The organism is Variovorax sp. 05N34, from assembly GCF_056397405.1.
This window is the reverse complement of sequence record NZ_JBFTNI010000005.1, coordinates 281339-394878: the sequence shown is the minus strand read 5'-3', so window position 1 is coordinate 394878 and position 113540 is coordinate 281339. Positions and strand designations below refer to the sequence as shown.

Sequence of the window (113540 nt, the reverse complement as noted above, 5' to 3'; positions counted from 1 at the left end):
AACGCCAAGCCGCTGCCGAAGTCGTAGGAAACGCCTACGTTGTAGTCAAGGTAGTCCTTGTAGCCCAGGCTCTTGATGTCGCTGGTGAAGAAGGTGTAGCCAACGGCCGTCTTGAAGGTCAGCTTCGGGAAGATCTCCTTCGAGTAGGAGAGATTCAAGTAGCTGGTGTTCTGGCCATCGAGCCCCGAGCCGCCCTGGCTGCCGGCGTAGTTGAAGTAGTCGCTCGATACGGTCCACGAATACTTGCCCGCGAAGGTGCCGATGCGCTCGTCGGTCCAGCTTGCGCCGCCGTAGATTTCAGTCGTGTTGCCCGCGGTGTTGCCGGGGTAGTAGTACTGGTAGACGCCCACGTCCCAGTCGATCGGGCCGCCCTTGAATTTGTAGCCGCCGTAGAAGTCCATCTCGATCGAGTTGCCCGGCAGCCAGTTCACGCTGGAGTTCCAGTTGCCGACGTAGAAGCCGCTTTCTCCAAAGGCGTAGTCCAGGCCGCCTTGAATGGCGGGCTTGAACCAGCTGGTCTTGGCGAAGCCGTTGTGCCCGATGGTGTCCTGATCCTGGCCGCGGAACTTGTAGTTCGTGGTCAGCGAAATATTGCCCGTGAGATTCGGGGCTGGAGCTGCCGCCGGCGCTGCACTTGCGTCGGTGGCTTGCGCGCTCGCAAGCATCGGCAAGACAGCGAGTGCGCCCAAAGCCAGGATTCGGACGGGTTTACGGTGCATCATCGAAAGACTCCTCGGAGTTGTTTTTGAAAGTGGTGATCAACCACCTCAAAGCAGGGAGCGTGCCAAGCGCAACAAGGCCTGCCTTACAAGGGCCGGCGCGGCATGTACGTCGTTTCATACAAGAAAGGGATGGGTGCACCATCCTGGGGATAGGGAGTGTCATGAGTCTTTGTTTGGTGCAAAGCCGCGCGCTGTTGGGCCTGGAAGCCGCCAGCGTCACGGTTGAGGTGCATCTGGCCAATGGTTTGCCCAGCTTCACGCTGGTCGGTCTGGTCGACGTCGAAGTGAGGGAAGCGCGCGAACGCGTGCGGTCGGCCATCCAGAATGCCGGCCTCGAGTTCCCCAATAACAAGCGGATCACGGTCAACCTCGCGCCTGCGGATCTGCCGAAGGATTCCGGGCGCTTCGATCTGCCGATCGCCCTTGGCATCCTCGCGGCGAGCGGCCAGATCGAGGCCGCGCGACTGGTGGGGCATGAGTTCGCGGGCGAGCTCTCGCTTTCGGGGCAGTTGCGTCCCGTGCGTGGTGCGCTCGCCATGTCGCTGGCGCTGCATACGCGCGGCATCGCCACCCGGCTGGTGCTGCCGACCGACAGCGCACAGGAAGCCGCGCTGGTGCCCGGCGCGGAGGTCTATGGCGCGCGGCATCTGCTCGATGTGGTCCAGCAGTTTCTGCCGCCGGACAGCGTTCCGCCCGAAGCCGGGGACGACGGCTGGGCCCGCGTTCTGCCGGTGCCTGGCAGAACCGCTGTGGCTCATTCCGATCTGGCCGATGTGAAGGGACACGCCGGCGCCAAGCGCGCACTGGAAATCGCCGCTGCTGGCAATCACAGCCTCTTGATGGTGGGGCCGCCCGGCTCAGGCAAGTCAATGCTGGCGCAGCGTTTCGCCGGGCTGCTGCCTGCCATGAGCGTCGACGAAGCGCTCGAAAGTGCCGCCGTCGCCAGTCTGGGTGGCCGGTTCGCAGTCGACCGCTGGATGTGCCGGCCGACGTCCAGCCCGCATCACACGGCGAGCGCCGTCGCCATGGTGGGCGGCGGATCGCCGCCGCGGCCCGGCGAGATTTCGCTGGCGCATCACGGTGTCCTTTTTCTCGATGAATTTCCGGAATTCACACGGCCCGCGTTGGAGGCGCTCCGCGAACCGCTGGAGACCGGGACCATCACGATCGCACGTGCGGCGCGGCGCGCCGAGTTCCCCGCGAAGTTCCAGTTGATCGCGGCGATGAACCCCTGCCCCTGCGGCTATCTGGGATCGACGCTGAAAGCCTGCCGCTGTACGCCGGACCAGGTTTCGCGCTACCAGGGCAAGCTCAGCGGACCCTTGCTCGACCGCATCGATCTTCACATCGAAGTGCCTGCAGTGTCCGCGCAGCAACTGCTGGAGGCTCCCGCCGGCGAAGCGACTGGCGCCATTCGCGAGCGCGCGGTTCGCGCTCGCGAACTTGCAGTAAAGCGACAAGGAAAGACCAACCATGCGTTGCAGGGCGCAGAGATCGACCAGCACGCTTCGTTGGCAGCCGACGCGTTGAAGTTCATGCACACAGCGGCGGCCAAGCTGGGCTGGTCGGCGCGCAGCACACATCGCGCATTGAAGGTGGCCCGCACCATCGCGGACCTGGCGGAAACCGGTGAAGTCCAGGTGGGCCACGTCGCCGAAGCGGTGCAATACCGGCGCGCGTTGCGCACTGCGACTTGATTTGCCGGTGTGGTTGAATCCGCACCCTAAATCAAGAATTTCGCAGGGAGAGGTATGAAAAAAGTGCTGAGCATTGCGTGCGCGGCCGCGCTGGGTTGCGGCTGTGCGATTCGTCCCAATGAGGGTCCCGGGTCGCGCTACGGGGCCGACTACGTGCCCAACGTTCATCCCATATCGACCGACGTCGCGGCCTTCGACAAGGACGTCGCGCACTGCAGGCTAAGTGCGGTGAACGTGCCGTTCAAGATGGACCGGCACGACGATGCGCTGGCAGCCATCGACGTCGGCACGGTCGGCCTGGGCTGGGCCGCCGGCTGGGGCGTTCTTCCCGGCGGCGGCGCGCTGCTGGGACTGGCGGGCCTGCATTACGTCGCGTACATGCCCGAGCGCGTCGATTGGTGGTCGCGCCAGGAAACCATGCTGATGAACTGCATGGCCGAGAAGGGCTACGTCAACGCGGACCCGACCGTGAACGTCACCTGGGCACCTCGCCCACCGTCGACGCGAAAGCCGCCGCCCCGTGCGACGGGACGGGACACCTACAACGTCGAAGCCCTGGCCAAGGATCGAAACTGCGCAGCGGTTCCGTTTGCCTCGCTGCAGGAAAAGGGCCCCGGCTTCGAGCTTCACGCAGTGCCGTGCAGCGATGGAGAGGTGATGGTGGTGCGCTGCGAGTTCGGCAACTGCGCGAGCGAGAGCGATGCCATGCAGAACGCGACGAGCATTGAATAGTCGGTCAAAGAAGTCCGCGCCCCCCGAGGTTGCGCATCAGCGCGCCGATCCCGAAGGTCCAGCGTGCGGCATCTTCGGAATACACGACGCGGTTCTCCAGCGCGCCGAGTTCAGGCGCCGAAATCGTGACGCGGTCGCCCACCACATGCGTGAATCCCTGGCCTGGGCCATGGCGGTCCTGCGTGGGCGCGAACATGGTGCCGAGAAAGAGCATCAGGCCGTCCGGATAGGCATGGTGCGGCCCGATCGCCTGTGACACGAGGTCCAGCGGATCGCGGCTGATCTTCGAGAGCGAACTCGATCCTTCGAGCGTGAAGCCTTCCGGCCCGAGCACTCGCAGCGCGACAGTGATGCGGCGCACGTCTTCGATGCCGAAGTGTTCATCGAAGAGCCGGATGAAAGGCCCAATCGCGCAAGAAGCGTTGTTGTCCTTTGCCTTGCCAAGCAGCAGTGCGCTTCGGCCTTCGAAGTCGCGCAGGTTGACGTCGTTGCCGAGCGCCGCACCGAGCGTCTGTCCGCGGCTGTTGACGGCCAGCACCACCTCGGGCTCGGGGTTGTTCCAGATCGATCCCGAATGAATGCCCACGTCGGCGCCGGTTCCGACCGCCGACATCACCGGCGCCTTGGTGAAGATCTCGGCGTCGGGGCCGATTCCGACCTCCAGGTACTGCGACCACGCGCCCTGTGCAATGAGCACGTCCTTGACCTTGGCTGCTTGCGGCGATCCGGGCACGATGCCGGCGAGGTTGTCTCCGAGCACGCCGCCGAGCGCCGCGCGGATGGATTCCGCCTTCGACGCATCGCCGCGCGATTGCTCTTCGATGACGCGTTCGAGCAGGCTCGCGATGAAGGTGACGCCGCTGGCCTTGACTGCCTGCAGATCGCACGGTGCGAGCATCCAGGGATGCAGGGTGTCGCGTTGCGACTCGTCGCTGTTGGCCAAGGTCGGCTCCAGTGCAGCCACGCGCGGCAGGCGTTCGTCACGCAACCCCTGGCGCACCGCGCCCACCGGGTCATCGAGTTCGAGCAATTGGCTGGCAGTCGCGGCGATGCGCGAGAGGTCGTGCAGTCCGCCCTCGTGCAGGGCAACGAGCACCGGACCGACGTCGGGCAGCCAGATGCGGCCGATCAGCGTGGCGCGCTCGGCATCCTGAGGCAATGATTGATCTGGCGAAAGCGACGAGGTCATGCAGAAGTCTCCTTTTTGATTTGCAGATCGTACGGGACTGTCAGCGCGCTTTGTCGGTACCGCTCGCGCGGACGCGGGCAATCGCCTGCGGCAGGTCCTTCCATGCCGGCTCTTGCGGCGCGAAACGCGCGCGCATGTAACTGGACAGTTCGGCGATTTGCGCATCGTCGAGCGCATCGCCGAACGCGGGCATGAAGCCGATGTCTCGTGATGCCGGCTCTCGCACGCCATCCAGAATCGTGCGCAGGAGATTGTCCGGCCGGGCGCTCGTGAGATTGCTGTTCAGCGCCAGGGGCGTGTTGACGCCGAGCAGCGTCGGTCCGTCGCCGTCGTGATGGCAGGCCGCGCAAGCGCCGTCGAACAAGCGTTGACCGCTGCCCAGCAGGCGGCCCTGTCGGGCGGCAGCGTCGGCCACCACGCGCTTCGCCTGCGCTGCGGTTGCTTCATTGGATGTGTCGGGGTTGAAGGACGCAAGGTACGTGGCCATCGCGCGGATGTCCCCGTCCGGCACTGCTGCGAGTTCGCGCACGACTTCCGCCATCGGACCGCCTGCAATGCCGTGGTTCTTTGCGTGACCATGGCGGAGGTAGCTGTAGAGCGATTCGGCGTTCCATGGAACGGCGGATGTAGATACTGAAGTCAGCGCCGGCGCTTCCCAGCCGTCGACCATGGCGCCCGACAGAAACGCGGTGCCGCCCTGCTCCGCGCCCAGTGCGTTGCGCGGCGTGTGGCAGGCGCCGCAGTGGCCCAGCCCATTGACGAGGTAGGCGCCGCGATTCCAATCCGCGCTTTGCGAAGCAACGGGTTGCATCGGCGAAGTATCGTGGAACAGCGCATTCCACCCCGCCATGAGCGGCCGCGCGCCGAAGGGGAATTTGAGGTCCGCTTTCGGTGTTTCGGCGCTGACCGGCGTCAAAGACATGAAATACGCGTAGAGCGCCTGCAGATCGTCGTCGCTGGTCTTCGCGAACGCCGTGTACGGAAACGCCGGATAAAGATGATGTCCGTCGCGCGAAATGCCTTCACGCATCGCACGCTGGAAGGCGCTGAACGACCAGCGGCCAAGCCCTGTCTCGGCATCGGGCGTGAGATTGGTGGTGTAGATCGTGCCGAAGGGCGTTTGCATCGGTCGCCCGCCGGCATTGGGCTTGCCGCCGGTTGCCGTGTGGCAAACCGCGCAGTCGCCCAGTGCTGCAAGCGTGCGGCCGCGCTCGATTGTCGATTCGCTGTAAGCCGGTGCGCTGAAAGACACCGGCGCGATGGCGGAGCGCCAGCCCATGGAACCCGCGATGACCCCTATACCGCCGACGACCAGCGCGGCGAGTCCGGCCCACAGACCTCTGCGACGAGGCCACGGCGCGTCAGCAGGCGGCTCGCGAACCGGCTCGACACGCCTCGGCTGCGGACCATCGCCCTCGCCCGCTGGCGTCGGCGCCGCGAGTGGATTCAACGCCGCAAGCACCACCTCCGGTGTGAACGGCGGTGACCGGAAGCGAACGCCCGTCGCGTCGAAGATCGCGTTGGCAATCGCCGCCGTTCCCGGCACCGAAGACGATTCGCCCGCGCCGAGCGGCGGCTCTCCGGGGCGCTGCATATGCATCACCTCGATGACCGGGACCTCGCGGAAGTTGATGATCGGATAGCCGCCCCACTCGCGGCTCGCGACCACGCCTGAAGGCCGCACGCCCGGGAGCGTTGCTGCATCCGGCGCTCGCTGCGGCGCGAACTGCACCCGCTCCTTCAGCGCGCGGCTCGTCGTCTGGATCACGTTGCCATGAATCTGGTGTTCGACGCCCGCCGGGTTGACCATGAGGCCGGCGTCATGCCCCACCACGACACGGCGCACGTGCACCTCGCCGGTCTTTCGGTTGACCTCCACGTCCGCAACCCAGGCGGACCATGCGGCGCCGAAGCCCGGCCACTTGCTGTGCACGTAACGCGCATAGGCAAAGCCCTGCCCAAAAAGAATGTCGCCGCCCGGTCCCAGCCCGCCATCGGCGTTCTCTTGCGGGCCGGTGCGCATGCGCCAGCCTGCCTTCTGTGCCGTCTCGCGCACGAGGTCCGCGGCGCGCGGGTCGTGCAGATGGCGCAGGCGGAAGGCGACGGGGTCAAGGCCCGCGGCCGTCGCGAGTTCGTCGACGTAGGACTCGTGCGCAAACGAACTCGGCAACGCGGACACCCCGCGCAGCCATGAAGCCCGAAGGATGGGCGCCATGTCGTTGACCTTGACGCGCAGGTTTGCGTAGGCATAGGGCGGGCGCGCGGTGCGGTCGCCCATCTCGAAGGCTTGGGCGACAGGTTCGATGGTGCGCGTCAACAGCAGCGCCAGCGTCGGCGCACCGTTCGATGGATACGAGGTCTCGAAATCGTAAGCCGCAACATTGCCGTCAGCGTCGAGCCCGCCGCGGATCTGCATCAACTGCGCTGCGCCCTTGGGCTCCCACGCATGCTCCTGTTCGCGCGTGAGTTGCACGCGCACGGGCGCGCCCACTGCGCGCGCCAACAGCGCCGCGTCGGCCGCCACGTCGTCGGCGCAATTGCGTCCGTAGCAACCCGCCGCTTCCATCCGGACGACATCGACCGCCAGATCGTCGAGGCCCATCAGCTTTGCAAGATCGGCGCGCAGAACGTGCGGGTTTTGCGAACCGGCCCACACGCGCAGCTTGTAGCCGTCATCGCCCTCGGGCTCCCACTGGGCGACTGCGCACGAGGGCCCGATCGACGCGTGCATCTGATAGGGCCACACGTAGGTGCGCGGCATCGGATCCGCGGCGCTCGCGAGTGCACGGTCCACGTCGCCTTCGTCGACCAGCACGCGCTGGGTCGAAGGGTTATTGCGCAATGCCCCTTCCACATCGCTGAGCGCGGGCAGGCCGGGCCATGCTTTCCAGGTCACGCGCAGTTCACGCAGGGCCTGCTCGGCATGCTCTTCGCGTTCCGCAACCACGCCGACGAAGTCGCGAATGACGACCACGCCGCGGATTCCGGTGATGTGGGCGATCGACGATTCATCGACCGATTCGAGCGTATTGCCGATGAAGTCACCATGGTCCGCCCCCGCATACGGAGGGCGCACGACACGGCCGTGCAGCATGCCCGGCACGCGCATGTCATGCACGAAGACGAGTTCGCCAGTGAGCTTGGCAGGGATATCGACGCGCGGAATGCGGCTGCCGACGATGCGGTAGTCGGCAGGGTCCTTCAAGCGGGACGCGGGATCAAGCTGTAGCACCGTGCGCCCGCCGGCGACCAGTTCGCCGAAGCCGAGACTGAAGGCGAGATCGTCTCCGGCATGCACTCGGCCATCGCGCACCTTCAGCAGCGACGGCTGCACGCCGAGTTGCTCCGATGCCTGTGCGACGAGCCATGCGCGCGCCTGCGCCGACGCGCGGCGAAGCGGCTCGGCATGGATCTGTATCGACGCGCTCGCGATGGTCGCGCCCTGGTTGGGCGCCCTGGCGGTGTCGCCCAGCACCATGCGGACCTGCGCCAACGGCACGTCGAGCTCTTCCGCGACGATCTGCGACAGCGCGGTCTGGATGCCGGTGCCCAGGTCGACGTGGCCGTTCAGTGCCGTGACGCTGCCGTCGTCCCAGATCGCGACCAACACCTCCGGCCCCTCGGCCGGGTTGCCTGCGATGAGCGCGGGCTGCCCCTTTGCCGGGGGTGGCGCCGGCGGCGTGTCGCGCACGACGACGAGCACGCCGTCGGCACGGAGGAAATCGCTGCGCGTGCGGGGCTGGTCGGCGCGCCGAGTCACGAAGCCGCGTCCCTCGCCATCAACAGTGCCGCGCGCTGCACGGCCGCCACGATCTCCACGTGCGTGCCGCAACGGCAGAGATTGCCGGACAGCTCGCTGCGGATTCGAGCCTCGCTCGGGTTCGGCTCACGGGCGAGCAATGCTGCTGCCTGCATCACCATGCCGCTCAGGCAATAGCCGCATTGCGCCGCCTGTGCGTCTTCGAAGCCCTGCTGGACGGGGTGCCATCGATCACGCGAGCCGAGGCCTTCGAGCGTGGTGATGGCGCGGCCCGCCACGCCGTGCGCCGGAATCACGCACGAACGCGCGGCCACGCCGTCCACCCACACCGTGCAGGCACCGCATTGCCCGAGGCCGCAGCCGTACTTGGGACCGTTCAGGCCCAGGTCGTTGCGCAATACGTGCAGGAGCGTCGCCTCGCGCGGCGCGGTGAGTTCGACGCTGCGTCCGTTGACCGTGAGGCGGGTCGGTGTCACACGCTTTCGATATCGGAAGATTGAATGCGCTTGACGCCCTTGGCGGTCATCTGCTTCCATGCGGCGGCGAGCGAGCCGTTGAGGTCGATGGCGCGCGTCGCATCCTCGATCACGTAGACATCGAAGCCTGCCTTGCGCGCATCCATCGCCGTCCAGGCCACGCAGAAGTCCGTCGCGAGCCCGGTGACGAACACTGTCTTCACGCCACGTGCCTTCAGGTAGCCGCCAAGCCCGGTCGCCGTCTTGTGATCGGCTTCCTCGAACGCGGAGTAGCTGTCCATGTCCTTGTGAAAGCCCTTGCGGATGATGATCTGCGCCGTGGGCAGCTTCAGGTCCTTGTTGAGCGCGGCATCGTCCGTCCCCTGCACGCAGTGGTCCGGCCAAAGCACTTGCGTGCCGTAGCTCAGCTTGGTCGTCTCGAACGGCTTCTTGCCCGCGTAGGTGCTCGCAAAGGAGGCATGGCCCGGCGTGTGCCAATCCTGCGTGACGACGATGTTGTCGAAGGATCCGGCGAGCTTATTGATGATCGGCACGACCTCGGCACCACCCTTGACTGGCAAGGTTCCGCCATCGATGAAGCAGTTCTGAACGTCCACGACGATCAGCGCCGCGTTGGATCCCGGCTTGATCTTCGAAGCCGCGAAGAGCGGCGCCGAGGCACCCAGCCCGCCGATCAGGCCGAAGGCGGCTGCGGACTTCAAGAGAGTTCTGCGTTGCGTGAAATGCATGGTCGTCATGGTCTTCACTCCTCGTGGTTGAAAAAAAATCGATGCTCAGACACTCAGATATGCGCGGCGTACTTCGTCGTTGGTGGCCAGGTCCGCCATCGTCGATTGATAGCGGATCTGCCCCTTCTCCAGCACGTACGCACGGTCGGACACCAGCTCCGCGAAGTGCATGTTCTGCTCCGACAAGAGGATGCTCACGCCCTGCCCTTTGAGCTCCAGGATCATGTTGGCCATCTGCTCGACGATCACCGGCGCAACGCCCTCGGACGGTTCGTCGAGCAGCACGAGATATGGATTGCCCATCAATGTGCGTGCCACGGTCAGCATCTGCTGCTCGCCACCGCTCATGCGGCCGCCGGGGCGATGGGGCATTTCGCCAAGATTCGGAAAGAGCTTGAAGAGCCGCTCGGGGGTCCATAGCGGCGCATCGGTGCCATCGCTCCAGCGACGTGCGTCCTGCTTGCCGACCTCCAGGTTCTCCATCACGCTGAGATCGGTGAACACGCGCCGGTCCTCCGGCACGAAACCCAGGCCCAGCCGCGCGGCCTGATGCGGCTCGCTCTTGGAGATGTCATGGCCGAGAAAGCGCACAGCGCCCCGCCGTTTGCCGAGCATTCCGATGAGCGCCTTCAGCGTGGTCGACTTGCCCGCGCCGTTGCGCCCCATGAGTGCCACCACTTCGCCGCGCCGCACTTCGAGGTCGACGTCGTAGAGGATCTGCGCAGCGCCGTACCAGGCGCACAGTGCCTTGGCTTCGAGCAATACCTCGTGCGAACTCATGCGCTCTCTCCCACTGCTGCGTTCACCGCCGCCGCCTTTTCCGCGATCTTCTCGAAAGTCTTGCCGCTGCCGAAATACACCTCCTGCACCTTCGGATGGTCACGGATCTCCAGCGGCTTGCCTTGCGCGATCAGCCGCCCGCGCGCGAGGACGATCATTCGATCGGCATACGCGAAGACGACGTCCATGCTGTGCTCGGTGAAGAGCACCGCCATGCCGCGATCGACGACCAATTGCTTCGTCAGCGCCATCAGCGAGTTGCGTTCCTTGGGGGCCATGCCGGCGGTGGGCTCGTCCATGAGCAGGAGCTTGGGACGGTTGGCCATCGCGATCGCGAGTTCGACGCGTTTGACGTCGCCATAGGCGAGCACGCTGCAGGGGCGGTCGGCTTGCGCCTTCATGCCGACCTGGTCGAGCAATTCGATCGCTTCGTCGCGCTTGTGGTCGGCTGCGCGGCGCCACGTCGTTAAGAGTTTGTGGTCATTGGAGAGCAAGGCCATCTGCACGTTTTCGGCCACGGTGAGTGAGGCGAAGGTTTCGGCGATCTGGAAGGTGCGGCCTACGCCCATGCGCCAGATCTCTCTAGGCTTGCGGCCTACGAGTTCTTCGCCGTCGAGGAGGATGGAGCCGCGGTCTGCCTTGAGTTGGCCGTTGACCATGTTGAAGGTGGTGGACTTGCCTGCGCCGTTGGGGCCGATGAGGGCCAGGAGCTCGCCGGGGGGGAGGGTGAAGGTGATGCCGTCTACGGCTTTTACGCCGCCGAAGGACTTGCCTAGGTCTTGGACTTTTAGGAGGGTCATGGGGTGTTGTGCTTGGTGGCGCTGTTGGCCGGGACTCGCCCCGGCGGGCGACTTCCTTTCTTTTGGGTCGCCAAAAGAAAGTAAGCAAAGAAAAGGCGACCCTGCTGTGGGCGTCCCTYCGCTGCGCTACGGGCAACCTGCGGTGCTCGCTTTTCGTGGGGTCCGCGCAAACTCGCTGCGCTCAAACACGCGCGGCCCTGATCCACGAAAAGCTCCGCTCCTCGGCACCCACAGAAGGGAGTGCTCGGGCCGTCGCTTCGCTCGGCCTGTTGAATACCAACAGCCAAACCAAAAACACAAGGACGCGCCACGGCGCGTTCTGCCTTGGCATTGGTATTGGTATCGGTATTCGTGTCCGGGTCCCCTCTGTGCGTGCCGAGGAGCGCAGCTTCAGGCGGACAAGGGCTGCGCGTGTTTGAGCGCAGCGAGTTTCGCGCGGACCCCGCCTGAAGCGAGCACCGCAGGTTGCCCGAAGCGAAGCGCAGGGACACGCACAGTGGGGTCGCCTTTTCTTTGCTTACTTTCTTTTGGCGACGCAAAAGAAAGTAAGTCGCCCGCCGGGGCGAAACCCGGCCAACAGCCCCCAAAAAAGAACCCCCATTCACGATCACGCCTCAGCCTCCCGCTCCAACCCCTTCCCCCCCAAAGGCCTCCGCTTCCGCTCAAACACCTGCTTAGCAAACCCAGCAATCCCCTGCGGAAACAGCAACACCAGCAAAAGAATGATCCCGCCCAACATGGCCCGCCAGTAATCCGTATTCCGCGCCACCGTGTCATGCAGCCAAGTAAAAGTAACAGCCCCCACCACAGGCCCAGCCAACGTCTGAATCCCCCCGAGCAGCACCATCACCAACCCATCCACAGACTTCCCGACACTCAGCGACTCCGGAGAAATACTCCCTTTGGAAAACGCATAAAGCGCCCCAGCCAACCCCGCCGCCCCTCCAGCAATCACAAACGCCGCCCACTGCATCCGCTTCACATCGATCCCGATCGCGTCAGCCCGCAAAGCCGAATCGCGCCCCGCCCGCAGCGCATACCCGAACGGCGAAAACAGCACGCGCCGCAACCACAACACACCCAGCCCCACCAGCAGCAGCGTCACCCAGTAGTAGGCGTTCTTGTTCGCAAGCCAGGCCGAAGGCCAAACGCCAGTGAGCCCATTGCTCCCCCCTGTAAAGCTGTCCCACTGATAAGTGATCGCCCAAGTGATCTGCGCAAAGGCCAGCGTGAGCATCGCCAGATAGACGCCTGACAAGCGCACCGCAAACCACCCATAGACGAACGCCCCCACTGCAGCAACGAGCGGCGCGAGGATCAATGCCAACTCCATCGGCATTCCGCTGCTGCGAACCAGCAAGGCCGCGCCGTAGGCGCCCAGCCCGAAGTAAGCCGCATGGCCGAACGAATGCATGCCCGCCGGCCCCATGATGAAGTGCAGGCTGGTTGCGAAGAGCGCTGCAATCAACAGATCGATCATCAGCACGGTCGTGTAAGGCGAATCGGCCGTGAAAAACGGGACCGCCGCCAGCACGAGGCCGAACACGGCAGCCGCGGTGAGATAGGCCTTCCCAGGCCGCCGCAAAGGCTCCTCTTGCATGCCGACATAACGGCTCGGCGCTTGAGGCTTGCCGAACAAGCCCCATGGCCGCCACACCAGCACGACAGCCATCACCAGAAAGTCGACGACCAGCGTGAGCTTGGAGAACGAGATGCTGAGCCCGAAGACATCGACCACGCCAAGCCAGATGCAGATCGCCTTGATCTCCGCAATCAGCAGCGCAGCCGCATAGGCCCCAGGAATCGAGCCCATGCCACCGACCACCACGACCACGAACGCCGCGCCGATGGTGTTCAGGTCCATTTCCAAGGTCGCGGGTTCACGCGGCAACTGCAGCGCACCGCCCAAGCCCGCCAGCAGCGCCCCAAGCGCAAACACCGCCGTAAAGAGCCACGCCTGGTTGACCCCGAGCGCGCTGACCATCTCCCGGTCCTGCGTCGCGGCGCGAACCAGCGTGCCGAAGCGTGTGCGCGTGAGCAGCATCCAGACAAGCCCGAGCACGACCGGGCCGACGACGATCAGGAAAAGGTCATAAGTGGGAAATTGCCGCCCAAGAATCTCGATCGACCCGGAGAGCCCCGGCGCGCGGGGTCCCAGCAACTCGTCGGGCCCCCAGAGGTACAGCACCGCGTCCTTGATCACCAGCACCAGCGCAAAGGTCGCCAGCAGCTGAAAGAGTTCGGGCGCCTTGTAGATGCGCCGCAGCAGCACCACTTCGATCAACGCGCCCAGCACCCCGACCGCCGACGCCGCAAGAACCAGCGCCGGCCAGAACCCTACGCCCGTGCCCAGCCGGTCGACGAGCGTGTAGGCGATATAGATGCCCACCATGAAGAACGAGCCATGCGCGAAGTTCACGATCCGCGTGACGCCAAAAATCAGCGACAGCCCCGCCGCCACCAGAAACAGCGACGACGCACTAGCCAGCCCATTCAGCAACTGAACAATGAATCCCGAAAAGCTCATTCAACATCCCGTTAAACGCTCAACTACAGATGCCCAAGTACTCTCGCCAGCGGACCCCCAAAGCGCCCACGGACTCTTCGCCGGAGGGCCGCCGCGCCCGGCCGCCCGAAGCGGCCGGCCCGCCCCCGGCAGGGGGTAGGCGAAGCGACACGAAGTGCGCGCAGCCTGGGGGCGAGCAACTAGTCAGTTCTTGACTTCTTGATCTCAGCAGCCGAAGGCTGGTACTTCGGATCGCCGCCGTCCAGATACACGTAATCCACCATCACGCCCTTGCCGCCTTCGTTCTTGGTGCGGCCCACGAAGGCGCCCATCGTCGATTGGTTGTCTTCCGCGCGGTAGGTGATCTTTCCGAACGGCGTGTCGACCGGCAGGCCCTTGAAGGCCGCGACCAGCTTCTCGGTGTCGGTGCTCTTGGCCTTGGCGATGCCCGCGGCCGCCGACTTGATCATGCTGTAGCCGACCACCGAGCCGAGGCGCGGATAGTCCTTGTACTTGGCCTGGTAAGCCTGTTCAAAGGCCTTGTGTGCCGGCGTGGTGATGCCGTACCAGGGGTAACCGGTGACGATCCAGCCGTTGGGCGCCTCGTCCTTCAGCGCATCCATGTACTCGGGCTCGCCGGTCAGCACGCTCACCACTTCGCGGCCCTTGAACAGGCCGCGCGTATTGCCTTCGCGCACGAACTTCGACAGGTCGGCCGCAAACAGCACGTTGAAGATCGCGTCCGGCTTGGCATCGGCGAGCGCCTGCACAACGCTGCCGGCGTCGACCTTGCCCAGTGGCGTGGCCTGCTCGGCGACGAACTCCACGTCAGGCTGTGCAGCCTTCAGCAACTGCTTGAAGGCGGCGACCGCGGACTGGCCGTATTCGTAGTTGGGGTACACCACCGCCCAGCGCTTCTTCTTGAGCTTGGCGGCTTCGGGCACCAGCATCGCGGCCTGCATGTAGGTGCCGGGGCGCAGTCGCACGGTGTATTGATTGCCGCCTTGCCAGGTGAGCTTGTCGGTGAGCGGTTCGCCAGCCAGGAAGAAGACCTTTTTCTGCTTGGCGAAGTCGGCCACTGCCAGGCCGGTGTTCGACAGGAAGGTGCCGGCGATCAGGTCGACCTTGTCGCGCGACACCAGTTCTTCGGCAACACGCACGGCATCGCCAGGATTGGCGTTGTCATCGCGGCTGATGAGCTCGATCTTCTTGCCGTTGACGCCGCCCGCCGCGTTGATCTCGTCGACCGCCAGCTCCATTCCCTTCTTGTAGGGCTCGAGGAAGGCGGGCTGTGCCTTGTAGCTGTTGATCTCGCCGATCTTGATCACGTCCTGCGCATGCGCGGGAACGAGCGTGGTGATCAGCGAGGCCAGCGCCGCTGCAGTGAAGGCAAAGCGCAGTTGATTCATCGAGAGCTCCTTGAGAACGAAAAGAAAAGGGACGAAGTGGCGAGAGAGATACGAGAGTGACGAAGCGATTCAACGGAGACCGTCTTCACCCTTGATTTCAGAAACCTGCAATCCGCCAATGCGCGGCAGCGGACGCCCGCTGTCGGTCACCGCGACGGCGACGACGATCTCGTTGGCGCGCGGTGCATCCGACACACGCGCTTCGATGGCATCGAAGTGGCTTCGGACGAAGGCGGCATCCTTGTGCCCGAGCGGCACATCGATGGCAGTGCCCAGCGTGCCGCGCTTCTTGGCCGAAGGCACGAGCGCAGCGCCCTTCTCCACCGCCACGCGCAGCGGCGCTCCGAGCTTCGGATGGAGGATGGCCGCGGCGTGCTCCAGTTCGCCGGCTTCGCCGACGATCGCTGCCTTGCCGTAGCTCTGTGCCTGACCAGGCTCGATGCCCAGCGCCGCAACCGCCTTCTGGCCCAGCAGCGCACCGAGTTCTTCTCCGATCGCGATCAGTTCATCGAGCGACTCGCTGTACCGACCGGCATACGGGTTGTCGATAACAGCAATGGCCACAGCACGACGAGTCGGCGGCTCAATCACCTTGCCCATTTCCTTGCGCGTCTCGTCAACCTGGAGAACGAGTTTGCGGATGCTTGCAGTCATATCCTGTCCTTTGCCTTTATGTCTTTGTTGTAGCGAGTTCCGTCTTCATTCAAGAAACACCGCGGAACCGGCTTTGCCGGGCCGCTGGTGTTGCCCCCCTTTCAGGGGGGTTGGCGCAGCGACACGAAGTGCGCGAAGACTGGGGGGTCATCTCAACCCATCCCATTTGCTGATGTCTTCGGCCCGGAGGCCGCCTACGCGTTCATGAACGCGATAACCCGTGCTCATCGCGAGGATGAACACGATCTCGTCGGCAGCCGGCGCACCCGGCACGCGCACTTCGATGGCGTCGAACTGACCGCGCACGTAGCTGGCGTTGATGTTGGTGAGCGGCACGTCCAGCGCCGCGCCTGGCGGCCCGACTTTCTTGGTCGACGGCACGATCGAGAGCGCGTTCCCGGGCTGGCCTGATTTCTCCTCGGCCTTGCCTTGGCGATATGCATCGCGGTCGCCTTTCCACCCGAGCAGCTCTCGCATGGCGTAGCCGCCCGGCACGTGCCAGAGCGCGCCGTGCTCCAGTTCGCCGGCCGCGCCAACGATGGCACCTTTGCCATAGGTGGCGATGCGCTCCACCGGCACGTCCATTGCCGCGCGCAGTCGATGCGCCATCTCGAGACCTACAGGGTCGAGCAGCTTCATCATCGGAAGGATGTCCGGCTCATAGCGGCCGGCAAAAGGATTGGTCAGCACCGCGGCGATCGCGCCACGCACCAGCGGGGTCGCGGCGCGCGGCCCGAACTCGTGATGGATGTGCTCGACCTGAGTGAAGACACGACGTATATCGATCATGAACAGAAGTCCTGCTTTTCGTTAAGCAAATACTGAACCAACTGCATCGGCCGCGACGCTTGCATCGATTTGCGATGCAGTGACCGGAGCCTGCGAGCTTAAAGGTTGAATCACCCGCCACTGCCCCTGGCAAACGAGCACGACCGAACTCACCAGGCCTGCCCGCTGCAGCGCCTCGGCGCGCGCCTCGCCGGCGTCGAGTGCGCGGCGCACCTGCGCGGGCGGCAAGGTCTCGACTTCGGTCGTGACCGGGATGTCGCCGAGGTCGCTGTCGTCCTTGCACGCGCTCGCCGGCATGCGGTGAATACCAGGGTCTTCGACGTTGACGGCGTTCGCGATCACCGTCGCCGCCGCGTCGGCCTGGGCGGCTGTGGCAGCGAGCACTGTCACGCTGTCGGCAATCCCGAGCGAGAAGCTTCGTCCGCGCCAACCGCTGGTGGCGACACCGCGCACCGGCATGTCGGCGGTGACTTCGAACTGGCCATCGGTTGCGAGCGGGCCCGCATCGCGCAGATCGAAGCGGGCGAGATCTGCGAAGAGCCCCACGCGCACGGAATGGCCATCTGCGAGATGCAACGCGATGTCGCCGCCGTTGTTGATCCAGGCGCGCTCGATGCCCGACCGTTGATAGCAGCCGATGAGTTCCTGCGCCACCGAACCCGCCACCGCAGCCATCGGCGTAATGAAGGCTTCGCGGAACGGCGCACACGCCTGCCACATGCGCCGCGCAATCACGCCACGCAGATCGCAATCCGCGCCTAAGGGTTGACGCAGCAAGGGCAGCTCGCCCACCAACTCGTCGAGCACACCGCCAAAGCGCCGCCACGCGAGCTCATTCGCCACGGCAACCTCGACCGGATCGCCATGCGCCTCCGCCACGATGTCGATCGGCCCGTGATGGAGGTGCCAGCGCCCCCCATCGAGCAATGCGCGTTCGGCAGTCATGCCCAAACCTTTCCTGCGGCAAAAAGGCGGCCGCCGCCGGGCCGCCCCAAGGCGAGCCGCGCCTCCCCCTCGGGGGGTGGCGAAGCACACGCAGTGGCAAGCCGGGGGGCCAACATGCTACCCGAGCATGGGTGGCTGGCCGAGCGGCCAGGGGTTGGCCGCATCCATGGGCAGCCAGCGGCGCGACAGCGGTGCACCGTCGTCCTGCCAGGCACCGCGGGCGAGCGCCTGCTGCAGGGTGAACACATGCTCCATGTGACCGCCCAGCGCGGCGTAGTCCTCGCGGCGCATGCTGAATTCGATGGGCGCAACAATGGCCGGCGTGGGCACGGTTCCGAAGCTGTTGTCGGGCATGCGAAGCACATCGGCCATCACAGTGATGCCACCACCCGGCCACACGTAGGCCGGCGCGCCACCGCACGTCACGTTGACCAGCGCGCGTTTGATGGCGCGGGTCAGCAGGACCGGGTTCTCAGTCACGCCCGCGCGCAAACTGCCGCCCGCGCCGCCGAGGAAGAGCACGCTGCACAGCGAAGGCTCGCAGTTCTCGCCGATGCGCTCGACGATGCGCCGCACCTCGGCAGGCATCTGCTGCTCGACAGGCCGCAGATCATCGTCCAGCACGTACCACTGCGCATGCTCGCCCGTGGTCGACGTCATCAGCAGACGCAGCCCGGGACGCGCCACACCCTCTTCCCAACCTTCGATGATCGACAGCGGATCGTCGATGTCGGTGCCGCCCCAGCCATTGCCGGGATTCGCCACCTGGAAATAGCGCCCCGGCGTCGATTTACGTCCGCGCATCTGGATGCCCGAAGCGGGCATGTCCAGGCAGCGGCCGGCCTGGTGTTCGGTCAGCACGCCGGTGATGTGATCGTCGACGACCACCACTTCATCCGCGTGCCCGAAAAGCTGACGCGCAAAGATGCCGATGGCCGCCGAGCCACAGCCGACGCGCATCCGCTGTTCTTCGACGCCGTTGACGATGGGCGCCTTGCCCGCCTGAATCACCATGCTGGCGCCGCCGTCGATCACGCATTCGACCGCCTTCTTGTTGCCGAGCAACTGCATCAGCTCCATCGTCATGCGGCCTTCCTTCTTGCTGCCACCCGTGAGGTGGTGCACGCCTCCGAGCGACAGCATCTGCGAGCCGTATTCCGCGGTGGTGACGTGGCCGATGACTTCGCCGCGATACCGCACGTTGGCCTGCTCCGCGCCCAGGAAGCGGTCGGTGTCGATCTTCACCTTGAAGCTGCAGTAGCTGAAGATGCCTTCAGTCACTACCGTGACCATGTCCACGCCCTGCGCCTTCGACGCGACGATGAAGGGCGCGGGCTTGTAGTCGGGATAGGTGGTCGACGAGCCGACGCCAGTCACGAAAACCTCGTCGGCAAGGAGGAGATCGCCGTTCCAGTCGGGATCGTTCCTTTCAACGGCTTCGGGGGCGTCCGCTGCGGCGGCGTCGCGGGCGAACGGCACGAGCGCAGGCGATTCGCCGGCAAGCTCGCGCCTGAGCAGCACCACCGGATCGACCCGCACCAGAATGCCGTCCTTGTTGGCATAGCGGTCGCACGCGCCCGTGCGGCCGTCGGAGATCTGGCAGAGCACGGGGCACGCATTGCACTCCACCTTGCTGGTGCTCATGCGCTCGTTGCGCAGCGGCGATCGGCCCAGGGGCTCGGGCGTCATGGGCAACACGGGCACGTCCATGCCGGGCAATCCGTCTGTCTTGGTGTGTTCAGTCATCGCAGGCAATCGGTTCGTAGGTCTCGCGAGGTTTGCAACATCTGTGCCGGGAGCCCGCTTGTGCCGGGCGTGCCGTTTGTGTAGCATTCCCTACACTTTCATGTGGCAATCACTACATTGACGAGAATCAATGTAGCAAACAGGTCCGAAGCTTGCAATGGTGTTTTCGTGGGCGCCCGTGATCGACAATAGGGCATCCCTTTTTCGTTCATAACCATTCCTGACCCTTATGAGTGCATTCAGCGAAGAACGTGTGTTGAGCGTCCACCACTGGACCGACCGCCTGTTCACCTTCACCACCACGCGCGATCCGGCCCTGCGTTTTTCCAATGGCCATTTCACGATGATCGGGCTGAAGGTCAACAACAAGCCTCTGCTGCGCGCCTACAGCATCGTGAGCCCGAACTACGAGGAACATCTGGAGTTCCTCAGCATCAAGGTGGAGGAAGGCCCTCTCACCTCGAAGCTCCAGCACATCCAGGTGGGCGACACCATCATCGTCGGCCGCAAGCCCACCGGCACATTGCTGATCGACTACACCCTGCCCGGCAAGCGGCTGTATCTGTTCGGCACCGGCACCGGCCTGGCACCCTTCATGAGCATCATCCGGGACCCGGACACCTACGAGAAGTTCGAGCAGGTCATCCTGGTGCACGGCGTGCGGCAAATTGACGAACTCGCCTATCACGACCTCGTGACCGATCACCTTCCCAAGCATGAAATCCTGGGCGAGATGATCGAGAAGCAGTTGCTCTACTACCCGACCGTGACGCGCGAGGAATTCCGCAACATGGGTCGCATCACGGACCTGATCGAGACCAACAAGCTGACCGACGATCTCGGCCTGCCGCCGCTCAATGCAGCGGAAGACCGCGTCATGCTGTGCGGCAGCCCCGGGCTGCTCGTCGACTTGAAGCACATCCTCGAAGGCCGCGGGTTCAAGGAAGGCAATACATCCACGCCCGGTGACTTCGTGGTCGAGCGCGCCTTCGCTGAAAAGTGATGCCGGACCGCCTGGAAAACGCCGCAAGACGCCGATGACCGAACGCAAGCCGGCCGCAGGAAAGCCTCAGCGCCGCACCGGCGTGCGCGAGGCGGCGGCGCAGGCCACGCGCGAGAGCATCCTGCGCGCCGCCACCAAGGTGTTCGCCAAATACGGCTACGAAGGCGGTAGTGTCGAGAAGATCTCGAAAGCGGCCAAGTCGTACGACCGGATGATCTACTACTACTTCGGCAGCAAGGAAGGCCTGTTCATCGCGGTGCTCGAAGGCATCTATCGGCGCATGGACGATGCCGAGGCAGCGCTCGATCTCGACGCCACGCGGCCGGTGGAGTCGCTCACGGCGGTGATCCGCTTCGTGCTCGGCTACTACCGCCGCAACCCTGATTTCGTGACGCTGCTCAACACCGAGAACCTGCACAAGGGGCGGCACATCGCGAAGTCGCTGCGAGCGCGCGAGTATTCGTCGCGCGCCATTTCGATCATTCAGGAGATCGTCGAAAGCGGTGTCGAACAGGGCTTGTTCCGCGACGATGTGGCCGCACGCGATCTGTACCTTCTGATTGCATCGACGGGTTATTTCTACACGTCGAACCGGCACACGCTGACCGCGTTCCTCGGCGAGCCGCTGGAGAGCGCGGAAGCGGTCACGCACTGGGAGAACTTCGTCATCGAAACGGTGCTGCGCGCCGTCGACGTCGGCGCTCCAGATGAAGAATCCACATCTCACGAGGTAAAGACATGGCAGAAGTCGCAACCGCCGCAAAGTCGGGCAAGGTCGTCATCCGGAACATAGGTCTGCTGCTTTCGGGCGACATCGACCAGCCCATCCTCGACGCCGACACCATCGTCGTGAACGATGGCCTGATCGTCGCGTTCGGCAAGGAAAAGGACTGCGATCTCGAAGGCGCGCACATCACGATCGACGCGAAGAAAACCTGCGTCGCGCCGGGCCTCATCGACAGCCACGTGCATCCGGTCTTCGGCGACTGGACCCCGCGCCAGGGCCAGATCGGCTGGATCGACTCGACCATGAACGGCGGCGTGACCACCATGATTTCCGCCGGCGAAGTGCATCTCCCCGGCCGCCCCAAGGACATCGTCGGCGTGAAGGCGCTGGCCATCACCGCTCAGCGTGCTTTCGACAACTTCCGCCCTGGCGGCGTGAAGGTGCTCGCGGGCGCGCCGGTGATCGAAAAAGGAATGGTCGAGAGCGACTTCAAAGAGATGGCCGAAGCCGGCGTCGGGCTGCTCGGCGAAGTGGGCCTGGGCTCGGTCAAGGCCGGCTACGAAGCGAAGGAGATGGTCGCCTGGGCACGCAAGTACGGCATCCAGAGCACGATCCACACGGGCGGCCCGTCCATCCCGGGCTCGGGCCTGATCGACAAGGACGTGGTGCTCGAAGCCGATGCCGACGTCATCGGGCACATCAACGGCGGGCACACGGCGCTGCCCGAGGCGCACGTCTGCGAGCTGTGCGAGAAGTCGTCGCGCGCGATCGAGATCGTGCACAACGGCAACGAGCGCATCGCCATCGCCGCGGCAAAGGCGGCGCTCGATCTCAAGTGTCCGCACCGCATCATCCTCGGCACTGACGGGCCGGCCGGGTCAGGGGTCCAGCCGCTGGGCATCCTGCGCATGATCTCGCTGTTGTCATCGCTCGCGAACATCCCGGCCGAACTGGTGTTCTGCTTTGCGACGGGGAACACGGCGCGCATTCGCAAGCTCAACTGCGGTTTGATCGAAGTCGGCCGCGCCGCAGATTTCGTCTTCATGGACCGCGCGCAGCACACCGCCGGCAAGACGCTGCTCGAAAGCGTTCAGCTCGGCGACATCCCGGGCGTGGGCATGGTGATGATCGACGGCATCGTGCGCTGCGGGCGCAGCCGTAACACGCCACCAGCCACCGAGGTTCCGGTGGTCATTTAGCTCGCCCCCAGGCTCGCGCACTTCGTGTCGCTTCGCCTACCCCCTGCCGGGGGCAACACCGGCGGCCCGGCAAAGCCGGTTCCGCGGTGAGTCCTGTTGCTCGCCCCCAGGCTCGCGCACTTCGTGTCGCTTCGCCYACCCCCTGCCGGGGGCAACACCGGCGGCCCGGCAAAGCCGGTTCCGCGGTGTTCCTGTTGCTCGCCCCCAGGCTCGCGCACTTCGTGTCGCTTCGCCTACCCCCTGCCGGGGGCAACACCGGCGGCCCGGCAAAGCCGGTTCCGCGGTGTTTCTGGAAGGGGTCCGGCTTGGCCGGCTTTACTTGAAGACCAGATGACGGGCCGACAGGAAGTTCACGGCGAGGCCCGCGCAGCTTCCGATCGCAACGCCTAGCGCGGGCGCGAGTGGCCCGCCGATCCAATGCAGGGTCAGCACGTAGGCCGCATAGTTGACCAGCGCGCCGCCGACCATGGTCAGCAGGTAGTGCGTGTATTCGCGAAGGACCGATGCGCCTGAGCGCCGTTCCTTGAAGGTGAAATGCCGGTTGAGCAGCCAGGTCACCGTGGCCGCGGCGATGAAGGAGACCACCCGCGCGCCATACCAGCCGGCGTACGGCGCCAGCAGGTACAGCACTCCGACGTCGACGCCGAAGCCAATCACGCCGACCAGTGCGAACGACAGGAATTCCTTGCCGGCCTTCATGGGGCCGAGCGATGCCGCACGCCCGGAATCGCGAGGTAGCGCAGCCGCTTGGCCTCCTGCCGGCCGATAGTCACGGTGTGCAACACGACGCCGCACACAAAGGACAACATCGCGACCAGCATGGTGCCGGTCACCAGGACGGCTGTCGGCAAACGAGGAACCAGACCCGTCTCGAAATACGTGACGACCAGCGGCTCCGCCAGCACGATCGACAACAGGGCCAGCACAGCCGCGAACGCGCTGAAGAACAGCAGCGGCCGTTCGCTCACGAAGAGCTTGCAGATCGTTTTCAGGATTCGCCAGCCGTCACGGTAGGTCGAGAGCTTGCTCTCCGATCCCTCCGGCCGCGAGCGATAGAGAACGGGCACTTCCGCAAAGGGCATGCGCAGCTCCAGCGCGTGGACGGTGAGTTCGGTCTCGATCTCGAAGCCCTTCGACACCGCCGGAAACGACTTGGCATAGCGTCGGGAAAACACGCGATAACCCGACAGCATGTCGGTCAGGTGCCCGCCGAAGAGGGCCGCAACAGCACCGGTCAGCAAGCGATTGCCAAAGCGGTGGCCGCGCCGGTAGGTCTGCACGTCCGCGCCGTCATCGACCCGCGAACCGACCACCATGTCCAGATTGCCATCCACCAGCATGCCGATGAGCCGCCGTACCTCGCCGACGTCATAGGTGGCGTCGCCATCGGCCATCACGTAGACATCCGCCTCGACGTCCGCGAACATGCGCCGCGCCACGTTGCCTTTGCCCCGAAGCGCGACATGCGTCACCCACGCACCATGGGCGGCGGCCACCTCGGCCGTGTCGTCGGTGGAGTTGTTGTCGAAGACGTGGATCTCGGCTTCCGGCAATGCCGCGCGGAATTCCTCGATGACTTGCGCGATCGCCAATGCCTCGTTGAAGCAGGGGATCACGGCGGCGATGCGCAGGGCGCGTGGTTCAGGGTTTGCGGTCATTCTTGTCGTCGAGGATCCGGTAGGCCTTGGCATTGTCCTTTTCGTACATCACGGCGAAATGATCATGGAAACCCGGCTGCGCTTCCAGGACCGGCACGGTCGCGGCAGACACGGCCATGGCCTCGAATCCCAGGTCGGCAAGTTTGCGGGCGTACTCCGCCGGCGGAAGCGCGATGAAGTCCGCATACCGCCAAGGGCCGAGCGCATCGCCCCATACCGGACTCGGTCCGTAGTATGTCGCCTCGCTGAGGGCGACCTGGTAGACGCGGCCGGTCGCGTGTTCCCGCAGATATTTCATGACTTCATAGCCGGGCACGCGAGAGCGCAGGAAGGCTTCGCGTTGCAGGGGTGTGGCCGCCACCGTCGCGGCCTTGATGCGCGTCAGGTGAAGGATCACGCCGACACCCGCCGCCAGCAGGATCACCGCAAACCACCGGCCCGCGCGATCGAGTCCGCCACTGCGGTCGAGAGCGGGCATGGCTCGGCGCAGGCGCGCGGAGATAGCACTGAAGATGGCTTGCCACCCCACGGCAGCCGTCAGCGCGAGCAACGGAAAGGACGCCGTCAGGTAGCGCGGGTAACGTGAAGTCAGGCTCCAGACAAAGAGCGAATACGCGCAGAAAACCAGCGCCGCACGCAAGGCCGGAGAGCGCTTCCAGTAGGCACTGAACGGAACCGCCAGAACGGCCCAGATGAAGCCATTCGGCAATGACGAATGGTCGCGCACATCCTGCAGTTGAAGCTTGTAGTCCTGGGCATTCCAGTTGGTAAAGCCGAAGATGCGCGCGCCGATGGGATTGAACGGGTCGCCCGTCTGGATGGCATTGCGCGCATACCAGTACACGCACGGGACCAGAAAGCACAGCAGCGCCAGCGCGATGACGCGCGGGCGGCGCTCATGCCAGAGCACGAAGATCCCGAGCAGCGGCATCACCGTCAGCGCCTGGTACTTGGAGCCGACGGCAACGCCTAGGAAGAATGCCGACAGCAAGAGCCAGCGTGCGGGCCGCGGCGCCGGCGTCTCGCGCCACCACCACAGGCATGCGCAGGCCGCGAGCACGAAAAGCGCCACGCTCATGTCGATGAGCGCGCTGGTGTAGTCGCCGATCCCCAGCCAGATCGCCGCGCCGATGCAGGCAACCACGCGGTTGATGTGCATCACGCCAAGGCGATAGACGATCAACACCGAAACCCAGCCCGCGAGGGCACTCAGGAAGTGCGGGAACACGTCGTCCCCGACGAGCAGCGCGCCCGCAAACAGCAAGTTGAAGTTGTACGGAAACCAGGGATAGCGCAGCCACTCGTAGATGCCCAGCGACCCGCTCTCAGCGACTTCTCGCGCATAGGGGAGGTGGTACATCAGCTCGTCGAAGACCGCCGGCGGCGCAAGGGGCGCCACCAGCGTCGGCACGGCGACCACTGCCACGACGATCAAGCCGAGCTTTTCGAGCCAGGAAAGCTGCGGCGAGACCTCGCGTGCTTTCACCTGGCGCAGCCAGCCGGGCACCTGAGGGATCGCAGCGACCACACCGACAACCACCGCCGCGACCACCACGCCCGCCGTGAGCTGTTGCGCAATRGCAAATGCCTGAAAGATGCAAATGAAGATGCCTATCCCTGCCGCGACGGCGATCGCCGCCTCGAGCCAGACATCCCGCCGCGGCGGCGCACCCAGGCGCACCAGGAGCGCTCTTCCGAATCCCCAGCAGGCAGCGACAAAGACCGCCAGAGCCGCATAGTGCGCGGCCGCAAACATCAGCTTTTGAATAGGTCCTCCCAGTGCCGGTCTTTCACGCCGGCTGGCCGTGTCAAAGGTTCGGCGCCAACAGCCGCTCGAGATGTGCTTCGCTTTCCTTGCGTCGCGCTGCCTGGTCCTGCAGTTGGTCGTGCCCGATCTTGCCGACATTGAAGTAGGTCGAATCGGGATGGCTCAGATAGAAGCCGCTGACGCTGGCGGCCGGCATCATGGCAAGGCTGTCCGTGAGCGTCATGCCGACTTCCGCGCAATTCAGGAGATCGAACATCGGCCGCTTGACGCTGTGGTCGGGGCAAGCCGGATAGCCAGGCGCCGGCCGGATGCCGCGGTATTTCTCCGCGATCATGTCTTCGTTGGACAGTCCCTCATCGGGCGCGTAGCCCCAGAGGTCGGTGCGCACGCGATGGTGCAGCGCCTCGGCGAAAGCTTCGGCCAGCCGGTCGGCCAGTGCCTTGAGCATGATGGCCGAGTAGTCGTCGAGATCGTCGATGAAATACTTTTCCTTCTTCTCTACGCCAAGGCCGGCCGTCACCGCGAACATGCCCACGTAGTCGGCAAGCCCGCTCTCGCGCGGTGCGACGAAGTCCGCAAGGCACCGGCTGGGACGAGTCACTCCGTCGATCACGTGCTTTTCCGTCTGCTGGCGCATCCCGTACCAGGTGAGCGCCGCCTCGGTGCGGGACTCGTCGGTGTAGAGCACGATGTCATCGTCGTTCACCGTATTGGCCGGCCAGAAGCCGATCGCGCCGCTCGCCGTGAGCCAGCGGCCTTCGATGAGTCGCTTGAGCATGCGCTGGCCATCGGCATACACGCGCACGGCTTCGGTGCCGACGATTTCGTCCTTCAGGATCGCGGGAAAAGGACCCGCCAGGTCCCAGGTCTGGAAGAACGGTCCCCAGTCGATGTACTTGGCAAGCTCCGTGAGATCGAAGTTGCGGAACACGCGCCGGCCGATGAACTTCGGCACCGGCGGCACATAGCCCGACCAGTCGATCGGCGTCTTGTTGGCGCGTGCCTTCGCAAGCGGCCATAGCGGCACCTGCTTCTTGTTGGCGTGCAGTTGCCGCACCTTGTCGTAGTCGGCATTGATCTCGTCGATGTAGTTCGCCGCCTGCTCGGACAGCAGCGACTGGGCCACGCTCACGCTGCGCGACGCGTCAGGCACATAGACGACCGGGCCTTCATAGTGCGGTGCGATCTTGACCGCCGTGTGCACGCGGCTGGTGGTCGCACCGCCGATCAGCAGCGGGATCTTGCGGATGCGGAAATGCTCGTCCTTCTGCATCTCGCCGGCAACGTACTGCATCTCTTCAAGGCTCGGCGTGATGAGGCCCGACAGCCCGACGATGTCGGCGCCTTCGACCTTTGCGCGCGCCAGGATCTCGTGGCACGGGACCATCACGCCCATGTTCACCACCTCGAAGTTGTTGCACTGGAGCACGACCGTGACGATGTTCTTGCCGATGTCGTGCACGTCACCCTTCACCGTGGCGATGACGATCTTGCCCTTCGTCCGCACATCGCGGCCGGCCGCCTCGTCCTGGCGCTTTTCTTCCTCGATGTAGGGGATGAGGTGAGCGACGGCCGACTTCATCACGCGCGCGGACTTCACCACCTGCGGCAGGAACATCTTGCCCTGGCCGAACAGGTCGCCGACGATGTTCATGCCGTCCATCAGCGGGCCTTCGATCACGTGCAGTGGCCGGCCGCCCTTGGCAAGGATCTGCTGGTAGGCCTCTTCGGTGTCTTCGACGATGAAGTCGGTGATGCCGTGCACCATGGCGTGCGACAGCCTCTGGTTGACATGCACGGGGTGCTCCGGCGTGCCGCGCCATTCGAGCTTCTTGCTCTCGTCCTTGGCGCCGCTCTTTGCGGTCTCCGCGACTTCGACGAGGCGCTCGCCGGCATCGGACCGGCGGTTGAGCACGACGTCCTCGACACGGTCGCGGAGTTCGGGCTCCAGGTCGTCGTAGACGCCCACCATGCCGGCATTGACGATGCCCATGTCCATGCCCGCCTTGATCGCGTGATACAGAAACACGGTGTGGATGGCTTCGCGCACCGGGTCGTTGCCGCGGAAGCTGAAGCTCACGTTGGAGACGCCGCCCGACACCTTCGCGCCGGGCAGGTTTTCCTTGATCCAGCGCGTGGCGTTGATGAAATCGACAGCGTAGTTGTTGTGCTCCTCGATGCCCGTGGCGATCGCGAAGATATTTGGGTCGAAGATGATGTCCTCGGCCGGGAAGTCGATCTCGTCGACCAGGATGCGATATGCACGTTCGCAGATTTCGATCTTGCGCTGGTAGGTGTCGGCCTGGCCCTTCTCGTCGAAGGCCATGACGACCGCGGCCGCGCCGTATCGCCGCAGCAGGCGCGCATGATGGCGGAACTGATCCTCACCCTCTTTCATGCTGATCGAGTTGACGATGCCCTTGCCCTGGATGCAGCGCAGGCCCGCCTCGATGACTTCCCATTTCGAGCTGTCGACCATGATCGGCACCCGAGCGATGTCCGGCTCGCTGGCGATCAGGTTCAGGAAGCGCACCATGGCGGCCTTGCTGTCGAGCATGGCCTCGTCCATATTGATGTCGATGACCTGGGCGCCGTTCTCGACCTGTTGGCGCGCGACGGCCAGGGCGTCTTCGAATTGGCCGTTCAGGATCATTCGCGCGAATGCCTTGGAGCCGGTGACGTTGGTGCGCTCGCCGATGTTGACGAACAAGGCACCCTCGCCGATCTGCACCGGCTCGAGGCCGGACAGTTTCATCGGAGGGACGAGGACTGGAGAAGAATCGGAGGACATGGGCTCACCTGCTTAACTTCGGATCAGGCGAGCGTCGTTGTGACATTGCTCACCCCCAGGCTTCGCGCACTTCGTGTCGCTTCGCCTACCCTCTTCCGGGGGCGATGCCGGCAGCCTGGCAAAGCCAGTTCTGCGGCATCTCTGGTCGGCGCGGCGCACGGAGCAAGAGGAGAGATAGCCCAAGCCTGGCGCGGCCGTCTGTAAAGACTCTATGGAAGGCGGCTGCGCTGCAACGCTCCTTGGGAGCGGCGGATTTTACGCCGGCTGAGCGGAAGTGGCCGCCGATGCGGGCAGGCCGAAGATGGCGTCGAACGCCCAGTTGAAGACGAAGGTGTAGACGAGGAAGAAGACGACCAGGCCCAGGTCCATTACCAGCGCATCCCACAGGCTGACGTCCAGCCACCACGCGAACACCGGCACAAGAAAGGCGATCAATCCGCCCTCGAATCCCAGCGCGTGGGCGATTCGCCGCTTCACGCTGCGGCCCCGGACGATCTGTGCCGATTCCCATCGCTCGAAGAGCGCGTTGAAGCTCAGGTTCCACAGCACGGCGATTGCCGAGGCGATGACGGCGAGCACCCCCGAGTGACCAAGCCCCTGCCCCGACATCACGGCCAGCCCGGCGCTTGCCGCGACGATGGCGATGCCCTCGTAGAGCGTGATGTAGACGACGCGACGCTTGAACCCTTGCATGAAATCGATCCCGTTGGTTGCTGTGGTACCGGAATGGGTATTGGAATAGGGAGGACTTTATGTGCCTTCAACTGACATATAAAGTCATCTTCCTTCAGTTCTATTGATAGATCGGGCGCACCGTGAGCTTTTCCAGCGACAACGTAGGGGTGTTTCTCGCCGTGCTTGATCACGGCTCGTTTTCGGCCGCTGCCCGCGCACTGGGGCGCGTCCCCTCGGCAGTGAGCATGGGCATATCGAACCTGGAAGCCGAGCTCGATCTCCAGCTTTTCGACCGCAGCGGCCGCGAACCCCAGCCCACGGACGCTGCGCGTTCGCTCGAACCGCAAGCGCGTTTGCTCGCGTCGCAACTCAAGCAGCTCCAGGTGCAGGCCCTGGCGTTGACGCAGGGCCTGGAGAGCCGCCTGACGCTGGCGATCGCGCCGGAGCTGCTGGCGGCGCCGTGGAGCGCGCCCCTTGCAGCGCTGGCGAATGAATTCCCGCTGCTGGAAGTGGAAGTGCTTGCCGCCCCGCAGGAGGATGCGCTCAGCCTCCTGCACAGCGGGCGAGCGCAGCTCGCGCTGGTCTTCGAGCGGCCAAGCCTCGACGGCCGCGAAGGCTTTCAGGAAGTGGCGAGCGACACGATGGTGGCCGTCATGGCGCCCGACCATCCGGTACTGATCGGCGCCGGCGGGCGGCTGAGCGCAGAGCACTTGACGACAACCCGCCAGATTGTGGTCGCCGGCCGCGATCTCGCGACCAAGGATCCACGCTTTGTCTTCGCCCGGCATGTCTGGCGGACCGACAACGCATTGGCCGCGCTGAGCCTGATCACCGCCGGGCTCGGATGGGGTTGGCTGCCGCGCAACTTTGCCCGGCCGCACGTGGCGGCCGGCGCATTGGTGGAGATCCCCTTCGTCAATCTATCGAACGGGCTGGACTTGTGGGTGGACGTCGTCTGGTCGCGTGAGCGGCCCTTGGGGCTTGGCGCCCAGCGTTTCGTCGAGCTGATGAAGCGTTGAGCCGCAAGGCCCATTCACCCCATTCACCCCATTAACCCCCATTCACCGGTCGCCATGGCCGTGGCCGTGACCTTGGTTGCCACCATTGCCGTTGTGATTGCGGTCTCCCCCGCGGCCCTGCCCGTGGCCGCCCTGCCCATTCCCATGCGGCTGCCCCGGCGGACGGCCACCATGTGGCTGGAATCCGTTGCCGGGCGGCGGCCCCGGGGGCCTGTAGCCCGGACTATGCGGTGGGCGGACCCCTGCCGCCGGCAATGGTCGGACGGCAGGCGGGGGCGGACGGATTCCGTGGGGCGGTCGATATCCAGGGTGAGCCCCGCCCGGCCATGGATTGGGGTGCCATCCCGGCACCGGCGGCGGCGGCGGGCGCCAACCGGGCACTGGCGGCGGTGGCGGCCGGCCGCCCCACCAGCGCGGCTGGTTGTACCAGGGGCGGTCGCGGTAGTAGTTGTTCCAGTAGCTGCCGATCGCAAAGGTCACGATCGGCACGCCGATCACTGCGCCATAACCGGCGAGCGGCACACGTTGCTCCTGATAGGCATAGTCGAGGCTGCCCGCGTAGGCCCATCCCCGAAGTCCGTCTGGCAACACCACGTCGCACCAACCGTAGCCGCTGGTGCAGCCCATCACCTGGACCGACTGGCCGGGCGCCAGGGTGGCGACCAGCGGATACGAGCTCGAAGGTCCCGCGCGGAGATTGACGGCCCCCCGCGTAAAGGCGTCTTGCGCGGCTGCAGCCAGCGGAAGCGCCAAGGCAATGGTGCCGATGCCGACCCATCGCCAAGTCGTTTTCTGCATGTAGGGAGTTCCTTTTCTTCTGCCAGACAGGTTAGTTGCGCCGCCAAGACGATGTCAATCTGCCATCGCGACGTCCAGTCAACACACAACGGCAAATCGCGCGCTGCCGTGCACCGCGTCCACGTTTGGAGAGCTTCTTCACCTCGGCTTCACAAGCGGCCGGGTGCGATGCACTCAAGCCGCTTCGCGATAGCCGGCGCGATGCAGCGCGCGGCCTGCAATGGGTGCAACCGCCTGCCCGATGGCCGCGATGTGCTCGGGCGTGGTGCCGCAGCAGCCGCCGACGATGTTCACCAGCCCCTCGGCCGCGAATTCGTGAAGCAGGCGCGAGGTGACGTCGGGTGTTTCGTCGAAGCCGGTCTCGCTCATCGGATTGGGCAATCCCGCGTTGGGATAGCAGCTGATGAAGGTGTCGTCCGCCACGCGGGCCAGTTCCTGGATGTAGGGCCGCATCAGCGCTGCGCCCAGCGCGCAGTTCAGGCCGATGGCCAGCGGCCGCGCATGGCGCACGCTGTGCCAGAAGGCAGTGACCGTCTGGCCGCTGAGGATGCGGCCTGAAGCGTCGGTCACCGTGCCGCTGATGATCAGTGGAAGCCGCTCGCCGCTGGCCTCGAAGTACTCGTCAATCGCGAACAGCGCGGCCTTCGCGTTGAGCGTGTCGAAGATCGTCTCGACCAGCAGCACGTCGGCACCACCCTGCACCAGCGCCTCGACCTGCTCGTAGTAGGACTGGCGCAGCTCTTCGAAGCTCACGTTGCGCGCGCCGGGATCGTTCACGTCGGGACTGATGCTGGCGGTCTTGGGCGTCGGGCCGAGGGCGCCGGCGACGAAGCGTGGCTTGTCCGGCGTGCTGAACTTGTCGCAGGCAGCGCGCGCGAGCTTGGCGGACTCGAAGTTCATCTCGCGCGCGAGATCGCCCATCTTGTAGTCCTCCTGCGCGATGCGGGTCGCGCCGAAGGTGTTGGTCTCGATCAGGTCGGCGCCGGCCGCCAGATAGCCTTCGTGGATGTCGCGGATCACGTCGGGGCGCGTCAGCGAGAGCAGTTCGTTGTTGCCCTTCACGTCGCGCGGAAAGTCCTTGAAGCGTTCGCCCCGGTACTGTTCTTCCGTCAGCTTGAAGCGCTGGATCATCGTGCCCATTGCACCATCGAGGATGGCGATGCGTTGGCTCAGGATCTCCGGCAGTTGCTGCGCGCGGGTGTAGGCGATGGGCTTCATGGGGCCGATTGTAGGAAGCGTCATTCCTCCCTCTCCGGCGGCGGGTCTTGGCGGCTGTCTATCCGTCGACGATCTCGCCGAGCGCCTGGAGAAAGTGCGCGATGTCGACGTCCGAGCCGATCGAAACGCGAATGTAGTTTTCGAAACCGGCGTCCTTCCATGGCTTGACGATGACGCCGCGTTGCAGCAGCCCCTCGTTCACAGGGCCGTTCGGCCGCGCCAGGTCAATGAACAGGAAGTTGGCTGCGGACGGCGCGATGCGCAGTCCAGGCACGTTCATCGCATGCAGTTGCTGCACCAGCAACTCGCGCTGCTTGACGGTTTCTTCGACGGCTTTCGCCATGAAGGATTCGTCGCTCCATGCGGCCAGCGCGGCGGCCTGCGCCGCCTCGTTGACATTGAACGGCGTGCGCACGCGGTCGAGCCACTGGATGAGCGAAGCATCGGATGCGATGCCATAGCCCACGCGCAGCCCCGCAAGCCCCCAGGCCTTGGAGAAGGTGCGCAGCACGATCCACGGACGTTGTTGCGCCCGCAGCGCGGCCAGCGCGTCGGGAAAGCCGTCAGCGAGCCGTGCGTACTCATAGTAGGCCTCGTCGATCACCAGCAGCGTACCGGCAGGCGTGGCGGACAGCAATTGCGCGAAGGCACGCCCGTCGAACATGCAGCCGACCGGGTTCGACGGGTTGGCGATCATCGCGATCTTCGGTCCGCGCGCGAGAGCTTCGCACCAAGCGTCGAGGTCGAACTCAAGCGATGCCGTGAGCGCCAGCAGTTCGACTTGCGCACCCATCATGCGCGGATAGATCTCGTGCAGGCCGAACGCGGGACGCTGCGTGAGGACGCGATCGCCGGGCGACAGAAAGGCCTGGCAGAGCATCTGCAAGATCGATTCGGAACCGTTGCCGATCACGATCTCTTCGGCGCGTGCGCCCGTGCGCTTGGCGATGGCCGTGCGCAATGCCGTGCAGTTTGCATCGGGGTACGTGCCCACCCGCAGCGCCAGGTCGGCGAGTGCGCGCGCAACCGCCGGGCTCGCGCCAAACGGGTTCTCGTTGCTGGCAAGGCGTGCGATGCGATCGACGCCGTAACGCGAGCGCACGGCCTCGGACGACAAGCCCGCGTTGTAAGGTGGCAGCGTGGGCACCTCGGGGCGCACGAGCTCGCGGATGACGGATGCGTTCATAGTGATTGCCTCAACCTTGACGCGACGCGGCGAAGTCGAGCATGGCGGCCAGCATGCGCTGCAGGTGCGGCTTCACGAGCGCGGCGCGTTCCGGCAAATAGTCGAACGGAAGTGATTCCTGCATATAGCTGCACTGGGTCATTTCGAGCTGCACGGCATGCACGCCTTGCGACGGTCGCCCGTGATGCCGCGTGATGTAGCCGCCGGTGAAGCGGCCATTGAGCACGCTGGTAAAGCCGGGTGCCTGCTTGGCGATGCCCAGCAGCGCTTCGGCCACGGCGCGATCGCAGCTTGCGCCCTGCGCGGTGCCCAGATTGAGATCGGGCAGCTTGCCCTCGAAGAAGCGCGGAAGCACCGATCGGATCGAGTGCGCGTCCCACAGCATGGCAATGCCGTGCTCCGCCTTGATGCGCATGAGTTCGTCGGCGAGCTGTCGGTGGTAGGGCTGCCAGATGGCATCGCGCCGTTCGGCGATCTCCGCGGCATCAGGAACATCGCCCGCCGGATAAAGCGCGGTGTCGTCGAAGGTGTCGACGGGGCACAGGCCGGTGACGCTCTGCCCGGGATAGAGGCTGGCGCCATCCGGGGGACGGTTGAGGTCGACGACGTAGCGCGAGTGCGTCGCCACGAGCACCGAGGCGCCGAGTTCGTCGGCGAAGTCATAGAGGCGCTCCAGATGCCAGTCGGTGTCGGGCATATGGCGTGCCTCATCGCTGAGGCGCGCAGCGATCGACGGCGGCACGTGCGTGCCCACGTGCGGCATGGAGATCAACAGCGGACGCGTGCCGCGGCGGAAACGGAAAGGAGGCTCGGTCGTCGTGAAGGGCATTGCGGTCATTCCTTGCGGTCATTCCTTGGCGAGAAGTTGGCTGCGCGCGGCCACGAACGCGGCTGCGGCTTCGTCGTGAGCAACATGGCGGCCGGCGGCTGTCAGGGTCTTGCCGGCAACGTGGACACTCCTGATGGCAGAGGTGCGATGGCTCGCGAATACGTGCGCAGAGAGCATGTCCTGCGCGGAGAGCCCTTGCAGTGCGATGTGCGACGGGTCGAGTACGACGAAATCAGCCTGCTGACCCGCGGCGAGTCCTTTGACGGCGCGGGCCGATGCCTGCGCCCCGCCCTGCACGGCCGCAAGCGTCAGAGCGGTTGCGACATCGCGGTGCGCCGCGTCAGCACCTACATTGCGTTGTCGCGTGGCAAGCCGTTGGCCGTACTCCAGCATCAACAGTTCCTCCGCCGCATTGACGCAGGCGTGGCTGTCGGAGCCGATGCCCCAGCGGCCACCGCCGGCGCGCCATGCCTCGAAATCGAAGACGCCGTCGCCCAGGTTGGCCTCGGTGGTGGGGCACAGGCCCACCACAGCGCCACTGACAGCCGCGCGGCGGTATTCATCCGCATCCATATGCGTTGCATGCACCAGGCACCAGCGCGCATCGACCTTCGCGTGATCGAGAAGCCATGCCACCGGACGCTGGCCGCTCCATGCAATGCTCGCGTCGACTTCGCCGGTCTGTTCGGCAATGTGGATGTGGATGGGCGCCGTGGCATCGATCGCATCCAGCCCCTCGAGCACATTTCGCAAGCTGTCCGGTGGCACCGCGCGCAGCGAATGCGGCGCAACGCCGAGCCGTGCACCCTGAACCTCGCACAGTGGGCGCAGTCGCTCCAGCAGCCTCAGCATTGAATCCGTTGAGCGAATGAAGCGCCGCTGTTCCTCGCTCGGCGGCAGAGCGCCGAAGCCACTGGTCTGATACAGCACGGGCAGCAGCGTCATGCCGATGCCCGCACGCGCTGCCGCCCTGAGCAGCGCCAATGCCAGGGTCGCATCGTCAGCGTACGGTTTGCCATCCAGATGGTGATGCAGGTAATGGAACTCGCACACCGACGTGTAGCCGGCTTCGAGCATCTCGATGTAGAGCCAGGTGGCGATCGCCTCGACCTGGTCCGGCGAGATCCTTGCCGCGAAGCGGTACATCAGCGTCCGCCAACTCCAGAAGCTGTCCTGCGCCGCGCCGCGAAACTCGGTCAGCCCACCGAAGGCGCGCTGGAAGGCGTGCGAATGAAGATTGGGCATGCCGGGCAGCACCGGTCCGGCAGCGCGCGGCAAATTGCCGGCTGGCGTGTGATCGCGCGTGACGGCGGACAGCACGCCATCGGCATTCCATTCGAGCAGAACGTTGCGCGCCCAACCGCTCGGCAGCAACGCATCGGATGCAAAGAGGGATGGCATCCTTGGCCCTTCAGCGTGAATGTCCGGACGCAATTCGCCCTTGGCGCACGATGGTGCGAGCGGGCTGCTGGCCGAACCAGTAAGCCAGTTCGGCGCTCTCGCGAAGCCGCCACAAAACGAAGTTGGCCGGTCGGCCAACGGCCAACGCACCATGCGTGTCTTGCAGGCCCAGCGCACGCGCCGCATGCCGGGTCACTCCTGCGATCGCCTCGGGTACGGTCAGGCGAAAAAGCGTGCAGGCCATGTTCACCATCAGCAGCAGACTGAGCGCAGGCGATGTGCCCGGGTTGTGATCGGTGGACACCGCCATCGGCACGCCCGCTGCGCGCAGCGCATCGATCGGCGGCAGATGCGTATCGCGCAAGGTGTAGAAGGCGCCGGGGAGCAGCACGGCCACGGTGCCCGCCTCTCGCATCGCCGCGATGCCTTCGGCGGAGAGATGTTCGATGTGATCGCAGGAGAGCGCGCCATAGCGGGCTGCCAACGCGGCGCCGCCCATGTCGGACAGTTGCTCCGCATGCAGCTTGACCGGCAGCCCCAGCGCCTTGGCCGCCTTGAACACGCGCTCGGTCTCCACCAGCGAAAAGGCGATGCGCTCGCAGAACACATCCACCGCATCGACAAGCCCTTCCGCAGCCAACGCAGGCAGCATCTCATTGCAGACGAGTTCGACGTAATCGGCGCTGCGCCCTTCGTACTCCGGCGGTAGTGCGTGCGCGCCGAGAAAGGTGGTGCGCACGGTGACGCCGTATGCCTCGCCGAGGCGCCGCGCGACCCGCAGTTGCTTGCGCTCGTGTTCGGTCGCGAGGCCATAGCCGGACTTGATCTCGATCGCGCAGACACCATCGGCGAGCAGTTGCTCAAGACGCGGCGCCGCTTGGGCATAGAGCGTGTCTTCGTCCGCGTCACGCGTGGCGCGAACGGAGGAGACGATGCCGCCGCCGGCCTTCGCGACTTCTTCATAGGTGGCGCCGGCCAGACGCATCGCGAACTCGTTCGCGCGCTGTCCGCCGTAGACGAGATGCGTATGGCAGTCGATGAGTCCGGGCGTGACCAGCGCGTCGTGCCCATCAAAGCGCGGCAAGCCAACGTATGCGTGCGGCAAATCGCTCGGGCGGCCGATCCAGGCGATGTTTCCAGCGGCTACCACGATGGCCGCTTCACCATCGATCGAGCTGTCATCAGCGAGCGCGCCCGGCGCGATGCGGAGGCGGTGCCAGACGCCATCGGCCGAAGGGAGTTCGAGGTGGTTCATGGTGTTTGTTCGCTTGAGCTTGTGTTTGTCGGCCCGATGCGCACCGCGACCAGCGCGGCATCAGCGTCGCCTGAGGCTGCTCGCCATTCACGCGCATCACCGTCCCACCAGAACCCGGTGCCGGCCGCGCAATCGATTTCGTTCAATCGCCAATTCCCGCGCAGCACCAGCAGCAGCCCTCGCTCCGCAAGCGCGATGCCGCCGCTCCCGTGCAGCACGCGGACGTCCGCCCGCAGCTTGCCGCGACGCGTCATCACGTTGAAGTCGGTGGAGCTTCCTCCGAGCAATTCGCAATCCAGCACCGCGTCACCGGCAAAAGCGAATGGCGCGTGCGGCACGTCGAGCCGATGGTCGATGCGGCCGCCCACCGAGCGAAGGCGCACTCCAGCACCGTCCAGCAGCATGATCACGCGGTCCACATCGGCGAACGCCGAGAACGGCCCGGTCTTGTCGATGGTTGCGATGCTCACTCGCCAGTCGAAACCTTCGATTCCGGCGCCCGGCGGCGAGCACACGATCTCTCGCGTCACCCCGCCGCCGTTCTTCCACGGCATTGCGGGCAGCGAGCCCATGTCGAATCTGTGCAGTGCCACGTTGCGACCGACTGCTGCGCCTACTTGATCATCGGCAGGTTCAGTCCCTGCTTCTTCGCTGTCGCGATGGCGATGTCGTAGCCCGCATCGGCATGGCGCATCACGCCGGTGGCCGGGTCGTTGAAGAGCACGCGTTCGATACGCTTGGCAGCCGCGTCGGTCCCGTCGCAGACGATGACCACGCCCGAGTGCTGCGAATAGCCCATGCCGACACCGCCGCCGTGATGCAGGCTGACCCAGGTCGCGCCGCCGGCGGTGTTCAGCAGCGCGTTGAGCAGCGGCCAGTCGGACACGGCATCGGTGCCGTCTTTCATCGATTCCGTCTCGCGGTTGGGGCTGGCAACGGAGCCGGTGTCGAGGTGGTCACGGCCGATCACGACAGGGCCCTTGAGCTCACCGCTCTTCACCATCTCGTTGAAAGCCAAGCCCGCCTTGTGGCGCTCGCCCAGGCCGAGCCAGCAGATGCGCGCCGGCAAGCCCTGGAAGGCAATGCGGTCGCGCGCCATGTCCAGCCAGCGATGCGTGTGCTTGTTGTCGGGGAACAGCTCCTTGATCTTGGCGTCGGTCTTGTAGATGTCCTCGGGGTCGCCCGAGAGCGCCACCCAGCGGAACGGGCCCTTGCCTTCGCAGAACAGCGGCCGGATGTACGCCGGCACGAAGCCAGGAAAGTCGAAAGCGTTCTTCACGCCTTCATCGAAGGCGACCTGGCGGATGTTGTTGCCGTAGTCGACCGTCGGAATGCCCATCGCCTGGAAGTCGAGCATCGCCTGCACGTGCACCGCGCAGGATTTGGCGGCGGCTTTGCGCAAGGTCGGATGCTGCGTCGGATCGGCCTTGGCAGCCTCCCATTGCGCGAGTGTCCAACCCATCGGCAGGTAGCCGCTGGCGAGGTCGTGCGCGGACGTCTGGTCAGTCACGAGGTCGGGCTTGATTCCGCCTGCCTTGGCGCGCTTCACCAGCTCCGGGAGCACATCGGCTGCATTGCCTAGCAGGCCGATCGACACGGCTTCGCCGGCTTCGGTGTGCTGCTTGATGAGCGCCAGGGCGTCGTCGATGTCCTTTGCCTGCTTGTCGAGATAGCGCGTGCGCAGGCGGAAGTCGATGCTCGATTGCTGGCACTCGATGTTGAGAGAGACCGCACCCGCAAGCGTCGCGGCCAGAGGCTGCGCGCCGCCCATGCCGCCGAGGCCGGCCGTGAGAATCCACTTGCCGGTGAGGTCGTTGTCGTAATGCTGGCGGCCCGCTTCGACAAAGGTCTCGAAGGTGCCTTGCACGATGCCCTGGCTGCCGATGTAGATCCAGCTGCCGGCAGTCATCTGGCCGTACATCATCAGGCCCTTGCGATCGAGCTCGCTGAAGTGCTCCCACGTCGCCCACTTCGGCACCAGGTTCGAATTGGCGAGCAGCACCCGCGGTGCGTTCTCGTGCGTCTTGAAGACGCCCACCGGCTTGCCCGACTGGATGAGCAGCGTCTCGTCGTCGTTCAGTTCCTTGAGCGACGCGAGGATCTGGTCGAAGCAGGCCCAGTCGCGCGCCGCGCGGCCGATGCCGCCATACACCACGAGGTCCTGCGGGCGCTCCGCCACCTCCGGGTCGAGGTTGTTCTGCAGCATGCGAAACGGCGCCTCGGTGAGCCAGCTCTTGCAGCTGAGCGTGCTGCCGCGCGGCGCGCGAATCACGCGGCTCGCGTCGTGACGTGGATCGGTCTTGGCAGCGAGGAATTTGTCGGGTGCATTCATGGCGAAGTGTCCTTTCGGTGTCGGAACGGAATCGTTGATTCAGGTGCGGCTAGGCAGGATGGACTGCACAGGCCCGGGCCATTGGCCCTGGCGCGCCCAGACGCGCATCGCTTCGATGGAAGGCGCCAGGAAGCGGTCCTGGTCGATGAAGGCGACGCGCTCGCGGATGGCGGCGAACTCGGCTTCGAGGAGCGGTGAGCTCTTAGGGCCACGCTTGAGTTCGATGCCTTGAGCGGCGGCCATGGCCTCGATGCCCACCACGACCGCCGTGTTCTCGACCATCTCTGCAAGGCGACGGCCCGCAAACGTGGCCATCGACACATGGTCCTCCTGATTGGCCGAAGTCGGCAGGCTGTCGACGCTGGCCGGATGCGCGAGTGACTTGTTCTCCGACGCGAGCGCAGCGGCGGTGACCTGCGCAATCATGAAGCCGGAGTTGACGCCGCCATCGCGCACCAGGAACGGCGGCAGGCCCGACAGGCCGCTGTCGAGCAGCAGCGCCATGCGGCGCTCCGAGATCGCGCCGATTTCGCTCACCGCGAGCGCGATGATGTCGGCCGCGAAAGCGACAGGCTCCGCGTGAAAGTTGCCTCCGGAGATCACGTTGCCGTTGTCAAAGACCAGCGGGTTGTCGGATGCCGCATTGGCTTCGATGCGCAGCACGCGCGCAGCGTGCGCCAGGTTATCGAGGCACGCACCCATGACCTGCGGCACGCAGCGAATCGAATACGGATCCTGCACGCGACCGCAGTCCGCGTGCGAAGGCACGATCTCACTGCCGTCGAGCAGTGCGCGCATCGCACCGGCCACTGCGATCTGCCCGGGCTGGCCGCGTGCCGCGTGAATGCGCGCATCGAACGGCTTGATCGAGCCTTGAATGGCTTCGAGCGAAAGCGCGCCCGCCATCAGGCCGGCGGCAAAGACGTCCTCTGCACCGAAGAGGCCAGCCAATGCGAGCGCGGTCGAAACCTGCGTGCCGTTGAGCAGCGCGAGCCCTTCCTTGGGTCCAAGCACGAAGGGTGCAATGCCGAGGCAGCCGAGCGCATCGGCGCCGCCGATCACATCGCCTTCAGGCGTCGTGACTTCCCCCTCGCCGATGAGCACGCAGGCGAGGTGCGCGAGCGGTGCGAGGTCGCCCGATGCGCCAACCGAGCCCTTCGAGGGAATGCGCGGCAGCAGGCCCGCATTGCACAGGCCGAGCAGCGCATCCACGATTTCAGGCCGCACGCCCGAATGGCCGCGCGCCAGGCTCACGGCCTTGGTTGCGAGCACAAGCCGAACCACGCCCGCGGGCAGCGGATCGCCCGTGCCGGCACTGTGCGAAAGCACCAGATTGCGCTGCAACTCCGCGAGCCGCTCGGTGGGGATGATGGTTTGCGCCAGCTTGCCGAAGCCGGTGTTGATGCCGTAGACCACGTCCCCGGATTCGACGATTTTGCGCACAGTGGCTTGTGCGGCCACCAATCCCGCGCGGGCCGACGAATGCAGCGCCAGTCGTTCGCCACCGGCGTACACGCGGCGCAGCGTGGCGAGATCGACCTCGCCGGGCGTGAGCATGAGCGGCGCTGGGGTGAGAGAAGCGTTGTCCATGAAAGATCCTGTCTATACAAGTAGGGGCGTCAAAAGATGTGAGACGAACGGACGCGACCTAGCCGATGCTCGGATTGCCGTCGGCGCGAAAGCGGCTGCCGAGACGGTAGCGTGAAGCCGGGTGCAGACAGCGGACCAAGGTCACGGGCGTCGTGCGTGTCCACGTACGCCGTGTGAGCAAGAGGCATGGGTCGGTGCCTGCCATGGCCAGCCGCTCGGCTTGCTCCGGCGTCGGCAGCACGGCATCGACGACATGCTCGATCTGGTCGAACGGCACGTTGCGCACCAGGAATTCGCTCGGCGGGATCGCGCCGAAATCCTGCTCGAGAAAGTTGGGAACCACGCGCGGATTGACGTAGCGATCCTCGAGCTGGACCGGAATGTCGTTTTCGAGATGCAGGCACACGGTGTGAAAAACCGATTCGCCGGGGCGCAGGTCGAGCCACACTGCGGCGTCTGGCGACGCCGCGATGCGCTCCGCCACCAGGAACTCGCAGCGGTAGTCGTGGCCGCGCGCGCGGATCTCGCTGGCAATGTTGGCGATCTGCAGCAGCGTCGACTGGGGCTTGTTCTCCGCGACAAAGCTTCCCACACCGGCAACGCGCACGATCCGGCCCTGCTCCACCAATTCGCGCAGCGCGCGATTGACCGTCATGCGGGCTACGCCGAACTGCGCGACGAGTTCGCTTTCAGATGGCAGGCGGTGCCCCGCAGCCCAGGAGCCGTCCTGAATCTTGTGCGTGATGAACGCCTTGACCTGCTCGTAGAGTGCCATTGCAGGCAGCGCCGGGCCGGGCGAACCAGATTTGCGAAGCGCGGCAGCCGTCATAGCGCCTCCGCGAAACACCGCGGAACCGGCTTCGCCGGGCCGCTGGTGTTGCCCCCTGCAAGGGGGTGGGAGAAGCGACACGAAGTGCGCGAAGCCTGGGGGTGGTTCATGATGCTGCTGCAGCCATGGATTCCGCGCGAATCTCTTCGGTGAGGCGCGCCTTGATCTCCATGAACTCCGGCGATGTCTTGACGGTGTAGTGGCGAGGATGCGGAAAGTCGACCGCAATCTCGGTCTTGATGCGACCAGGACGCGCGCTGAACACCGCCACGCGATTGGCCATGAAGATCGCCTCGTCGATGTCGTGCGTGACGAAGAGCACCGTCTTGCGCGCCGACTCCCAGATGCCGAGCAGCAGTTCCTGCATGAGCACACGGGTCTGGTTGTCCAGCGCGCCGAAAGGCTCGTCGAGCAGCAGCATCTTCGGATCGTTGGCGAGCGCACGCGCGATGGCGGTGCGTTGCTGCATCCCACCCGAGAGTTGCTTGGGAAAATGGTTCTCGAACCCGCGCAGGCCGACCTTGGCGATGAAGAAGTCGCTGCGCTCCTTTTGATCGGCCTCACTCATGCCACGTTCGCGCAGGCCGAAGCGGATGTTCTGCGCAATCGTCAGCCACGGAAAGAGCGTGTAACTCTGGAACACCACGCCGCGATCGGCGCCCGGTCCTTCGATGGTCTGTCCGTCCAGCAGCACTCGGCCTTCGGTCGGATAGTCGAGGCCCGCGACGATGCGCAGCAGCGTCGATTTGCCGCAGCCCGACGGGCCGAGAATGGTGACGAAATCGTTCTCGCGCACTTCGAAGTCGATCGGCAGCAGCGCCTGCGTCTTCTGGCCGCGCGTGCCGGTGAAGGTGCGCGAGACACCGCGAATGGAAAGCTGGTTCATCACAGAGTGCTCCATGCGAAGAGGCGACGGTTCAGCGCCTTGAAGGCCAGGTCGGAAATCAACCCGATCACGCCGATGACGATGATCCCGAAGATGATCTGCCCCGTGTTCAGGAGCGCCTGGCTGTCCGTGATCATGTGGCCGATGCCTGAAGACGAACCGATCAGTTCGGCGACGATCACGTAGGTCCAGGCCCAGCCCAGCACGAGGCGCAGTGTCTCGGCAATGCCCGGCGCCGCGCCCGGGATGAGCACCCGCAGCACGATGCCGCGGCTGTTGGCGCCCAGCGTGTAGGCCGCCTCGACCAGATCGCGCCGTGCGCTGCCCACCGTGACGGCCACCATCAGCGTGACCTGGAACACCGAGCCGATGAAGATCACCAGCAGCTTCTGCGCTTCGCCGATGCCCGCCCAGAGAATCAGCAGCGGAATGAACGCAGAGGCCGGCAGGTAGCGGCAAAAGGACACGAAGGGCTCGAAGAACGCTTCGACACTCTTCCAGGTGCCCATCGCGATGCCGAGCGGCACCGCGACGATCGAAGCCAGCACGAAGCCGCCGAGCACGCGCCAGACCGTCATCGCGATGTCGTGGCTGAAGTCGTATTGGGTGAAGAGCTGCACGCCCTCCTTGAGCATCGTGATGGGGCTCGCGAGGAAGGTCGGCGAGACGAATCCGCCGAGCGTAAAGAAGCTCCAGACCACCACGAAGACCACGAAGAAGCCCAGCCCAAGGAGCCATCGGGCGCGCGCGCTGACGGGTTCGAGCGGGGCTAGCGCGCGGCGCCGGCGAGGCGCCACCGACGCGACCGCTCCTGCGGGCATCACCGGCTTGGATGAGTTCATGACAGGCGTCGCGTCCATGGTGTCGCTCTTACTTGATGAAGCTGGTGTCGACGATGGCGTTCAGGTCGTCAGGCGCCTTGCGGATCACGCCGGACTCCAGCAGGATCACCTGCGCATCTTTCATGAAGGGTACGATGTCGTTCGCAAAGAATTTCTGGTTGGCCGCCTTGTCGGACCAGCGCAGGTAGGCAGATGATTTCGCGAACTGTTCGCCCGACTGCTTGACCGCGGCGCCCATGATCTCGTTCGATTTGGCCGGATCGTTCTTGATCATCTCCAGCGCTTCGAAGTACGAATTGGTCAGCGCCTGCGCAGCCTTGGCGTTGGACTTGAGCCAGGTCGGCGTGCAGCCGACCGTGTCCATCACCATGGGGTAGTCGAGCGTCGTCGCCAGGATCTTGCCGGCGGCCGGATTGGAGCGCACTGTCGAGAGATACGGCTCGTAGGTCATCGCGGCGTCGTTCTGACCGGAGACGAAGGCCTGCGCGGCAGGTTGCGGCTCCAGCGAGACCAGCTTCACATCCTTCATGGTCATGCCGTTCTTGTTGAGCATCCAGGCCAGACCGAAGTAAGGCGAGGTGCCCGGCGCGCTGACGCCGACTGCCTTGCCCTTCAGGTCCGCAAAGGTCTTGACGTCGTTGCGCACGGCGATGCCGTCGGCGCCATAGGACTTGTCCATCTGGAAGATCTGCACGATCGGCACGCCGTTGGCGTTCCATGCCACATGCGTCTCGACCGTGGTGGCGGCGCACTGCACGGCGCCCGAAGCCACCGCCAGGTGGCGGTCCTTCTGCGGAATCATGCGCAGTTCGACGTCCAGCCCATTCTTCTTGAAGATGCCTGCCTTGTCTGCCAGCGTGAGCGGCGCGAAGCCGGTCCAGCCGGACATGCCGAGCACGATCTTGGTTTCCTCCGCGCTGGCATTCGCCGCCATGCCTGCGATGCACGCCATTGCCGCGACCAGCGAGGCGATTTTTCCGACCGACTTGACCATCAAGGTTCTCCTGTTGCGTTTCAAAAAAGTTCGGCTCGCTGGAACGCCATAGGTGCCGATCCCAGCAGGAGGCCGAGTTTCTTTCGCTGCGATGCACCTGTATATACAGGTTAACCCGAGACTGCGACCCAGATCAAGAGCCGTCTGCCCCTTTGCAATGCAACAGATACATTTCGGCGCACCAAAAGCTGTCTAGACAGGTCGCAAAGCAACGAACAAGATGGTGGTTTGCAAAGCCTGTGCCAGCCTGCGGAAGGCCATCGGAGACAATGGCGTTCACGCGCACAGGAGGTGCGCGTGCTCGTTCCAGCACCCACCAGAATCAAAGCCGCCTTGTCCGCTCCACCCTCCGAATCCCCTGCAACCGCCACCGCGCCGGAACTGATCCTTCACGAGGTCTTCGGCTACGCGCAGTTTCGCGGACCTCAGCAGGAGATCGTGCATCACGTCACCGACGGCGGCGACGCCCTCGTGCTGATGCCAACGGGCGGCGGAAAGTCGCTCTGCTACCAGATCCCGGCTATTGCGCGCCAACGCTGCGGCCATGGCGTTGCGGTCGTGGTGTCGCCGCTCATCGCGCTCATGCACGATCAGGTCGGTGCGCTGCACGAAGCAGGGGTCGATGCGGCGTTTCTCAATTCCACCTTGGATTGGGAGCAGACCCAGGACGTCGAGCGCCGCATGCTGCGCGGCGAAATCACTCTGCTCTACGCTGCGCCCGAGCGCGTGACGACGCCGCGCTTCCTGTCCCAGCTCGATTCGCTGCATGAGCGCGGCAAGCTCTCGCTGTTCGCCATCGACGAGGCGCATTGCGTCAGCCAGTGGGGCCATGACTTCCGGCCCGAATACCGCGCGCTGACTGTGCTGCATGAACGCTATGCCGGCGTGCCGCGCATCGCGCTCACTGCGACGGCCGATGCACTGACACGGGCGGACATTGTCGAGCGCCTTCAACTCGAAGAAGCGCGCCAGTTCGTCTCGAGCTTCGACCGGCCAAACATCCGCTACACGATCGTCGAGAAGAAGGACGCGACCACCCAGTTGCTGCGCTTCATCGAGCGCGAGCATGAGGGCGATGCGGGCGTCGTCTATTGCCAGTCCCGCAAGCGCGTCGAGGATGTGGCCCAGACTCTGAGCGATGCAGGCATCAACGCGCTGCCCTATCACGCGGGTCTGGATGCGGCAGTCCGCCAGAAGCACCAGGACCGCTTTCTGCGCGACGAAGGCATCGTGATGGTCGCGACCATCGCCTTCGGCATGGGCATCGACAAGCCGGACGTGCGCTTCGTCGCACATCTTGACATGCCGAAGAACATCGAGGGCTACTACCAGGAGACCGGCCGCGCAGGGCGCGACGGCGAACCGGCCGACGCCTGGATGGCCTACGGCTTGCAGGATGTGGTGAACCAGCGCCGCATGATCGACGAAAGCCCCGCGGGCGAAGACTTCAAGCAGGTGATGCGGGGCAAGCTCGATGCGTTGCTGTCGCTCGCAGAGGCCAGCGACTGCCGGCGTGTGCGTCTCTTGGGCTACTTCGGCGAGAAGAGCATCGCCTGCCTGAATTGCGACAACTGCATCGCGCCACCGCAGGTGTGGGACGGCACGGATGCGGCTCGCAAGCTGCTCTCCACCATCTACCGTGTGCAACAGCAAAGCGGCATCAGCTTCGGCGCCGGTCACATCATGGACATCCTGCGCGGCAAGGCGACGGAGAAGGTCAAGCAGTTCGGGCACGAACGCGTGAGCACTTTCGGCATCGGGAGTGAGTTCTCGGAGCCGCAGTTGCGCGGCGTGCTGCGGCAGTTGATCGCGACCGGCGCGCTCTCGGTCGACGCGCAGGCCTACAACACCTTGCAACTCACCGACGGCTCACGCGCTGTCCTCAAGGGCGAGATCAAAGTCATGCTCCGCGAGTCTGTGTCGCAGCCCGCGGAGCGGAAATCGCGGCGCGAGAAGACGGTTCGCGGCGCCCCATCGCCAGCCGCTGCCACGCTCGATACGCAGGCCCAGACCCGCTTCGCCGCCCTCAAGGCCTGGCGCGGCGAAGTGGCGCGCGAGCACAACCTGCCGGCCTATGTGATCTTTCACGACGCGACGCTCGCAGCCATTGCAGAACGCGCCCCCGCCACGCACGAGGACCTCCAGGGCATCAGCGGGATCGGCAGCAAGAAGCTCGAAGCCTACGGCGCGGATGTGCTCCGCGTCTGCGCGGCGTTCTAGCCGGGGTTCGCAGCGCTCGGCCTCACGATCCGGTTTTCTCGCGATGGCGAGCGGATCAGATAAGGCGTGCCGCCCACCTCCGCCTTGTTGCGCGCAGCATCGATCTTGCTGGCGACCACTGCAGGGCAAGCTCCATTGCTGCGAAAGCTCAAGGCCGCAGCAAGACGGGCTTCCGCCGGATCTCCGAGTGCGTGGTCGAAGTCGTCCGCCACTGCGCAAGTCGGCGCAAAGCCATCGCCATAGTCGCCGAAGCCCTTCTGGTTGACGCCCTGGAACTGAATGGCGAAGTAGGTGGTGCCGCAGTTGTCCTGCGGAAAGAAGCCGTAGGGCTTGCCGCAGGTCGTGCCGCCAATCAGATTGACGGTGACGCCGACGCCCCGCAGGCTGTTGACCACCGACTCGCTTGCAGAGCAGGTGTCCGGCCCCGTCAGCACGGTGACGCGCGACAGGCCGAGCTTCGGCAGCGGCTGCCCCGCCGTGGTCGAGAAGCCCCGCGTGGTCGAATGAAACGGCAACGTAGCCTGTGCGGGCGTGAGCGCGAAGGGGTTCTTGCTGTTGAACTGAAGGCGCTCGAACACGGTGCCGGCCGTCGCCGTGACGGGCCCAACCATGTAGGCGAGTTCGCTCGCGACGTCGAGCAGGCCCCCGCCGTTGTAGCGCATGTCGATCACGAGATCGGCGATGCCCGCGCCCTTCAATTGGTTGACGGCAGCGATCAGCTCCGCTTCGGCCGTCGCCATGTGGTCATTGAAGAGCATGTAGCCGACCGGGCCGCTGGCGGTCGCGATCGTGCTCACATGCTGCACGGGCGTGCGGGTGACTCGCGTTGAAGTCAGCGTCACGGTGTGGTCGCTGCCATCCGCCGCGCGCAGCGTGAAGCTGTGCGCCTCGCCTTCGTGCATGGGACTGAGGCCGGCATTGAGTCCGGCAACGTCCGCGCCATTGGCGACGTCGATGCCGTCGATGGCAACGACCTTCGCGCCGCGGGCGATCGCGGACTGGTCCGCCGGCGAGCCCGGTTCCGTGAAGGCAACGCGAAGGTCGCGGGGCGGCGCGGCGCTCAAGAACGCCAGTTCGAGTCCGTAGCCGATCTCGATGCCGTTCTGCGACGAAGCGAGAAAGTCCGCGGTGTCTTCGGTGAAGTGGAAGCGGTCCTTGGCGTGGCCGCTCGCCGTCAGCTTCGGCGTCTTGAGCGCGCCGAAATACGCGATCGGCGTTGCGTAGTCGTCCGCCGCGAGGGTCGTGGGCACTTCGTCAAACCACAGGTAGGTCTCATCGATCCAGGCGCGGACCCAGCTTTTCTCGGTGGCGGCAGTCCCAGGGCGATCGGGAAAGGCGGCGCCGGTGTCGGGGTCGACGCCCATTCGCGGCGCGGCGCACTGTCCGGCGACGCTGGATGACGCCACGACTGGCTGGCTCGGCGTCGCAACGGGCGCCGAGGCTATCGGCAACGCGACTCCGCCCCCGCTGCTCCCGCCGCCMCCGCACGCGGCGACCATGGCCACGACAGCCAACACGGCGATGGGTGTGGCGCAGCGCACTGCAGCCAACGTACGGACACTCTTCATCGTTCGCCCTCCCGCGCGGCGAATCCCGCTGCAGTCTTTGTGTTTTGGTTTACTGAACGAAGCCCATGCCGCGCGATTCACGCACTTCGGGCTTGATTCGATGCTCAGCGTCGAGCTGGTCGAGAAACTCGGCCGCTGAAAATTCGACCGCAAGGATATCCGTCTGACGTTTCACTGCCGCGAAATCGCCCGGGCAGAGTTGCTGAAGCTTCGCAAGGCGCGTCCTGATTTCGCTCGTCATGAGCATGGCGTCTCCAGCGAGCGCTTCGGTGATGAACATCTGCTCGCGCTGTTCGCTGGTCAGCGGCATGAACTTGATCTTGAAGGTGAAGCGCCGCAAGGCCGCCTGATCGAGTCGCTCGAGCAGGTTGGTGGTGCACACGAAGATGCCATCGAAGCGCTCCATGCCCTGCAGCATTTCGTTCACTTCGGTCACTTCGTAAGTGCGCTGGGCGCCCCGGCGGTCCTGCAGGAAGCTGTCGGCCTCGTCGAGCAGCAGGATGGCCTTTTCGGCTTCGGCTTCCTTGAACATCGCGGCCATGTTCTGCTCGGTCTCGCCGACGTACTTGCTCATCAAATCGCTGGCCTGCTTGATGATGAGCGGCCGGCCAATCGCTTTCGCAAGGTGTTCCGCCAAGGCGGTCTTGCCGGTGCCGGGCGCTCCGTAGAAGCAGAGCGTTCCGTGTCCACGCACCTTGAGCGCTTCGACGATGCGCGGGATCTCGAAACGGGTCTCGACGTTCAACATGTCGAGGTCATAGGTCGTGACGCTGCGTCGCGCACCCAGCCCGTCGAGCGTACCGAGCGCGAGGTCGGCGTTCTTCAACTGGCGCTCGATGAGGCGCTCGATCGAGTCGCCTTCGGTCATCGCCAGCTCGGCAAAACGCACGGCCGTCCGGATCTGCGCAGGCGTCAGGCCCTTGCGCGCCGCGAGCTTTGCCGTGAAGGTGTCTGACACCGAAACACCCTCGAGCGTCTTGCGCACCAATTGCTCGCGCGCGCCCGGCGGCGGTGACTTGAGTTCGAGGTGATAGGCAAAGCGGCGCCGAAAAGCCGGATCGATCTGTTCGATGCGATTGGTGACCCATAGCGTGGGCACGGCATTCGATTCGAGAATCTGATTCACCCACGCCTTGCCGCTGACGCTTCCGCTGGTCGGCGAAGGAATCTGCTCGGCGCGCGCCATGAGTTGCGCGGCCTCGGTGCTGATGGGCGGAAACACGTCTTCCACTTCGTCGAACAGCAACGCAGCCTGCTCGCTGCCCTTCAGGAACACTTGCGCGATCTGCAGCGAACGGTAGCGATCACGGCCCGACAGCGAATTGCCGTCGCGATCTGCGTATTCGACTTCGAAAAGCTCGAGCCCCGCTGCTCGCGCCACCACCTTGGCGAGTTCGGTCTTGCCGGTTCCGGGCGGGCCATAGAGCAGAACGTTGACGCCTGGCTCCTTGCGCGCGACCGCAGCACGCAGCAGTGTGACGAGCATCTGCGCATCGTCGTCGACGAAAGAGAAATCCTGGACAGTCAACGCGCTCTTGGCGGACGGCCGCGTGAACACCGCCATCAACTCGTTGCGATCGCGGTATTCGCGCATCAGCACCGGCGGGAGCTTTTCGCTGACCTTCATCAGGTCAGCGAGGTCGGTGATGTTGTGTTCCGAGATCAGGTTTTCGATCAGGCCGATGCGTTCGAGCCGGGAGCCCGCGCGCAGTGCTTCGCCGACATCGCTCGCGTTGACGCCGGCCACTTCGGCGATGGCCGCATAGGCTTCGGGCGCGTTGTTGACCTTGAACTCGACGAGCAACGATCGCAAATCGCGCTGATAGCGTGCCAAGGTGCCATACAGCAGCAGCGCGCGCTCGGCCTTGTTGAGTTGCAGCAGCCCGGCAAGTGCGTCGATGTTCTTCTCGACCAGCGTTGATTGCTTGCGCAAAGCATGTGTGAGCCAGTCGCGCGTCACCGACAGCACCGCCAGCAAGTCCTTGGGCTGGTCCTTGGCGTATTCGTCGAGATAGAAGAACAGCGTGCCCTCCTCATAGGGACCTCGCCAAACGCCGTGCCGCTCCAGCAGCGTCCTGCCGTCGAAGTTCTCGACGTCTTTCCAGACCTCGTTGCCGGCGCAGCGGCGGCTCAGGAACTCCCGCAGCCGCAAAAGCACGGGCGTCGGCCAGACCAGATGCCGCCCGGTGAGCGACAGGAGGCCGTTGAGGTCGCGGCGCACGTTGAACCGAGGGCCCTGCTTGGCCGCCAGCGTCAGCACGAAATGCGAACACATGAGTTCGAGCACCGGCGCTTCCTTGAGTCCGGGCGATGGCAATGCATGGCCGCGGGAAGCCGCAGCCACTACATCGACGCCAGAACGCTTGACCATTCACCAACCTCCTACCGGGAGAAACCAATCTGGGAGCGACCATAGCGCAGAGTTTTGGCTTCGGGAAGCCTGCAAGCGGGTAAAAACCCGGATGTTGCGAATCCATCCACAATGCTTGCAATGGTCGAAATCAAAGACATCGAACGTGCGGCAGCGCGCCTGAGAGGACAAATACTCGAAACGCCGTGCGTGGAATCGCGCACGCTCTCGGAAATCGTCGGTGCGCAAGTTTTCCTGAAATTCGAAAACCTCCAGTTCTCGGCGTCCTTCAAGGAACGCGGCGCATGTAACAAGCTCGTCGACCTTTCAGAGGGCGGCACGCGTGGCGTGATCGCGATGTCGGCCGGAAACCACGCCCAAGGCGTGGCTTACCACGCGCAGCGCCTGGGCTTGCGGGCATTGATCGTCATGCCGCGGTTCACGCCCGGCGTGAAGATCGAGCGGACTCGCGGTTTCGGTGCCGAGATCGTGCTCCACGGCGACACCCTCGACAGCGCACGCGCGCACGCCCTGGAGTTGGCCGAACGGGAAGGCCTGGCTTTCGTTCACCCGTATGACGACAACGCGATCATTGCGGGACAGGGCACGGTCGCGCTCGAAATGCTCGATGCGGTTCCGGATCTCGACACGCTGGTGGTGTCCGTCGGCGGCGGCGGATTGATTGCCGGCATGGCGGTTGCCGCACGCGCACGCAGACCGGACATCGAAATCGTCGGCGTGCAGACCACGCGCTTTCCAGCCATGGTCAATGCCGTGAAGGGCACCGCGCACCCGCAGGGCACCAACACCATCGCCGAAGGCATCGCGGTCGGAACGCCGGGAGCATTGACGCAAGAGATCATCGGCCGGCTGGTCGACGACCTGGTGCTGGTCGACGAGGGCGACATCGAGCAAGCGGTGCTGATGCTTCTCGAAATCGAGAAGACGCTGGTCGAAGGGGCTGGTGCCGCGGGTCTCGCGGCACTGATCAGGCATCCGGCCCGCTTCAAGGGCAAGCGGGTCGGGCTGGTGCTCTCGGGCGGGAACATCGATCCGCTGCTGCTGGCAGCGATCATCGAACGCGGGATGGTGCGGGCCGGACGGCTGGCGCGCGTGCGCGTCAGTGCGCGCGACATACCGGGCTCCCTGGCCCATATCACGGCCACTGTGGCGCAAGCGGGCGCCAACATCGACGAAGTGCACCATCAACGCGCGTTCACCATGCTTGCGGCCCAGAACGTGGACATCGAACTGGTGCTCCAGACGCGCGGGCGGGAACATCTTTCGAGCGTTCTCATTGCGCTGAGAGCTGCCGGATTCGAAGCTATGGAGCAGCACTGAGGCTCTGGCAACCCCCTAGACTGCGACCCGCCGGGCCGCCTCTAAAATGACCTCAGTCCTGAGAACCCGAGGAATCCTGATGACCAACCCAACAACTCCCATTGAACCCGGCCATGCGGCCGCCGTCGAAAAAGACGCGGTCGAGTCGATCGTTCATCTGATGCCCCTCGTCCTGCCGATCGTCGGCGGAGTGCTGATGCTCCTTTTGGCATCCATCGCCATCTACATGGCTTGATTCGCCTCTGGCCGAATCAGGGGTCGGCATCGTCCGGCCCCATCTTGCGGTCCGTGCTGGCTGACACCCGGCCCCACTCTTCAGAGACTGAAACGTTTTTTCAAATGGATCTCGCCGTCCTCGGCGCCGAGTCCCCTTCGAAAAGACGATTTTCAACTTAGGAGATTTCGATGAACGCACCGCTGAAGGGACTCGCCATTCAGGCCCCCTCTTATGTCAAGCACGCCAGGCTGATCGCCTGGGTGGCAGAAATGGCCGCGTTGTGCAAGCCGGCCGCCGTCCACTGGTGCGACGGCAGCGCCGAGGAATATGACCGTCTCTGCCAACTCATGGTCGATGCCGGCACTTTCAAGAAGCTGAATCCCGCCAAGCGGCCGAACTCCTTTCTGGCAACTTCCGACCCGAGCGACGTCGCGCGAGTGGAAGACCGCACCTTCATCTGCTCCGCGAAAAAGGAAGACGCCGGCCCCACCAACAACTGGATGGCCCCTGACGAGATGCGCGCAACGCTCCAGCCGCTGTTCGACGGCTGCATGAAGGGCCGCACCATGTACGTCGTGCCCTTCAGCATGGGCCCCTTGGGCTCGCCCATCGCGCACATCGGCATCGAGTTGTCCGACAGCCCGTATGTGGCGGCCAACATGAAGATCATGACCCGCATGGGCAAGGCCGTGTACGACGTGCTGGGCGCCGAAGGCGACTTCGTGCCTTGCGTGCACACGGTCGGCGCGCCGCTCGAAGCCGGGCAAAAGGACGTCTCCTGGCCCTGCAACAAGACGAAGTACATCGTCCACTACCCTGAGACGCGCGAAATCTGGAGCTACGGCTCGGGCTACGGCGGCAACGCGTTGCTGGGCAAGAAGTGCTTTGCGCTGCGCATCGCATCGAACATGGGCCGCGACGAAGGCTGGCTCGCCGAGCACATGCTGATCCTGGGCGTCACGAGCCCCGAAGGCAAGAAGCGCCACGTGGCAGCCGCATTCCCCAGCGCCTGCGGCAAGACCAACTTTGCGATGCTCATCCCGCCAGAGGGCTTCGGAGGCTGGAAGGTCACCACCATCGGCGACGACATCGCCTGGATCAAGCCCGGCGCCGACGGCAAGCTCTATGCCATCAACCCCGAAGCGGGCTACTTCGGCGTGGCGCCGGGCACGAACATGCAGACCAATCCGAATTGCATGGCGAGCCTGGACCATGACGTGATCTTCACCAACGTCGCCTTGACCGACGACGGCGACGTCTGGTGGGAAGGCATGAGCGAGCCCCCCGCCCACGCGATCGATTGGCAAGGCAAGGACTGGACCCCGGCCATCGCCAAGGAAACGGGTGCAAAGGCGGCGCATCCGAATGCGCGCTTCACGGTGTCCGCCATCAACAACCCGGCGCTCGACGAAGCCTGGGACGATCCGAAGGGCGTGGCAATCGACGCCTTCATCTTCGGCGGCCGCCGTTCGACGACCGTTCCGCTCGTGACCGAAGCCCGCAACTGGGTGGAAGGCGTCTACATGGCAGCGACCATGGGCTCCGAAACGACCGCCGCAGCTGCCGGCCAGCAAGGCGTCGTCCGGCGCGATCCGTTCGCGATGCTGCCGTTTGCCGGCTACAACATGAGCGACTATTTCCAGCATTGGCTCGATCTCGGCAAGAAGCTCGAAGCTTCCGGCGCACGTCTGCCAAAGATCTACACCACGAACTGGTTCCGCAAGGGCGCTGACGGCAAGTTCGTGTGGCCAGGCTACGGCGAGAACATGCGGGTGCTGAAGTGGATGATCGATCGCATCGACCAAAAGGCCGAAGGCACCGAGCACGTCTTTGGCGTGAGCCCGCGCTATGAAGACCTCAACTGGACGGGCCTGGACTTCAGCGCTGAACAGTTCAACACCGTCACCAGTATCGACAAGGCGGCGTGGCAAGCTGAATTGAAGCTCCACGCAGAGCTTTTCCAGCAACTGGACCATCATCTTCCGAAGGAGTTGCCGGCAACGAAGGCCGCCATCGAGCAGCGTCTCGCTGCCTGAGCCTTCGCGTTCGGCCAAAGAAAAAGCCGCCTTTCGGCGGCTTTTTGCATGAGCGCGGTTCGACCAGATCAGTAGTAGCCGACGCTGCGCAGTGCATTCCGGAACGACGGCACGGCGTCCTCGGATCCGACTGCCGCGGTCGCGGTGCTGAATTGCGGCCGTTCCTGGCGCAAGGCAGCCACTTCGAGGTCGCGGAGGATACGGGTGTCGTACTTGGCATACGCCATGAATTCTTCATCGGCGCGTGCCGCTGCACGATGGCGCGCCACCTTGCGGGCGGCTGCAATCCCACGGACCGCCAGCGAACGGGCCGTGCCGGCGAAGAGGGCCATGCCCACGAAGGCCACACCCCAGAGCACCACCCAAGCGACGAGCAGGCCACCCTCTTCAGTGGTCGACATGAGCTTGTCGGCAACCACCAGCAGTGATGAAACGATGGCGGCCAGGAGCAAAGCGGCCAAGCCGCGCGAACTGTCGAAGCCGAGGCGCGAGCGGCGAACGCGCTCGATCACAGCCTCTGCGCGAAGCACGCCGGGGTGGGTTGCAGGAGTATCTACGTGTACGAAGTGGGTCATGAGGTGCTCCAAAGGTGAACAAAATCGGAGGCGATGCGCTGATATTAGGGGTTACCCTAGTGTTTATCTAATTTATCTTTCTGATGTCTATCATTCAGCCTAATGATGGACATCAACTTCCGCACACTCGACCTCAACCTCCTTCGCGTGTTCGACGAAGTCATGGCGGAGCGCAATCTCACGCGCGCGGCGCGAAACCTCTCCATCACGCAGCCGGCGGTGAGCAACGCGCTCAGGCGATTGCGCGAGGTGCTCGGGGACGATCTCGTGCGACGCTCAGGCCCCGGCGTCGAGCCGACGCCGCGCGCCTTGGCGCTTTGGCCCACCGTGCGCGATGCGCTGCGGCAGCTTCAGCACACTCTTGCCCCTGGCGAGTTCGACGCAAGCGGCGCAAGCACGACTTTTCTTCTGGCGATGGCGGATGCGACGGCAGCCGAACTCATGCCAGGCCTGATCAAGATCGTTGAGACCGAAGCGCGCGCCGTTTCGCTGCGCGTGCTGCCTCTCACCACGCGCGATCCGCGCCGCATGCTCGAAAGCGAAGAGGTCGACGTTGCGATTGGCTACTTTCCGGCCGTGGTCGCCAGCTTGTCCGCGCGTGGTCAGTCGGGGGACGGCACGCCCTTCGAAACCCAGCGGCTCTACGTGGGCGAATACGTTTGCGTGATGCGGCGCGATCACCCGCTGGCCGCTGCGCCCCTGACGCTCGACAGCTACTGCGCCGCCCGTCATCTGCTCGTCAGTTTTTCCGGACGCCCGCACGGCTTCATCGACCAGACGCTGGGTGCGCTCGGGCGCGAGCGGCGCATCGTGGTCACGGTCAACCAGTTTTTCACCGCGGGCCGCGTGGTCGCGAATTCTGATCTGCTGACCGTCATGCCGCGTCATTTCGTTCGTGTCACGGGAATCGACGACCAGCTCGTCTTGCGCGATCTGCCATTCGATCAGCCGCACGTGCATGTGGATGCGCTCTGGCATCGGCGCGCGCAGCATGCGCACGCGCACGAATGGCTACGGCAGGCGCTGCTGCGGTCGGCGAGCGCCGCGTTCGAAGGGTCGCCGCTGGGCAGGAGAGCAGGAAGGTAGGAGGCTGATCAGCGGATGACGCTGAGCCAGGCGCTGGCCGCAGCGCGCAGTTCCTGGGCATGATGCGCATCGAGGCCAGCGCGAACGTCGGCCGATTCCATCAGCGCGGTGGCCGGATTGGAGGTCACGGCATTGGAAGAGAAAAAGAAACTTGCCACTTGGGCGATCAAGCTGAACATGATGGTGCGCCGCTTTTGCGCGCGCTTGAAGTAACGATGGATTGAAGATTAAGGGTTTTCCCCAATACTTCAAGTTGAACTTTATGCGTGCAGCGCATGACCTCCTCATCTAGACTGCATTCATCATGAAGCTCCAGTTGCTCTCCGACCTGCACATCGAGGTGCATCCGCAACTTGAGATTGCGCCGGCCCCCGGTGCCGATCTGCTGGTACTTGCCGGCGACATTGGCTCTTACCAGTCAGGTTCGAGGCTGCTGGAACCGGACTTCGGACTGGGCCGCTTTTCGCCTCGCCACGGATGGCCGGTCCCGGTCCTGTACGTGCCGGGCAACCACGAATACGACAACGCCGACTTCGACGAGATCCACACGCGCTTGCGTGAGACTTGCGACGGACTCGATATTCAGTGGCTCGAGCGCGAAATCCTCGTCATTGACGAAGTCCGCTTTGTCGGCACCACGCTGTGGGCTGATTTCGATGCACTCGTGGAGCCGACGGACAGCATGGCCGAGGCTTTCAAGAAACGCGGCAAGGCGATGCGCGCAGCCAATTTCTATCTCGAGAAGGCAGGCACGCTCCGCGCTGGTGAACTCTTTCTTGCAGAACCTCTGAGAGAGCACTCACTGACGTGCCAGGCGTGGCTGCGAAATGCTTTGGCCGAGAACTTCGACGGCACCACGGTCGCGGTCACGCATTTCGCGCCGACGCTGGCGAGCGCCGATCCGCGTTATGGGCTGACGCCCGGCACGGCCGGCTTCTGCAACAGCCTGGACGAACTGCTGCCCTATGCCGAGCTCTGGCTGCACGGGCATCTGCATTGCCAGTTCGACTATGTGAAGGACGGCTGCCGCGTCGTCGCCAACCCGCTGGGCTATATGTCGAAGGGCGAGCAGGAGAACTTTCGGCCCGATCTCCTGATCGAGGTGCCGCGGCCTCGCGGGCGCGGCTGACGCGTCTTCAAGACGGCTGAACGCCCGCAGCACCGGCTTCCACCTCGAAGCGGGCCGCTGTCTCGAAAACCGAATCGGCCCGCACGGGATGCGGCGTCGCTCGAAACTCGCATTGCATGCGATCGGGCGTAACGTCGAACAGCGCGTGGCCGCGTTGATCGCCTCGCGCGTACGCGACGTCGGGATTGTCGCGGCGCATGCGCGCCATGGCGGCGACGCTGGCGCCCCGGGACGTTACCGAACCGCCGACGAATTCGCTGGCAACGACCGGCGACGCCCGGTCGTTGGAACGGAGCCGGAGGTCCGCGGCCGCATGCCGATGCACGTCGCCGCCCATCACGACCAAGTTGCGCACGCCCGCGTCGCTCGCGCCTTGAAGAAGACGGCGGCGCGCTTCGGGGTAGCCGTCCCAGCCATCCGTCCAGACCTTGCGGCCTTCGGCTGTATTGATGCCGGTGGCGCTCATCTGGGTCGACTGACCGAGCAGATTCCACTTGCGCGTCGAAGACGCCAAACCTTCGCTCAACCAACGCTCCTGCTTGGAGCCCAGCACGGTGCGCGCCGGATCGCCCAGTTCGGCGCATTCGATCAACGTGCGACCCACATCACGCTTCGGATCGGGACACGCGTGGTGGCTGCGGAACTGGCGGCAGTCCAGTGTCCATAGGCCCGCCAAGCGACCCCACGCATAGTGGTCATGAATGCGGACCGCGGCGCCCTGGGGCGGCAGCTCAAGCGGCATGTGTTCGAAATAGGCCTGGTAGGCAGCCGCGCGACGCCGCAGGAAGCGCGCTGGGGTGCTGTAGGCCGGATCGCGATCGTCTGCATAGTCGTTGACCACCTCGTGATCATCCCAAGTCACGATCCACGGATGCGCCGCATGCGCGGCTTGCAGATCGGCATCGCCCTTGTAGAGCGCATGGCGGTCGCGGTATTCGTCCAGCGAGTGCGGCGTGCGCGTACCGTGCTTGCGGATGTCGTAGCTGGCGCCGCTGCCTTCGTAGATGTAGTCGCCCACGAACAACACGAAGTCCAGCTCGCGTCCGGCGATCTCACGGTGCGCAATGAAGCGCCCCTGCTCGTAGTGCTGGCACGAAGCGAGCGCAAAGCGCATTCGGCGGACATCGGCATCTGCGGCAGGCGCCGTGCGCGTGTGGCCGATCGGGCTCACCGCGTTGCCGCAAGTGAACCGATACCAATAGTCGCGCTGCGGCTGCAAGCCCGGAACGACCGCATGAACACTCAGCGCGCGCGACAAGCCCGTTGTCACTTCACCGCGCGTCACCGGCCGCCGCAAGCTCTCGTCGGCAAAGATTTCGTACTGCACTGTGTGCGTGCGGACGGCGCCTGCATCTTCCGGCGCTGGCACGAGACGCGTCCAGATCACCACGCTGTGCGGCCGCGGCTGTCCGCTGGCGACACCGAGCGTGAATGGATTCGATGTCCAACGCGGCGTCTTCGGCCCCGCGCGCACTGGTGTGGCCCACTTCCCCAACGCGAGCCAGAGCGCGGCGCGGTTGAGGTCCCTCCGAGTGATGTTCATCGCCGCAATTGTCGCGGCCCCTATGATCGGCCCGCATCGGCAGCAAGGGGTACGCGTGCTCAACGGCTTGTGGCTTGGATTCTTCTTGACGGCAGCAGTGGCTGCGCTAGGTCGCTGGCTGATCGGCGGCGACGCCGGCGTGTTCGCAGCAATCGTCGAGAGCCTGTTCGCGATGGCGCGGCTGTCCGTCGAGGTGATGGTGCTTCTCTTCGGCACACTGACCTTGTGGCTCGGTTTCGTGCGCATTGCTGAAGCGGCCGGCATCGTGAATTTGCTCGCGCGGATGCTCGGGCCGCTCTTCCGGAGGCTGATGCCCGAAGTGCCGGCGGGGCATCCTGCGCTCGGCCTCATCACGCTCAACTTTGCCGCCAACGCGCTCGGCCTCGATAACGCGGCCACGCCGATCGGGTTGAAGGCGATGCGCGAATTGCAGGCGCTCAATCCCAGCACGACCACGGCGAGCAATGCGCAGATCCTGTTCCTCGTCCTCAACGCTTCATCGCTGACGCTGTTGCCGGTCACCATCTTCATGTACCGGGCCCAACAGGGGTCGGCCGATCCGACGCTGGTCTTTCTGCCGATCCTCCTCGCCACCAGCGCATCGACGCTGGTAGGACTGCTGTCGGTCGCGTTCATGCAGCGGCTGAAGCTATGGGATCCCGTGGTGCTCGCGTACCTGCTTCCTGGCGCATTGCTGCTCGGGGGGTTCATGGCGCTGCTTTCGACCTTGTCCTCGGCAGCGCTGGCTTCGCTCTCTTCGCTGCTCGGCAACCTCACGTTGTTCGGGCTGATCGTCGCCTTCCTGCTGGCGGGTGCGTTGCGACGCGTGAAGGTCTATGAATGCTTCGTCGAAGGCGCAAAGGAGGGCTTCGACGTCGCGAAGAATCTGCTTCCCTACCTGGTTGCCATGCTCTGCGCCATCGGCGCGCTGCGTGCCTCGGGCGCACTCGACCTCGCGCTGGAGAGCATCCGCTGGCTCGTGGCGCGAGCGGGTTGGGACACGCGCTTCGTCGATGCATTGCCGACCGCGCTCGTGAAGCCTTTCTCGGGCAGCGCGGCGCGCGCGATGCTGATCGAGACAATGAAGAGCCAGGGAGTAGACAGCTTCGCAGCGCGGGTTGCCGCCGTGATCCAGGGCAGCACGGAGACGACGTTCTACGTGCTCGCGGTGTACTTCGGCGCGGTCGGCATCCAGCGCGCGCGCCATGCGGTGGGCTGCGCGCTGCTGGCCGAACTGGCGGGAGTCATCGCTGCGATCGGCGTCGGCTACTGGTTCTTCGGCTGATCAACCTCCCCCGATGCTCGCGCCGGTTTTTTCGTGGGCTGCCGTGGAACCGGCTTCGCCGGGCCACCGGCAGCGCCCCCGGTAGGGGGTGGGCGGCTACACGAAGTGAGCCAACCTGGGGGCGAGTCAAGATGCCAGAATAGCCTTCCACTTTGCCGCTTCTTCGTGACTGCTCCCGCCCAGGCACAACCGCCTTCTTTCTCGACCGACGAATTTCGCGCCGCGCTCGGCATGTTCGCCACCGGTGTCACGATCGTCACCGCGCGCTCTGCCGAAGGAGCGCTGGTCGGGCTCACCGCCAACTCGTTCAACTCGGTGTCGCTCGATCCGCCGCTGGTGCTGTGGAGCCTCGCGCGCAGCGCCGCTTCGATGGCGGCGCTCAGCACCGGATCGCACTATGCGATCAACATCCTCTCGTCGAGCCAGAAGCTGCTGGCGGAGCGCTTCGCGACGAAGGATGTCGACCGTTGGGCAGACGTTGCCTTCATCGAAGGCGTGGGCGGCGCGCCGGTGCTGGTCGGCGCGGCAGCCAGTTTCGAGTGCTTCAATCGCAGCCGCTATGACGAAGGCGACCATGTGATCTTCGTCGGCGAGGTCGAGCGCTGCGCGCACAGCCCGGGCGCATCTCCATTGCTGTTCCATGGTGGGCGCTTCTACACCGAGCATCCGCTTTGAATCCGGGCCGCCGCTCACGTTGGCTGACAGCGGCCGTCGTACTCGCGAGTGCGGCGGCGCAGGCGGCGCACGGTGCAGATGGCGGGGAGCGCAGCAATTTCTTCGACGACCCTTTTTTCCAGGTGTCATCAGGCCTCGCGGACTGCCCGGCGCCGCTCGGGCCGCTCTATTCCGCAGCTGAAGCACGAGAACAGATGCACAGCCGGCTCGAGCGAGGCACAAGCTGCTGGCTCGCGGGCCGCTGCAAGGACAGCAATGCCTACCTCTACGACAAGGCCATCGCGCCTGAAGTGCGCAAGGCCTTGACCGCAGTGCCCGGCCTGCGCCGCAGCAGCGTGTGGGTCACAGTTCAGCGCCGATGGGTCTATCTGCAGGGCTGTGTCCCGACGCGCGAAATGGCGCAACGCCTGGAAAGCGCAGCACGCAAGGTCAATGAGGTGGAAACCGTGGTGCCGGACCTCATGGTCGGCACCCGCGGCAAGCCACCTTACCCACCAAGAAAAACGAATCCATGATCGAACGCAAGGACCATCTCGACACTCGCGCCACCGCGCTCCTGCTTGCCTGCTGCGCATTCTGGGGACTGCAGCAGATCCTCATCAAGACGACCGTGACCGAAGTGCCGCCGCTGTGGCAGGCATCGATCCGCATGACCGGCGCAGTCGTGCTGCTGTGGCTCTGGTGCCAATGGCGTGGCGTTTCGCTGTTCGAGCGCGACGGAACGTTGCCGGGCGGCCTGCTCGCCGGCGCGCTGTTCGCAGGCGAATTCACCTGCATCTACCTCGGCCTGCAACTCACCAGCGCATCGAGGCTCACGGTGTTCCTGTACACCGCGCCATTTGTCGTCGCGGTGTTGCTTCCGCGCTTCGTGCCCGCCGAGCGGCTGCGCGGCGCGCAGTGGACCGGACTCGCCATTGCGTTCGCCGGCGTGGTGTTCGCGTTCAGCGAGAGCTTCGGCCATAGCACCTCGAGCCAGTTGCGAGGTGACGCGCTGGCCCTCCTGGCGGGCGTGCTGTGGGGTCTCACGACGCTGGCGATCCGGACAACCCGCCTGTCGACGGCCAGCGCGGAAAAGACGCTCTTCTATCAAATCGCCGTCACCGCGGCGCTCTCTCCGGTGCTGTCTCTGCTGCTGGGCGAGCATTGGGGGTTCGCGTATTCGAACTACGCATGGCTTTCGATCGGTCTGCAGACTGTGATCGGCGCATTCGCCAGCTATCTCGCATGGATGTGGATGTTGCGGCACTACCCTGCGACGCGGGTTTCGTCCTTCACCTTCCTCACGCCGCTGCTTGCGCTGGTCTTCGGCGTGGCGATTCTTTCGGAGCCGCTCACGTTGCAACTGGTGCTCGCACTCACCGGCGTGGCGCTGGGGATCGTGCTCGTGAACAGACGCGGCGTGAAGGCTTGAGTATTCAACACGGGCGATCTCGTCTACGCTTGGCGCATGCTCACGTCCATGCCGCTTCTCGCCCCGCTCCTCCTGTTCATCCACATTCTTGCCGTGGCCTTCTGGGTGGGCGGCATGGCGCTCATGCACTTCGCAGTGCGGCCAGCGGCTGTTGCAAAGCTCGATCCGCCGCTGCGCCTGCCCTTCATGACGGACGTGCTCGCTCGCTTCTTCGCGGGCGTCTGGGCGGCCATCATCGTGTTGCTCGCGTCCGGCCTCGGGCTCATCTGGCGGGCCGGCGGCTTCGCGAACGTCCGCTGGAACGTGCATCTCATGTTCGGCCTGGGGCTTTTCATGATGGCGATCTACCTGCACATCCGCTTCGCCCCCTATCCTCGACTGAAGCGCGCGGTCGCGGGGCGCGAATGGCCCGTGGCAGCGGCTTCGCTCGACCTCATCCGCAAGCTGGTGCGCATCAACCTGCTGCTCGGCGTGGTCGTGATCGCGCTGGCGGTGGTGGGCCGGGCGGTCTGACGCTTCGAGCTAGCGCTGGGCGAACTGCATGAGGATTTTCAGCACTGTGGCCGTTGCACCATCGAGCGCCGGCCGCTGCCGGTGCGCGATGCCCAGGTGGCGCGTGAGCTTCGGGCTTAGTGCAAGCGCCTGCACGCGCGGATCGGCATTCCCCTCGGCGCTCGGATTGGCCGGCAGCACCGCAGCGCCGTAGCCAGCCGCGACGAGGCTGTGCATGGCCGCGTCGTAGTTCAGTTCGATGCGCGGGCGCGGCGATTCACCCGCCGCGGCAAACCACTGCATCGTCAGGTGGTACATGTGCGTGGAGGCGTCGTTGAAGATCAATGGCCGCTGTGCAAGCCATTGCGGCGTTGCGCGTTTCGGCGGACCCCACTTTCGCGGCACGAAGGCCATCATCGGCTGACTGCGCCAGCGCGTGACCACGAGTTCGCGCACCGGCGGCTGCGGCACCGCCACCAGGCCGATGTCGAGCGTGCCCATGGCAAGGCGCGCCATCGCGTCGTTCGAACCGAGGATGACGACCTCGACATCGATGCCGGCATTGCTCGCCTCCAGCGCCTCCAGTACCTGCGGGAGCAGATCGACCACGACACCGGTCGACGTGCCCAGTCTCACGCGCCCCGTTCGCCCTTCGGCCTGGCGCCGCACCACATCGACGGCATCGTCTGCGTCGCGCAGCAAACGTCGCGCGCGCTCGACCAGGGCCGCGCCGGCCGGCGTGGGCGTCACGCGACGATTGCCCCGCACCACCAGGCGTGCGCCAAGTCGTGCTTCGAGTTCGCTGATATGAAGGCTTACCGTCGGCTGCGCCAGATGCAGCGCCTTTGCGGCGGCGGAAAAGGTGCCCAGATCGGTGATCGACACCAGCGTGCGGAGTTGGTCGAGGTTGAGTTGTCTCATCAGGAAAGCTGATCATAGGCCTTGGAATTCTCAACTTCCACAATTCTGCATGGACTCGCAAGATGGCATTTCCATCCAAGGAGCCACTCATGCCGCAGTCAAAGCCCGCCCTCTTCACCGCCTTCATCGACCTGCTCCGCAACGCACGGCGGAAGAGGCAAGATCGAGGTTTGTTGCGCTCGATGTCGGAGCGCGAGTTGCATGACCTGGGCGTCGGCCGCAGCGAGATTCCGGCGCTGCTTCAGGAGCACTCGCCGCTCAGCGATGCATCGGCGCCGTGGAGCAGGACACGCAGGCATGTGCCGTGTGCTGCGGATGCGCGGCAAGCAATGCTGCGGTAACCCCATTGGTCCAGCCGAAGCCGTCTTGCAGCGGATATTCGCCGCCGTGCCCGCCCTTGGTGTCTTCATGCTCGACGCGGCGCAGCGCGTATTTCTCGACCAGCTTGCCCTCGCGCTCGTAGAGCGCCGCGACCGTCGCAAGCCAGCGCTTGGCAATGCTGCGCGAAAGATCCTCATGGCCGTACGCGGCCAGGCCCTGCACCGCGATCCATTGCAGCCCGGCCCAGCCATTGGGCTGGTCCCATTGCTGGTCGCTGGCGCATTCAGTCGTTGAAAAGCCTCCGCGCGCCAGCAGCCGGCGCGAGACGGTGTCGCCCATCGCCTGCCCTTGTGCAGGCTCTGCGGCGCCGACGAACAACGGGGTGACGCAAGCTGCGGTCAGACAGGAGCGCCGTTCGTCCTGGCGCCAGTCATAGTCGAAATAAGCCTTTTGAGCCGGGTCCCAGAAATAGTGGTTGATCGCCGCCTTGCGCGCTTCGGCAAGCTCGGCGAATGACTGCTGCGCCGCGGCGTCGCCCGCCTCGCCTGACAACGCGGCAATCATCGATTCGAGCTTGTAGAGAAAGGCGTTCAGGTCCACTGGCAGGATCTCGGTCGTGCAGATGGTCGCAAGCGTTGCGGACGTGCCCGCACGCACGTTCAAGCGGCCCTGCGGGTTCGCGTGCGCTGGCGGCGGTGAACGCAGCCAGCGCGTGCTGAAGTCCCAACCCGACTCGCAGGCGGCGCGAATGTCGCGAAAGAGCTCGGCCGGGTTGCGCTTGCACGACTGCGCGGTCGTCATGTCTTCGAGCCACGACTCCTCGCGCGGCGTATCGCGTTCGTCCCAGTAGCGGTTGAGCATCGCGCCGTCCGCCATGCGCACGACGCGGCGCGCGACCTGCCCTCCCGCCAGGCCATCGCTCCCATTCATCCAAAACGCATGTTCCTGGCGAAGCTGCGGCAGGAAGTCGACTGCGCTCGCTGCGCCCCGTTGCTGCGCCAGTTCGACCATGAGTGCGAACACGGGCGGCTGCGAGCGGCTCAGGTAGTAGATGCGGTTGCCGTTCGGCACATGGCCATAGGTATCGATCAGATAGGCGAAGTTCTCCAGCATGTCGCGCATGAGCCGCGCGTGGCCCTCGTCGCCTTCGCAGTTCAGCCCGAGCAGCGTGAAATACGAATCCCAGTAGTAGAGCTCCCGAAAGCGCCCGCCCGGAACGATGTAGGAATGCGGAAGCTGCAAGAGCGAAGACCGCGGTGGATGCGACTTCGGGTGCCGCGTCAGGACGGGCCAGAGATCTGCGATGTGCGCGCCGATGGGCTGCCCCGGCACGGAGGTGTAGTTGGACGGCGCCTGCTCGATGACGTCGAAATGCGCATGCACGAAGGCCACCAGGTCGAAGCCCGCCTTTGGGGACTGCGCCCGGTATGCGGCAAGGATGTCCGCCGGCTCCATGCGTGGCGCACAGTCGACGAAGGTCTTGCTGTCGGCGAAGACATGGCCCTTCTGCACCGCCACGAAGAGCTCCTGATAGCGGTCCGCCGGCGTCAGCGTGTCCGGTGCGGGCGCGGCAGCCGCGCGCGTCGCGCGCTGAGTTCCGGCCGTGCCCGCCTGGATCACACCACGCCTGCCCCGCGCAGCGCGGCGCGGCGTGCTTCGTCGATGCCCATTTCGGCCAACACCTCATCCGTGTGCTGCCCCAATGCGGGCGGCGCATTGCGCAGCACCGGCGGCGTGCCCTGCAGACGCAGCGGGCTCGCGACGCCGACGATGCGGTCGATGCCATCGCCCGCGTCGCGCGGCAGGCTCACGGCAAGCCCGCGCGCCTTGACTTGATCGTCTTCGAAAGCCTGTGCGATGTCGTTGATCGGCCCGCAGGGCACGGCCTTGTCTTCGAGCAGCGATATCCATTCGGCCGTGGTGCGCGTGCGCGTGACGGCTTCCATCTGGGGGATCAGCACTTCGCGATGCTTGACGCGCAGCGTGTTGGTGGCAAAGCGCGGATCGCTGGCCCAATCGGCGTGCCCGGCGGCCTCGCAGAAGCGGGAGAACTGGCCGTTGTTGCCGATCGCCAGCAGCATCGAGCCGTCTTTGGTGCGGAAGTCCTGGTAGGGCGCCAGGCTCGGATGGCTGTTGCCCTGGCGCTGCGGCGCCACGCCGGTGTTGAGGAAGGCGCTCGCCTGGTTGGCGAGGATCGCCATGCCCACATCCAGCAGTGCCATGTCGATGTGCTGGCCCTCGCCGGTGCGATGCCGCACTTCCAGCGCGGCCAGGATCGCCGTGCTCGCATAGACGCCCGTGAAGAGATCGGTGAGCGCCACACCCACGCGCAAAGGGCCACCGCCGGGCACATCGTCGGGACGCCCGGTGATGCTCATCATGCCGCTGGTCGCCTGGATCATCAGGTCGTAGCCCGCGCGCGAGGCGTGCGGACCGTCGTGGCCGAACCCCGTCACGCTGCAATAGATGAGCCTCGGATTGGCCGCGCGCAGGCTTTCATGGTCGAGCCCGTATTGCTTGAGCCCGCCGGTCTTGAAGTTCTCGACCACGATGTCGCTCTGAGCCGCCATCTGCCTGAGCAGCGCCTGGCCTTCGGGCGTCGCCATGTCGATGGTGACGGAGCGCTTGTTGCGGTTGCAGGCGGTGAAGTAGGTCGCCTGGTTGGTGTCCCTGCCTTCAGCGTCCTTCAGGAACGGCGGCCCCCAGGTGCGCGTGTCGTCGCCGACACCGGGGCGTTCGATCTTGATGACGTCCGCACCCAGGTCCGCGAGGATCTGCGTGCACCACGGACCCGCGAGCACGCGAGAGAGGTCCAGGACCTTGAGCCCCGCGAGGGCGCCTTGCGCAGCAGTGGGGGCCGACATCAGTTCGCGAATGCTGCGATGCCGGTCTGGGCGCGACCGAGGATCAGCGCGTGGATGTCGTGCGTGCCTTCGTAGGTGTTCACCACTTCGAGGTTCACCAGATGCCGCGCCACCCCGAACTCATCGCTGATGCCGTTGCCGCCCATCATGTCGCGCGCCAGACGGGCGATGTCGAGCGCCTTGCCGCACGAATTGCGCTTGAGGAGCGAGGTGACCTCGACCGATGCGGTGCCCTCGTCCTTCATGCGGCCGAGGCGCAGGCAGCCTTGCAGGCCCAGCGTGATCTCGGTCTGCATGTCAGCCAGCTTCTTCTGGATGAGCTGGTTGGCGGCGAGCGGACGGCCGAACTGCTTGCGTTCGAGCGTGTAGGTGCGCGCGCGGTGCCAGCAGTCCTCGGCGGCGCCCAGGGCGCCCCAGGAGATGCCGTAGCGGGCGCTGTTGAGGCAGGTGAAAGGACCCTTCAGGCCCTGCACTTCGGGGAAGGCGTTTTCTTCGGGGCAGAACACGTTGTCCATCACGATCTCGCCGGTGATGGAGGCGCGCAGGCCGACCTTGCCGTGGATGGCCGGGGCGCTGAGGCCCTTGGCGCCCTTCTCGAGCACGAAGCCGCGGATCGGACCGACGGCGCCACTTTCGCTGACTTCCTTGGCCCACACCACGAAGACATCGGCGATCGGGCTGTTGCTGATCCACATCTTGGCGCCGCTGAGCGAATAGCCGCCCGGCACCTTCTTGGCGCGCGTGACCATGCTGCCGGGATCGGAGCCATGGTCGGGCTCGGTGAGACCGAAGCAGCCAATCCACTCGCCGGTCGCGAGCTTGGGCAGGTATTTCTGCTTTTGCGCTTCGGTGCCGAATTCGTTGATGGGCACCATCACGAGCGAGCTCTGCACGCTCGCCATCGAGCGGAAGCCAGAGTCGACGCGCTCGACTTCGCGGGCAATCAGGCCATAGCAGACGTAGTTGAGGCCGGGGCCGCCGTACTGCTCGGGAATGGTCGGGCCCAGCAGCCCGAGCGCACCCATCTCGCGGAAGATCGCCGGATCGGTTTCCCCGTTGCGGAAGCCTTCGAGCACGCGCGGTGCGAGGCGCTCCTGGCAGTAAGCATTGGCGGCATCGCGCACCATGCGCTCTTCGTCCGTGAGCTGTTGATCGAGCAGGAGCGGATCGTCCCAGTGAAATGCGGCGTGCTTGGCCATGTGTGTCTCCGAAGATGAAGTGCTGAAGTTGGGTGCCATCGTAAGCGCGGGGCAACGCGAGCGCAAACGACGTTTTGACACCGAGTTATGCGCTTTGCGCACTTCAAAGCACAATACATCGCCGCCGATTCATTGACCGCGCGACGGCGGCGCCTCTCGAACTATGTAGCCTTCGCATACCATGCGCCGCAAGATCCCCTCGACCCAAGCCTTGATCTGCTTCGAGGCCGCCGCCCGCCACGAAAGCTATACGCGCGCCGCGCAGGAGTTGGCGCTGACGCAGAGCGCCGTGTCTCGCCAGATCACCGCACTGGAAGAGTTCCTCGGGATGGCGCTGTTCCGCCGCACGCGCCATGGCGTCGCGCTCACCCCGGCGGGTGCCGACTATGCGCGCCAGATCGCCCGCCAGCTCGACACCATGGAGCGCGACACGCTCGATGCCATGGCGCGGCAGGGGCAAGGCGGCTCGCTTCAGCTCGCAGCCGTGCCGACCTTCGCGACACGGTGGTTGATCCCGCGGCTGCCAGACTTTGCGGCGAAGCATCCCGACATCACCGTGCATATCGAAACGCGCACGCGGCCTTTTCTGTTCAACGACACGCCCTTCGATGCGGCGATCTATGCGGGCACCGCTTCGCAGACAGCCAACTGGGCCGGTACGCAATCGACCGTGCTGCTCAACGAGGACGTGGTTCCCGTGTGCAGCCCCGCATTGCTCACCGGGCGCAAGCCGCTGTCGCCGCTCGCGGTGGCGCGCATGCCCTTGCTTCAGCAGAGCACGCGTCCTGAGGGCTGGCGCCAATGGTTCGATGCGCAGAACGTCGACGCGCCGCGTGCCCACAGCGGCCCGCGCTATGAACTGTTCTCGATGCTGGCGATCGCCGCGGCGCATGGCTTGGGCGTGGCCCTGATCCCGAGCATGCTGATCGAAGCCGAACTGGCGCGGGGCGAGCTCGTCGTCGCGTGCGACCGGCCGCTGCGTGGCGAGCGCAGCTATTTCCTGGTGATGCCCGCGACGCAGGACGAGCGGCCCGCACTGAGGCTTTTTCGCGCCTGGCTGCTCGAAGAGGCGGGTGCCGTGGCGTCGAACCGACTCGCCGGCGCACCGTAGGAGCGTCCCCACAGCACGACGCGTTCGACGATGGCATTGCCGCTTGCCCCTGCACGGCGTATCGTGTGGGCATCATGAAGGAGCACCCCATGCCTTCACGAAGAGGTCTTGGACGCGCAGAGACAGCCGGTATCCAGCAGATGCCGATGAGCGCGCTGGGCTTTCCAGAAGCGGAAGCTCCGCTGTCGGACGGCGAGATGTGCGAGCGCGCAGTGCGCGCCATCTGGCACCGGCTGGATGAGCATGAGCTCGTGGACGAGCATGTTCGGGCCGATCTGGCGGCAATCCTCGAGCCGCTGACCTCTCTCGGATTCGGGGATCGCCCGCAGCGGCTGATCAACACGCTGAGGCTGCCGGACCCCATCGATGCGGCGCAGCTCTATTGGCTCACTCGCCGGCTGCTGACGCTCGTGCCCGAACTGCAAGCCGCAGCCGCAGCGTTTTCCAAGTCACACAGCGAACCGCCGTCGCGTCTCACCTGACCCTTCAGCGGTGGTCGTGATCGCCGTTGCCGTCGCGGTCGCCATTGCGCCGGCCGCCGTGGTCCCTGTCATCCTCACGCACTGCGACACACGCGAAGTTGGCGGCATCCTCGATGCTCCCGTGTCCCACATAGCGCGCTTGCGCAGGGTATGCGCAGATCGGCCGCGTGCGTCCCGGCCACGGCGTGTCCGCGGGCGCGGTGCCCACAAGAGAAGCCGGCCCGCTTCCGTGCTCGACCCAGTTGACCAAGGCACTGAACGCGTCGAACTGCGACGTGGCATAGCCGCCGCCGCAATGATTCATTCCCGGCACGACGAACAGACGCGCAAATTGCTGTGTCGCGCGCACACCGCCAACGCGCTCCATCAAGTCCTGGTACCAACCGATGTGGTACTTCGACGAGAAGACGGGGTCCGCCTGGCCGCTGTAGACGATGAGCTTGCTGCCGCCCGAGCGGAAGCGGCGATAGTCGGTCGAGCTGGTGCCCATGAAGTCCATGGCCGACTGCGAGAAGATGCCGCTGCGAGCGTAGATCTTCGGAGCGTCGACATCCATGCTGTAGCTGAGCAGCCAAGGCATGAAAGCGTCATTGAGTCCCGGCAGGCCGGGCGCTGGACCCGCCGTCGTGACGACCGTGCCCGGATGACCGGGCGTCCCCGCCGTCTGGGAATTGGGCGGCGTGGTGAAAACGAAGGGCAGTGCCGAGCCGCCCAAGGTGGTGTTGAGCGACGTATTGCCCGGGCCAGGAAAGAGCGGCCCGATCTTCCAGATGCGCCAGCCGGCCGCAGCAATGCCCGGATCCCAGAACCAGCCAGCGTAGAGCGCTCGGCCTTTCGAGTTCCTGGCACCGCCGAAGACGTCTTTCAAGGCCGCGACCTGATTGGCCGACAACATGCCCGAGCCCTGGGGCCCCAGCGTCTGCGGGTCGAAGCGGCAGGCTTGGGGGTTCGTCACCATGCCGTCGACGAGACCGTCCTTCCCGTCGCATTCCTTCAGGATCGCGTCGCCGATCGCGCTCAACTCCGCAGGCGTGAACGAAGTGGCGAGGTCGGGATTGCCGAATGGCGTCAACGCACGCGCGGCCTTGGCGAAAGCTTGCGTGTCCCAAGCCTCCGCGACCGCGGCCTTGGGCAGATCGATGCCGGGATTGCCGGCGATGATGCCGTCGAAGATGTCGGGATAGCGCTGCGAGAACATCAAGCCCTCGCGGCCGCCTTCGGAGCAACCTTCGAAGTACGAATACCTGATCCTCTGCCGGTAGTAGGCGCGGGTGATGGCCTTGGCCGCCTGCGCCACCCGGCCAGGTCCCTCGTAGCCATAGTCGAGGCGCGCCTGCGGGTCGAATCCGAATTCGGCGTTGCCGGCGATTGCCGAGATGTTCAGCGCGGCGTCGTGCCCACTGTCGGTGGACACCACGGCATACCCTTGCGCGAGTTGCGGAGAATCGGCCCCACCGACGCTGCCGTCGAGCCCGCCGCCGCCCGAGTAGTAGAAGCGCTCGCTCCAGGCGGTCGGCATGCGCAGATGGAACTTGACCGCGTAGGCCTGGCCGTCGGCGCCTGTGTGCTGGCCGATGGTGCCGAGGATCTCGCAGTGCTCGGGCAAGGTCGACGTCGGCGGGTTGAGCACGGCGCTGGTGATGGTCGCGCCCTCGATGGACTGGTTGAGCAAGGCATTGCACGCGATGGGCGTTGCCGCATGAACGGATGCCGCCGCTCCCAGCAGGAGCAAGGCAAAGGGCGCCGGGAGTCGATCGTTGAGCTTCATCCACGTCTCCTGTTGTTGTACTGGAGCAAAGCGCGCGCGGTTGTTTTTTATAACTACTTCGCTCGCTCCGCAAGCGGGCGTTGCGCATTTCCGCCGAGCGGTCGCTGGCGCACTTGGGTGCGTCGTGCAATCATTGCCCTCCCCCGGCGGGCGGCGGGCGATCTGCAAGTGAGGTCTCGTATGAAAAGACGATGGCTGCTTCGGATGATGATTGCACTTCAACTCGGTCTCGGCACTGCGGCCGCCCCGAGGCTCGCGTATGCGCAGACCGGGCGCTCCGCGCTGGTCGAGTCCGCCATTGGCTACGTGCTGGCGCAGAGTTCCGAGCACCCGTATGCGGCCGTGCTGGACTACTCGACGCGCTCCAACCAACCGCGGTTTCACGTGATCGATCGAACGAGCGGCACCGTCATTCACAGCTTCATCGTGGCGCACGGTATCGGCTCGGAGCCCGACGACATGGATGGGGTGCCCAACGTCTTCCTGGACGAGGTCGACAGCAACGCGAGCAGCCTGGGCCTTTTCAAGACGGACGAGGTGTACATGAGCCCCACGGAAGGCAACGGCCTCTCCATGCGCTTGCGCGGCCTGTCACCAACGAACAGGAACGCATACAAGCGATTGATCGTGATCCATGCGCAGTCGTACGTGGAGCCGGAAATGATCGCCGCGCTTGGCGTTGCCGGCAGGAGCGACGGATGCATGGTCTTCTCATCCGCCGATCGCGACACGGTCATCGAACTACTGCGCGGTGGTGCGCTCATTTATGCGGTGGCTGCGATTCCGGGCAGTTCGGCGGACTAGCGTGCGTCCGGGCTGCCGCAGTTGATGTAGCGTCGCGCGCATGACTCTCGACTATCTTGACTTCGACTACAGCGAAGACACCGAAGGCATCGGCGTGTTCGATGCCATGGCCACCGTGGGCCCACGGCATATCGCAGCGGTTCGCGCCGAAATCGAGCAGGTGCTCGCCTGGGCGCACGACACTTTTCGCGGCAGCCGCGGCGCAGTCGGCGAAGGCGGGGAGTGGGACTACGACCTGCAAGGCATGCAGGAAACGAGCGTTCCGGAGTCGCTCGAATTCAACGAAGACATGCGCGAGCTGCGTGTGCGCGCAGGCCCGCCGAGCGAGCCCCGTCACACAATCACGATCGCGATCAGCGGCACGCCGGACTTCTGCGCGATGTTCCGCGAGCAGTTCGAACTGGCCTGATCAGCCGCGGTTTTCGCGCAGGACGTGCAGCCGTCGTCCCGCGCCCCAGCCGCTCCAGGCCATGCCCGCGGCCACGATCACCATCAGGATCGCGGACGACTGGAAGCCGCCTGTCCAGCCGCGCAGCAGCCCCGCGATGAGCGGCCCGGTGCTGGCGAGCACATAGCCCCAACCCTGTGCCATCGCCGACAGCCGCGCCGTCACCGCCGCATCGGGCGAGCGCATCACGATGAGGCTGAGTGCCAGTGCGAAAGCGCCGCCCTGTCCGCAGCCGAGCAGCACGGCCCAGAACCACACACCGTTGAGCGGCGCGAAGAGAAAAGCGAGCATCGCCATCAGGATGACGACCGTGATGCCGAGCGTCAGCCCGCGCTGATCGCGGCAGCGCGCCGCGATCGAAGGCGTCACGAGGCAGGTCGCCAGTTGAACGAGGATGGAAACGCCCAGCACGTAGCCGGCAGTGGCGCTGTCGAGTCCGCGCTCGCGCAGCATGGGCGCGAGCCATCCCATCACGATGTAAGCCAGTGACGACTGCAGCCCCATGAAGCAGGTGACCTGCCAAGCGAGCCGGTCGCGCCGCAAGCTGCCGACGTGCGCGCTGGCTTGGATCTGACGCGAAGGCGATGCCAGCGCCTGCGGAGCCCAGAGCAGCACCACGAGCCCGGCCGGCAGGGCCCAGAACGCCAGCGCAGCCGTCCAGGCACCGCCGAACAGAAGTTCCAGCGGCACCGTGAACGCGGCGGCACTCGACGCGCCGGCGCATACCGCCAGCGTGTAGAAGCCGGTCATCATCGCGGCATGGCTGCTGAAGTCGCGCTTCACAAGGCCGGGCAACAGCACATTGCCTACAGCGATGCCCGCACCGCCCAGGGCCGACGCGAAGAACAGCATAGGCAGGCTGCCAGTGCCGCGCAGCAGCGAACCGATGCAGATGAGCAGCAGTGCGCCCAGCAGAGTGCGTTCGGGGCCGAAGCGTCGCGCCAGCGCCGGCGTCGGTGCCGCGAAAACGCCCAGGCAAAGAAGCGGCAGGGTCGTGAGCATGCTGGCACCGGTGGGTGTCAGGCCCGTGTCCTTCATGACTTCCGGCAGCAACACCGAGAGGCTGCCGAACAGCGGCCGCAAATTGAAAGCAATCAGGATCACGCTCAAGCCGAGCAGCACCTGCCGCGCGCGCGTCTGCGCCTGGGACGGAGCGCCGAAAGACGGGGGCTTGGCAACGTGAGGAGGAGCGTCGACACCGAGAAGGTCGTCCGCGCGGGAGCCGGACGCTCGGGCTGGTTGAGGCATTTGTTTGATTGGGTTTGAGACTGCGAGGCGAAAAGGACTGTAGCCGGATCATCCGAACGGCACGGCGCGCCAGGAAGTTGTCCGCGTCCGCAGACGGGGGAAGGCTGCAGCAAGCGCCCGTCGACTCACGCCATTTCGAGTTCGCGAAAGCAAGCCAGCATCGCAGTGAGCACTGGCGCCTTGACGGGGCCCCGCCGCCAGTCGGGCGCTTCATGGTCCATGTGCATGCAAAGGTCGTCCCACGCTTCGGCGAGCGCGGCCCATTCGGCAACGCCGCGTTCGCCCACGCGGCGCGCCAATATCGGCAACGCCTGCCGCAGTGCCGGCACTTGTTCGATCAAGAGACGGCAACGCCGAAAGGCGTTCGCGTCTCGGGGAAGATCACGCTGGGTGCCCCGGTAGTGGCGCGGACGCACTCCCGTCAGAAGCATGAAGAGCGCCAGGCTTGCGGGCCCGTGTTCGCCAGCGGCCAGCCAACGGATCGAATGGAAGTCGAGACGCAGCGCGTCCCGCCCGAGCCGCGCGCGCATGCGTTCGATGGCGGCGGGGGTTTCTTGCCGGCGCAGGCGTTCGAGCGCGTCGGGAGACCCGATGACGGCGGTCGCATCCAGCATGCGCGCGACCCCGGCGTGCAACACCTCGCTGTCGTTGGCCTGCTTCAGCAACCGAAGAAACTCCACCAGCGGCATTTGGCCGTAGACGATCCTGCACCCTTCGCGCATCAGGATTCGATAGCTTGCTTGCTGACTGGCCGAGATGGTCACTCCGCTCTATCGGCAGGAAGCGGGCCGGAGAACAGGGGCGACGACGAATTTTTTTGACGCGGGCGAGCGCCTCAGTCGATCTCGCGCTGCCAGGCCGCGTACACGCCGGCAACCAGCGCAACGACCGCGATCACATGAAAACCGTCGAGCGAAGCCATGAAGGTGGCCTGCTGCTCGAGCATGCGCGAAAGCGTCGCGACCGCCATGCCGTGGGCGTCGCCCAAGGCATGCCCGCCGGCCTGGAAGCCGCGCGTCAGCATGTCGAGCGACTGCATGAAGGCAGGGTTCGATTCGCTCGACGATTCGGCCAGCCGCGTGCCGTGCAGCGCCACCCGATGCTGCTGAAGCGCGATGACGCTGGCCGTCGCAAACGAGATCGCCAATTGGCGCACCAGGTTCTTCAGCCGATAGCTGTGCGCGAAGTCATCGGCTTCGAAAGATCGAAACGTGATGCCCGCCACCGGCAGCACCACGAACAGCATCATGAGTCCGCGCAGCAGCAACGGCGCCGCCAGCTGAAGGCGGCCCACCTGGGGCGACATTTGCGCGAACCAGAGGGCCGCGGTCGCCGCGATGCCGAAGCCCGGCACGATGAGCCACTTCTTGCGCGTCACGCGCGCCGAGTACTTGAGGTAGACGAACACCAGCATGCCGCTCACCAGCGACATCGCGCCCGTGAAGTAGCCGGTGTCGCCGACGGTGAAACCGAGTCCGCCCTCCATCAGCCGTGGCAGCAGATAGCTGAAGCCGGTCGACATGTAGTAGTAGACGACGTAGAGCGCGAGCCCCACCTGGAAAGTCCGTAGCCGAAGAGCTTGCAGGCGCACGAGCGGCGCCGGATGCTGCCACTGCTGGTAGGCGAACCAGCCGAGGCCCGCCACTCCTGCAATGGCCAGCCCGATCAGCGTGGGCGATCCGGAAAAGAGCTCGTAGTGAGTGCGCGTGAGCACGACCTGCAAGGCCGCCTGCGCCAGCGCGAAGACGACGTAAGCCACGTGATGCGGCTCGGTGCGCTCGTGCGGTGCGACGTCGCCCACGTCAGGCACCGTCCAGAGCGCGAGAACGCCGGCAAGCACGGCGGCCGGTGCTGTGCAGAAGAAAAGCGAACGCCATTCGAAATGCGTGACGAGGAAGGCGCCGATGACCGGAGCCAGAGCGCCGCTGAACACGATGAGCACCATGAAGGCTCGAAGCGACTTGGCACGGCGCTGCAAAGGAATGCCGATCTGGATCAGGATGCGGCAAGCTCCCAACATGGGGCCGACGAAATAGCCCTGGAAGCCGCGCGCCAGCATCAGCTGGACGGAGTTTTCGCTGAGCGCCGCACCGATGCCGCCGGCTGCGAAGGCGAACATGGCGACGGCCAGGTAGCGGCGATAGCCCACGCGCTCGACCCAGCTGTGTTGCTGAAGGATGCCGAGCACCGCGCCCAGGGCGTAGGCACTCGATGCCCATACCAGTTCGTCGGCCGACGCACTGACACCCCCCGCGATGTAGCTCGCGAAAAAGGCAAACAGCGCGTTGTCGAAATAGTCGATCCCCGTCACGAGCCCGATGACCCAGGGCGCGAGCGCAGCGACGTCCAACTCGCGGCGGGGCAATGCGACCATGGACGTGCTCAGCCGCCCGGTTTTCGCCGGGTATTGGATGCCGGTGCGTACTGCCCGCGCTTGAGCTCCTGCAGCGCCGCCTCGACCGGCTCGCCGGCGAGCCTGCGTTCCACGTAATCGATGTCGCGGCGCAATTGCGCGCGCAGCATGGCAGCCTCCTTGAGCTCGCGCCGAACCTGGGCGATGCGCGTGTCGAGCGCTTCGAGCTGCGTGGACAGCGTCGCCTTCAGCGTCTTGAGGGAAGCATTGGAAAGCCTCGGCCGCCCGCCCTCGGCCGGGGCGTCGAAAGGCTGCTGGACCATGGCCGTGATCGCCGTGAGCGAGAAACCAAGGGACCGCAGCCGCAGCACGCGCGCGAGCTTGTCGAGGTCGGCTGACTGATAGAGCCGATAGCGGCTTTCGCTGCGCACCGGGACCACGATGCCCAGCTCTTCGTAGTACTTGAGCGTGCGAGGCGTCACGCCCAGGCGGGCTGCGGCGTCGCGGACAGTGATGGTGCCTTCTGAATCGGCCATGCTCGCGATTCTACCCAAACGTGTACGTTCACGTATAGCTTTGGGATTTTGGCGGCGCCCACCGATGGACACGCATCCCGGCCGATATGATGAGCCGGATCAACGACAAGAGGGCTTTTCGACATGCTGAATTCCTTGACCCCTTTCCTGATCACCTGGGCGATCACCGCACTTTCGCTGTGGGTGGCCAGTCACATCTTCAAAGGGATCCAATTCGAAAGCGCCTCGTCGCTCGTGATCTCGGCGCTGCTGCTCGGCTTCGCCAACGCCATCGTCCGGCCCCTGCTCATCATCCTCACCCTGCCGCTGACGCTGGTGACCTTCGGCCTCTTCATCCTCGTGATCAACGCACTGATGATCCTGCTGGTGTCGGCGCTGGTGCGCGGTTTCAAGGTGTCGGGCTTTTGGACGGCCCTTTTCGCGAGCATCTTCATCTCGCTCTTGAGCATCTGCATCGGCGCGCTGATCAGCGGCGGCACGCCCGAGACAACCATCCAGATGCCGTCCGACGGCAAGTGGCTCTGAGCCTCAGCCAGGATCAGGCCAAGAACTAAGGCGCCGGCTTCACCAGCATCAGGCTCGCGGTGTTGCCGTGCCGCAGGGTCAGCACCGGATAGGCGGTGTCCGTGACGAAGAGCAGCTGGTCGCCCTGCAGCATGCGCGCCGACACCGTATAGCGCATGCGTGGGTCGATGCGGGTGGGGTCCACGCTCAGCTCGAACGGAAACGGCACCTGCTTGCCATTGGCCCGGAATCGCTGCTCCGCAAGCACGACCGCAGGTGCATCCATGCGGGAGACGTCGAGCAACTGGACCACGATTTCCACCGAAGGGTCGAGCGCCATCCGTTCGCGATAGGCGACGGTGCCTGTCACGCGCAGCGGTTCCGTCCTGGCCGCGGGCGATTCATTCCCCCTGTTCATCGCGCTGCCGCAAGCCACCAGCAGCGCAAGCCCGGCGGCAGCACCGGCGAGACGAAGAGCCAAGCGTCTTTTCATGCCGAAGCACTCTGCGCCTGGGCGTGCCTCGCGGCGAACGCCACATACCAGTCGAGGCTCCCCGGATTGGCCATCGCCTCCCGGTTCACGACCCGTTCGAGGGGTTGGCCCAAGAGCAGCTTCTTGATCGGCAGTTCCTGCTTCTTGCCCGAAAGCGTGCGCGGAATCTCCGCGACCTGATAGATGCCGTTGGGCACGAAGCGCGGCGACAGCGAAGTCTTGATGGCGTTGTTGATCTTCGCGCGCATCGCATCGTCCAGCGCTATGCCCTCACGCAGCACCACGAACAGCGGCATGTAGCTTTCGCGGCCAAGGTATTCGAGGTCGACCACCATCGAGTCGAGCACCTCCGCAAGGCCTTCGACCGCGGTGTAGATCTCGCTGGTGCCCATGCGCAGTCCCTGGCGATTGATGGTGGCGTCGCTTCGGCCGTAGATGATGCAGCCGCCGTCTTCGCCGATCTTGATCCAGTCGCCGTGGCGCCAGACGCCGGGGTAGGTGTCGAAATAGCTCGACAGATAGCGCGCGTTGCCTTCGTCGCCCCAGAAGTAGAGCGGCATGGACGGGATGGGCTGGATGCACACCAGTTCGCCGACTTCGCCGATGACGGGCTGGCCGGATTCATTCCATGCCTCGACCGCCGCGCCGAGGAAGCGGCATTGCATCTGGCCCGGCACTTCGGGCAATTCGCGGTTGCCGCCGACGAACGCCCCGCAAAAATCGGTGCCGCCTGAAATGTTGTACCACCACACGGCCGGCGAACCTGCCGCGAGCACTTGCGCGGTGCCCCAGCGCTGCACGTCCTCAGCCAGCGGCGATCCCGTGCTGCCGAGCGCGCGCACCCGCGAGAGATCGCCGCAATCCTTTGCGACCAGGCCACCTTTCATGCAGTTGGCGAAGTACGCCGCGCCCGCGCCGAAGAAGGTCACCTTGTGCCTCGCAACGAAGCGCCACAGCACGCCCCAGTCGATCTTTTCCCGGCTGCCCGCCGGATTGCCGTCGTAGATGCAGATGGTCGCGCCGAAGGCGAGCCCCGAGAGTTGCGAGTTCCACATGACCCAGCCCGTCGAGCTGTACCAGTGGTAGCGCTCGCCGAAGTTGTTGGCGCTGTAGCTCGGGCCCAAGTCGTGGTGCAGACCGCACGCGTACATGTTGACGATGATCCCGCCCTGGCCATGCACGATCGGTTTGGGCAATCCGGTGGTGCCGCTCGAATACACGATCCAGATCGGATGGTCGAAAGGCAGCCATTCGGGCTCGAAGGCGGCGGTCGCGGCATCGTCGCGCGACGTCGCGCTTGTCCACTCGGCTTCGGCCTGCATCGGAGCCGCCGCGAAAGGCGTGCGCACCAGCACCAGCTTGCGCACGCTGGGCAATGCCTCGCGCAGTTCGCGCACCACGGCACTGCGGTCCAGCGGCTTGCCGCCATAGTGGATGCCGTCGACGGCGATCAACACCTTCGGCTCGATCTGCCTGAAGCGGTCGACCACGGCGACCGTGCCCATGTCGGGCGCGCACACGCTCCACACCGCGCCGATGCTCGAACACGCCAGAAACGCGACGAGCGTCTCCGGCACGTTGGGCATGTACGCGGCAACCCGGTCACCGCGTTCGACGCCGAGCTCGCGCAGCGTCAACGCGAAAGCGGCGACTTGCCGCCGCAGTTCGGGCCACGACATCTCGCGCACTTCGCCGAGTTCGTTCTCGCTGACGATCGCCGGCATGCCCGCAGCGTGTGCTGCATCGACGTGGCGGAACACTTCGCGCGTGTAGTTCACCTGCGCGCCGGAGAACCAGCGTGTGCCGGGCATGTGCCTGTCGGCGATGACGCTGGACGCCGCCGTCGGGGAGTGCATGCCGAAGAAATCCCAGATGCTCTGCCAGAACGCCGCAAGATCGGTGACCGACCAGCGCCAGAGGGCATCGTAGGAATCGAAAGAAAGGCCGCGCTCGTCGCGTAGCCAGTTCTGATATAGGCGAATCTGGGGAACGAAGGGTGGAGGTGTTGTCGGGTTCACCCAGCGAGCCTATCGCGCGCCGGCCCGGTCCTTCAATGCGGGTAAGCACAGAGGCGCTTCGCCGAGAGCAGGGTCACACGGCTTGTTTGTGTCATCAGATCGTGGTGTACTTTTGGGTGATCTGGCAAACCCATTTTTTGAAGGAGCGGACATGTCCCTGCGCATCAACGACGTCACCCCCGATTTCACGGCAAACACCACCCAGGGGCCGATCAAGTTCCACGACTGGATCGGCGACAAATGGGCCGTCCTGTTTTCGCACCCGAAAGACTTCACACCGGTTTGCACCACCGAACTTGGTTATATGGCGAAGATCGAGCCTGAGTTCACCAAGCGCAACGCCAAGCTGATCGGCCTGAGCATCGATCCGGTCGATGCGCACGACAAATGGGCCAAGGACATCGAGGAAACGCAGGGCTATTTGCCGAAGTACCCGATGATCGGCGACACCGACCTTGCCGTGGCCAAGCTCTACAACATGCTGCCGGCCGAAGAGCCCGGAACCTCCGAAGGCCGCACCGCGGCCACCAATGCGACGGTGCGTTCGGTCTTCATCATCGGTCCGGACAAGCGCATCAAGCTGATGCTGACCTACCCGATGACCACCGGCCGCAACTTCGACGAGATCCTGCGGGTGCTCGACTCGATGCAGCTCACGGCCGCGCACAAGGTCGCGACCCCGGTGAACTGGAAGAACGGCGACGACGTGATCATCGCCGGCTCGGTGTCCGACGAAGAGGCCAAGAAGCTCTATCCGGAAGGCTGGAAGGCGCCCAAGCCCTATCTGCGCGTGGTCAAGCAGCCGGGCTGATCGGCGCGGCCGCTCACATGATCTTCGAGCAAGTCCCCACCGGGGGTTGCCAGTCCTACCTGATCGGCTGCGGCGAGACTTGTGTGGGCGCGCTCATCGACCCGGAGCTGAGCCAGATCGACCACTACTTCGCCCTGGCCAGCCGCGACGGCGTGCGGATCCGCTATCTCATCGATACGCACACGCACGCCGACCATTTTTCAGCCACCAAGGAACTGGCCCGGCGGCTCGGCGTGCCGGTCGTGATGCATCGCGCCAGCCCCGCCCCTTTCGTCGACATGCGCATCGGCGATGGCGAAATGGTGGCCGTCGGCAAGCTGCGGCTGCAGGCGCTTCACACGCCCGGGCACACGGCCGATTCGATGTGCCTGAAGGTCGACGACCGGGTGTTTACCGGTGACACGCTGCTCATCGGCGGCACCGGACGCACCGATCTGCCGAGCGGCAACCCCGAGGCGCTCCATGACAGCCTCTTCAATCGCCTTTTGCAGCTCGATGCGGCCCTCAAGGTCTACCCGGCGCACGACTACAAGGGCCGCAGCCACTCCACTATCGGCGACGAGATCGCCAGCAACCCGCGCCTGCAAAAACGCGACCGCGCCGAGTTCGTCGAGATGATGCGCAGCCTGAATCTCACGATGCCGACACATATCACCGAAGCGCTGCGTACCAACATGAGCGGCGGCAGGACGGTCGCGAGCCTCTTGGCCGAAGCCAGCGCGGCGGTGCCGTTCATGTCGCTTGACGAACTCAAGACGCGCGTCGAAGCCGTGGAGGACGACCTGATCGTGCTCGACGTGCGGGAGCGAGATGCCTACGAGGCAGGCCATGTCCCCGGCGCACGCCTGCTTCCGCGCGGACAGCTCGAGCTTCGCGTCAACCAGGACCTGCCCGACCCTACACGCCGCATCATCACTTGCTGCGAGCTAGGCTATATCTCGACGCTTGCAGCGGCAACGCTTCGCGCGATGGGCTTCCAGCGCGCGGTCGCGCTCGACGGCGGCATGAAAGCGTGGCGCGAATCCGGCTTTCCGCTGAAGCCGGGCAAGGAACCCTGAGCGGGATGCTCGCGATCCACGATCCCGCTCGAAGGAGACGACATGACACACCGAATCCTCACGCTTCTTCTCGTCTGCGCGACGCTGACAGCGCTTGCCGCTTGCGAGCCGAAGCCGCAGACGCCGAAGGCAGCAGCAGTCTTCGGCGCTCAGAACTGAACGCCGATCCCCGCCTGGATCAGATCGCCGTCGCGGTCGTACCGGGTCGCGAAGCGATTCCACGTCAAGCGCGCCAGCCAGCGTTGCCCGAACCTGTAGCTCGCCGAGACGGAGACCAGGCCTGAAATGCGACCATCGCCCGTGGAATCGAAAGGCGAGCGATCTTTCTGGGTGATGGCCACATAGGGGCCGATGCCGGCGGCCAGGGTGAAGCGGTCGTTGAAGAACGCGCTCGTTGCCCATAGCTGCGCCGCAGCGCCGTCGCGTCGCGCCTGGATGTCACCGTCTTCATGGATCAGGGAGGCAGTCACGTCGAGGTGCGGAGCCAGCCCGTGCCGATACTCCAGCGAAGCAGCGGGCGACGACTGCGATCGATCGCTGTTCAGGATCGATGCTCCCAGCATCGCGGTCAATTCATTGCCAGTGACGTTCGACGTCCTCTCGATGGGGCCGTCCCGCGGTCCCGGCCTGTCAGGAGCGTCCAGTTGATAACCCACGCCGAACAGCAGTGCGGTGGTGTCCGGGCCACCGCTCACCATCACGCGATTGAGCTTCATCTCCGCGATCCAGCGGTTGTCGAAGTAGTAGGCAAGCCGCAGGCTCAGAACGCCGCCCCATCCATGCGCGTTGTCATAGCTCGGGAGGTGCTGGGCCGTGATCGTGTCGAAGTAGCGGTAAGGGCCGGCGCCGGCCGAGAGTTCCAGGCGGTTCTCCGCCATCGGAAGTCGCGCCCAAAGTTGCAAGGTCTGACCGTCTCGATGGTGATACGAAAGATGACCTTCGTTGAGCCACGAAAAGCTCCATGCCGCGTAGGGGCCCAAGCCTTGGCGGTAGGCGCCTTCCCATGAATACGTACGCTCGCCCGAACTCGCGAGCGGCCCCGCAAGCAGGGACAGTTCCTGGCCGCTGGCCATCGAACAGCAGGCAAAGACGCCTGCGGCACCGAGCGATCGAAGCGGCTTCACAAATGGCTTCACGCGCAACCTCGATGCCAAGCTGGCAAATGAAGATGAATAGGCCAATGCGCACAAGCATACCGGCCGCGCGTGGGTTCGAAGGCCTCTCCTCGATTCCCTGGCTTTGTCTGCCTCGCTTTACAGGCCCTGCCCTACAGGTCCTGCTTGTTCGGTGCGGTTTTTGCCAACTCATCCATGGCCGCTTGCCGTCTTGTGCGAAGCCAATGCCTGCGCCTCAGCAGAAAGACGACGGCGCCAATCGGGGCGCCGAAGTGGACGATATAAGGCGCAGCGGGTGCGGCCTTGGAGAAGCCTGCGCCGAGCAGCGACACGTAGACGGGCGAAAAGTCGAGCGCCCCGGTGGTCCAGTTGAACGACCACTGCATCACTCCGACGCACACGAAGATGAGCCACGCCCATTTACGCCGCGGGATCGGCGTGCGGATGCACAGGACCAGCGCCACCAGCACCAGGACCGCAATTGCCACCGTGAGCACGAAAACGACATAGTGGCCGACGCTCTTTCCGGCAAAGGTGAATCGGTTGATGTTTTCGAGCGAATCCGCCAAGGGACTGACGTGAACGCTCGTGACGGCGAGATTGCCGTTTCGGCGTTCGAGGTTCACGTTCGCCAGGAACCAGGCGCTCGGATAGCGATATTCGAATGTGAGATCGAAACGATCGACGTCGAACGCCTTGAACGTGAAGGCACCGACGACCCTTGTTTCGAGCGGCGCTCCGGGAGGAAATTGCGCCGCAACCTGCTGGAGCTTGCTACGCACTTGCGGATCCCTGAGCGCCGGCGCAAGCCGGCTCTCGGCGGCCTCGAAGTCCGAAGCAGCGATCTGCGAGACAAACGCCTTGGCGAATGCGGTTTCTTCCTGGGGTGCCAGCTGATCGATCGCTGCCTGTTGGGCGCAACCTGCCAGCATCAGCAGGGCGAGGGCGCCCCACCAGAAAACGCGCAACCCTCGGCGAGACACGTTCAGCGAGCGGTCGACATCACCGTCGCGCGGCACCGCGGCCGCTCTTGCGGGGCCAGCAGTGCGCAATTGTCCAGGGCCCGCCGCTGCATGTCGCTCAGGTTGCGCTGGGGCGGTGCGTCATATCCGCGGTGGTATCCGTAGCCGGGCGCAGGCCTGTACTCCGGCGGCGGAGCGTAGTAACCCGGAGGCGGTCCGTAGTAGACGGGTGGTGGTGGCCGTTGGTAGTAGACGGGCGGAGCGGGTTGATAGTAGACCGGCGGCGGTGCGACGTAGGCAGGCTCGGCCGGGACCACATAGGCCGGCTGGGGCTGGTAATAGCTCGGGCCGCCGAACTCGACGCCGACCGACACTTCGGCACTGGCGCTGGCCGCAACCGAAAGGGCAGCGACGGCCACGGTGGCCGACAGGGCCCATTTGACAAACGCGGTGCCAATCAATCTCAAGGGGAGTCTCCGAACAAGGGCGAAGGCCCTGTGGTGATGGATGAAACGCTCCAGCGGCAATGCCGGTGGACATGCTGACATTCTGTGACGTATCGCAAGGAATCCGATGCAGGACATTCTCGCGTACTGCGCGAGTCGTCTTCGCCCTGCTAGGGAAGGCGAAACAGGCTCGTCGCTTCCAGATCCAGCACAGGCAGTTCGCGCTGGTTGATCAACCTCCAGCGCCAGCGCAGGATGCCGAGCGTCGGGCGCTTTTCGGAACGGCGCACCTCGACGACGTCAGCGATCAGCCGCAGGCTGTCGCCGGGGCGCACCGGATTCGGCCACTTGAGATATTGAAGTCCAGGCGATGCGAAGGACTCGGACCCGACGAGTGCGGCATCGGTGACGAGGCGCATTGCGATCGCGCTGGTGTGCCAGCCGCTCGCAATCAACCCGCCGAAAGGGCCGTCGGCGGACTGCTGTGCATCGGTGTGGAACCACTGCGGGTCATAGGCCCGCGCGAACTGGATGATCTCCGCCTCCGTCACCACGTAGGGGCCGGCCTCGATGACCTGTCCGTCGTGGAACTCGGCGAATTTCATCGTCAGTAGGTCTCCAGGTGCAGCCGGCCTTCGCGCTTGAGGCTGGCGCCCAGCGTATCCCAATCAAGGCCGGCATCGGACGCCACGTCCCGCAGCGCCAGCACCACGCCTTCTTCCATGCTCTTGAGGCCGCACACATAGAAATGGCTTTGCCCGTCCTTCAGCAGTTCGACGAGGTCGGCTGCGCGCTCGCGCATCATGTCCTGCACGTAGCGCTTGGGCTGCCCGGGCGTGCGAGAGAACGCAAAGTTGATGTCGATGAAATCCTTGGGCAGCGTTTGCAGCGGGCCAAAGTATGGAAGCTCTTGCTGAGTGCGCGCGCCGAAGAAGAGCATCAGCTTGCCGCCTTCGAACTTGCCGCTCTTGCGCAGGCGCCGGCGCCACTCGGTCATCGCCCGCATGGGCGCGCTGCCGGTGCCGGTGCAGATCATCACGATGTGCGACTTCGGATGGTTCGGCATCAGGAACGATGCGCCGAACGGACCGATGACCTGCACCTTGTCGCCGACCTTCAGATCGCAGACGTAATTGCTGCACACGCCGCGCACCGGATTGCCCTGGTGGTCCTGCAGCACGCGCTTCACGGTCAGAGAGACATTGTTGTAGCCAGGCCGCTCGCCGTTGCGCGGACTTGCAATCGAATACTGCCGTGCAAAGTGCGGCTTGCCACTGGCATCGAGACCCGGCGGGATGATCGCGATCGATTGCCCTTCGAGCACGGGGAACGGCATGCCGCCGAAATCGAGCACGATGTGGTGCGTCTGGTTTTCGTAGCCCGCTTCGGTGCAGTTGAAGTTGCCGACCACGGTGGCGGTGGTCGGGTTCTTCGGTGGATGCAGGTTGGTGTAGGCATGCGCCGCCGACCAGGGGGGCGTGGTGGCGCCGTACTGGGCCGAGTTGAAAGCGACCTCGCCGGGCTCGACCGCCGGCTGCGGTGGCGCGGCGGGCACCTGCAGCTGCACTTCGTCATCGCCCGAGCCGACGCCTTCGGCCTCGAGCTGCTCCGGCGTGAGTTCGGCTGGCAGTTCGTCCCACGTCAACTGCTCTTCGATCGAATAGGCACGCGTCACCGGCATCGTGCGCCAGTTGTCGATCGAGCCGGTCGGGCAAGGGGAGATGCAAGCCATGCAGCCATTGCACACGTCGGCACGCACCACGTAATTGCGGTCGTCATGCGTGATCGCGTTCACCGGGCAAGTCGCCTCGCAGGTGTTGCACCGAATGCAGATCTCCGGGTCGATCAGGTGCTGCTTGATGACATTCACTTCAGCCAAATCCATCTGGTTGTCTCCTTCCTTGTCACCACCGCTGCTTCCAGAAACACCGCGGAACCGGCTTTGCCGGGCCGCCGGTGTTGCCCCCGGCCAGGGGGTTGGCGTAGCGACACGAAGTGCGCGAAGCCTGGGGGGCGAGCTCAGTTCAGCCGAACCTTACATATTCGAAGTCGACCGGTTGGCGGTTGATGCCCATAACGGGGGGTGCAATCCAGCCGGCGAACTTGCCGGGGTCGACCACACGACCCATCAACGATGCCACGAAAGCGAAGTCTTCGGGCGTCGGCAACCATTCGCTCTTCTTGGCAGCCCACTCGGCTTCGTTCACGACGCGGCCTTCGGGCGACATCTTGATGCCGGCGAGGGCGCCGATCTGGCGATTGAATGCCTTGTGGGGCACGGTCAGGCGAGTCGGGATGCCGGCCTTTTCGAGAACCTTGTTCCAGCGCGCAACGCCGGCCACGGAGTCCTTGATGAAGTCGTCGCGCAGCACTTCGTTGAGCGCGTTGAGCATCGGCACGTCCTTCTCGACGAGCTGGCCGTTCTGCACTTCGAGCACCTTGTAGGTCTGGCCCTTGAGGACGTGATCATCCGTGCGCTTGCCTTCTTCGTAGCGGCCCTTGAGGCCCGAGCTATAGAAGGTGGCAGCGTTGCTCGACTGGTCGGCGCCGAAGAGATCGATGGTCACGCTGTAGTGGAAATTCAGGTAGCGCTGGATGGTGCCAAGATCGATGGCACCTGCGGCGCGCACCTTCTGCGGGTCATCGGTCTTGAGCTCGTTCATGACCTGCGCGGTGCGCTGCAGCACGCGCGACACGCCGCTTTCGCCGACGAACATGTGGTGCGCTTCTTCGGTGAGCATGAACTTGGTCGTGCGCGCCAGCGGATCGAAGGCGCTTTCCGCCAGCGCCGACAACTGGAACTTGCCGTCGCGATCGGTAAAGTACGTGAACATGAAGAACGCGAGCCAGTCCGGCGTCTTCTCGTTGAAGGCGCCGAGGATGCGCGGGTTGTCCTGATCGCCCGACTGGCGCTGCAACAGCGCCTCGGCTTCCTCCCGGCCGTCGCGGCCGAAGTGCTTGTGCAGCAGATAGACCATGGCCCACAGGTGCCGGCCTTCCTCGACGTTGATCTGGAACAGGTTGCGCAGGTCGTACATGCTCGGCGCGGTGAGCCCCAAGTGCCGCTGCTGCTCGACCGACGCAGGCTCGGTGTCGCCCTGCGTGACGATGATGCGGCGCAGGTTCGCGCGGTGCTCACCGGGCACGTCCTGCCAAGCCTTCTCGCCCTTGTTGTCGCCGAAGTGAATTTCGCGGTTTGCGTCGCCCGGGTTCAGGAAGATGCCCCAACGGTAGTCGCGCATCTTGACGTGGCCGAACTGCGCCCATCCTTGCGGGTCGACGCTCACTGCCGTGCGCAGGTAGACCTCGTAGTTCGTCGACCCATCGGGACCCACGTCGTCCCACCAGTTGATGAAGTTCGGCTGCCAGCCTTCGAGCGCGCGCTGCAGCGTGCGGTCCTCGCCCAGGTTGACGTTGTTGGGGATCTTCTCGCTGTAGTTGATCGTGCTCATGACGGGGGCCTTTAACGGTGGAAGGACGGTTGAAGAAGTTTTCGCGAAACACCGCGGAACCGGCTTCGCCGGGCCGCTGGTGTTGCTGCCCCCTGGAAGGGGGTGGAGAGCGACACGAAGTGCGCGAGCCTGGGGGTCATACCCTGTTCAAATCGAAACCGGCTTTCTCGCCGGTGCCATACACCTTGAGGGCACCCTTTTCGCCCACGGCGTTCGGACGATTGAAGATCCAGTTCTGCCACGCGGTAAGCCGGCCAAAGATGCGCGTAAGCATGTTTTCCTGGCTCGCGAATCGCAGGTTGGCTTCGAGGCCGGTGAGCGCGTCGGGCGACATGGCCACACGCTCTTCGATCGCGATGCGGATTTCGTCGTCCCAGTCGATGTCGTCCGGCGCCATCGTGACCAGACCGAGCTTCAGTGCCTCGTCCGCGTCGAGCGCCTTGCCGGCTGCCGCGCGGGCGGCTTCCATCGGCGCGGTTTCTTCATAGAAGCGGCGCTGCAACCTGCTCTGGTCGTTGACCATCGGGAAGTAGCCGAAGTTGAACTCGTTGAGCGTCAGCGTCGGGGCCTTGTCGGCATCGTCGGGCAGCGCCAGCATGTAGGCACGATCGGCGGCAAAGGCGATTTCAGCGAGCGTGCCCGCGAAGCAGGAGCCGGATTCGATCAACGCGAAGAGGCTGCGCGAGGAGACATCGAGGCGCGCCAGCGTCCGGCGCAGGGCACCGATCGTTTCGCGCACCAGCCAGTGGTCCTTGTGGGCCAGCATCGTCGCGTCGCTCGCCGATACGGCTTGGGCGTCGCCTTCGGTCTTCAGCAGCCAGGTGCCGACGTCGAGCTCGTTGGTGCGCATGCAGAGGATGGCGTCGTCGAGTTGACGAGCCATCGCGAGCGGCCACCAGTTGACACCGGCCGCTTCGATGCCTGCGATGTCAGTCGGCTGCGCGCTCTTGGGTGCCTTGACGGTGAAGGTGGCTGTGCGACGGGCGCGATCGATCTCGACGGTGACGTGCTCGTAGCGCAGGCTGTCGGGGGCGTCTTCGCGCTCCACGCGGGTGAGGCTCACGCCCTTGCCATTCGCCGGGCGGTCGCTGGCTTCGGCGAGTTTGGCGGCACGTTCTTGCACGGCAGTGCCGAATTGCGCGGGCTTGGCAATTGCATCGACCAGACGCCATTCGACGGCACGCTGGCCACGCACGCCTTCGACGCTGGTGCAGAAGATGTCCGCGAGGTCATGGCGCACGTGGCGCTTGTCGGTCACACGGGTCAGGCCGCCAGTGCCTGGCAGCACGCCGAGCAGCGGCACTTCGGGCAGAGAGACGGAAGAAGAGCGGTCGTCGACCAGGATGATTTCGTCGCAGGCCAGGGCGAGTTCGTAGCCGCCGCCAGCGCAGGCGCCGTTCACGGCCGCGATGAACTTGAGCCCCGAGTGCTTGGACGAATCCTCGATGCCGTTGCGCGTCTCGTTCGTGAACTTGCAGAAGTTCACCTTCCAAGCGTGACTCGACACGCCCAGCATGAAGATGTTTGCGCCTGAACAGAAGATGCGGTCTTTGGCGCTGGTGACGATGACCGAGCGCACTTCGGGATGTTCGAAGCGCACGCGATTCAACGCGTCATGGAGTTCGATGTCCACGCCCAGGTCGTAGCTGTTGAGCTTGAGCTTGTAGCCGGGACGAATGCCGCCGTCTTCCGCGATGTCGAGCGACAGGCGGGCCACGCTGCCCTCGACGCTCAATTTCCAGTGACGGTACTGCGTGGGATCGGTGCGGTAATCCACGCGGGCGGGGTGGGCAGCGGTTTCAGCCATGACGGTCTCCTTGAGATCTTGCAGATGGGACATCTTGAACAATAGTGCATTTGCCTATCGTCATGACATGCATCATGCTGCATGTTTTCACGCCAGTCAACCTTGGAATGAATTTATTACAGCGGGGGGCGCCGGACTCAGCCTTCGCGGCTGATCGACTCTCGGACGGTGTCGCGCAGCAAGTTGAAACTCTCGGCCAGGTCGTGCCCGGTGGTGTCCACGCTCAGGTCCGCCTTCGAATAGAAAGCCGCGCGGCCGCTCAGGATTCGCCGCAGATCGTCCATGGCCTCTTTGCTCGCCGCCATGGGCCGGGTGTCGCCCTGCGCGGCGACGCGGCCCATGTGCTCCTCGGGGGCGGCCTGCAGCCACACTGTCGTGCAGTGCGCCAATAGCTGGTTGAAGGTGGCGGGGTCGGAGACGATGCCGCCGGGCGTGGCGATCACCACTTCGCTGTAGATCTGGACCGCTTCTTCGAGAGCACGCCGTTCGTAACGGCGGTAGGCATTGGTGCCGTAGAGATCATGGATTTCGCGCACGCTGCAGCCGGCGATCTTCTCGATTTCGCGACTCAGCTCGATGAACGGCACATCCAGATCATCAGCAAGCATCTGCCCCAGCGTGGATTTGCCCGCCCCGCGCAATCCGACAAGCGCGATGCGCCGGTGCCGCGCCGGATCACCAGCGGCGGTGCCCAGCAGTTCGCCGAGGGCAATGCGGGCGCGTCGCAGGTCGGCTTCACTGCGGTGCTCGAGCAGTTCGCGGATCAACAGCCATTCGGGCGAGGTCGTCGTCACGTCGCCGACCAACTCCGCCAGCGAGCATTGCAGCGCGCTGGACACCTGCTGCAACACGAGGATGGAAGCGTTTCCGATGCCGTATTCCAGATTGGCCAAGTGGCGCTCGGACACGTCGGCCGCCTGCGCGACGGCCTTGCGGGTCAGGCCGCGGCGTGCGCGCAGGTTGCGCACTCTTTCGCCCAGCGCGACCAGCAGCGGGTTCTTCGCGTCCTCCTCTTGCAGAGGCGCATCGGATGGCGCGGTCAACACCACGTCGTCAGCTCGCTCGTTCATGACTCTCTTTCGCTGTTCTGGTGGATCGCACTCGGGGTTAACACCCATTCATGCACTATATTGCTTGACACCTTGAGGTCCGGTGCTTATGGTTCATGTACAGGCAAGATACTGCACGCAGCCAATTGCCGCAAGTTTGTTCCCACGCCCAAAGAACGCCCATGTCCAAACAAGCCTTTCACCAGCTCGTCGCCGACGTGGCGACACAGATCGCCGGCCGGCCGCTCGATCAAGATCTCGATCTCTGGCTCAACACCCATCATGGCGCGGGCAGTCCGACTTACGAGGGCCTCAAGCAAGCCTGCATCGGCGGCGTCGAGGAAGGCTGGCTGTGTGAGCGCGAAGGCGGCGGCATCCGCTACGGACGGGTGTTCAAGGCCGAAGACGCACTGAACCGGTTCTCGGTCGATGTCGTCGACATGCGCGACATTGCCGGGCCGCATCACACGCACCCCAACGGCGAGATCGACTTGATCATGCCGCTCGAGGGCGACGCGACATTCGACGGGCGCCCCGCGGGCTGGTGCGTCTACCCGGCAGGCAGCGCTCATCGCCCCACCGTGGCGCAGGGCCGTGCGCTGGTTCTCTATCTCCTGCCCGAAGGGCAAATTCAGTTCACCCAATGACCGAACTTCTCTCCAATTACGTGGCTGGCCGCTGGCAAGCTGGCACCGGCGCGGGCACGCAACTGTCCGATCCGGTGCTCGGCACTGAGCTGGCGCGCGTCGATGCAAGCGGGCTCGACCTGGCCGATGCTTTCCGCTTTGCACGTGAAACCGGTGGCGCTGCGTTGCGCGCCCTGACCTATCGCGAGCGCGCAGGCTTGCTCGCTGGCATCGTGAAGGTGCTGCTGGCCCACCGCGACAGCTATTACGAAATCGCCACCGCGAACTCCGGCACGGTGAAGAATGATTCGGCGGTCGACATCGACGGCGCCATTTTCACGCTCGGCCAATACGCCAAGTGGGGCGATGCGCTCGGCGACGTGCGCGCGCTTCGCGACGGTGAGGCGGTCAAGCTGGGCAAGGAACCGCTGTTCCAGTCCCAGCATCTGCAAGTGCCGACGCACGGGGTCGCACTGTTCATCAATGCATTCAACTTCCCGTCGTGGGGCTTGTGGGAAAAGGCCGCGCCCGCGCTCCTCTCCGGCGTGCCTGTGATCGTCAAGCCCGCCACTTCAACCGCCTGGCTGACGCAACGCATGGTGCGCGACGTGGTCGAGGCCGGCGTGCTGCCAGTCGGCGCCTTGTCGATCATTTGCGGCAGCTCCGCCGGGCTGATGGACCAGCTCCAAGGGTTCGACGTGGTGTCGTTCACAGGCTCCGCGGAGACGGGCGCCGTCATTCGTTCGCACCCTGCCGTCGCCCAGCGCTCGGTGCGCGTCAACATCGAAGCCGACAGCCTCAACTCCGCCCTGCTGATGCCCGATGCGGCTCCGGGCTCCGAGGCTTTCAACCTGCTCGTGCGCGAAGTGGTTCGCGAGATGACGGTCAAGGCCGGCCAGAAGTGCACGGCCATTCGCCGCATCCTCGTGCCGGCGGCGATCTACGACGCCGCGGCGGAAACCATCGGTGCCAAGCTGGCTGGCATCACCGTGGGCAATCCCCGCAACGAGGCCGTGCGAATGGGTTCGCTGGTCAGCCGAGTGCAGCTCGATGCCGTGCGCGAAGGATTGGAATCACTGAAGACGCAGGCCAGCGTGCTGCACGACGGCAGCCAGAAGGCACTGGTCGATGCCGACCCCGCGGTCGCCGCCTGTATCGGCCCGGTGCTGCTGGGCGCGCGCGATGCGGACGCGGCCGACCGCGTGCATGACGTCGAGGTGTTCGGCCCCGTCGCCACGCTGCTGGCCTATCGCGATCTCGATCACGCCATTGCGCTCGCCCATCGCGGCCAAGGCTCGCTCGTGACTTCGATGTACGGCGCTGACGATGCGGCGCTGGGGCAGGCTGCGGTGCAGCTTGCAACCAGCCATGGCCGCGTTCACGTGATCACGCCCGAAGTGGCGCAGGCGCAGACCGGCCACGGCAACGTCATGCCGATGTCCCTGCACGGCGGCCCCGGCCGCGCGGGCGGTGGAGCGGAGCTCGGCGGCCTGCGCGCGCTGGATTTCTATCACCGGCGCAGCGCGGTGCAGGCCAGCCCCGGCGTGCTGGCGCAGCTCGGGCTTCAGTAGCGCGCAGCCGGCATCTCGAATCACGACGAACCCGAGGAGACAAAGATGAGCCTGCCCGACACATTCAATTTCGCCGAGCACCTGTTCGCGGTCAATCGCGAGCGTGCGCAGAAGACCGCCTATGTCGACGATCGGGGCGCGCTTGGCTATGGCCAGCTCGAGGACCGGGCCCGCCGGCTCGCCGCCGCACTGCTCGCAGAGGGCGTGCGGCGCGAAGACCGCGTGCTGCTGTTGATGCTCGACACCAGCGACTGGCCGGTGAGCTTTCTCGGATGTCTCTATGCCGGCATCGTGCCAGTCGCTGTCAACACGCTGCTCACCGCCGACGACTACGCCTACATGCTGGCAAACAGCGGCGCCACGGCGGCGCTCGTGTCTGGCGCGCTGCTGCCCGTGCTGCAAGAAGCGATGGGCAAGGCACCGAACGAAGTCCGCACGTTGTTCGTGTCGCAGCCCGAAGGCCCCTTGACCGCCGGCACACACAACTTCGATTCGGCCATTGCGGCGCGCGAGCCGTTGACTGCGCCTGCCGCGACGTCGCCGCGCGACCACGCCTTTTGGCTCTATTCCTCGGGCTCGACCGGCAAGCCGAAGGGCACCGTGCATACGCACGGGAGCCCCTGGTGGACAGCAGAGCTTTACGGCAAGCCCGTGCTGGGCCTGACGGAAAACGACGTGTGCTTCTCGGCCGCGAAGATGTACTTCGCCTACGGTCTTGGCAATGCGCTGACCTTTCCGCTGTCGGTCGGGGCGACGGTGCTGCTGATGGCCGAGCGGCCGACGCCCGACGCGACCTTCAAGCGCTGGACAGGCGCGCACAAGCCCACCGTCTTCTTCGGCGCGCCGACCGGCTTCGCGGGCATGCTCGCGTCCCCTCGCCTTCCGCCGCGCGAGGCCGTCGCACTGCGCATGTGCTCCTCAGCGGGCGAGGCGCTGCCGGGCGAGATCGCACAGCGCTTCAAGCAGCACTTCGGCTGCGAGATCGTCGACGGCATTGGGTCGACGGAGATGCTGCATATCTTCATCTCCAACCGGCCCGGCGACATTCGCTACGGCACGACCGGCAAGCCCGTCGAAGGCTATGCCATCGAGTTGCGCGGCGAAGACGGAAAACCCGTTGGCGTTGGCGAAGTCGGCGACCTCTATATCAAGGGCCCGAGCACGGCCGTCATGTACTGGGGCAACCCGGAGAAGAGCGCCGAGACTTTCCGCGAAGGCTGGACCAAGAGCGGTGACAAGTATTCGCGTGACGCCGACGGCTACTACACCTACGCGGGGCGCAGCGACGACATGCTGAAGGTCAGCGGCATCTACGTCTCGCCCTTCGAGGTCGAGGCCACGCTCATGCAGCACCCCGCGGTTCTGGAGGCCGCGGTGATCGGCAAGGAAGACGCCGACGGGCTGACCAAAACCAAGGCCTACGTGGTGTGCAAGGACGGCCAATCGGTGTCCGAAGACGAGCTGAAGGCGTTCGTCAAGGAACGCCTCGCGCCGTACAAATACCCGCGCTTCATCGAGTTTGTCGACGAGTTGCCGAAGACCGCGACCGGAAAGATCCAGCGGTTCCGCCTCCGCGAGCGGGAGCAGCAGGCGTGATACCCGAATCCCGATTCGCCGCCATCCAGTGGCGGGGAAAACACGTGCGCATCGAATACGTGCGCATCGCACCTGAACGGACCCATGCGCCACTGCTCGTCTTCCTGCACGAGGGGCTCGGCTCGGTATCGATGTGGAAGGATTTCCCCGAGCGGCTGTGTGAGGCCGGCGGATTTCGCGGCCTTGTGTTTTCGCGCCCCGGCTACGGCCGTTCCACGCCGCGCGATGCCGATGAAGTGTGGGACGTCGACTTCATGCATCGCCAGGCACACGAGGTGCTGCCGGCCTTCTTCGACGCCATCGGCCTCCACGAAAGCCCTTGGCTCTTCGGGCATAGCGACGGCGGATCGATCTCTCTTCTGTACGCTGCGCGCTTCCCTGATCGCGTCGCGGGACTGGTCGTCCTGGCGCCGCACATCTTCGTGGAGGACGTGACCGTCGCCAACATCGAACTCGCCCGGCAGGCCTATCTGGAGACCGACCTGCCGAAGAAGCTGGGCCGCTATCACGATGAAGTGGACTCGGCCTTCTGGGGCTGGAACCACATCTGGCTCCATCCGCCCTTCCGTCAGTGGAACATCGAAGCGGAGCTGGACGGCATTCGTTGCCCGGTTCTTGCTATCCAGGGGATCGACGACGAATACGGGACGCTCCGCCAGATTCGCGGGATTGCCGAACGCGTGCCGCAAACAAGGCTTGTGGAGGTGCCGGACTGCGGGCATTCCCCGCATCGCGATCAACCCGAAACGGCGATAGTTGCGACCGTTTCTTTCGTGAATGAACACTCGGGAAACGCAGGGAAAACGCTTGGTTGAGGGATAAATAGTTTAGCTATAAAGTATTGTCGCCTCGCGCATCGGCGGACGCACCCTGGAAAACGGACCGGCAGGTCGCAACCCACTGAATTTTCAACAAGGAGTCATCCATGAGCACCCGCATCGCACGCACCACGCTGACAGCCCTCGCGCTGGCCTGTATCGCCACGCTCGGACACGCCCAACAAGGCAAGCTGAAGGTGGGCATGATGCTTCCGTACAGCGGCACGTACGCGGCGCTCGGCGTGGCGATCGAGAACGGCTTCAAGCTGCGCATCGAAGAACAGGGCGGCAAGCTCGGCGGCCGCGAGATCGAGTTCGTGAAGGTCGACGACGAATCCGATCCCGCCAAAGCGACGGACAACGTCAACAAGCTCATCAAGCGCGACAACGTCGATGTCATCATCGGCACCGTGCATTCCGGTGTCGCCATGGCGATGGCCAAGGCCGCCAAGGAAAGCGGCACCGTGCTGATCGTGCCCAATGCCGGCGCCGATGCCGTGACCGGCCCGATGTGCGCGCAGAACATCTTCCGCAGCTCGTTCTCCAATTGGCAGCCCGCCTATGCGATGGGTGACGTGGCCGGCAAGCAAGGCAAGAAGAAGGCCATGACCATCACCTGGAAGTACGCGGCGGGCGACGAGTCTGTGGCGGGATTCAAGGAAGGCTTCGAGAAGGCCGGCGGCAAGGTCGAAAAGCAACTCACGGTTCCCTTCCCGAATGTCGAGTTCCAGGCACTCCTGACAGAAATCGCGGCAGCCAAGCCGGACGTGGTGTATGCCTTCTTCGCGGGCGGCGGCGCGGTCAAGTTCGTCAAGGACTACGCTGCGGCCGGTCTCAACAAGACCATCCCGCTCGTCGGCCCCGGCTTCCTGACCGACGGCACGCTCGAAGCGCAGGGCGAAGCCGCACAAGGCATGCAGACCACCCTGCACTATGCAGACGGCCTGAACACGCCGCGCGACACCAGCTTCCGCACCGCCTATGCCAAGTCGTTCAAGCTGCAGCCCGACGTCTACGCGGTGCAAGGCTATGACGCGGCCCAGATGCTGGCGGTCGGCCTCAATGCCGTGAAGGGCGACATCTCGAAGAAGGCCGAATTCGCGGCCGCCATCGAAAAGGCCAAGATCGACAGCCCACGCGGCACCTTCACGATGAACAAGGCGCACAACCCCGTGCAGGACATCTACCTGCGCAAGGTCGAAGGCCACGAGAACAAGCTGGTCAACATTGCCGTGAAGAACCTGGCCGACCCGGCCCGCGGTTGCAAGCTTTGACTCGCCCCCAGGCTTCGCGCACTTCGTGTCGCTTCGCCTACCCCCTGCCGGGGGCGACGCCAGCGGCCCGGCAAAGCCGGTTCCGCGTCGTCTCCCGGATGGGCGCTGACCCTCAACGTACTTAACCTAGAACTGCGACGTGGACTTCGGTACCTTTCTTGTTCAGTGCTTGAACTCCGTGCAGTACGGGTTGTTGCTGTTCCTCGTTGCTTCCGGCTTGACGCTGATCTTCGGCATCATGGGCGTGATCAATCTCGCCCACGGAAGCTTCTACATGCTTGGCGCCTACATGGCGTTCGCGCTGTCGCCGCTCTTTGGCGACCAGTTCATCGTGATGCTCGTGGCGGGCGTGGTGCTCGCCGCGGTGTTCGGCTACGTGCTCGAGTGGGCCTTCTTCAGCTACCTGTACCAGCGCGACCACCTGCAGCAGGTGCTGATGACCTACGGCCTGATCCTCGTCTTCGAGGAGCTGCGCTCGCTGCTGGTGGGCAACGACGTCCATGGCGTGAAGGCGCCACCATGGCTGGACGGCAGCTTTGCGCTGGGCGATCTCATGAGCTATCCCTGGTATCGGCTCTTCGCTTCCGCAGCGTGCGTGTTGCTGGCGGTCGGCCTGTACTTTGTGGTCAACCGCACGCGGCTGGGCATGATGATCCGCGCCGGCGCGAGCAACCGCGACATGGTGCGCGGGCTCGGCATTGACATCCGCAGGCTCTACCGGATCGTGTTTGCAGCCGGCGTCGCCCTGGCTGCGCTGGCCGGCATGATCGCTGCACCCATGTCGTCCGTTTATCCAGGCATGGGCGCGAGCGTCCTGATCATCTGCTTCGTGGTGGTGGTGATCGGCGGCATCGGCTCGATCACCGGCGCACTGGTCGCCTCACTGCTGGTGGGCTTCGTCGACACCTTCGGCAAGGTGTTCTTCGCCGAGCTGAGCGGCATGGGTGTGTATGTGCTGATGGCGATGGTGCTCATCTGGCGCCCCGAAGGACTCATGGGGAAAAGGCTCTGAGCATGCAACGCGCTTCCTTCTTTCTGCCGCTTGCCTGCGCCATCGCATTGGCCTTGCTCGGCCCCAGCCTGAGCCCCTATGTCTCGGACTTCATCGTGAAAGTGATGATCCTTTCGATCTTCGCCCTGAGCCTCGAACTGCTGGTGGGCATGACCGGACTCGTGAGCCTTGGCCACGCGGCGTTCTACGGCATTGGCGCTTACGCGACGGTGCTCGGCTCGGGGAAGGACGGCGGCTCTATCGCCTTCCTGCTCCCACTCGCGATGGGCTCCGCCGCCGCCTACGCACTCGTCGTCGGTGCTCTGAGCCTGCGCACGCGCGGCGTGTACTTCATCATGGTGACGCTGGCCTTCGCACAGATGGCCTTCTTCGTGTTTCACGACACGGCCTTTGGAGGCGGCAGCGACGGCATTTACATGTACATCCGCCCTGCCCTCGGCGCGCTCGACATGGACAACGGCCGCGTCCAGTTCTATGTTGTGCTGGCCGCGCTCGTTGGCACCTACGGCTTTCTCGCGCTGATCCGGCGTTCGCGCTTCGGTGCAGCGCTGGCCGGTATTCGCGTCAACGAGCAGCGCATGCGCGCCGCAGGTTTTCCGGTGTATGGCTACAAGCTCGCGGCCTTCGTCATCGCGGGTGCGCTGGCGGGCTTGGCAGGCTTCCTGGTGGCCGCGCGCGACGGCGTCGTCAACCCTGAACTGCTGGCCTGGCACAACTCGGGCGAGGTGCTGCTGATGATCATCCTGGGCGGTCTCGGCCATCTGCGCGGCGCGGTGATCGGCGCCATCGCTTTCACCCTGCTGAAGGAACTGTTGTCGACGCAAGCGCTGGTTGGCCCGCTCGCGGATCACTGGCAGTTGACGCTGGGCCTTGCCATCATCACCTTCGTCGCGCTGCTGCCCAAGGGCATCATCGGCATCGCGTCCCGGCTCTCGCCGGCACCTTCGCCAAGAGGTGCGCCATGAGCGCGGAGGCCCGCACGAGCACGAGCACCTTGCTCGCAGTCGAAACACTGACTCGCCGCTTCGGCGGACTGGTGGCCGTCAACGCCGTGACGCTCGACTTGCGCCGAGGCGAAGTGCATGCAGTGATCGGCACCAATGGCGCCGGCAAGTCCACGCTGATCAACATGCTCTCGGGTGAGATCACCGCATCGGATGGCCGCATTTCGCTCGATGGCGAGGACATCACGGGACGCGCGCAATTCCGCCGCGCGCTTGCGGGCGTGGGCAGAAGCTATCAGCGCACCACGATTTTTCCGGAGTTCACGGTCCTGGAGAACTGCCGCCTCGCCGCGCAAGCCGCAACGCCGCGGCCATGGGCGATCTGGCAGTCGTCGCGGCAGTGCGTCGACAGCAATGCAGCCGCGCGCGAGTCGCTGTCCGCCGCGGGCCTCGATGCCGTCGCCGAACGCATTGCCGGTACGTTGAGCCACGGTGCCAAGCGGCAACTCGAAGTCGCGATGTGCCTGGCCACCAAACCGCGCGTGCTGCTGCTTGACGAGCCGCTCGCGGGCATGGGCGCCGAAGAAACCGAGCGCATGCTGGGGCTGCTGACCAAGCTCAAGACTTCGCATGCGATCCTTCTCGTCGAGCACGACATGGATGCCGTCTTCCGCATCGCGGATCGAATCACGGTGATGGTCAACGGGACCGTCATTGCGACGGGCGACCCCGCATCGATCCGGCAGAACCCGGACGTGCGCACAGCCTACCTCGGCGAGGACCACTGAGATGCTTCAAGTCGAAGGCCTCAATACCTATTACGGCGACAGCCACATCCTGCGCGGCGTCGATGTCGAAATTCCTGCCGCCACTTCAGTCGGGCTGCTCGGCCGCAACGGCATGGGCAAGACCACGCTCATCCGCTCACTGATGGGCTATGTGCGTCCGGCCTCGGGACACGTGCGTCTCGACGGGCAGGAAGTCACGGCATGGCCGCCGGAAAAAATGGCGCGCCGCGGCATCGGCTACGTGCCCGAAGGCCGCGGCATCTTCCCCAATCTTTCCGTGCGTGAAAACCTCGTGATGAGCGCGCGCCCCGGCATCGACGGCAGGCGCGACTGGACCTTCGACCGTGTGATGGCGACCTTCCCGCGCCTGACGGAGCGGCTCTCGCACGGTGGCCAGCAGTTGTCCGGCGGCGAACAGCAGATGCTCTCGATTGGCCGCGCGCTGATGACGAATCCGCGCCTGATGATCCTTGACGAAGCAACCGAGGGCCTCGCGCCGCTGATCGTGGCCGAGATCTGGCGCGTGATCAGCGACATCCGCGCCACCGGCATCGCGACACTGATCGTCGACCGCGATTGGCGCAAGGTTCTGTCGCACACCGAGCGGGCCGTCGTGATGGAAAAGGGCCGCATCGTGCGGCATGGCGCGTCGGCCGAGCTGCTGGCTTCGCCGGCGGTGCTCGAGGAATTGCTTGGCGTGTAGGCGCCACCGCCAAGTACTCCGCCCGCAGAGGCGAGTTCAGGAGACAAGACCATGACGACGCGCGACTTCTTCGAGGACGAAACCCAGCTCGCACCGCCGCGCACGGTGCGCATCGATTTCGACGACGGCTCTTTCGCGCTGCGCTCGCCCGTCGCGCTCAAGCCTTACGCACGATGTATCGGAGAATGGCTCGAGCGCTGGGCGCGCGAGACGCCGGGTGCGCTTGCCCTGGCGGAACGCGATGACGGCGGCGAAGGCTGGCGCACTTTCGACTACCGCGGGTTGCGCCGTGCCGTCGGCGCCGTCGCGCAAGGCCTGCTGCATCTGGGCGTGCCGAAGGGCCGGCCTGTGGTGATCCTGTCGGACAACGCCATCGATCACGCGGTGCTGATGCTTGCCACGATGCACATCGGCCGCACCGCATGTTCCCTGTCCAGCGCCTATTCGCGCATGGCCAAGGACCCGACGCGGCTGCACGGCATTCTGCGTGCGCTGGATCCCGCGCTGATCTACGCGTCCGATGCGAAGGTGTACGGCCCGGCGTTGGCTGGCTGCGGGGTCGATGCGGTCACGGTGTTCAGCCGCCACGCCGACACGCACTCGGGCGCGCAAGCCTTCGAGCGCCTGATGCAGACCGTCGAGACGCCCGCCGTCATGCAGGCTTTCGAGGCCATCGTGCCGGACGACCACGCCAAGTACCTGCTGACCTCCGGCTCAACGGGCCGGCCCAAGATCGTGATCAACACGCACCGGATGCTGTGCGCCAACCAGCAGATGATGACGCAGACCTGGCGTTTCCTCGAAAAGGAAAAGCCGGTGCTTGTCGACTGGCTGCCCTGGAGCCACACGTTCGGCGCGAACCACAACCTGAACATGGTGCTGTGCCACGGCGGGACGCTCTATATCGACGAGGGGCGGCCCGCGCCGGGGTTGATCGAGAAGACGCTGCGCAATCTGCGCGAGATTCGGCCGACGCTGCTCTTCAACGTGCCGCGCGGCTTCGACATGCTGCTGCCATTCCTGGAAGCCGACGAGGCGCTGGCGGCCGAAGTACTGTCACGACTGAGGCTGGCGTTCTACGCGGCCGCCGGGCTGGCGCCATCGACATGGAAACGGCTCGAAGCGGTGGCGCAGCGCGCGCGGCCTTCGCGTCCGCTGTGGCTCACGACATCATGGGGCGCGACCGAGACTTCACCCGCCATCACCTCGGCGCACTGGCAGCTGGACGGCGCCGGATGCATCGGTGCGCCGCTGCCCGGGCTCGAGTTGAAGTTCGTGCCCAACGGAGACAAGCTGGAGATGCGCGTCAAAGGCGTATCGGTGTTCCCCGGCTACCGCAACGCACCACGCGAAAGCGCCGAAGCCTTTGACGAAGAGGGCTACTACCGCATCGGCGACGCCGGTTACCTCGCGGATGCGCAACGGCCCGAGCGCGGCGTGATGTTCCACGGGCGCGTGGCGGAGGACTTCAAGTTGTCCAGCGGGACCTGGGTGTCGGTCGGCACGCTGCGCGTCGACCTGATCTCGCGCCTCGCTCCCTTGGCGCAGGACATCGTGATCACCGGCCATGACCGCGCCGAGGTCGGCATGCTGGTGTTTGCCAGTCCACAGGCTGCGGCGCGACCACGCGAGGACTTGCACGCCGCGCTGCACCGGGTGATGCGCGAGTTGCAAGAGGCAGGCGCCGGCTCGTCCCAATGCCCGGTCCGCGCGCTGGTGCTCGACGCACCGCCCGACATCGACGCCGGAGAGATCACCGACAAGGGCTACATCAATCAGCGTGCCGTGCTTTCCCGGCGCGCCGCGGAAGTCGATCGCCTGCACGGTGAGGCGCCCGATCCTCACGTCGTGCGCGTGAACTGAGGGCGCGATTCGTCAGTGCAACGCAAGGCGGCTGGCTAGAATCCGCGCGATTGCCAGCATGAGGATTGGAATTGAGAAGGTGGCTTTTGTTGCTCAGCCTCGCGGGTTGCGGCGCCCAGGCAGAGAACCAATGGTTCACCGTGACCGGCAATCCGGTTGACGCGTCGGTCGACACCGTGCAGGTGAATCCCGTCGCCACGAAAGCCGAAGGCAATCTGCGGACCATGACCGTGCGCGTCAGCCGCAAGGAGCAACGCTTCAACTGGGAAAAGACGCCTTACCGTTCGTACGAGTCGAGCGTGCTGTTCGACTGCCGCGCCCGCAAGGCCAACTACATCTCCGCCACGTTCTATGCGGCGCCGCTTTGGCAAGGCCCGGCCGGCAAGACGATCAACTACGGGAACAGCCCGCCTCCGATGCTGTTCCGCGATGCCGACCCCAACCCGACGAATCGCATCATCCGGGCAGCCTGCCAGGTCACGGCAGGCTAGCCGGCGGTAAGCCGCAAAACAAGTGGCCGAAAAAAAACGGCCCGCACGAGGCGGGCCGAACGATCCCTCTTTGCAGAAGATCCCTGGAGAACCAGCCTCTTTATCGGCCGCGCCGCTGAAAAGTTGAGTGCAGCAAACGGCTAAATGCACGGCGCCGTATCCTATCGACTCCCAAACTACTGAACTCTTCTTTCCTTCTCCCATGATGAAGACAAAACTGTTCGCGCTGGCGGCTGTTGCCGCGCTTGGATCGGGCAGTGCCCTTGCGCAAAAGGCTGGCGACTGGCAAGTCGGCGCCGGCTGGTTCCATCTCTCCCCCCAGGACTCCAGCGAGCCGCTGACCTTCACCTCGCCGGTCCACACCGTCGTACCCGGCTCCGGCGCCAGCGTGAGCAATTCAGACACGCTGGGCCTCAACGCCACCTACTTCGTCGATAGCCACTGGGCCGTCGAAGGCGTGCTTGGCATCCCGCCGAAATTCAAGCTCGATGGCGTCGGCACGCTGGGCCCAATCGGCGAACTCGGCGAAGCGCGGCAGTGGAGCCCCACCCTGCTCGCCAAGTACTACTTCAACGAAGGCGAAGCCAAGTTTCGACCGTACGTCGGCCTCGGCGCCACTTACGTCTGGTACAGCGACGTGAGCCTTACGCCCGGGCTCCAGGGCGCCCTGGCCAATCGCATCGGCATCCCGGCAGCCGCGTCGTCGACCACGGCCAAGATCGACAGCAAGTTTGCGCCGGTGTTCAACGTGGGCGCCGCCTATCAGTTCGATGCGCATTGGGGCGTGTCCTTCTCGGTGTCCTACATTCCGCTGCGCACCAAGGCCAATCTGACGACGACGGCGCTCGGTGTGCCCGTTGCAACGAGCGAATCGAGCCTGAAGCTCAATCCGATCGTTCCGTACCTCGCGCTGACGTACAAGTTCTAAGCACCGCAGCGCCGGTCCCCTCAAGTTCTTCGGTTTCCAGCCGATATGCGTTGGCGCACTCCTTCGCATCTTCTGGAATCACGATCATGTTCTTGAGCAATATCTCCATTGGCAGGCGCCTGGCCTTTGTGCTGGGTGCCATTCTTGCCCTCTTTCTCGCAAGCAGCGTCTTTGCCGTACTGAAGCTGCGCGAACTCGGCGTGGAGATTGACCGCATGGTCAATGACAGCGTCAAGACCGAGCGTGCCGGTTCCGACTGGCTGCGCCACACGACCTCGGGCGTGCAGCGGGCGGCCGCCATCGCCAAGAGCAGCGATTCGAGCTTGATCGCCTATTTCGCGCCGGCGACCGCGGCTTCGATCAAGGAAACCAACGAGCTGCAGAAATTCATCGAAGGCCAGATGAACAAGCCCGAAGAGCGCGAGCTCTTCGAGAAAGTCGGCGAGCTGCGCAAAGCCTATCTCGCCGCGCGCGAAGAGGTCAGCAAGCTCAAGCTGGCGGGCGATCTCGAAGGCGCCGACAAGGTGTTCACCTCGCGCTTCGAGCCAACCTCGGTCAACTATCTCGCGGGCGTGCAGCGCATGGTGGACATGCAACGCGCAGAGTTGGATGCGGCGGCGCAGCGCGGCCAGAACCTCCGCGCGCAGACGAGCACGCTGCTGACCGTCTGCACGGCGATGTCTCTAGCGCTGGGCAGCTTGCTGGCCTGGCTTCTCGCACGCAGCATCACGCGTCCGCTGCGAAAGGCCGAGACAATGGCGCAGGCCATTGCCGCGATGGACCTGACGGACACAGCGCAAAGCAGCTATGCCAACGACGAGACCGGACGGCTGCTGCGCGCCATCGATGCGATGCGCTCGGCGCTGCACACATCACTGCATCAAGTTCAGGACGTGGTGGTGAACGTCTCCACAGCCAGCACACAGATCGCCACGGGCAACCAGGACTTGTCCTCGCGCACCGAAGAGCAGGCGAGCTCGCTGGAGCAGACCGCCGCTTCGATGGAAGAGCTCACCTCGACCGTCAAGCAGAACGCAGACAACGCGCGCCAAGCCAATCGGCTTGCGGTGTCCGCTTCCGAAGTGGCGGTCAAGGGCGGTAGTGTCGTGAACCAGGTGGTCGACACGATGGGCTCCATCAATGCATCGTCGCGCAAGATCGTCGACATCATTGGCGTCATCGACGGCATCGCCTTCCAGACCAACATCCTTGCCTTGAATGCAGCAGTCGAAGCCGCCCGCGCTGGCGAGCAGGGCCGCGGCTTTGCCGTCGTGGCCTCCGAAGTGCGCAGCCTCGCGCAACGCTCCGCCGCCGCAGCCAAGGAGATCAAGACGCTCATCGGCGACTCGGTCGAAAAGGTCGAGGAAGGCAGCAAACAGGTGGCCGAAGCCGGAAAGACCATGGAAGAGATCGTCGACAGCGTCAAGCGCGTGACGGACATCATGGGCGAGATCACTGCCGCGAGCCAGGAGCAAACGTCGGGCATCGAGCAGATCAATCAGGCGATCACGCAGATGGACCAGGTCACGCAGCAGAACGCGGCGCTGGTGGAAGAAGCATCGGCAGCAGCGCAATCGCTGCAGGAGCAGGCCGGCAGTCTCTCGCACGTCGTGAGTGTGTTCCGTCTCGCTGATGGGCGGAAAGCGCAACAGATGCCGCCCGCGCGAATCGCGCCTGCACCTTCCGCAAGCGGCAAGGCCAAGTCGGCTGCGAAGCCGGCGCCCCAGGCGTCCACTCCCGTCGCGCTCGCATCGGGCGGTGATTGGGAGTCTTTCTGAACGCTTGAAAGCGACAGGGGTCAAACGACCCGAGTCTCTAGACCTCCGGGCCGGACCCGGGATCGGACTGCTCCTCGCGAAAGCGCTTTTCGGCCGCGGTCAAATGCGTTGTCAACACGTGCGAGATCACGTTGATGCCGAGGCCGGCGAACAACGCTGGAAGCAGGTAAAGCGCAACGCGGAGTTCCGAGATGAAGAGTACGTCGTCAGCGAGTGACGGCGTCGCAGCCGCTGTCGTGGCCAGTCGCTGGAGCAAGTACACGTCCACCCCGGCGATGGCGACCAGCGAGAACCCGAGCACGAGCACAGTCATTCGCGAGATGGCCTGCTTGGCAATCAGGACCGCATAGATGCAGAACGGCAGCACCACGGAGACAGCCACCATCACCCAGAACCTTGCTTCCGTGAAGACCGAATAGCTGACGTGCATGGCTGGACACCTCGTAGGGCTGCGTGATCTAGCGAAAGCGGCAAGCTTGGCATTAAGCTGCTCCGGGATTGTCCAGCCAGCGTAAAGAAAATTGAACGGCGCGATCACCTGGGCTTCGGCGCGGGCGCGCCAGGGCTGCGCTTCCTGGCTTCTTCGTCGCCCAGGAGCTTGTCCATCTGCTGGCCGATGCGAGCACCGATCGCAGTGCCCACGCCGGGCAGCACCGCGGTCCCGACCGCGGCACCTGTGAGCGCCGCGCCGGTCAGCGAAACGACAGGCGCGTCGAGCGTGCCACCGAGCTTGAGGGGCACGCCAAGCACTCCGTCGACGACGTCGATCGCTGCTTCCCCGTCCAGCCGGCGATTGACCACGGTCGCGCTGCCGCTGGCTTTGAGGACACCGGAGCGTGCCTTCAATCCGATGTAGTGGAGGATCACGCCGTCGTCCGAATTCTGCGTGTCCAGTGTGCCGCTGAGCGAGTCGAGGGGCGTCTGGCCGCCGCGCGCGGAATTGCCGGTCACGGCCTTCGTCAGATCGAAGCCCATGAGAGTGGCGGGCGCCACCGTGAATCGCGTGCGCGTATGCAATCGCCTGAAAAGTTCGCCCACGTCGTCGCCTTCCGAATCGATGTCGGTCTGCCCCTGAATGCGGCCGTCGACAACACCATGGCGGCCGAAACTACGGACCAGCAAACGCACATCCACATTCTTTGGCGTCAGTTGCGCCATAAGCCGCAGGCGACCTTTGTCATCGATTTGAAGTTCGCTGGTGCCGTTCCACGTGCCGTCTGCCACGTCGATCAATGTGCGCCAGCGGTCCTCTTTGCCTTCACGCTCGATGCGCAGGCGGGCGGGCGGCGTGATGCCCGACCTCTGGATCTCGCCTGAGCGCGGCCGCCAGTTCTGATCGAAGCGAAGGTCGAGATCGTAGGTAAGCGCAATGTCGCGGCGGTCGATCCATGTCACATCGCGCATGCGCACGCGTTCGACGGGGACGTCGGCGAGCTTCCATGCGCCCGCCAGAACGATCGGGCCGTTCTCGCCTTTCCATCGCCCGCGGAACGCGCGCACCGACGCCCTGGGCAGCGTCGCCCCATCGACCTCGATCAGCGCGATGGACACCTGTCGATGCCAGAGCGAAGACAGCCTCGGCCGCACAACAAGTCGCCGGACGGTGATCGGCCGTGCCTGGACCGTGGCGACATCCTCCAGCACGATCACCGGCGACGGCCGCAATGCCCAGTGGGCTGATCCGATCCGCAAGCCGATGCCAGAGGCTTTCTCGAAGCGCGATGCAACTTCAGCGGCGAAGGCTTCGTCGCTCGGCAGGAGTTGGCGGATCCACAGGGCTGCCCCGAGAAGCAGCAGTACCGCCAAGGCAACGGAAAAAGCCATCCAACGGCGAGCCTGCGTCATGATGCGAGCTTCGCCGGTCCGGGTGGTCGGCGCTGTCAGCCGTGAGCGCGTCGTTTTCAGCGGTAATCGCTATAGTTTTGGCCAACTCAACTGGAGACATGTTCAATGCGCATCTGGAAAAAAGATATCTCGATCGAAGAACTGACCCGAAGCCACGTGGACACGACTGTCGCCAACCTCGGCATCGAATTCATGGAAGTCGGGGACGATTTCATCCGTGCGCGCGTGCCGGTGGACAAACGCACCGTACAGCCCTACGGCATCCTGCACGGCGGTGTGTCGGTGGTGCTGGCTGAAACGCTCGGATCGTGCGGCGCCCACTATTCGGCGCCCGACGGCCACCGCGCAGTGGGACTGGACATCAATGCGAACCATCTCAAGTCGGCCTCCAGCGGCTGGGTGACCGGCACGGCGCGCCCGGTGCATCGCGGCCGCACGACGCAGGTGTGGCAGATCGACTTGACCAACGAAGACGGCGAACTGACCTGCGTCTCCCGCATCACGATGGCGGTGCTGGCGCCGCGCGGTGGCTGACGCATCCTGCTTCCGGTTTCACAAACAAGATTTCGACAACAACAACGAGGAGCGAAAACCATGAGCGATACGGATCCCTACCTTCCCCGGTGGCGCAAAGTCTCGGCTTCCGCGGGCAGCATCGTCGCGCCCGACGAGCGGCTGGCATGGCCGCAGACCACCGCAATGGGCGTGCAGCACGTGATTGCAATGTTCGGCGCGACCGTGCTGGCGCCAATCCTGATGGGCTTCAACCCCAACATCGCAATTCTGATGAGCGGCATCGGGACGCTGTTGTTCTTCTTCATCACCCGCGGACGAGTGCCGAGCTATCTTGGATCGAGCTTCGCCTTCATCGGGGTGGTGATCGCCGCCAGCGGCTATTCGGGATCAGGGCCCAACACGAACTTGGGCGTCGCACTCGGCGGCATCATCGTCTGCGGCCTGGTCTATGTGTTGATCGGCATCCTCGTGGCATTCACCAATGAGCGGCGCACCCGCCGCGCTCCCGTGCGCGGGCTGGAAGGCATCGAGGTGGAGGAAGTCGAGCAGGACGTCGCGATGCACTGGATCGAGCGGATGATGCCGCCCGTGGTCACCGGCGCAGTGGTCGCCGTGATCGGGCTCAATCTGGCGAGCGTGCCGATCAAGAACATGGCGCCCACCGGCTTCGACACCTGGATGCAGGCGTTGACCTTCCTCTGCGTGGGCCTGATCGCGGTCTACACGCGCGGCATGATCCAGCGGCTGTTGATCCTCATGGGCTTGATTGCCGCGAGCGTGATCTATGCGGTGCTGACGAATGGCTTGGGCCTGGGCAAACCCATCGACCTCGGTCCGCTGGCAGCGGCGCCATGGTTCGGCATGCCGACCTTCTCGTCGCCGGTGTTCCAGGTCAACGCGATACTGCTGATCGCGCCGGTGGCGGTCATCCTCGTGGCCGAGAACCTCGGCCATCTGAAGGCAGTCGGCGCGATGACCGGGCGCGATCTCAACCCATACCTCGGGCGCGCGTTCATCGGCGACGGCATCGCGACGATGGTGAGCGGCGCTGTCGGCGGCACCGGCGTGACGACTTACGCCGAGAACATCGGCGTGATGGCTGCAACCAAGATCTACTCGACCGCCATCTTCGTCGTGGCAGCGCTGATCGCGCTAGTGCTGGGCTTCAGCCCGAAATTCGGTGCGCTGGTGCAGGCGATCCCGCTTTCGGTCATGGGCGGCGTGAGCATCGTAGTGTTCGGCCTCATTGCCGTGTCGGGCGCGAAGATCTGGGTCGACAACCGGGTCGACTTCTCGCAGAACAAGAACTTGATCGTGGCCGCAATCACGCTGGTCCTCGGCACAGGCGACTTCACGCTCAAGTTCGGCCAGTTCGCGCTCGGCGGCATCGGCACCGCGACCTTCGGTGCGATCCTGCTCTATGCACTGCTGGCGCGAACCCGCGACTGAGAGTGGACAACGGGAGCCCCAACGAAATGCAACGTGGTGAAAGAGATGTTGTGCCGCGTCATAGAGACCGCAGAGTTTCACGGCGCGGAAGCCACTCCCGTTAGACTCCAACGCTTTTCGAACCTACGTTTTCCATGGCCGATGCTTCCGCCGCGCGCACCAAGGCGGTATTCGAATTCAAGAGCGCCACGCTGCCGCTGATCGCCGTCATTCTCAAGACGGTTGATCTCGATGTACTGGCGGAAGCGCTCGACGCCCAGTTGGCGGACTCGCCCGACTTCTTCGAACAGGAGCCGGTGGTCATCGACCTCTCGCAACTCCAGGAAGACCAGTCTGAAGCCGACATCGATTTCGCGGCGCTGCGTGAGCTGCTGGCGCGGCATCAGACGCAGCCCGTCGCGGTGCGTGGCGGCAGCAATGCCCAGAACATCGCCGCGCGGGCGGCGGGACTGTCGATCACCGCGATGCCGGCCACACCTGCTCCACGTGCGCCTGCACCGCCGGCCGAGCCGCCAAGCGAAGCTCCGCAGATCGTTCGCGAGGTACCAGTGCCGGCCAACGGCACGCTCGTCATCGACAAGCCCTTGCGTTCGGGCCAGCAGGTGTACGCGCGAGGCGGCGACGTGATCGTGACCGCCGTGGTGAGCTTCGGCGCCGAAGTCATCGCTGACGGCAACGTGCACGTCTACGCGCCGTTGCGCGGCAAGGCGATCGCCGGAGCACGCGGAGACACGGGAGCACGCATCTTCACGACCTGCATGGAGGCGCAGCTGGTGGCCATCGCCGGCATCTACCGCACGGCCGAAGTCGCACTGCCGGACGATATCGCCGGCAAGACGGCGCAGATCTCGCTGGATGGCAAAAAGATCGTGATGAATCCGATCCTCTGATCCGGCTTCGAAAAGCAGAAAAACCCAAACGAACAAAGAAGGAATGGCAATGGCCAAAATTGTGGTGGTGACCTCGGGCAAAGGCGGCGTTGGCAAGACGACCACGAGCGCGAGCTTTGCATCGGGGCTCGCCCTCGCGGGCAAGAAGACGGCCGTGATCGACTTCGACGTCGGGCTGCGGAACCTGGACTTGATCATGGGTTGCGAGCGCCGGGTGGTGTTCGACCTGATCAACGTGATCCAGGGCGAAGCCAACCTGAGTCAGGCGCTCATCAAGGACAAGCATTCCGACAACCTGTACGTGCTGGCCGCTTCGCAAACCCGCGACAAGGACGCACTCACACAGGAAGGCGTCGAGAAGATCCTGAAGGAGCTCGCCGACCAAGGCTTCGACTACATCGTGTGCGACTCTCCCGCGGGCATCGAGGTCGGCGCGCTGATGGCCATGCACTTTGCCGACGAGGCACTTGTCGTGACCAACCCCGAAGTCTCTTCGGTGCGCGACTCCGATCGCATCCTGGGAATGCTGAGCTCCAAGACCAAGCGCGCCAAGGAAGGCGGCGAGCCCATCAAGGAGCACCTGCTGATCACGCGCTACAACCCCAATCGGGTGGCAGGCGGCCAAATGCTGTCGCTGGAAGACATCCAGGACATCCTGCGCATCAAGCTCATCGGCGTGATTCCCGAATCAGAGAGCGTGCTGCAGGCTTCCAACCAGGGCGTGCCTGCCATCCACGACAAGGAAACCGACGTGGCCCAGGCCTACAGCGACGTGGTGGCACGCTTCCTCGGTGAGGAAAAGCCGATGCGCTTCATCGACGCCGAGAAGCCCGGCTTCTTCAAACGAATCTTCGGAACGAGGTAGCCATGTCACTTTTTTCCTTTCTGCTGGGCGAAAAGAAGAAGACGGCAAGCGTCGCCAAGGAACGGCTGCAGATCATCCTCGCGCACGAGCGCAGCAGCTTGGGCGGAAAGCGCCCCGACTACCTGCCTGAGTTGCAGCGCGAACTGATTGCCGTGATCTCGAAGTACGTGTCGATCAAGGCCGAGGACATCAAGGTTCACCTCGAAAAGCAGGACGACCTCGAGGTGCTCGAGGTCAAGATCGAGCTGCCGGACGCCGCACTCGCGGCGCGCTGAACGCGGATTGTGCGGAGTCGCACGGCTTCGCCGCGCGGCGAAATCGTCATGCGGGGCTTCCATCGGACGGCACTGTGGGCGTATCGTGCTGACTCCAACATCAACCTGGAGACACCGCACCATGGCAACCAGCAAAACGAGCGCGACCGCCGCGAAAAAGGCGAGCTCCCCGCGGGGCGCGGCCGCTGAAGACATTCAGGACGCCTTCATCAAGCCGCTCAAGGGCATGGCCGATCGCCTTCAGAACCTGCCTCTGGCAGGTGCCGCCGGCGCCATCGTCGAAGGCGGGCGCAAGGATCTGCAGGCCCTCATGCAGGCCAACGAGAAGTCCTACCAGGGACTGCAAGCGGTGGTGCAACGCCAGACGGAAATGCTCAAGACATCGATCCAGGAGTGGCAAGGCACGGTGAAAGGCATGTCGGCCGGCGACCCACGCGAGAACATCGCCAAGCTCGATGCAATGGGAAAGGCAGCTTTTAAGCAAGCCCTGGATGACATCCGCGAGCTGTCGGAGATGGCGGCCAAGTCGCAGGCGGAGGCCTTCGATGTCGTCCGCAAGCGCATCAGCGACAACGTCGACGAAGTCAGCAAGCTTTTGCGCGTGCGCAAGTAGCGCGCCGTGAGCCCCGGCGGCTCAGTGTTTCTCCTGCGCGAAAACGAGAAATAGGTCCGCGACGTCGGCAGCAAGAGGCGTACATTGGTGCGGTTTACCTTTGCGATCCGACTACCTACGTATCAGCCATGGCATCGATTTCTCAGACGCGCGCATCTTCCAAGGCGGCCAGCGAGGCCGCCGACCGTGAACGGTTGCGGCAGGCACTGCCCGCCACCGTCGATCACCTCCAAAATCATCAGGCCGGCCTGATCGACGGCGACGACATCGATGCCTATGTGAAACTGAACTGGCTCGAGTGGCACGGTGGCGGACTTCGGCTCACCATCACGGGCCGCAATGTCTGCGCACAGATGGCGCCATCGGCCAGCTGATCAGGACTCGACTTTGCGGGGTTGCCCGGACAGGCGATTACCGCGGTGCCACTCGGCGTAAGGCTGCAAGTACCCACGGCCAATGAACTGCGGCTGCTGGTGGACTTGCCGATGCTCGCCGTCCGCGGCCGGTGAATGGCCGGTCTGCGGCGGCGCTTGCTCACTGCGGGTGCGCTGGTCGGGGGTCACCGGGCGCTGATGATCTCTCGCAAAAGCGCCTCCGGCCATGGTCATCGCCAGGACGCAGACAACGGCAGTCAAGCTTTTCGACTTGCTCATCTGGAACTCCCTCCATATTGAAGTGGCGCACAGTGTGGGCCGGACATGTATGCGTCGGATGAAGCAAAGGTAACTTCTGGTTCATGTCGGCCCTGCCCCGTCGTCGGCGGCTGCGCGCGCCATGCGCTCGCTCTTCCAGTACACATCGTCGCCGCCGTCCACACGATTCAGCACGCGCGCCAGCACGAACAGCAGGTCGCTCAGCCGATTCAGGTAACGCCGCAGCGTATCGTTGATCTCGCTCTGCGCGCCAAGGGATACGACCGCTCGCTCCGCGCGGCGCGCTACCGTTCGGCACACGTGCGCGAGAGAAGCGGCGCGAGTGCCCGCCGGCAGGATGAATTCGGCCAGCCTGGGCAAAGTGGCGTTGTGATCCGCGAGTGCGTTGTCGATCTGCAGCAGCGCCTCTTCCTTGAGCAGCGTGAATCCCGGCATGGACAATTCGCCGCCGAGGTTGAAAAGCTGATGCTGCACGTCGACCAGCAGGTCGCGCACCCTGGCGGGCATCGGCTCACAGAGCAGCACGCCAATGTGCGAATTGAGTTCGTCGACGTCGCCCATCGCCTGAACACGCAGGTGATCCTTTGGGACGCGTGTGTTGTCGCCCAGGCCGGTGGTGCCGTCGTCGCCAGTGCGCGTCGCAATTTGTGTGAGTCGGTTGCCCATGGGTGCCCTGTATCTTCCGGGTGATTCGTAGAATGGTAGACCCTTCAGGAGACAGCCGATGAACGCCCCCACCGCCCTTTCGCATCTGACGCCGGAGATTGCGCTGCGAGAGGTACCCGACGCACTGCTCCAGGCTCTGAAGGCGCGCTTCGGCGATCAATGCTCCACCGCACTTGCAGTGCGCACGCAACACGGACGCGACGAATCGTCTTTCGACGCGCCTCCTCCTTCGGCGGTGGTCTTTGCCGAGAGCACGCAGGACGTGGCCGATGCGGTCAAGCTGGCAAGCGACTTCAGCGTGCCGGTGATTCCCTTCGGCGTCGGTTCGTCGCTCGAGGGGCACTTGCTGGCCGTGCAGGGTGGTATCAGCATCGACGTGAGCCGCATGAACCGCGTGCTGTCGATCAACGCCGACGATCTGACCGTGACCGTGCAGCCTGGCGTGACGCGCAAACAGCTCAATGAAGAAGTCAAGAGCACGGGGCTGTTCTTCCCGATCGATCCGGGCGCGGACGCCTCGATCGGCGGCATGGCGGCGACGCGGGCCAGCGGTACAAACGCCGTTCGCTATGGCACCATGCGCGAGAACGTCCTGGGGCTCGAAGTCGTTACGGCGAGCGGCGAGGTGATCCGCACGGGCACGCGCGCCAAGAAATCTTCGGCCGGCTACGACCTCACGCGTCTGCTGGTCGGCAGCGAAGGCACGCTCGGTGTCATCACCGAAGTCACCCTGCGCATCTATCCCTTGCCCGAAGCCGTATCGGCTGCCATTTGCTCATTCCCGAGCATCGAGGCGGCTGTGCGCACCACCATCGAAATCATCCAGCTCGGCGTTCCGATCGCACGCGTGGAACTGATCGACGTGAATACGGTGCGGATGGTCAATGCCTACGCCAAGCTCAACCTGCGCGAAGAACCCATGTTGCTGATGGAGTTCCATGGGTCGCCGGGCGGGGTGAAGGAGCAGGCTGAAACCGTGCAGGAACTGGCGAGCGGCCACGGCGGAAACGCCTTCGAGTGGGCCAGCACACCCGAAGAGCGCACACGGCTCTGGACTGCGCGCCACAACAGCTATTTCGCGGCGGTGCAGTCGCGCCCGGGTTGCCGCGTGATTTCGACCGACACCTGCGTGCCTATATCGCGCTTGGCCGATTGCCTGCTGGAGTCTGTCGCGGAAGCTGACGCGAGCGGCATTCCCTATTTCCTCGTCGGCCATGTTGGCGACGGCAATTTCCACTTTGGCTATCTTCTGGACCCCAACGCACCGGAAGAGCGCGTAACAGCGGAGAAGCTGAATCACTCCTTGGTGTCCCGGGCCTTGGCGCTCGAAGGAACCTGTACCGGCGAACACGGGGTCGGCCTGCACAAGATGGGCTTCCTGGTGACGGAAGCCGGTGCCGGAGCGATCGACATGATGCGGACGATCAAGCGCGCACTTGACCCGAAAAACATCATGAACCCCGGGAAGATCTTCAGCCTCTGAGGTTCACCTGCGGCTGGGGACCTTGGTTTATCCAGTGACCCGGTTATCTGACACCTTGTCAGGCCGTCTGGCGGATGCGCTCGATGAGCCCGTTGAGTGCGTCCAGCGAGCCGAAGTGGATCGCCAATTCGCCGCTCTCCTCAATCCGGCCGTTGCGCTTGCTCCGCTTCTTGATGCGAACCTCGACCTCGGCGGCGAGCAGGTCCGCAAGCTCCTCCTCCACACGGAGCAAGTCGCGCGATTTCTCCGCGGCGCCGCGCTT

The 113540-nt window shown here is 64.8% G+C and carries 105 protein-coding genes and 1 pseudogene (2 of these 106 running past the window's edge); 46 read left to right on the top strand and 60 right to left on the bottom strand.

Annotated features, from left to right (window positions below):
• A protein-coding gene (locus tag AC1DMA_RS16500) for a TorF family putative porin (protein ID WP_478128579.1) crosses the window boundary here: on the bottom strand, positions 1–719 show its 5' portion. Its footprint begins 154 nt before the window's first position; the window shows 719 of its 873 coding nt (coding positions 1–719); its start codon is at positions 717–719; its stop codon lies beyond the left edge, outside the window.
• 164 nt (positions 720–883) lie between these two features.
• Between AC1DMA_RS16500 and AC1DMA_RS16495 the strand changes: the two genes are divergently transcribed.
• The gene (locus AC1DMA_RS16495) at positions 884–2419 is read left to right on the top strand and encodes a YifB family Mg chelatase-like AAA ATPase (RefSeq protein WP_478144869.1); all 1536 of its coding nucleotides are present in this window, start codon (positions 884–886) and stop codon (positions 2417–2419) included.
• A 54-nt stretch (positions 2420–2473) separates the two neighbouring features.
• Positions 2474–3151: a hypothetical protein gene (locus AC1DMA_RS16490; protein ID WP_478144868.1), complete on the top strand. Its 678-nt coding sequence runs from the start codon at positions 2474–2476 to the stop codon at positions 3149–3151.
• Positions 3152–3155: 4 nt separating this feature from the next.
• Here AC1DMA_RS16490 and AC1DMA_RS16485 read toward each other — a convergent pair whose 3' ends face one another.
• From AC1DMA_RS16485 to AC1DMA_RS16430, 12 genes are all read right to left on the bottom strand, one after another.
• Positions 3156–4340: a fumarylacetoacetate hydrolase family protein gene (locus AC1DMA_RS16485; RefSeq protein ID WP_478144867.1), complete on the bottom strand. Its 1185-nt coding sequence runs from the start codon at positions 4338–4340 to the stop codon at positions 3156–3158.
• A 40-nt stretch (positions 4341–4380) separates the two neighbouring features.
• On the bottom strand, positions 4381–8100 hold the full coding sequence (locus AC1DMA_RS16480; protein WP_478144866.1) for a molybdopterin cofactor-binding domain-containing protein: 3720 nt from the start codon (positions 8098–8100) through the stop codon (positions 4381–4383).
• The gene (locus AC1DMA_RS16475) at positions 8097–8576 is read right to left on the bottom strand and encodes a (2Fe-2S)-binding protein (protein WP_478144865.1); all 480 of its coding nucleotides are present in this window, start codon (positions 8574–8576) and stop codon (positions 8097–8099) included. Before AC1DMA_RS16475 ends, AC1DMA_RS16480 begins: the two co-directional genes overlap by 4 nt.
• Entirely contained in the window at positions 8573–9304 is a 732-nt protein-coding gene (locus tag AC1DMA_RS16470) for a nicotinamidase (protein WP_478144942.1), read from the bottom strand. The genes AC1DMA_RS16475 and AC1DMA_RS16470 overlap by 4 nt, the downstream gene beginning before the upstream one ends.
• Positions 9305–9349: 45 nt before the next feature.
• The gene (locus tag AC1DMA_RS16465; RefSeq protein WP_478144864.1) at positions 9350–10084 is read right to left on the bottom strand and encodes an ABC transporter ATP-binding protein; all 735 of its coding nucleotides are present in this window, start codon (positions 10082–10084) and stop codon (positions 9350–9352) included.
• Positions 10081–10884, bottom strand: a complete 804-nt coding sequence (locus AC1DMA_RS16460; RefSeq protein ID WP_478144863.1) for an ABC transporter ATP-binding protein — start codon at positions 10882–10884, stop codon at positions 10081–10083. Before AC1DMA_RS16460 ends, AC1DMA_RS16465 begins: the two co-directional genes overlap by 4 nt.
• A gap of 607 nt (positions 10885–11491) precedes the next feature.
• Positions 11492–13411: an ABC transporter permease gene (locus AC1DMA_RS16455; RefSeq protein WP_478144862.1), complete on the bottom strand. Its 1920-nt coding sequence runs from the start codon at positions 13409–13411 to the stop codon at positions 11492–11494.
• 179 nt (positions 13412–13590) lie between these two features.
• Positions 13591–14799 carry an ABC transporter substrate-binding protein gene (locus tag AC1DMA_RS16450; RefSeq protein WP_478128422.1) on the bottom strand — a complete coding sequence of 403 codons (1209 nt, stop codon included), beginning with the start codon at positions 14797–14799 and terminating at the stop codon, positions 13591–13593.
• A gap of 69 nt (positions 14800–14868) precedes the next feature.
• Entirely contained in the window at positions 14869–15453 is a 585-nt protein-coding gene (locus tag AC1DMA_RS16445) for an amino acid synthesis family protein (protein WP_478144861.1), read from the bottom strand.
• Between the two features lie 147 nt (positions 15454–15600).
• Positions 15601–16242, bottom strand: a complete 642-nt coding sequence (locus tag AC1DMA_RS16440; RefSeq protein ID WP_478128424.1) for an amino acid synthesis family protein — start codon at positions 16240–16242, stop codon at positions 15601–15603.
• A gap of 21 nt (positions 16243–16263) precedes the next feature.
• Complete coding sequence (locus AC1DMA_RS16435) at positions 16264–17187, bottom strand: UPF0280 family protein (protein WP_478144860.1); 924 nt, start codon at positions 17185–17187, stop codon at positions 16264–16266.
• Between the two features lie 117 nt (positions 17188–17304).
• The gene (locus AC1DMA_RS16430) at positions 17305–18933 is read right to left on the bottom strand and encodes a 6-hydroxynicotinate reductase (protein ID WP_478128426.1); all 1629 of its coding nucleotides are present in this window, start codon (positions 18931–18933) and stop codon (positions 17305–17307) included.
• Positions 18934–19162: 229 nt separating this feature from the next.
• Between AC1DMA_RS16430 and AC1DMA_RS16425 the strand changes: the two genes are divergently transcribed.
• From AC1DMA_RS16425 to AC1DMA_RS16415, 3 genes are read left to right on the top strand one after another with little or no spacing between them, the layout of a single operon-like run.
• Positions 19163–19936 (top strand): ferredoxin--NADP reductase, encoded by a 774-nt coding sequence (locus AC1DMA_RS16425; RefSeq protein ID WP_478128427.1) that lies wholly within the window; start codon positions 19163–19165, stop codon positions 19934–19936.
• Between the two features lie 34 nt (positions 19937–19970).
• Positions 19971–20729, top strand: coding sequence for a TetR/AcrR family transcriptional regulator (locus AC1DMA_RS16420; protein ID WP_478144859.1), 759 nt, complete (start codon positions 19971–19973; stop codon positions 20727–20729).
• Positions 20675–21862, top strand: coding sequence for an amidohydrolase family protein (locus AC1DMA_RS16415; protein WP_478144858.1), 1188 nt, complete (start codon positions 20675–20677; stop codon positions 21860–21862). Before AC1DMA_RS16420 ends, AC1DMA_RS16415 begins: the two co-directional genes overlap by 55 nt.
• Positions 21863–22177: 315 nt before the next feature.
• On the opposite strand, the gene AC1DMA_RS16410 is transcribed toward AC1DMA_RS16415, so the two are convergent.
• The 5 genes from AC1DMA_RS16410 to AC1DMA_RS16390 form a co-directional block, all read right to left on the bottom strand.
• The gene (locus AC1DMA_RS16410) at positions 22178–22561 is read right to left on the bottom strand and encodes a GtrA family protein (protein WP_478128430.1); all 384 of its coding nucleotides are present in this window, start codon (positions 22559–22561) and stop codon (positions 22178–22180) included.
• A complete protein-coding gene (locus tag AC1DMA_RS16405; RefSeq protein ID WP_478128431.1) occupies positions 22558–23520 on the bottom strand; it encodes a glycosyltransferase family 2 protein in 963 nt (320 codons plus the stop codon). The genes AC1DMA_RS16410 and AC1DMA_RS16405 overlap by 4 nt, the downstream gene beginning before the upstream one ends.
• Complete coding sequence (locus AC1DMA_RS16400) at positions 23504–25276, bottom strand: ArnT family glycosyltransferase (RefSeq protein ID WP_478144857.1); 1773 nt, start codon at positions 25274–25276, stop codon at positions 23504–23506. The genes AC1DMA_RS16405 and AC1DMA_RS16400 overlap by 17 nt, the downstream gene beginning before the upstream one ends.
• 52 nt (positions 25277–25328) lie before the next feature.
• Positions 25329–28079 carry a methionine synthase gene (gene metH / locus AC1DMA_RS16395; RefSeq protein WP_478144856.1) on the bottom strand — a complete coding sequence of 917 codons (2751 nt, stop codon included), beginning with the start codon at positions 28077–28079 and terminating at the stop codon, positions 25329–25331.
• Between the two features lie 255 nt (positions 28080–28334).
• The gene (locus AC1DMA_RS16390; protein ID WP_478144855.1) at positions 28335–28772 is read right to left on the bottom strand and encodes a PACE efflux transporter; all 438 of its coding nucleotides are present in this window, start codon (positions 28770–28772) and stop codon (positions 28335–28337) included.
• Between the two features lie 122 nt (positions 28773–28894).
• Between AC1DMA_RS16390 and AC1DMA_RS16385 the strand changes: the two genes are divergently transcribed.
• On the top strand, positions 28895–29773 hold the full coding sequence (locus AC1DMA_RS16385) for a LysR family transcriptional regulator (RefSeq protein WP_478128435.1): 879 nt from the start codon (positions 28895–28897) through the stop codon (positions 29771–29773).
• Positions 29774–29815: 42 nt separating this feature from the next.
• Here AC1DMA_RS16385 and AC1DMA_RS16380 read toward each other — a convergent pair whose 3' ends face one another.
• The 13 genes from AC1DMA_RS16380 to AC1DMA_RS16320 all read right to left on the bottom strand — a co-directional run bounded on the left by AC1DMA_RS16380 (position 29816) and on the right by AC1DMA_RS16320 (position 43933).
• The gene (locus tag AC1DMA_RS16380; RefSeq protein WP_478128436.1) at positions 29816–30571 is read right to left on the bottom strand and encodes an SH3 domain-containing protein; all 756 of its coding nucleotides are present in this window, start codon (positions 30569–30571) and stop codon (positions 29816–29818) included.
• A gap of 174 nt (positions 30572–30745) precedes the next feature.
• Positions 30746–31789 carry a homocysteine S-methyltransferase family protein gene (locus AC1DMA_RS16375; RefSeq protein ID WP_478144941.1) on the bottom strand — a complete coding sequence of 348 codons (1044 nt, stop codon included), beginning with the start codon at positions 31787–31789 and terminating at the stop codon, positions 30746–30748.
• Between the two features lie 58 nt (positions 31790–31847).
• Positions 31848–32975 (bottom strand): histidinol-phosphate transaminase, encoded by a 1128-nt coding sequence (locus AC1DMA_RS16370; RefSeq protein ID WP_478144854.1) that lies wholly within the window; start codon positions 32973–32975, stop codon positions 31848–31850.
• Positions 32976–32985: 10 nt separating this feature from the next.
• Complete coding sequence (gene hutG, locus AC1DMA_RS16365) at positions 32986–33804, bottom strand: N-formylglutamate deformylase (RefSeq protein WP_478144940.1); 819 nt, start codon at positions 33802–33804, stop codon at positions 32986–32988.
• Positions 33805–33822: 18 nt separating this feature from the next.
• Positions 33823–35205 carry a formimidoylglutamate deiminase gene (locus AC1DMA_RS16360; RefSeq protein WP_478144853.1) on the bottom strand — a complete coding sequence of 461 codons (1383 nt, stop codon included), beginning with the start codon at positions 35203–35205 and terminating at the stop codon, positions 33823–33825.
• A gap of 10 nt (positions 35206–35215) precedes the next feature.
• Positions 35216–36460, bottom strand: a complete 1245-nt coding sequence (gene hutI, locus AC1DMA_RS16355; protein ID WP_478144852.1) for an imidazolonepropionase — start codon at positions 36458–36460, stop codon at positions 35216–35218.
• Positions 36457–37053 carry a HutD/Ves family protein gene (locus AC1DMA_RS16350; RefSeq protein ID WP_478144851.1) on the bottom strand — a complete coding sequence of 199 codons (597 nt, stop codon included), beginning with the start codon at positions 37051–37053 and terminating at the stop codon, positions 36457–36459. The genes hutI and AC1DMA_RS16350 overlap by 4 nt, the downstream gene beginning before the upstream one ends.
• 20 nt (positions 37054–37073) lie before the next feature.
• Complete coding sequence (gene hutU / locus AC1DMA_RS16345) at positions 37074–38792, bottom strand: urocanate hydratase (RefSeq protein WP_478144850.1); 1719 nt, start codon at positions 38790–38792, stop codon at positions 37074–37076.
• 39 nt (positions 38793–38831) lie between these two features.
• Complete coding sequence (gene hutH, locus AC1DMA_RS16340; RefSeq protein WP_478144849.1) at positions 38832–40382, bottom strand: histidine ammonia-lyase; 1551 nt, start codon at positions 40380–40382, stop codon at positions 38832–38834.
• A gap of 58 nt (positions 40383–40440) precedes the next feature.
• The gene (gene hutC / locus AC1DMA_RS16335; protein ID WP_478128444.1) at positions 40441–41211 is read right to left on the bottom strand and encodes a histidine utilization repressor; all 771 of its coding nucleotides are present in this window, start codon (positions 41209–41211) and stop codon (positions 40441–40443) included.
• Between the two features lie 106 nt (positions 41212–41317).
• Complete coding sequence (locus tag AC1DMA_RS16330) at positions 41318–42097, bottom strand: ABC transporter ATP-binding protein (RefSeq protein WP_478128445.1); 780 nt, start codon at positions 42095–42097, stop codon at positions 41318–41320.
• Positions 42097–42939, bottom strand: coding sequence for an ABC transporter permease (locus AC1DMA_RS16325; RefSeq protein ID WP_478128499.1), 843 nt, complete (start codon positions 42937–42939; stop codon positions 42097–42099). Before AC1DMA_RS16325 ends, AC1DMA_RS16330 begins: the two co-directional genes overlap by 1 nt.
• A gap of 28 nt (positions 42940–42967) precedes the next feature.
• A complete protein-coding gene (locus tag AC1DMA_RS16320; protein ID WP_478128446.1) occupies positions 42968–43933 on the bottom strand; it encodes an ABC transporter substrate-binding protein in 966 nt (321 codons plus the stop codon).
• 333 nt (positions 43934–44266) lie between these two features.
• Between AC1DMA_RS16320 and recQ the strand changes: the two genes are divergently transcribed.
• Complete coding sequence (gene recQ, locus AC1DMA_RS16315) at positions 44267–46153, top strand: DNA helicase RecQ (protein WP_478144848.1); 1887 nt, start codon at positions 44267–44269, stop codon at positions 46151–46153.
• Here the strand turns inward: recQ and AC1DMA_RS16310 are convergent.
• Both AC1DMA_RS16310 and AC1DMA_RS16305 read right to left on the bottom strand, forming a co-directional pair.
• Positions 46150–47721 carry a S41 family peptidase gene (locus AC1DMA_RS16310; protein ID WP_478144847.1) on the bottom strand — a complete coding sequence of 524 codons (1572 nt, stop codon included), beginning with the start codon at positions 47719–47721 and terminating at the stop codon, positions 46150–46152. The genes recQ and AC1DMA_RS16310 overlap by 4 nt on opposite strands.
• Before the next feature lie 49 nt (positions 47722–47770).
• Positions 47771–50092, bottom strand: coding sequence for an ATP-binding protein (locus AC1DMA_RS16305; protein ID WP_478144846.1), 2322 nt, complete (start codon positions 50090–50092; stop codon positions 47771–47773).
• 120 nt (positions 50093–50212) lie between these two features.
• Between AC1DMA_RS16305 and AC1DMA_RS16300 the strand changes: the two genes are divergently transcribed.
• The 3 genes from AC1DMA_RS16300 (at position 50213) to AC1DMA_RS16290 (ending at position 53665) form a co-directional block, all read left to right on the top strand.
• A complete protein-coding gene (locus AC1DMA_RS16300) occupies positions 50213–51412 on the top strand; it encodes a threonine ammonia-lyase (RefSeq protein ID WP_478144845.1) in 1200 nt (399 codons plus the stop codon).
• A gap of 79 nt (positions 51413–51491) precedes the next feature.
• Positions 51492–51647: a hypothetical protein gene (locus AC1DMA_RS16295; RefSeq protein ID WP_478128451.1), complete on the top strand. Its 156-nt coding sequence runs from the start codon at positions 51492–51494 to the stop codon at positions 51645–51647.
• A gap of 170 nt (positions 51648–51817) precedes the next feature.
• Entirely contained in the window at positions 51818–53665 is a 1848-nt protein-coding gene (locus tag AC1DMA_RS16290; RefSeq protein ID WP_478144844.1) for a phosphoenolpyruvate carboxykinase (GTP), read from the top strand.
• Between the two features lie 68 nt (positions 53666–53733).
• Here AC1DMA_RS16290 and AC1DMA_RS16285 read toward each other — a convergent pair whose 3' ends face one another.
• A complete protein-coding gene (locus tag AC1DMA_RS16285; RefSeq protein WP_478128453.1) occupies positions 53734–54240 on the bottom strand; it encodes a hypothetical protein in 507 nt (168 codons plus the stop codon).
• A 105-nt stretch (positions 54241–54345) separates the two neighbouring features.
• Between AC1DMA_RS16285 and AC1DMA_RS16280 the strand changes: the two genes are divergently transcribed.
• Entirely contained in the window at positions 54346–55326 is a 981-nt protein-coding gene (locus AC1DMA_RS16280; protein ID WP_478128454.1) for a LysR family transcriptional regulator, read from the top strand.
• Positions 55327–55334: 8 nt separating this feature from the next.
• Here the strand turns inward: AC1DMA_RS16280 and AC1DMA_RS16275 are convergent, their stop codons facing one another.
• Complete coding sequence (locus AC1DMA_RS16275) at positions 55335–55505, bottom strand: hypothetical protein (RefSeq protein ID WP_478128455.1); 171 nt, start codon at positions 55503–55505, stop codon at positions 55335–55337.
• A gap of 125 nt (positions 55506–55630) precedes the next feature.
• Between AC1DMA_RS16275 and AC1DMA_RS16270 the strand changes: the two genes are divergently transcribed.
• On the top strand, positions 55631–56455 hold the full coding sequence (locus AC1DMA_RS16270; protein ID WP_478144843.1) for a metallophosphoesterase: 825 nt from the start codon (positions 55631–55633) through the stop codon (positions 56453–56455).
• Positions 56456–56462: 7 nt separating this feature from the next.
• Here AC1DMA_RS16270 and AC1DMA_RS16265 read toward each other — a convergent pair whose 3' ends face one another.
• Positions 56463–57998: an alkaline phosphatase D family protein gene (locus tag AC1DMA_RS16265; RefSeq protein ID WP_478144842.1), complete on the bottom strand. Its 1536-nt coding sequence runs from the start codon at positions 57996–57998 to the stop codon at positions 56463–56465.
• Positions 57999–58053: 55 nt separating this feature from the next.
• On the opposite strand from AC1DMA_RS16265, the gene AC1DMA_RS16260 reads away from it, so the two are divergent.
• From AC1DMA_RS16260 to AC1DMA_RS16240, 5 genes are all read left to right on the top strand, one after another.
• Positions 58054–59283 carry a nucleoside recognition domain-containing protein gene (locus AC1DMA_RS16260; RefSeq protein WP_478144939.1) on the top strand — a complete coding sequence of 410 codons (1230 nt, stop codon included), beginning with the start codon at positions 58054–58056 and terminating at the stop codon, positions 59281–59283.
• Between the two features lie 231 nt (positions 59284–59514).
• A complete protein-coding gene (locus AC1DMA_RS16255) occupies positions 59515–59958 on the top strand; it encodes a flavin reductase family protein (RefSeq protein WP_478144938.1) in 444 nt (147 codons plus the stop codon).
• A complete protein-coding gene (locus AC1DMA_RS16250; RefSeq protein ID WP_478128458.1) occupies positions 59955–60473 on the top strand; it encodes a BON domain-containing protein in 519 nt (172 codons plus the stop codon). Before AC1DMA_RS16255 ends, AC1DMA_RS16250 begins: the two co-directional genes overlap by 4 nt.
• Positions 60470–61369: a DMT family transporter gene (locus AC1DMA_RS16245; protein WP_478144841.1), complete on the top strand. Its 900-nt coding sequence runs from the start codon at positions 60470–60472 to the stop codon at positions 61367–61369. The genes AC1DMA_RS16250 and AC1DMA_RS16245 overlap by 4 nt, the downstream gene beginning before the upstream one ends.
• A 48-nt stretch (positions 61370–61417) precedes the next feature.
• Entirely contained in the window at positions 61418–61882 is a 465-nt protein-coding gene (locus tag AC1DMA_RS16240; protein ID WP_478128460.1) for a CopD family protein, read from the top strand.
• Positions 61883–61891: 9 nt separating this feature from the next.
• Here AC1DMA_RS16240 and AC1DMA_RS16235 read toward each other — a convergent pair whose 3' ends face one another.
• Complete coding sequence (locus tag AC1DMA_RS16235; protein ID WP_478144840.1) at positions 61892–62782, bottom strand: LysR family transcriptional regulator; 891 nt, start codon at positions 62780–62782, stop codon at positions 61892–61894.
• 62 nt (positions 62783–62844) lie between these two features.
• Between AC1DMA_RS16235 and AC1DMA_RS16230 the strand changes: the two genes are divergently transcribed.
• Positions 62845–63123 (top strand): DUF1127 domain-containing protein, encoded by a 279-nt coding sequence (locus AC1DMA_RS16230; protein ID WP_478144839.1) that lies wholly within the window; start codon positions 62845–62847, stop codon positions 63121–63123.
• Here the strand turns inward: AC1DMA_RS16230 and treF are convergent.
• From treF to AC1DMA_RS16215, 3 genes are read right to left on the bottom strand one after another with little or no spacing between them, the layout of a single operon-like run.
• On the bottom strand, positions 63041–64723 hold the full coding sequence (gene treF, locus AC1DMA_RS16225) for an alpha,alpha-trehalase TreF (protein ID WP_478144838.1): 1683 nt from the start codon (positions 64721–64723) through the stop codon (positions 63041–63043). The two genes, AC1DMA_RS16230 and treF, sit on opposite strands and share 83 nt — an antisense overlap.
• Positions 64720–65967, bottom strand: a complete 1248-nt coding sequence (locus AC1DMA_RS16220; RefSeq protein WP_478144837.1) for a CaiB/BaiF CoA transferase family protein — start codon at positions 65965–65967, stop codon at positions 64720–64722. Before AC1DMA_RS16220 ends, treF begins: the two co-directional genes overlap by 4 nt.
• On the bottom strand, positions 65967–67166 hold the full coding sequence (locus tag AC1DMA_RS16215) for an acyl-CoA dehydrogenase (protein WP_478128465.1): 1200 nt from the start codon (positions 67164–67166) through the stop codon (positions 65967–65969). The genes AC1DMA_RS16220 and AC1DMA_RS16215 overlap by 1 nt, the downstream gene beginning before the upstream one ends.
• 181 nt (positions 67167–67347) lie before the next feature.
• Between AC1DMA_RS16215 and AC1DMA_RS16210 the strand changes: the two genes are divergently transcribed.
• Together AC1DMA_RS16210 and AC1DMA_RS16205 are read left to right on the top strand one after the other, a co-directional pair.
• Entirely contained in the window at positions 67348–68277 is a 930-nt protein-coding gene (locus AC1DMA_RS16210) for a LysR substrate-binding domain-containing protein (protein WP_478128466.1), read from the top strand.
• 89 nt (positions 68278–68366) lie between these two features.
• Positions 68367–68759, top strand: a complete 393-nt coding sequence (locus AC1DMA_RS16205) for a hypothetical protein (RefSeq protein ID WP_478128467.1) — start codon at positions 68367–68369, stop codon at positions 68757–68759.
• Positions 68760–68763: 4 nt separating this feature from the next.
• Here AC1DMA_RS16205 and AC1DMA_RS16200 read toward each other — a convergent pair whose 3' ends face one another.
• Positions 68764–70527, bottom strand: coding sequence for a tannase/feruloyl esterase family alpha/beta hydrolase (locus AC1DMA_RS16200; RefSeq protein ID WP_478144836.1), 1764 nt, complete (start codon positions 70525–70527; stop codon positions 68764–68766).
• 180 nt (positions 70528–70707) lie between these two features.
• Here AC1DMA_RS16200 and AC1DMA_RS16195 point away from each other — a divergent pair, with 180 nt between their 5' ends.
• Positions 70708–71331, top strand: a complete 624-nt coding sequence (locus AC1DMA_RS16195; RefSeq protein ID WP_478144835.1) for a murein L,D-transpeptidase catalytic domain-containing protein — start codon at positions 70708–70710, stop codon at positions 71329–71331.
• A gap of 40 nt (positions 71332–71371) precedes the next feature.
• Positions 71372–71740 carry a hypothetical protein gene (locus AC1DMA_RS16190; RefSeq protein WP_478144834.1) on the top strand — a complete coding sequence of 123 codons (369 nt, stop codon included), beginning with the start codon at positions 71372–71374 and terminating at the stop codon, positions 71738–71740.
• On the opposite strand, the gene AC1DMA_RS16185 is transcribed toward AC1DMA_RS16190, so the two are convergent.
• The 4 genes from AC1DMA_RS16185 to AC1DMA_RS16170 all read right to left on the bottom strand — a co-directional run bounded on the left by AC1DMA_RS16185 (position 71741) and on the right by AC1DMA_RS16170 (position 75916).
• On the bottom strand, positions 71741–73027 hold the full coding sequence (locus tag AC1DMA_RS16185) for a CynX/NimT family MFS transporter (protein ID WP_478144833.1): 1287 nt from the start codon (positions 73025–73027) through the stop codon (positions 71741–71743). It lies immediately after the preceding gene.
• 125 nt (positions 73028–73152) lie between these two features.
• Positions 73153–73791 (bottom strand): hypothetical protein, encoded by a 639-nt coding sequence (locus AC1DMA_RS16180; protein WP_478128472.1) that lies wholly within the window; start codon positions 73789–73791, stop codon positions 73153–73155.
• Between the two features lie 71 nt (positions 73792–73862).
• On the bottom strand, positions 73863–75401 hold the full coding sequence (locus tag AC1DMA_RS16175) for an MFS transporter (protein WP_478144832.1): 1539 nt from the start codon (positions 75399–75401) through the stop codon (positions 73863–73865).
• A gap of 8 nt (positions 75402–75409) precedes the next feature.
• The gene (locus AC1DMA_RS16170) at positions 75410–75916 is read right to left on the bottom strand and encodes a MerR family transcriptional regulator (protein ID WP_478144831.1); all 507 of its coding nucleotides are present in this window, start codon (positions 75914–75916) and stop codon (positions 75410–75412) included.
• 123 nt (positions 75917–76039) lie between these two features.
• On the opposite strand from AC1DMA_RS16170, the gene AC1DMA_RS16165 reads away from it, so the two are divergent.
• Positions 76040–76441 carry a phage holin family protein gene (locus AC1DMA_RS16165; protein WP_478128475.1) on the top strand — a complete coding sequence of 134 codons (402 nt, stop codon included), beginning with the start codon at positions 76040–76042 and terminating at the stop codon, positions 76439–76441.
• A 25-nt stretch (positions 76442–76466) separates the two neighbouring features.
• On the opposite strand, the gene AC1DMA_RS16160 is transcribed toward AC1DMA_RS16165, so the two are convergent.
• On the bottom strand, positions 76467–76901 hold the full coding sequence (locus AC1DMA_RS16160) for a YbaY family lipoprotein (protein ID WP_478128476.1): 435 nt from the start codon (positions 76899–76901) through the stop codon (positions 76467–76469).
• Positions 76902–76909: 8 nt separating this feature from the next.
• On the bottom strand, positions 76910–78931 hold the full coding sequence (locus AC1DMA_RS16155) for an acetoacetate--CoA ligase (RefSeq protein ID WP_478144830.1): 2022 nt from the start codon (positions 78929–78931) through the stop codon (positions 76910–76912).
• Between the two features lie 151 nt (positions 78932–79082).
• Here AC1DMA_RS16155 and AC1DMA_RS16150 point away from each other — a divergent pair, with 151 nt between their 5' ends.
• Together AC1DMA_RS16150 and AC1DMA_RS16145 are read left to right on the top strand one after the other, a co-directional pair.
• Positions 79083–79742: a peroxiredoxin gene (locus tag AC1DMA_RS16150; RefSeq protein ID WP_478128478.1), complete on the top strand. Its 660-nt coding sequence runs from the start codon at positions 79083–79085 to the stop codon at positions 79740–79742.
• 17 nt (positions 79743–79759) lie between these two features.
• On the top strand, positions 79760–80800 hold the full coding sequence (locus AC1DMA_RS16145) for an MBL fold metallo-hydrolase (RefSeq protein ID WP_478128479.1): 1041 nt from the start codon (positions 79760–79762) through the stop codon (positions 80798–80800).
• Positions 80801–80949: 149 nt separating this feature from the next.
• Here the strand turns inward: AC1DMA_RS16145 and AC1DMA_RS16140 are convergent, their stop codons facing one another.
• The 8 genes and pseudogenes from AC1DMA_RS16140 to AC1DMA_RS16105 all read right to left on the bottom strand — a co-directional run bounded on the left by AC1DMA_RS16140 (position 80950) and on the right by AC1DMA_RS16105 (position 89652).
• Positions 80950–81873 carry a hypothetical protein gene (locus tag AC1DMA_RS16140; protein WP_478144937.1) on the bottom strand — a complete coding sequence of 308 codons (924 nt, stop codon included), beginning with the start codon at positions 81871–81873 and terminating at the stop codon, positions 80950–80952.
• A 194-nt stretch (positions 81874–82067) separates the two neighbouring features.
• On the bottom strand, positions 82068–82934 hold the full coding sequence (locus AC1DMA_RS16135) for a hypothetical protein (RefSeq protein WP_478144829.1): 867 nt from the start codon (positions 82932–82934) through the stop codon (positions 82068–82070).
• 86 nt (positions 82935–83020) lie between these two features.
• Positions 83021–83344, bottom strand: a pseudogene (locus AC1DMA_RS16130) (hypothetical protein); the annotation flags it as partial.
• Positions 83345–83493: 149 nt separating this feature from the next.
• Positions 83494–83928, bottom strand: a complete 435-nt coding sequence (locus AC1DMA_RS16125) for a MaoC family dehydratase (protein WP_478128482.1) — start codon at positions 83926–83928, stop codon at positions 83494–83496.
• A gap of 2 nt (positions 83929–83930) precedes the next feature.
• A complete protein-coding gene (boxA, locus tag AC1DMA_RS16120; protein WP_478144828.1) occupies positions 83931–85208 on the bottom strand; it encodes a benzoyl-CoA 2,3-epoxidase subunit BoxA in 1278 nt (425 codons plus the stop codon).
• A 139-nt stretch (positions 85209–85347) separates the two neighbouring features.
• Positions 85348–86775 (bottom strand): benzoyl-CoA 2,3-epoxidase subunit BoxB, encoded by a 1428-nt coding sequence (gene boxB / locus AC1DMA_RS16115; RefSeq protein WP_478144827.1) that lies wholly within the window; start codon positions 86773–86775, stop codon positions 85348–85350.
• Between the two features lie 136 nt (positions 86776–86911).
• The gene (gene boxC / locus AC1DMA_RS16110) at positions 86912–88582 is read right to left on the bottom strand and encodes a 2,3-epoxybenzoyl-CoA dihydrolase (RefSeq protein WP_478144826.1); all 1671 of its coding nucleotides are present in this window, start codon (positions 88580–88582) and stop codon (positions 86912–86914) included.
• 137 nt (positions 88583–88719) lie between these two features.
• On the bottom strand, positions 88720–89652 hold the full coding sequence (locus AC1DMA_RS16105) for a helix-turn-helix transcriptional regulator (RefSeq protein ID WP_478128486.1): 933 nt from the start codon (positions 89650–89652) through the stop codon (positions 88720–88722).
• Positions 89653–89813: 161 nt separating this feature from the next.
• Here AC1DMA_RS16105 and AC1DMA_RS16100 point away from each other — a divergent pair, with 161 nt between their 5' ends.
• From AC1DMA_RS16100 to AC1DMA_RS16040, 13 genes are all read left to right on the top strand, one after another.
• Positions 89814–90278: a 4-hydroxylaminobenzoate lyase gene (locus tag AC1DMA_RS16100; RefSeq protein WP_478144825.1), complete on the top strand. Its 465-nt coding sequence runs from the start codon at positions 89814–89816 to the stop codon at positions 90276–90278.
• Complete coding sequence (locus AC1DMA_RS16095) at positions 90275–91828, top strand: 3,4-dehydroadipyl-CoA semialdehyde dehydrogenase (RefSeq protein ID WP_478144824.1); 1554 nt, start codon at positions 90275–90277, stop codon at positions 91826–91828. The genes AC1DMA_RS16100 and AC1DMA_RS16095 overlap by 4 nt, the downstream gene beginning before the upstream one ends.
• A gap of 45 nt (positions 91829–91873) precedes the next feature.
• Positions 91874–93424 (top strand): benzoate-CoA ligase family protein, encoded by a 1551-nt coding sequence (locus AC1DMA_RS16090; RefSeq protein WP_478144823.1) that lies wholly within the window; start codon positions 91874–91876, stop codon positions 93422–93424.
• A gap of 44 nt (positions 93425–93468) precedes the next feature.
• Positions 93469–94239, top strand: a complete 771-nt coding sequence (locus AC1DMA_RS16085; RefSeq protein WP_478144822.1) for an alpha/beta fold hydrolase — start codon at positions 93469–93471, stop codon at positions 94237–94239.
• 110 nt (positions 94240–94349) lie between these two features.
• The gene (locus tag AC1DMA_RS16080; RefSeq protein ID WP_478128491.1) at positions 94350–95516 is read left to right on the top strand and encodes an ABC transporter substrate-binding protein; all 1167 of its coding nucleotides are present in this window, start codon (positions 94350–94352) and stop codon (positions 95514–95516) included.
• A 139-nt stretch (positions 95517–95655) separates the two neighbouring features.
• Positions 95656–96528 carry a branched-chain amino acid ABC transporter permease gene (locus AC1DMA_RS16075; RefSeq protein WP_478144821.1) on the top strand — a complete coding sequence of 291 codons (873 nt, stop codon included), beginning with the start codon at positions 95656–95658 and terminating at the stop codon, positions 96526–96528.
• 2 nt (positions 96529–96530) lie between these two features.
• A complete protein-coding gene (locus AC1DMA_RS16070) occupies positions 96531–97493 on the top strand; it encodes a branched-chain amino acid ABC transporter permease (protein WP_478144820.1) in 963 nt (320 codons plus the stop codon).
• Positions 97490–98260 (top strand): ABC transporter ATP-binding protein, encoded by a 771-nt coding sequence (locus AC1DMA_RS16065; protein ID WP_478144819.1) that lies wholly within the window; start codon positions 97490–97492, stop codon positions 98258–98260. Before AC1DMA_RS16070 ends, AC1DMA_RS16065 begins: the two co-directional genes overlap by 4 nt.
• Position 98261: 1 nt before the next feature.
• Positions 98262–98963 carry an ABC transporter ATP-binding protein gene (locus AC1DMA_RS16060; RefSeq protein WP_478144818.1) on the top strand — a complete coding sequence of 234 codons (702 nt, stop codon included), beginning with the start codon at positions 98262–98264 and terminating at the stop codon, positions 98961–98963.
• A 51-nt stretch (positions 98964–99014) separates the two neighbouring features.
• Entirely contained in the window at positions 99015–100826 is a 1812-nt protein-coding gene (locus tag AC1DMA_RS16055) for a feruloyl-CoA synthase (RefSeq protein ID WP_478144817.1), read from the top strand.
• 71 nt (positions 100827–100897) lie between these two features.
• On the top strand, positions 100898–101317 hold the full coding sequence (locus AC1DMA_RS16050) for a surface-adhesin E family protein (protein WP_478144816.1): 420 nt from the start codon (positions 100898–100900) through the stop codon (positions 101315–101317).
• A gap of 205 nt (positions 101318–101522) precedes the next feature.
• A complete protein-coding gene (locus AC1DMA_RS16045) occupies positions 101523–102245 on the top strand; it encodes an OmpW/AlkL family protein (protein WP_478128504.1) in 723 nt (240 codons plus the stop codon).
• Positions 102246–102331: 86 nt separating this feature from the next.
• Entirely contained in the window at positions 102332–104023 is a 1692-nt protein-coding gene (locus tag AC1DMA_RS16040; RefSeq protein WP_478144815.1) for a methyl-accepting chemotaxis protein, read from the top strand.
• Between the two features lie 37 nt (positions 104024–104060).
• Here the strand turns inward: AC1DMA_RS16040 and AC1DMA_RS16035 are convergent, their stop codons facing one another.
• Together AC1DMA_RS16035 and AC1DMA_RS16030 are read right to left on the bottom strand one after the other, a co-directional pair.
• Positions 104061–104453: a hypothetical protein gene (locus AC1DMA_RS16035; RefSeq protein ID WP_478127632.1), complete on the bottom strand. Its 393-nt coding sequence runs from the start codon at positions 104451–104453 to the stop codon at positions 104061–104063.
• A gap of 104 nt (positions 104454–104557) precedes the next feature.
• Positions 104558–105847: an AsmA family protein gene (locus AC1DMA_RS16030; RefSeq protein WP_478144814.1), complete on the bottom strand. Its 1290-nt coding sequence runs from the start codon at positions 105845–105847 to the stop codon at positions 104558–104560.
• 126 nt (positions 105848–105973) lie between these two features.
• Here AC1DMA_RS16030 and AC1DMA_RS16025 point away from each other — a divergent pair, with 126 nt between their 5' ends.
• The 7 genes from AC1DMA_RS16025 to AC1DMA_RS15995 all read left to right on the top strand — a co-directional run bounded on the left by AC1DMA_RS16025 (position 105974) and on the right by AC1DMA_RS15995 (position 110850).
• Positions 105974–106402: a hotdog fold thioesterase gene (locus tag AC1DMA_RS16025; protein WP_478144813.1), complete on the top strand. Its 429-nt coding sequence runs from the start codon at positions 105974–105976 to the stop codon at positions 106400–106402.
• Between the two features lie 60 nt (positions 106403–106462).
• Entirely contained in the window at positions 106463–107833 is a 1371-nt protein-coding gene (locus tag AC1DMA_RS16020; RefSeq protein WP_478144812.1) for a solute carrier family 23 protein, read from the top strand.
• Between the two features lie 134 nt (positions 107834–107967).
• Positions 107968–108723, top strand: a complete 756-nt coding sequence (minC, locus tag AC1DMA_RS16015) for a septum site-determining protein MinC (RefSeq protein WP_478144811.1) — start codon at positions 107968–107970, stop codon at positions 108721–108723.
• 49 nt (positions 108724–108772) lie between these two features.
• Complete coding sequence (gene minD, locus AC1DMA_RS16010) at positions 108773–109588, top strand: septum site-determining protein MinD (RefSeq protein WP_478127627.1); 816 nt, start codon at positions 108773–108775, stop codon at positions 109586–109588.
• Between the two features lie 2 nt (positions 109589–109590).
• Positions 109591–109863, top strand: coding sequence for a cell division topological specificity factor MinE (gene minE / locus AC1DMA_RS16005; protein ID WP_478127626.1), 273 nt, complete (start codon positions 109591–109593; stop codon positions 109861–109863).
• A gap of 121 nt (positions 109864–109984) precedes the next feature.
• Positions 109985–110476, top strand: a complete 492-nt coding sequence (phaP, locus tag AC1DMA_RS16000) for a TIGR01841 family phasin (protein WP_478127625.1) — start codon at positions 109985–109987, stop codon at positions 110474–110476.
• A gap of 128 nt (positions 110477–110604) precedes the next feature.
• Positions 110605–110850 carry a hypothetical protein gene (locus AC1DMA_RS15995; RefSeq protein ID WP_478127624.1) on the top strand — a complete coding sequence of 82 codons (246 nt, stop codon included), beginning with the start codon at positions 110605–110607 and terminating at the stop codon, positions 110848–110850.
• Here AC1DMA_RS15995 and AC1DMA_RS15990 read toward each other — a convergent pair whose 3' ends face one another.
• Both AC1DMA_RS15990 and AC1DMA_RS15985 read right to left on the bottom strand, forming a co-directional pair.
• Positions 110851–111129: a hypothetical protein gene (locus tag AC1DMA_RS15990; RefSeq protein ID WP_478127623.1), complete on the bottom strand. Its 279-nt coding sequence runs from the start codon at positions 111127–111129 to the stop codon at positions 110851–110853.
• An 81-nt stretch (positions 111130–111210) separates the two neighbouring features.
• The gene (locus tag AC1DMA_RS15985; protein WP_478127622.1) at positions 111211–111795 is read right to left on the bottom strand and encodes a cob(I)yrinic acid a,c-diamide adenosyltransferase; all 585 of its coding nucleotides are present in this window, start codon (positions 111793–111795) and stop codon (positions 111211–111213) included.
• 58 nt (positions 111796–111853) lie between these two features.
• Between AC1DMA_RS15985 and AC1DMA_RS15980 the strand changes: the two genes are divergently transcribed.
• Positions 111854–113278, top strand: coding sequence for an FAD-binding oxidoreductase (locus AC1DMA_RS15980; protein WP_478144810.1), 1425 nt, complete (start codon positions 111854–111856; stop codon positions 113276–113278).
• 58 nt (positions 113279–113336) lie between these two features.
• Here the strand turns inward: AC1DMA_RS15980 and AC1DMA_RS15975 are convergent, their stop codons facing one another.
• Positions 113337–113540, bottom strand: the 3' end of a protein-coding gene (locus AC1DMA_RS15975) for a ParB/RepB/Spo0J family partition protein (RefSeq protein ID WP_478127620.1). 738 nt of this gene lie beyond the right edge of the window; the window shows 204 of its 942 coding nt (coding positions 739–942); its start codon lies beyond the right edge, outside the window; its stop codon occupies positions 113337–113339.

Excerpts from the sequence above, each read along its gene's own strand:
- AC1DMA_RS16470 (WP_478144942.1), bottom strand. The coding sequence starts at position 9,304 with ATGCATTTCACGCAACGCAGAACTCTCTTGAAGTCCGCAGCCGCCTTC.
- AC1DMA_RS16325 (WP_478128499.1), bottom strand. The coding sequence starts at position 42,939 with ATGAACTCATCCAAGCCGGTGATGCCCGCAGGAGCGGTCGCGTCGGTG.
- AC1DMA_RS16295 (WP_478128451.1), top strand. The coding sequence starts at position 51,492 with ATGACCAACCCAACAACTCCCATTGAACCCGGCCATGCGGCCGCCGTC.
- AC1DMA_RS16035 (WP_478127632.1), bottom strand. The coding sequence starts at position 104,453 with ATGCACGTCAGCTATTCGGTCTTCACGGAAGCAAGGTTCTGGGTGATG.
- AC1DMA_RS16215 (WP_478128465.1), bottom strand. The coding sequence starts at position 67,166 with ATGGCCAAGCACGCCGCATTTCACTGGGACGATCCGCTCCTGCTCGAT.
- AC1DMA_RS16455 (WP_478144862.1), bottom strand. The coding sequence starts at position 13,411 with ATGAGCTTTTCGGGATTCATTGTTCAGTTGCTGAATGGGCTGGCTAGT.
- AC1DMA_RS16435 (WP_478144860.1), bottom strand. The coding sequence starts at position 17,187 with ATGACTGCCGAACGCGCATTGCTCGATGGGGGGCGCTGGCACCTCCAT.
- AC1DMA_RS16380 (WP_478128436.1), bottom strand. The coding sequence starts at position 30,571 with ATGCAGAAAACGACTTGGCGATGGGTCGGCATCGGCACCATTGCCTTG.
- minE (WP_478127626.1), top strand. The coding sequence starts at position 109,591 with ATGTCACTTTTTTCCTTTCTGCTGGGCGAAAAGAAGAAGACGGCAAGC.
- AC1DMA_RS15980 (WP_478144810.1), top strand. The coding sequence starts at position 111,854 with ATGAACGCCCCCACCGCCCTTTCGCATCTGACGCCGGAGATTGCGCTG.
- AC1DMA_RS16235 (WP_478144840.1), bottom strand. The coding sequence starts at position 62,782 with ATGAGACAACTCAACCTCGACCAACTCCGCACGCTGGTGTCGATCACC.
- AC1DMA_RS16100 (WP_478144825.1), top strand. The coding sequence starts at position 89,814 with ATGTCCAAACAAGCCTTTCACCAGCTCGTCGCCGACGTGGCGACACAG.
- metH (WP_478144856.1), bottom strand. The coding sequence starts at position 28,079 with ATGTCCTCCGATTCTTCTCCAGTCCTCGTCCCTCCGATGAAACTGTCC.
- AC1DMA_RS15990 (WP_478127623.1), bottom strand. The coding sequence starts at position 111,129 with ATGAGCAAGTCGAAAAGCTTGACTGCCGTTGTCTGCGTCCTGGCGATG.
- AC1DMA_RS16070 (WP_478144820.1), top strand. The coding sequence starts at position 96,531 with ATGCAACGCGCTTCCTTCTTTCTGCCGCTTGCCTGCGCCATCGCATTG.
- AC1DMA_RS16020 (WP_478144812.1), top strand. The coding sequence starts at position 106,463 with ATGAGCGATACGGATCCCTACCTTCCCCGGTGGCGCAAAGTCTCGGCT.
- AC1DMA_RS16140 (WP_478144937.1), bottom strand. The coding sequence starts at position 81,873 with ATGGCCAGCGGCCAGGAACTGTCCCTGCTTGCGGGGCCGCTCGCGAGT.
- AC1DMA_RS16305 (WP_478144846.1), bottom strand. The coding sequence starts at position 50,092 with ATGGTCAAGCGTTCTGGCGTCGATGTAGTGGCTGCGGCTTCCCGCGGC.
- AC1DMA_RS16065 (WP_478144819.1), top strand. The coding sequence starts at position 97,490 with ATGAGCGCGGAGGCCCGCACGAGCACGAGCACCTTGCTCGCAGTCGAA.
- AC1DMA_RS16405 (WP_478128431.1), bottom strand. The coding sequence starts at position 23,520 with ATGACCGCAAACCCTGAACCACGCGCCCTGCGCATCGCCGCCGTGATC.
- AC1DMA_RS16025 (WP_478144813.1), top strand. The coding sequence starts at position 105,974 with ATGCGCATCTGGAAAAAAGATATCTCGATCGAAGAACTGACCCGAAGC.
- AC1DMA_RS16370 (WP_478144854.1), bottom strand. The coding sequence starts at position 32,975 with ATGAACGCATCCGTCATCCGCGAGCTCGTGCGCCCCGAGGTGCCCACG.
- AC1DMA_RS16290 (WP_478144844.1), top strand. The coding sequence starts at position 51,818 with ATGAACGCACCGCTGAAGGGACTCGCCATTCAGGCCCCCTCTTATGTC.
- AC1DMA_RS16205 (WP_478128467.1), top strand. The coding sequence starts at position 68,367 with ATGCCTTCACGAAGAGGTCTTGGACGCGCAGAGACAGCCGGTATCCAG.
- AC1DMA_RS16360 (WP_478144853.1), bottom strand. The coding sequence starts at position 35,205 with ATGCCATCCCTCTTTGCATCCGATGCGTTGCTGCCGAGCGGTTGGGCG.
- AC1DMA_RS16255 (WP_478144938.1), top strand. The coding sequence starts at position 59,515 with ATGTTCGCCACCGGTGTCACGATCGTCACCGCGCGCTCTGCCGAAGGA.
- AC1DMA_RS16320 (WP_478128446.1), bottom strand. The coding sequence starts at position 43,933 with ATGGTCAAGTCGGTCGGAAAAATCGCCTCGCTGGTCGCGGCAATGGCG.
- AC1DMA_RS16190 (WP_478144834.1), top strand. The coding sequence starts at position 71,372 with ATGACTCTCGACTATCTTGACTTCGACTACAGCGAAGACACCGAAGGC.
- AC1DMA_RS16150 (WP_478128478.1), top strand. The coding sequence starts at position 79,083 with ATGTCCCTGCGCATCAACGACGTCACCCCCGATTTCACGGCAAACACC.
- AC1DMA_RS16375 (WP_478144941.1), bottom strand. The coding sequence starts at position 31,789 with ATGAAGCCCATCGCCTACACCCGCGCGCAGCAACTGCCGGAGATCCTG.
- AC1DMA_RS16430 (WP_478128426.1), bottom strand. The coding sequence starts at position 18,933 with ATGACTGAACACACCAAGACAGACGGATTGCCCGGCATGGACGTGCCC.
- AC1DMA_RS16030 (WP_478144814.1), bottom strand. The coding sequence starts at position 105,847 with ATGGCTTTTTCCGTTGCCTTGGCGGTACTGCTGCTTCTCGGGGCAGCC.
- AC1DMA_RS16090 (WP_478144823.1), top strand. The coding sequence starts at position 91,874 with ATGAGCCTGCCCGACACATTCAATTTCGCCGAGCACCTGTTCGCGGTC.
- AC1DMA_RS16045 (WP_478128504.1), top strand. The coding sequence starts at position 101,523 with ATGAAGACAAAACTGTTCGCGCTGGCGGCTGTTGCCGCGCTTGGATCG.
- boxA (WP_478144828.1), bottom strand. The coding sequence starts at position 85,208 with ATGGATTTGGCTGAAGTGAATGTCATCAAGCAGCACCTGATCGACCCG.
- boxC (WP_478144826.1), bottom strand. The coding sequence starts at position 88,582 with ATGGCTGAAACCGCTGCCCACCCCGCCCGCGTGGATTACCGCACCGAT.
- AC1DMA_RS16200 (WP_478144836.1), bottom strand. The coding sequence starts at position 70,527 with ATGAAGCTCAACGATCGACTCCCGGCGCCCTTTGCCTTGCTCCTGCTG.
- AC1DMA_RS16450 (WP_478128422.1), bottom strand. The coding sequence starts at position 14,799 with ATGAATCAACTGCGCTTTGCCTTCACTGCAGCGGCGCTGGCCTCGCTG.
- AC1DMA_RS16275 (WP_478128455.1), bottom strand. The coding sequence starts at position 55,505 with ATGTTCAGCTTGATCGCCCAAGTGGCAAGTTTCTTTTTCTCTTCCAAT.
- AC1DMA_RS15995 (WP_478127624.1), top strand. The coding sequence starts at position 110,605 with ATGGCATCGATTTCTCAGACGCGCGCATCTTCCAAGGCGGCCAGCGAG.
- AC1DMA_RS16425 (WP_478128427.1), top strand. The coding sequence starts at position 19,163 with ATGAGTGCATTCAGCGAAGAACGTGTGTTGAGCGTCCACCACTGGACC.
- AC1DMA_RS16145 (WP_478128479.1), top strand. The coding sequence starts at position 79,760 with ATGATCTTCGAGCAAGTCCCCACCGGGGGTTGCCAGTCCTACCTGATC.
- AC1DMA_RS16420 (WP_478144859.1), top strand. The coding sequence starts at position 19,971 with ATGACCGAACGCAAGCCGGCCGCAGGAAAGCCTCAGCGCCGCACCGGC.
- AC1DMA_RS16390 (WP_478144855.1), bottom strand. The coding sequence starts at position 28,772 with ATGCAAGGGTTCAAGCGTCGCGTCGTCTACATCACGCTCTACGAGGGC.
- AC1DMA_RS16220 (WP_478144837.1), bottom strand. The coding sequence starts at position 65,967 with ATGTCGGCCCCCACTGCTGCGCAAGGCGCCCTCGCGGGGCTCAAGGTC.
- AC1DMA_RS16125 (WP_478128482.1), bottom strand. The coding sequence starts at position 83,928 with ATGAAATTCGCCGAGTTCCACGACGGACAGGTCATCGAGGCCGGCCCC.
- AC1DMA_RS16495 (WP_478144869.1), top strand. The coding sequence starts at position 884 with ATGAGTCTTTGTTTGGTGCAAAGCCGCGCGCTGTTGGGCCTGGAAGCC.
- AC1DMA_RS16210 (WP_478128466.1), top strand. The coding sequence starts at position 67,348 with ATGCGCCGCAAGATCCCCTCGACCCAAGCCTTGATCTGCTTCGAGGCC.
- AC1DMA_RS16185 (WP_478144833.1), bottom strand. The coding sequence starts at position 73,027 with ATGCCTCAACCAGCCCGAGCGTCCGGCTCCCGCGCGGACGACCTTCTC.
- AC1DMA_RS16105 (WP_478128486.1), bottom strand. The coding sequence starts at position 89,652 with ATGAACGAGCGAGCTGACGACGTGGTGTTGACCGCGCCATCCGATGCG.
- AC1DMA_RS16230 (WP_478144839.1), top strand. The coding sequence starts at position 62,845 with ATGGCATTTCCATCCAAGGAGCCACTCATGCCGCAGTCAAAGCCCGCC.
- hutI (WP_478144852.1), bottom strand. The coding sequence starts at position 36,460 with ATGAACCACCTCGAACTCCCTTCGGCCGATGGCGTCTGGCACCGCCTC.
- AC1DMA_RS16170 (WP_478144831.1), bottom strand. The coding sequence starts at position 75,916 with ATGGCCGATTCAGAAGGCACCATCACTGTCCGCGACGCCGCAGCCCGC.
- hutU (WP_478144850.1), bottom strand. The coding sequence starts at position 38,792 with ATGAATGCACCCGACAAATTCCTCGCTGCCAAGACCGATCCACGTCAC.
- phaP (WP_478127625.1), top strand. The coding sequence starts at position 109,985 with ATGGCAACCAGCAAAACGAGCGCGACCGCCGCGAAAAAGGCGAGCTCC.
- AC1DMA_RS16080 (WP_478128491.1), top strand. The coding sequence starts at position 94,350 with ATGAGCACCCGCATCGCACGCACCACGCTGACAGCCCTCGCGCTGGCC.
- AC1DMA_RS16285 (WP_478128453.1), bottom strand. The coding sequence starts at position 54,240 with ATGACCCACTTCGTACACGTAGATACTCCTGCAACCCACCCCGGCGTG.
- AC1DMA_RS16060 (WP_478144818.1), top strand. The coding sequence starts at position 98,262 with ATGCTTCAAGTCGAAGGCCTCAATACCTATTACGGCGACAGCCACATC.
- AC1DMA_RS16195 (WP_478144835.1), top strand. The coding sequence starts at position 70,708 with ATGAAAAGACGATGGCTGCTTCGGATGATGATTGCACTTCAACTCGGT.
- hutC (WP_478128444.1), bottom strand. The coding sequence starts at position 41,211 with ATGACGGCTGCCGCGCTTCGCAAATCTGGTTCGCCCGGCCCGGCGCTG.
- AC1DMA_RS16490 (WP_478144868.1), top strand. The coding sequence starts at position 2,474 with ATGAAAAAAGTGCTGAGCATTGCGTGCGCGGCCGCGCTGGGTTGCGGC.
- AC1DMA_RS16040 (WP_478144815.1), top strand. The coding sequence starts at position 102,332 with ATGTTCTTGAGCAATATCTCCATTGGCAGGCGCCTGGCCTTTGTGCTG.
- AC1DMA_RS16245 (WP_478144841.1), top strand. The coding sequence starts at position 60,470 with ATGATCGAACGCAAGGACCATCTCGACACTCGCGCCACCGCGCTCCTG.
- AC1DMA_RS16055 (WP_478144817.1), top strand. The coding sequence starts at position 99,015 with ATGACGACGCGCGACTTCTTCGAGGACGAAACCCAGCTCGCACCGCCG.
- AC1DMA_RS16485 (WP_478144867.1), bottom strand. The coding sequence starts at position 4,340 with ATGACCTCGTCGCTTTCGCCAGATCAATCATTGCCTCAGGATGCCGAG.
- AC1DMA_RS16265 (WP_478144842.1), bottom strand. The coding sequence starts at position 57,998 with ATGAACATCACTCGGAGGGACCTCAACCGCGCCGCGCTCTGGCTCGCG.
- boxB (WP_478144827.1), bottom strand. The coding sequence starts at position 86,775 with ATGAGCACGATCAACTACAGCGAGAAGATCCCCAACAACGTCAACCTG.
- AC1DMA_RS16330 (WP_478128445.1), bottom strand. The coding sequence starts at position 42,097 with ATGAACCAGCTTTCCATTCGCGGTGTCTCGCGCACCTTCACCGGCACG.
- AC1DMA_RS16165 (WP_478128475.1), top strand. The coding sequence starts at position 76,040 with ATGCTGAATTCCTTGACCCCTTTCCTGATCACCTGGGCGATCACCGCA.
- minC (WP_478144811.1), top strand. The coding sequence starts at position 107,968 with ATGGCCGATGCTTCCGCCGCGCGCACCAAGGCGGTATTCGAATTCAAG.
- hutG (WP_478144940.1), bottom strand. The coding sequence starts at position 33,804 with ATGCCCTTCACGACGACCGAGCCTCCTTTCCGTTTCCGCCGCGGCACG.
- AC1DMA_RS16280 (WP_478128454.1), top strand. The coding sequence starts at position 54,346 with ATGGACATCAACTTCCGCACACTCGACCTCAACCTCCTTCGCGTGTTC.
- hutH (WP_478144849.1), bottom strand. The coding sequence starts at position 40,382 with ATGGACAACGCTTCTCTCACCCCAGCGCCGCTCATGCTCACGCCCGGC.
- AC1DMA_RS15985 (WP_478127622.1), bottom strand. The coding sequence starts at position 111,795 with ATGGGCAACCGACTCACACAAATTGCGACGCGCACTGGCGACGACGGC.
- AC1DMA_RS16240 (WP_478128460.1), top strand. The coding sequence starts at position 61,418 with ATGCCGCTTCTCGCCCCGCTCCTCCTGTTCATCCACATTCTTGCCGTG.
- AC1DMA_RS16465 (WP_478144864.1), bottom strand. The coding sequence starts at position 10,084 with ATGAGTTCGCACGAGGTATTGCTCGAAGCCAAGGCACTGTGCGCCTGG.
- AC1DMA_RS16270 (WP_478144843.1), top strand. The coding sequence starts at position 55,631 with ATGAAGCTCCAGTTGCTCTCCGACCTGCACATCGAGGTGCATCCGCAA.
- AC1DMA_RS16460 (WP_478144863.1), bottom strand. The coding sequence starts at position 10,884 with ATGACCCTCCTAAAAGTCCAAGACCTAGGCAAGTCCTTCGGCGGCGTA.
- AC1DMA_RS16440 (WP_478128424.1), bottom strand. The coding sequence starts at position 16,242 with ATGATCGATATACGTCGTGTCTTCACTCAGGTCGAGCACATCCATCAC.
- AC1DMA_RS16410 (WP_478128430.1), bottom strand. The coding sequence starts at position 22,561 with ATGAAGGCCGGCAAGGAATTCCTGTCGTTCGCACTGGTCGGCGTGATT.
- AC1DMA_RS16175 (WP_478144832.1), bottom strand. The coding sequence starts at position 75,401 with ATGGTCGCATTGCCCCGCCGCGAGTTGGACGTCGCTGCGCTCGCGCCC.
- AC1DMA_RS16095 (WP_478144824.1), top strand. The coding sequence starts at position 90,275 with ATGACCGAACTTCTCTCCAATTACGTGGCTGGCCGCTGGCAAGCTGGC.
- minD (WP_478127627.1), top strand. The coding sequence starts at position 108,773 with ATGGCCAAAATTGTGGTGGTGACCTCGGGCAAAGGCGGCGTTGGCAAG.
- AC1DMA_RS16300 (WP_478144845.1), top strand. The coding sequence starts at position 50,213 with ATGGTCGAAATCAAAGACATCGAACGTGCGGCAGCGCGCCTGAGAGGA.
- AC1DMA_RS16415 (WP_478144858.1), top strand. The coding sequence starts at position 20,675 with ATGGCAGAAGTCGCAACCGCCGCAAAGTCGGGCAAGGTCGTCATCCGG.
- AC1DMA_RS16445 (WP_478144861.1), bottom strand. The coding sequence starts at position 15,453 with ATGACTGCAAGCATCCGCAAACTCGTTCTCCAGGTTGACGAGACGCGC.